This is a genomic window from Legionella brunensis (assembly GCF_001467025.1).
Taxonomy (GTDB): Bacteria; Pseudomonadota; Gammaproteobacteria; order Legionellales; family Legionellaceae; genus Tatlockia; species Tatlockia brunensis.
This window is the reverse complement of sequence record NZ_LNXV01000008.1, coordinates 1-83,771: the sequence shown is the minus strand read 5'-3', so window position 1 is coordinate 83,771 and position 83,771 is coordinate 1. Positions and strand designations below refer to the sequence as shown.

Here is an 83,771-nt window from a genome sequence, read left to right as displayed (position 1 = left end):
CAAAAAGTCCCTCAGTTTTTAATATTTTCAAATTGTTTTCTATTGCCAGATTAATTTGCTTTAGCGACGCGCGTGTCAGCTTTTCACCGCCTTTTTGGTTAATACAAGCATCGATATAATCTCTAAGGGCATGATGTTTAAATTCAAAAATAAATTGCTCATACTCATCAACAGATGGCGAATTGATTTTAAGCATTTGATGAAGACAGCGTTGCGTACAGGTACCTGAGAGTTGTCCGCCGGTATAGGCATGTTTAGGAATAGCGCTGGGCTCTTGCTCCACACCTTTGATATAGCTAATCGTAGAGAGGATTTCGTTATAAAGAATGTCTCCATTAATTGGCTTTTTTCGGTCGTCAGTAGGAATTCTTGCTTTAAGGAGACGGGTAATAAAATGACCAACCTCAGTCTTATCCGCGTTACCTTTACCTTTACCTATTGGTGGGATTTTCCAAGTCTTTACCGGGTTATATAATTCCTTGGTTTCACCTGAGCCTTTATGGTGGTGGTTAATTCCGCCGCCTGCGTTGAAAACGGTAAACTCATAACCGCCATCTTCAGTGCGAACAAATTGATAAACCATACCATGGCCGCCACTGCGGTTTGACCATCCACCTGGCATTAATAGTTTCTGCCCTACCGGTAAGTTTTGGAGCTCGCTGGCAATGCCACTACCAAGCTTTTCAATTTCTTTGGGGATTTGAGATCCTTTAGCAATCCTATCCAATGCTTGCTCGGTCTTGAGTAAAGAGCTCATATCCTTGAACAATACTTCATATCCAGGAGGAAACCCCTTACCGCCTTTCCGCTTAAGATTTTCTAAGTATTCTTTGAGGTATAATACGGTGTTGGAAAAGTGATTACCTTCAAGCTTATAGGTACCAGAAAGGTTTGCGTCATTTTGTATATGGGCAAACAAAGAAGCATTAATTGAGACCATTTTAAACAACCAGCTGTTTTTATGTGTATTTTGCAATTATAGTTGACTAGACTTAAGTGAATATTAAAGGGTGGCAATGAGTTGTGACTAAGAAGTTTTGTATTGGACAAAAACGAATATAAATAAGGCGTAATAGTAAAGAACATGCTGCTTTTGAATGATTTAAATGATCATTTTATAAGAATAATTATTAAATATATCAATAAGTTAAGTTTTATCATATCATTAGGTAAATCTAAATTCAGTTTTTTCAAAATTTGCCGATAAGAAAAATGATCTTCGTTGGGAGTAAACCATGATTACTGCCTACATGAATAAAAAAAGACTGGTTTCTTATAAACTGGCAAGAAAAAATTTAAAATTAATTGAAAAGGCACTGTGGTTAGATTTGATTCATCCTTCTAGGCAGGAGAAAAAACTGCTTGAAGAAACGTTTGCAATAGATATCCCTACGCAAGAGGAGATGAAATCAATTGAATTATCGAGTCGCTTGTATAAGCGCAATAATACGTTATTTATGACTGCCATGATGATTGCTCATTCAACTTCCCCACAACCCATCCATGAACCAGTTACCTTCATTGTTACTGAAGAAAAGTTAATCACAATACGTTATATAGAACCACAGGCATTTCCTTTATTCGTTTCTCAAGTGGCAGACTATGAGTTGGAGCATGATGATGTGAATGTTTTATTCACTGGTTTGTTAGAAGCAATTATTGATAGGCTTGCTGATCATTTGGAGTTAGTTGGCAAAGAACTTGATGATATTTCGCAAAAAATTTTTGGCCAAGGCTACTTAACTAAAAAAGCTAAAAAGATCAATTATCAGACTGTAGTTCGTAAAATTGGTTTTTACGCCGATCTTAACAATAAAGCTCGCGATAGTTTGGTCACGTTTAATCGTCTAGTTAGTTTTTTTTCGCAATCGATAGAGGCAGAAGAAGGTATAGAGGAAGAAAAAAAATTAAGAATAGATGCAATCACTACAGATATAGAGGCATTAAGTGATTATGCGAATTTTATCTCAACTAAAGTGAGTTTTTTATTGGATGCTACATTAGGATTGATAAGCATTGATCAAAGTACCATCATTAAAATACTTTCTGTTGCTGCGGTTATTTTTCTACCGCCAACACTTATTGCGAGTATCTACGGCATGAATTTTAAATTCATGCCAGAGCTATCCTGGAAATGGGGTTATTTGTTAGCACTTATACTAATGTTTCTATCGGCAACATTTTCTTATAAATTTTTTAGGTACAAAAAGTGGCTATAGAAGCCAAGATAAGTTCAATGACTCTTTGCTATCAAGGGGCATTATGAATTTAGAGGTTAACTACCCATAGCCATAGCTTGAGGAGCTATAGACAATCCGTTTGTTGGCCAAAAAGACTCCAACAGAGTCATGGCATCACTCCTTTCAGGAGTGTGAGGTTTGGTTTTAGTGTGTATTGCCCAATGCGCTAACATTTTCATTGCCGAAGTTGTGAAAATGTTTGCATGCTTACTAGCTAAGTGAGAATAAATTTTTATTTCATCAGTGAGCCAACCTACAGGTTCAATCTTGATATCATAATCAGCAGGATATCTAAAACTAAAACCATGTTTATACCAATACACCAGCATTGGTAATTGTGATAAGTCACCGGAATAAAAGGTTCTTTCCAAAGAAACAATATACTGATGCAAATGATGCTTAAACTGCTCCATATCTTCTGGCTTAATAATCAGAATGGCTTGGTCATCATCAGATGTCTCAATCTTGATATTCCTTTTTCTAGTGTTTGCAATGGCTTGTTGCAAGCCCTTAAGTTGTGTTGTTTTAAAATCGCTATGAGAAGATGAAATCTGTTCACTGGCATACTCCACAATGAAATCGTTAATTAATTCCTCTTCGGTGTCATTTTCCTCTCTCGCCTGCAATTGGGTGAAGAATCTTCGGGAAGATATTAAGGTTGCGTCTTGGCTGACGATTTTCACTGATACTTCTGCTTGCAGGAAAAAAATTTTTAAAAACTGTTTAACGGCAGCTTCATCAGGATGCCAAAAGATTAATTTTAGAGAGGGATTTTTGGATACAATAGAGTTTAAGGTTCTAATGAGTTTATCTGTTAAGGGAACAAATGATAAATCGATTGTCGTATGTTCTCTTAAATAAGGTTGCATGGTTAAAAGCATATTCCCTGGATGAGGTGAAAGTGATAGATCGAGGAAATTGTTTCTGCGCAATTTAGCAAGTTTAGTTTTTTCAATTTCTGCGACGGGCAATATTTGATAAGCAAAGAAATTGTGGCCATCGGCAGCAGGATGAGACAAATTTTCCTGGTAGCCAAGACGCTTGGCCATTCCGGAGGTAATTAAGGGTTCACCAACACCACCCCCAATTAAGTAATCCACTTCACTGATTGCTGCCTTCATTAAGACATATCCAGCTTGAAAACCATCTTTTAAAACGAGGCGAGTAAGTGAACCTGAGAGGATCAAAACGCTGGGCCAATCTGGGTTTAACCATTTTAAGGCTTTAGCTTTTGCTATAACTTCATCAAGCTTTAGTAAGTCGCCTGGAAGAAAGTTACATTTGCCGTAATAGTTATTCAAACAGTCAGTAATATTATCGGGGTTAAAATCAAAACCGACCAGTTTAACAGGCACAGTCAGGTTATTTATCCATCGACTTTCTATCATTTTTAAAAGTTTCCCATCACCACAACCGCCATCAATGACATTAATACCTTTGCCATTCGTCTTGGACACAAAGGATTCGATACCAATGATAATTTTTTCATGCAGTTCAGAATAAAATGATGTGGGATTGGTTCTTTGTTTTTGATAATAAGAAACCATCGAGTGTGCTTGCCAATCCATGGATTTTTTATCCATCCTGGCAAAGGTTTGAATAGCGCCAGGACAATAGTGTTTAAAAAAATCGTGGATTGCTTCTAATTTTTCCGGAATGACCGAGTATATTTCTTTTTGTCCATTCTGATGGATTATATAACATGCACCATTGGCAGGTTGGTCACCGCCTCCCAATATACAATTTTTTACAATAGGTTGATAAAGCAGTCTTAATTTAATTACTTGCTTGCCATTGACCATAAAAGAGGTTGTATTTAGATTGATTTTGATATCGTAATATAGAAAGGATTGCGGGAAGGGGTAGAGGAAGGCATCTTTTCTTTCTGTAGATAAACTCTGATTGAGTAATTGTTCAAATTTTTTCACGCGTAGCCTTAAAATTTAGTTACCACAGAGGGAGGTTGTGGATGAGTGGGATTGGCTATTAATGGTACAATTTTATTATTAAGAGAACATTAATCTTACAGAAAATTCTTATTAATGACGAAGTGACTTTTTGCAAAGCGGGCATGGTAATGCTCCATAAAATAATGAAAAATTGGTGTAAAAAAATCACTGCCTGAATTTCGGCGGCATTATTTACTAAGATTGCTATAGTTGACGTATCAGTTAATTAATGACAACTTCTATGTTCACCAGCGAGATAAAAAACGATTACTATCAAGCTCTACTTGATAAAAACAAAAATTACGATGGTGTTTTTTATGTGGGGGTTAAAACGACAGGAGTTTTTTGTCGACCATCTTGTCCTGCAAGAAAACCCAAGTTTGAGCATTGTGAATTTTATAAGACGGCACAAGAAGCTCTTCTTGCTTCCTATCGACCCTGCAAACGATGCCGACCTCTCTCAAATCCCAATCAAGTATCCGATACCGTTCGCTTATTAGTTGAGGCTATAGAGTTAAATCCTGCCAAACGATGGAGAGAAAGTGACTTTGATGCTTTGTCTATTGATGTTTCAACGGCGCGCCGCCAATTCAAAAAGCGATTTGGTATGACTTTTGTAGAATATGCCCGTGCACGACGTTTGGGTTTAGCTTTGAAGCAAATTCGTCAAGGTGAATCGGTTATTGGTGCCCAACTGGATGCCGGATTTGAATCGAGTAGCGGATTTCGGGATGCATTTTCAAAAATCATGGGTGCTTCCCCCTCTTTAATGAAGAAACAGTCCCAAGTCTTAAAGTCATCATGGCTAGATACGCCTCTTGGTCCTATGGTTGCAATCGCCAATGACGAGGTACTTTATCTTTTAGAGTTTGTTGATCGTCGAGGATTAGAGCGGAAAATTGAGCGGCTAAGACAGCGTTTAAAAGCAGCAATTATTCCAGGGACAACTGAACCTATTGTTTTGATTGAACAAGAGTTAACAGCCTACTTTGAAGGTAGTTTGCAAAGGTTTAAAACGCCTGTATTTCTGTTAGGCAGCCCTTTTCAGAAAAGTGTCTGGGAAGAGTTATGTCGCATTCCCTATGGAGAAACCCGAAGCTATCGCGAGCAAGCTGTTGTGGTGGGGCGTCCCGTTGCGTATAGGGCAGTAGCCAACGCGAATGGGGCTAATCAACTTGCTATTATTATCCCATGCCATCGAATTATTAATAGCAATGGTGAGTTGGGTGGATATGGCGGTGGTCTTGCACGTAAGCGATGGCTAATAAATCATGAAAAGCAACATAAATGATTACAGCTAATCAGATTTCACCTTTTTTATCTTACCATAATTCCCATCTTTTTAAGATGAAACAAGGTTGGATTTGTTAATTTGGGCAATAGAGGTGACCCCGGTCAATGCCATAGCAATCCGCATTTCATCCGCAAAAATATTAAGAAGGTTCTCAACACCGGCTTGCCCCTTTGCTGCCAGGGCATAGGCAGGTGAGCGTCCTAACAAAACTGCTTTGGCCCCTAAAGCCAGCATCCGTACCACATCAAGACCAGAACGTACTCCGGAATCCACAAGAAGAGTAACATTATTGCCTACCGCATCGGCTATTATTGGCAGAGCTTTCGCTGTTGACAATACGCCATCGAGTTGTCGTCCTCCATGGTTAGAAACGATAATGCCGTCGGCACCGAATTTTATTGCATCTTTTGCATCTTCAGGATCGAGGATGCCTTTAAGCATCATGGGACCTTTCCAAAAATCACGTATCCATTCTAAATCAGACCAGCTAATGGAGGGGTCAAAATTTTTAGTGAGCCATCCAATGTAGTTTTCCAATCCTATATTCTTGTTTAAATACGTTGAGATATTCCCAAGGATATGTGGGCGCCCCATCATCCCTACCTTCAAAGCCCAGCCAGGTTTTAGCATGCTTTGCAGCAGACGTCTTGGCTTAGCTAAAGGACCAGACATGCCTGAATGGGCATCACGATATCTTGCTCCAGGCAGTGTCATGTCTACCGTAAAAACAAGATTTTGAACACCTGCTGCTTGGGCTCTTTCAAGCACATGTTTCATAAAGCCGCGATCTTTAAGCACATAAAGCTGAAACCAGATGGGCTGAGAGCTTTGTGAAGAAACTTCTTCTATGGAACATACAGAAACTGTCGATAGTGTAAATGGTATTTTCTTATTAGCAGCAGCTTTGGCAGCCTGTACTTCACCACGGCGAGCATACATCCCAGTAATACCTACCGGTGCTAATATTATTGGCATGGCGAGCTTTTGCCCAAACAATGCAGTTTCAAGGTTTAGGTATTCTATTTTTTTTAACACACGTTGCCGTAAAGTGACTTCAGCAAGATCGGTAATATTGGCTCTCAGTGTATATTCTGCGTAAGCACCGCCATCAATATAATCAAACAAGAATCGAGGAAGTTTACGTTTGGCAATTTTGCGGTAGTCAGTTGCTGCAGAAATTATCATGAATTCAATCCGTTTTATTATCGATGAATACCGGCCATTTCTTTTAAACGCTGAATTCGATCACTAATAGGTGGATGAGTAGCAAACAAACTGGTTAATCGTTCGCTACTTAACGGATTAACAATAAAAAGATGCGCTGTTGTGGGATGGGCCTCTGCTTGTTGAAATTGACCTTGTTGATTCGCCATTTCCAATTTACCCAGTGCGCTAGCTAGCCATAAAGGATGGCCGCACAATTTTGCGCCGCCTGTATCGGCTTCATATTCACGAGAACGAGAAACAGCCATCTGTACTAATGCTGCTGCTAAAGGAGCTAAAATCATCATCAAAATACTTGCAAAAGCATTAGGCCTATTTTCATCTGAATTTCCACCAAAGGCAGAGGTCCACATAAACATATTGGCAATGCTACTTATAGCACCTGCCAGGGTGGCGGCAATAACACTGATTAAAGTATCGCGATGAGTAACATGAGACATTTCATGTGCTAAAACACCGGTTAACTCTTCTTGCGTCAAGCGTGTTAAAAGACCTGTTGTCACGGCAATACTGGCATGCTCAGGATTACGCCCGGTAGCAAAGGCGTTAGGAGTCGGGTTATCAACGGCATAAACTTTGGGCATGGGGATTTGTGCTTTTTGGGAAAGATCCCTGATAATTTGATAGACGGGATGGGTAGTATCCAGTGGTTGTGCATTGTACATCCGCAAAACAATAGTATCCGAATACCAATAAGCACCAAAATTCATAATAAGGGCAAAACCAAAAGCAAGGATTAAGCCTGCGCGTCCACCTAAAGCATTCCCAATAACAAGTAATAGTGCAGTTAAAGCCGCAAGTAACACAAAGGTTTTCACATTATTCATTTTAATATCCGATTTAAAATGCCCCTGTGTTTTAAAGTAGGGGCATCCTTTGTTAATTTCAAGCTTTCTTTTGAAAAGCTTTGATAACCTCGGGTAAGGGCTGGCCGATAGCTGCAGAAGGTGATTTGATGGATAAAATCGCGGCTAAAGTTGGGGCAATATCTGTGGTATTCACCGGTTTGGTAATACGCTGGGCTTTAAAAGCCGCATTGACAAATAATAAGGGAACATAGCTATCATATTGCCAGGGTGTTCCATGGGATACACGTTGTTCACTCTTGTCAGCAAGGGCTTGATAGGGTGGAGGAACAAGATAAATATCACCAGAACGTTTGGGAAAGACCATCTTGGCTACTTTTGCACTCAACCAATCATGTTCAGTATTGGCTAAAGGCAGAGTATAAGCCTGGAAAATACCTGGCTGCTGACGTAAGGTTTCCGCTAAATAACTACTTACGGCATTAATGGATAATTGATGTTCATTAATGACGTCATGATTAAGATAAACATAGGGCAAAGCAATCGCCTGTAAAGTGTTTGCTGGGAGTTTAAAGTGTTTAGCCAGCGTTTGCTCGATAATTGTTTGCATTTGCGGAATTTTTAGCGAGTGGTTTTCTTTAATGTTATGCGAGGCTAGATAAATTGGTGAGTCGCTTACTCCATGGTCAGCAGTTAAAACAATCAGGGTATTATCTAGCCCAACTTGTTTATCAATTGCAGCTAATAACTTCGCTAGCGTTTTATCAAGTCTTAAGAGATTATCTTCAGACTCAAGACTGTTAGGACCAAATTGATGACCTATTGCGTCAACCGCAGAAAAGCTTATTGCTAAATAATCAACCTTCTCGCTTGTGGTGCCCAGTTTTTCATTGGTCAGAAGAGAGATAGCGAAATCCGCAGTTAATTCATCGGCAATAGGGGTCATGGATAAAAACTTGTAATAAGTTTCTGAATTAGGAGAGCCTAGGTGATGAGGGAATGAGGCTCCAAATTCTTTAAAGCGGTTTTGGAATGTTGGTGCTTTTGCATAAGTGTAAGTTGTCACAGGCGCACTTAAATTCCAGGTCTCATCTTTGGTTTCGTAATGTCTATTCCAAGTGTTAACCCATTGCGGATAGGTTGAATAATAATGCTGACTTGTGACAAAGCCGCCATTTTCTTTATCAAACCAAAATGCTTTTCCTGCGTGGCCGGCTAATGTGATTGCGGAGCGATCTTTTAATGAAACGGCAAAGGCGCGGCCTATTTGTGACAAGACAATCTCATCACTTAATGTTGAAGCTATGAGATTACGTGGTGAGCGGCCGACAACCGGTTTTTGTGAGCGTATCGTTGTTAAAATAGGACTTTGCGGATCTTCAACACAGTAAATGGGATGCTGCAATTTTCTATCGTACCAATCATTGTTAACAATTCCATGCAAGGCTGGATAACTGCCTGTGGCTATGGTTGCATGGCCAGCACAAGTGACGGTATTGGCGTGCGGATGGTGGGCATTATGATAATCAAGGCCGTGGTCGAGCAAATAGTTAAAGCCATTAGGACCAAATTTTTGATGATATCGATTAATTAAATCCCCTCTTAATTGATCAACAACAAGTTGAACTACTAATTTGGGTTGCTTGGGGGTTGCGAAAACCAACGTCGAGGAAAGAATGAATAACAGTGTCAATACTCTTTTCATGATGTTCTCAACAAAAATAAATCACGGCATCGTAAAGTAGTTTATTGAGTGGGTAAATAAAAATTTCATTCAACTGACAAAATACTAATCATGATTAATGAGCTCATAAACAGAAAACTTCTGTTGAAAACGCATTTGTTTAGTTAGAAAACAATTAAACAGTTTGTTGAGACTAAAAATGATCAGTTTATTTTTTAATTTAATCAGTAGCTTGTAAATTGATTAATCCGTTTAAAGAAAACCCATGACGAATGTCTAAAATTGGTTTACACTGGTTGGCGGTGAATGATTACACCACAACCTATTAATGGAGTTAAGGAGAGTAAAGATGGGTTTTACATTGACGTCATATGATGAGATAAAAAAGAGTTTTGATCGCGGAATTCTTACTTTTTTAGGACATCATGAAGTTGCATCAGTAGAGAAGTTACCCCCTCACCGACGTGGATTTGTTGAGTTCCTGCAACTGGCAATCAAGCAAATCGACAGCTTGCCATCCAAATCAGCTGACGACAAATTAAAGGCTACTATTTTAACTGGTTTGATGCATATCGTAGCCGATGGTCTATTGCCAAGAAGTGGTAGCCTTCTTCGCGATGTGTTGTTAGAGTCTATGGGTGTACGCGAAGAAAATAAGAAAAAAGACATCGCTGCCAATTTAATCGATGCAAATAATGCATCACGTATGATTTCCGAAGCAATGAAGTTTTATACTAATATTGTATTCCCTTCTGGACATACTGATAAAATGCTGGAACAACATGCTTTCTCTAAGATTGAAGGAATGGATTTAGTGGCATTTGAAATTAAAGCAATTGACATGGGTGGTGCTGCTCGCAAGCAAGTTTTTGCGGAAGGCCGTGCATCAATGTTACATGATGTACAAGAGCGTGAGCGCTTGGAAGCTGAGCGTAAGAAAGGTCCTTCTGTCCTCAGTAGCCTTGGCAATATGATTTGGGGCAATAACAAGAAGTCTGAAGAAGATGATGAAGAAACATTAGAAAAGACTCCTGTAGTACAATAAATAAAGCACCCTGCTTTGGCAGGGTGTTATTCCTCCACTGGGTAGCCAAGCATCACCCATTCAATGATACCACCATCTACTGAATATACTTCTTTATAGCCCATCTCCAATAAATAATTGGCAGCGAAAAGAGATCTGACACCACCTTTGCAATGTAGATAAACAGGTTGATTAAGATCGGGAATGTGAGTTTCAATGCGGCTTGGCAATTCATCTTTAGGAATATGAATCGCACCTGGAATGCGCAGAGTCTGCCATTCGTAGTGTTCTCTGACGTCAATTAAGCACAACGTGGGATTGGCATCGAGACGTTTTTTTAATTCCTGCACATTAATGGTTGCTATTTTATTTTCGTTCATAGGCGTTCTCTCTGTCTCTCACAACTGGTCTTGTCAGTGTTGAGTGGTGAATAAACCAGTAGATTGCGGCGGTAATCACACCACCAATTAAGGTTGCAAAAGCCCAGGTTGCTGCTGATACTAAAGCGGGACGTTGTCCAAGTTGGTATAAATTACCTGCATCACGGGCAACTGCACCGGCAAATAATACATGCAATAGGGCATTTATTAAAATAAGGAGATATTGAAAAGTTTGTATCTGTCCTTGGTATTGTTGAACTAAGTCAGTTACCGTCACAAAGCCTCCTGCAATTGTCTGGATTGCCGCCATGATAGCAGAAAAAGGGCTGCAATAATCAAAATGATAGCTATGATTTGTTGAAAACTCGGGAATTCGTTAAAGACTACGAATCCCCAGAATAATCCTGTTAGTGCGACCATGCCCCCCGTTAAGCTATAAAAAACAGGGCCAGCAAGACTAAGAAGGTTAAAAAAGAGTAGATAGCCAATACTGGATAAAAAGATTTCCAGAATAACAATTTGTTTTGCTGTAGTAAGAGGGCCTGTTAGTGGGTAAAAAGAATGCTGTTGTATAACAAGCGGTAAAAGTAGCAGGGTGGATGCCAGCAGCATTCCACTAGCAGCCTCAAGGGCATTTAAGTGAGGTGGTTGTTTTACAGTGATATAAACAGAGCAAAAGGCAAAGGCAAATGGGCTTAATAATGCCAAGAAAGTCCAGCTAGATATCAAGCCTTGGATTGTGGGCCCAATGATTAATAAAATGCCCCCCATTCCCATGAATAAGGCAAACATGCGCCAGGTATCAAAGTTTTCTTGCTTTACCAGCAAGGCCATTGGATAAACCAATAAAGGAACGGTATTGACCAGTACGGCAAGTAGTCCAGCTGGAATATGACTGGCTATCAAGTACATATTCGTATTAGGAATGGTAATACCTACCAGACCACAGATTAGAAAATAAAGCCAATATTGCGGGTGTAAGAAAGCACTGTTTCGAGTGACTAAGCCAATTACTGTTAATAATAAAGCAGGACCTGCAGATTGCCAAAAAGCATAACCGAAAGCAGGTACTCCATTGGTCATTGCATATCTTGCCAACGTATAACCGGATCCCCAGATAAATCCTAATGATATTAAGACTAATAAGGCAAGCAACGTTCGCTTATTCACAGTTATACCAATTCAAAGCTTATAATTGACAAGGAGTTATTCTATCACTTTAAAAACATTTTGGGGGAAATCAATGGTTTTAATAAATTGTGCATTGATTTTGTAATCATTCTATTTCTGAGCTGATTTTGCATCTGAAGAGATGAAAGATTTAAAATTAAAAAGGAATTTCATATTTTGCTTCCGAACAAACCTTAGGTTACCATCGCTTGATAATTTTTCGCAGGAGAGAGAGTATGCAAGCTAATGATGTACCAGTACCTCATCTGACCACAGCACATTGTGGGCCTCTACATCATGTAGAAAAAATTATTTTAAATCAGGTTGCTACAATTGAATCTTGGTTTAGGGAAAAATGGCAAGAAACGCCGCCATCGATTACATCCTCTGTTGATTTGCGGCATGCAGGTTTTAAACTTGCCCCAGTAGATACGAATTTATTTCCTGCGGGATTTAATAATCTTAATCGTGATTTTTTGCCTTTGTGTGTGCAGGCGATCCAATCAGTGATGGTTGATTCCATACCAAATTGTATGAAGATTTTGTTAATTCCTGAAAGCCATACACGCAACCAGTTTTATTTACAAAGCTTAAGCATTCTGCGAGACATTTTTGTCCAGGCAGGGTTTGTAGTCCGTGTGGGTAGCCTTGATCCTGAAATAATTGAACCCCAGGAGGTTCCATTAGAAGAGGGAGGGTTTTTGCGCCTAGAGCCTATTAAGCGTCAAGGCAATCGAGTGGTCCTCCCTGATTTTGATCCCTGCATTCTCTTATTAAATAACGATTTATCGTCGGGAATACCTGATATTCTACAGGGGTTAGAACAGCCTATTAGGCCTACAGCAAAATTAGGATGGGCGACACGGCTAAAATCTAGTCATTTTCATTTCTTTAATGAGGTTGCTTCTGAGTTTGCAAAATTGCTAAATATAGATCCCTGGTTAATCAACCCTTATTTCACCGCGGTAGATGGGATTGATTTTATGGCCCAAGAGGGAATCGATAGCCTGGCAGAGGAAACAGACAAGTTACTAGCACAAATAAAAGACAAATATGAGACTTATGGTATTACTGAAAAACCATTTGTTGTGGTTAAAGCAGATAATGGTACTTATGGCATGAGTGTTATGATGGTTCATGATGGGGAAGAATTAAGACAATTAAATCGCAAGCAACGTACTCGCATGGCTGCCAGCAAAGGGAGCCGTAAAGTGGAGCGCGTGATGGTTCAAGAAGGTGTTTATACTTTTGAAACGATGCCAAATGGCTCTGTGGCTGAACCTGTGGTTTATATGATAGGCCAGTTTGTCGTAGGCGGATTTTATCGAGTTCATCAAGGACGTGGCACCAACGAAAACTTGAATGCACCTGGTATGCATTTTGAGCCTTTGGCCTTTGCCCAAGCGTGTAATACTCCTCGTAGAGACCTGGATGTGATTGACTGCCCTAATCGTTTTTATGCTTATGGTGTAATAGCTCGTTTAGCAGCGTTGGCTGCTGCAAGAGAAATTGCGGCTATTCACAGGTGATACCTGGAAGTTATAAAAATATTTCTCTCACTGAGAAATTTAGGAGTTTGCAATGAAACTTGCGGTATTAATGGATCCTATACATCAATTAAAGCCGTATAAGGACACTACCCTTGCGATGCTTAAAGCGGCCCAGGCTTTAGAATGGTCTTGTTTTTATTTTACTCAAGCAGATTTATTTTGTCGTCAAGGGCGTGCTTATGCTCGCATGTTAACCATTGCAATTGGCGATTTAATGAGTAAAGAATGGGCTATAGCGAAGGAAATAGGTGAGCAAGCTTTAAGTGAAATGGATATTATTCTCATGCGTAAAGATCCTCCTTTCGATATGGAGTACATTTATGCAACCTATGCATTGGAGTTGGCAGAGAAAGAGGGTGTTTTAGTTGCCAATAAACCGCAAAGTCTTCGTGATGCTAACGAAAAATTTTTTACTTTAAATTTTCCACAATGTTGTCCGCCAACTTTGGTGAGCCGTGATATTGCCCACTTGCGTGCCTTTTGGCAAGAACATAAAAATGTAATTTTTAAACCATTGGAAGGCATGGGAGGTAATTCTGTTTTTCATGTTGATGAAAAGGCGATTAATTTATCGGTTATTTTGGAAGTATTAACAAAAGGGCAAACAGCGAGCATCATGGCGCAACTTTATATTCCAGAAATTGTCAACGCAGGAGATAAACGAATTCTGTTAATTAATGGTGAGCCTGTACCTTATGCTTTAGCTCGCATTCCTGCTAAAGGGGAATTGCGAGGAAATCTTGCTGCTGGTGCTAAAGGAGAAGTAGTTCCTATTACCGCTAGAGATAGGTGGATTTGTGAACAAATTGGACCTACTTTAAAAGCAAAAGGACTGTATTTTGTCGGTATTGACGTTATCGGAGATTATTTAACTGAAATTAATGTTACAAGCCCTACCTGTTTACAGGAGATCGCTAAAGAAACAGGATTAGAGATAGCTCAAGAATACTTGCATTGTCTGGAAAAGGCAGTAATGAAAAAAAACTCATAGCCCTTTATATTTTGATTAGCTGCTTCCTATGAATTGCAACTGTCGCCATGCTTCAAAAAGAATAATTGCCACAGAGTTAGATAAATTAAGGCTGCGACTATGAGAACACATAGGGATACGAATAGCAGTATAGCATTCTCGCAAATTTGTCGGTAAGCCTCGTGTTTCAGGACCAAAAAGCAGCAGGTCTTCATCTTGATATGCAACATTGTGGTAACCTTGTTCACCTTTTGTTGAGCAAGCAAAAATCCGTCTTTGTTGATTCTTATCAATAAAACTTTGCTCACTATCATAATGAATTACATTAGCCCATTCATGATAATCAAGACCAGCACGGCGCATCCGTTTATCGTCTAAGGTAAACCCCAAGGGATGGATAAGATGCAGCTGTGCGCCACTGTTAGCGCACAGACGAATAATATTGCCAGTATTGGGTGGTATTTCAGGTTGATACAGGGCTACGTGGAGCATGCTTAGAACTATCAGTTAATCCAGGTTTTTGGGGAGGGGTCGGATCATCATCAATATAATCACCGATTTCCTCTTGATCGTCGACATATAAGGAGCCTGTTTCCTGTTGCTCTCCGGTAATCCGAAAATTACGGTGCTGCAAATAGGCATCACGAATAAAGGCATATTTATCTAAGGCTTCATTCATTAATGCTTCAGTTTCAAACATTTGTGAGCGAAGGTCGACGTATCTCAAGCCTGCAAGTCCCCAAATGACGGCATCATTATTAATGTAAACATAGGGGCTTAACAATGTATAATCAAAAACCATTCCCATACCATCACGTATAGTACTTGGCCCTAATAAGGGAATGACAAGATAGGGTGATTTTTTATCCCCCCATTTTGCAAAAGTTAAGCCCATGTCGTTGTAATGGGGGGGGAGGCCAAAATGCTTGTCAGCAACATCAAATACCCCAGCAATTCCAAAGGTTGAATTAATTAAAAAGCGCCAACTGTCTTTGATGGCATAGCGCCATTCTGCTTGTAAAAGATCATTCGCAACGGTGGGGATCATTGCTACGTTGTTGTAAGCATTATTAATACCACCGCGAACTTGGGGTGGCAAAATCACTTTATAAAATTTTGCTGTGGGCCTTAACAAGGTAGCATCTACAGCCATGTTAAAGTTGTGAACTTTGCGATTCACGGATTCATAGGGATCTGCCGGGTTAGAACCTTTAGTCATGCATGCAGAAAGCATTAAAGAGCTAATGAGGATCGCAAAAGGCACAATTAAACGCATGATTCTTCTAATTTTTGATTTGCTGCATAAATTGATGTTACACCAGTTTAATACTCTTGGGAACTACAGTGAGCTTGGAACGAAGTCTATTAGAATACTTTAGATGTGAAATAACTTCACAAATCTTGTGATGCTCTTTTGGACGGAATTTCAAGGGTTGATGAGTGATAATCAAATCCCCGTGGCGAAGATCGCGGGGTTGTAGATTAGAATGCTAAATGGCTAACGCTGGTCTCTAAAATTTAAGAATAAAAGTCACAGGGCCATCATTACAAAGATGCACTTGCATGTCGGCACCAAATTGACCACTGGCAACATGAGTATAATTTTCTCGAGCAAGTGTGACTAATTTTGCAAATAATTCTTGCCCGGAAGCGGGTGATGCTCCTGATGAAAAGCTAGGACGTAAGCCTTTTTTGGTATCGGCAACTAAGGTAAATTGTGGGACTAATAACAAGCCTCCATCTACGTCTTTCAAGCTTAAGTTCATCTTGTCTTGAGCGTCACTAAAAATTCGATAGTTCAGAGTTCGCTCCAACATGCGCATTAAAGTTTGTAGATTGTCATCGGCTTCAAAACCACAAAGGATTAAAAGGCCTTGCGAAATGGCTCCTATGACTTTGCCATTAACTGTCACGCTAGCTTCTCGAGCTCGTTGTACTACTATCAACATACATCTAAATCCTGGTGGGCAATTTCTTTGCTCGCTGTAATTAAAGCGTCAATAATTCCTGCTTCGCGTTCTGAATGACCGGCATCACGAACAATGATGAGACTTGAGGCAGACAAGGATTGGTGTAGCTCCCAGGCACCTGCAAGGGGACAAATCATATCGTAACGGCCATGAATAAGGTAAGTGGGTATATGCCTTATTTTATTAGCATTAGAAAGTACCTGGTTTTCCTTTATAAAATAGTGGTGATTGACGTAATGAGATTCGATTTTAGCCAGCGCTAAAGCAAAATGAGGTACGCAATATTGATCAATAATACTAAGATGTGGATGCAAACTACCGCAGCGTGCTTGCCATAAAGCCCAATGTTTTGCGGCACTCATGCGAGCTAATTCATTATTGCCTTGTATTATATCGGCATAATGTTTTGGCAGATTATGAGCATCTTCAGGTACTAGGCTGATGAAGTCTTGCCAATAATCCGGGAAAAAAAGATTTGAGCCTTCATGATAGAACCAGTCAATATCTTTTTGTCGGCCCAAGAAAATTTGATGTAGCAATAATGCCCCAATTTGATGCGGAAAAAGTTGCGCATAAAGTAATGCTAAAAGAGCTCCCCAACCACCACCAAATAGCACAAATCGTGTAATCCCCAAATAATCTCGAATTGTATCAATGTCATCGAGCAAATCTTGTGTCGTATTATGACGTAGTTCTCCATGCGGGCTAGAACGACCACAGCCTCGCTGATCAAACAGTATGATGCGATAAGCTTGAGGGTCAAAAAAACGACGTAGGTAAGCATTACTACCCGCTCCGGGGCCTGGATGTAACACGATAACAGGTTTCCCTCTGGGATTTCCTATTTCTTCAATATAAAGAACATGGGGTTTGCCAACAGGCAATTCATGACGTTTATAAGGTTTAATGGCAGGATATAGAGAATGCATAGCATGCCTCAAATTTTTTTACCTAATCTTATACTGTCAATTACAAGTTGGAAAGGAGCTTGCTCCTTAATCTAATTAAGTTACGCAAAGTTTTGTCTTTGGCTGCTAAATTTAAGATAATGGAGCCATTTTAAGTTATTGAGTTTAAGTTATGACAGCACTGCTAGAAGAATTAAATGAAAGACAGCGTGAGGCGGTGACAGCACCAGTAGGAAACACCTTGGTTTTAGCAGGGGCTGGAAGTGGCAAAACACGAGTGTTAGTGAGTCGAATTGCCTGGCTTATCGAACAAGAAGGGATTTCTCCTCATGCTATTCTTGCGGTAACTTTTACTAATAAAGCTGCTGGCGAAATGAAAACCCGTTTAGGTTCAATGCTAAAGACACCTATAGTAGGTTTATGGGTAGGTACCTTCCATGGATTGTGCCATCGCTTGCTGCGCCGCCATTATGAAGATGCAAAATTACCAGAGCAATTTCATATCCTGGATAGTGAAGATCAAGCGCGAGTTATCAAACGCGTATTAGCTGCTTTGAACCTTGATGAGGATCAATGGCCTGTAAAGCAAGCTCAAGCTTTTATTAACAGTCAAAAAGACGAAGGTTTCAGGCCAGAGCATATTAACATTTTACCTTATGGTCCAACGCGCACTTTAGTACAAATCTATAAGGGTTATGAACAGGCGTGTCAAACTGCAGGTGTTATAGATTTTGCCGAGTTACTTTTACGAACTCATGAGTTATTGCGAGATAACCCTGAGATCCTGGCCCATTATCGTCATCGTTTTCAAGCTATTTTGGTCGATGAGTTTCAAGATACCAATACCACTCAATATGCCTGGATCCGTTTGCTTGCTGGTGAGCATGCTTCCGTAATGGCTGTAGGGGATGATGATCAATCTATTTATGGTTGGCGCGGAGCTAAGGTTGAGAATATTCAGCAATTTTCGCAAGACTTTAAGAATACAAAAATTATTCGTCTTGAACAAAACTATCGTTCAACATCCACCATTTTGGATGCTGCCAATGCCTTGATAACTCATAACAATTCACGAATGGGCAAAAATTTATGGACTGCTGGTGCTGCAGGCGAAAAGATTGCAGTTTACGGTGCATTTAATGAATTAGATGAAGCTCGATTTGTCAGTGAGCGGATCATGATGGAAATTAATAATGGCCGTAGTAGCGACGAAATTGCCATTCTTTACCGCTCAAATGCTCAGTCTCGAGTAATTGAAGAGGCGTTATTGCGAGCAGGAATTGCTTATCGCATTTACGGCGGCGTGCGTTTCTTTGAACGTGCGGAAATTAAAGACACTCTCGCTTATTTACGATTGATTGCTAATCCTTACGATGATACTGCATTTGAGCGGATTGTTAATTTCCCTACACGGGGTATTGGTGAGAAAACACTTGAAGAGTTGCGCCATCTTGCTAAGGCAGAAGAAATGTCATTGTGGCAGGCTGCAAAGGCTGTTTTAAAGGAAGGGCTGTTACCTAATCGTGCTGCTATTGCGCTTACGAAATTTGTTGAGTTGATTGAAACATTACAATTGCATACTGCAGAACAAGAATTAGATGAGCAGATTGGTACAGTGATTGAGAGTAGTGGTTTGTACGCGCATTTTGGAAAAATCAAAGGAGACAAAGCCGAGTCACGATTAGATAACTTGCAAGAGTTAGTCAATGCTGCCAAACAGTTCCGCTATGAGCAAGAAATTGAAGAGGAGCTACCTCTATTAGTGGCTTTTCTCGCCCATGCCTCATTGGAAGCAGGCGAAATGCAGGCTGCTGAAGATGAGCGGTCAGTACACCTTATGACTCTTCATGCGGCGAAAGGGTTAGAGTTTCCTTTGGTTTTTTTAGTCGGGATGGAAGAAGGGGTATTCCCAGGAAAGCAAAGTATTGAGGAACCTGGTCGCCTCGAGGAAGAGCGTAGGCTTTGTTATGTTGGTATGACTCGAGCAATGGAAAAATTAGTATTATCGTATGCCGAAGTGCGTCGTCAGTATGGTCGTGAAGAATACCATCGTCGTTCTCGTTTTTTGCGTGAGTTACCAGAAGAGCTGCTAGATGAGGTTCGGGTTAAAGCGCGCTTTCAAGCCCCATTGTCTTCTAAGACTATGTCGGCAGTGGCTGCAGAAGAGGTTGGATTAAAACTTGGTCAGAATGTAAGTCATGCTAAATTTGGGCAAGGAGTGGTATTGGCTGTTGAAGGTAGTGGAGCGCATACGCGTGTGCAAGTAAAATTTGCAGATCACGGATCCAAATGGCTGGTTTTAGCCTATGCTAATTTAACGCTTCTTGAGGATTACGCATCTTTTTAAGCTATTACAGCAGTATAAATATTGAATTTAACTCAAGCAGGTGCTACGTTTCTGTTGGCGAAAATCTAAGGGTCCGTTATCGAGCGTATTCACGGCTGACCCGGTAATTTTTTCGTAATTTAGATGATTAATTTAATACAAGGGGAAGGGCGTGAAATTTACAAGTTTATTGACTGCTGGAGTATTGGCAACAGCAGTGGTATCACCATCTGCTATCGCAGCTAGTGCGTCGTCAGATGCTATGTCTGCAACACAAAAAAAAGAAATCGAAAAGGTAATCCATGATTATTTAGTAAATAATCCAGAAGTATTATTAGAAGCATCCCAGGCATTACAACAAAAACAACAACAGGCCATGCAAGAGCAGGCTCAGGCTGCTATCAAAGATAATGCAAATCAATTACTAAATGATAACCTTACCGTCGTTGGTAACCCCAAAGGGAATGTGACTTTAGTTGAGTTTTTTGATTATCAATGTATCCATTGTAAAAAAATGGCTCCTGTCATCAGTGAATTAATCAAAAAAGATAATAACTTGCGTGTGGTTTATAAAGAGTTTCCTATATTCGGTAAAAGTTCTGATATGGCTTCCCGAGTCGCGCTAGCTGCGGCCATGCAGGGCAAATATAAAGAAATGCATGAAGCTTTAATCAAGCAAGATAAGCGTTTGAATGATCAAGTTGTCATGGATACAGCTAAATCTATTGGCTTGGATATGACAAAATTAAAAGCAGACATGGAAAGTAAAACTGTTACGGATGCTTTGGATGCGAATCGTCAACTCGCAGAGAAGTTGCATCTAATGGGCACGCCGGCCTTTATTATTGCAGCTACACCTGCAGGACAATTAAAGTCTAACAGCACCCCGACATTTATTCCTGGTGCTGCAAGTGAAGAATCTTTGCTAGAGATTATTAAAAAAACTGCTAGTAGTAATTAACGAGCAATTAGTCTAGTCCTCTACGAGGGCTAGACATAAATTCAGAGTAGTCTGCAAATCAGTATGTGTCTTTAATCTCCAAGTTGTAGCTTTGCGTTCATAGGGTTTACAGATTAGGTTGTTAGTGATAAGGCAATAACCCTATCGCGGATTAATCTTGGGCAATCTTGACGGCCATTTGCCGTAAATTTCGATGTATTTTCTTCTTCTATAAACTAAAAAAGTGTTACTATCGGGGCCATCTAGTAGTATCGAGATAAATATGACAAAGCCGAGTACATTTCAAGAAATTATTTTGACGTTGCAGCAGTTTTGGGCGGCGCAAGGGTGTGTAATATTGCAACCTTTAGATATGGAGGTTGGTGCAGGCACCTTCCATCCGGCTACCTTTTTGCGAGCAATAGGACCTGAGCCGTGGTCAGCTGCGTATGTACAACCTTCTCGTCGACCCACTGACGGACGTTATGGTGAAAACCCGAATCGTGTGCAGCATTATTATCAATTTCAAGTGGTACTGAAACCTTCTCCTTTGGACATTCAAGAAAAATATCTTAATTCCTTGCGTGCTCTTGGTGTGGATCCACTTGCTGATGATATTCGCTTTGTTGAAGATAACTGGGAGTCACCAACCCTAGGGGCTTGGGGCTTGGGTTGGGAAGTTTGGCAAAATGGCATGGAAGTATCCCAGTTTACTTATTTCCAACAGGTAGGTGGATTAGCTTGTAAGCCAGTTACAGGCGAGTTGACCTATGGCCTTGAGCGTATAGCGATGTTTGTTTTAGGGGTTGATAATCTGTTTGAGTTGCCTTGGAGTAAAACAGCTCAAAATATAGTCACTTATGGTGATGTTTTTCATCAAAATGAAGTTGAAATGTCTGCCTATAATTTCGAGCACGCCAATGTAGAGGCTTTATTTAAGCAGTTTGACTATTATGAGGAAGAGGCACAGAAACTGGTTGCCTTAAATCTTCCCCTGCCTGCTTATGAGATGGTTATGAAAGCTTCGCATGCATTTAATTTACTCGATGCAAGACGGGCTATTTCCGTCACTGAGCGCCAACGATATATTCTGCGAGTACGACATTTATCAAGAGCGGTCGCGCAAGCTTATTATGATGCGCGAGAAGCGCTGGGATTTCCTATGCAAAAGGTGTGTTAATGGCAAATGATTTTCTATTTGAATTAGGATGTGAAGAACTTCCTTCTGGTGCAGTATGGCCTTTAACTGAAGCTTTAACTGCTAATCTTCTCGCAGCGATGGATAAGGCTCAACTTAGCTATGGCAAAGTTAAGTCATTTGCCACACCAAGACGGTTAGCTGTACTAATCACAGAGCTTCAGGAAGAACAGCCAAGTCAAACTTTATCTCGTCGAGGGCCTGCTGTGGCAGCGGCCTATGATTCTAATGGGAAACCTTCTCCAGCATTGCTTGGTTTTGCCAAATCTTGTGGTGTAGAGGTAGAGGCGCTTTCTGTTAGTAAGACAGATAAAGGCGAATGGTTGGTTTATGAAACCCAAAGTCAAGGCGCTAAAACTAAAGATTTATTACCGCATTTAATTGAACAAGCAATTAGTGATTTACCGATTGCTAAGCCTATGCGCTGGGGGAGTGGGGACGCTGAGTTTGCTCGTCCAGTTCATTGGGCTGTATTATTATTCGGTCAAGAAGTAATTCTCAGTGAAATTTTAGGCGTGCAGACGGGGCGTCTTTCTTATGGCCATCGTTTCCATCATCCACAAGCTGTGGAGATTGCTAAACCTCAGGATTATGAGTCATTATTACGGCAAGCATATGTTATTGCGGATTTCGCTACACGCCGTGCAATGATTAGTGAGCAAGTGGAACAGCTTGCAGCAAAACACAATGCTCAGCCAATCATGCCTGAAAATTTACTTGATGAAGTGACGTCAATTGTTGAGTGGCCACAGGCTCTTCTCGCAAATTTCGAACAAGAGTTTCTACAAGTTCCTTCTGAAGCCTTGATTGCCTCAATGCAATCGCATCAAAAATGTTTTGCTTTGCAAGGCAACTCAGGAAAATTATTGCCTCATTTTATTACAGTTGCGAACATTAATAGTTCAAATCCGCAGCAAGTGGCAATGGGAAATGAGAAGGTTATGCGGGCACGTTTAAGTGATGCAGCCTTTTTCTTTCATCAAGACCAGAAAGAACCTTTAAGCCATCATATTCCTGCGACAGATAAGGTTATCTTCCAAGCAAAATTAGGTACTTTGCGTGATAAGACTGACCGTGTCCAGGAAGTGCTAGAGATGTTATGTGCTCCTCTCAATTTAAATAAACAGCAAGCCAGTCGCGCAGCGCAATTATCTAAATGTGATTTGATGACAGGGATGGTTGGAGAATTTCCTGAGTTGCAGGGCTTGATGGGATACTATTATGCTTGTCACGATGGGGAGTCTATAGAGGTCGCTGTTTCATTAAATGAACAATATATGCCCCGTTTTGCTGCTGACAAATTGCCAGACTCTCCACTAGGGTTGGCGATGTCATTGGCTGATAGATTGGATACGTTAGTAGGTATTTTTGCGATAGGACAAAAGCCGTCAGGAGTAAAAGATCCTTTTAAATTGCGCCGCCATGCTTTAGCTGTCGCGCGATTATTGATTTCGACTCCGGCTAAACTTAATTTATCGCATCTTATTGCTGAGACAGTAAAAATTTATGGGGATAAGTTACCTAGAGATACTATTGCCACAGCAGAATTGCAACCTTTTATTCTTGAACGAATGCAATCCTATTACCATAGCCAAAATATTAGTGTCGATCTTTTTCAGGCTGTACGTGCTCGGCAAGAAGATTGGCTTTATGATTTTGATAAACGTATCATGGCATTGGCTGAATTTACTTTACTTCCGGAGGCCATTGTATTATCTGCTGCCTGTAAACGGGTCAATAATTTATTGCAGCAAGCTGAGCTATCGATAAATAATATGCCTATCAATGAGGACTTACTTGAAGAAGGTGTAGAAAAATCGCTATTTACTCATCTTCGTACGATGGAAGAGGCTGTTAAGCCGCTTTATGAAGCAGCCGATTATAAAAATATTCTGACAAAGCTTGCCAGTTTGCGAGAGCCGGTTGATGCATTTTTTGAGCATGTTATGGTTATGGTGGAGGAAGAAGCAATCAAGAAAAACAGACTACAGTTACTAGCTCGTCTACAAAACCTCTTGCAGGGAGTTGCGGACATTTCTTTGTTGCAGTTAAATCAATGAACAAAGTAATCCTGCTAGATAGGGATGGGGTAATTAATCAGGATTCCTTGCACTATATTAAATCAGTCGAGGAGTTTATTTTTTTGCCCGGGAGCATCGATGCTATCGTTCGTTTGACAAAAGCAGGATATCGTATTGGTGTTGCTACCAATCAGTCAGGGGTTTCACGAGGACTTTATGATGAAGCTGAACTGGCAGCGATTCATGCGAAATTATTACATGAAGTGCGGGCTGCTGGTGGTGAGATTGAGGCCATTGAATATTGTGTGCATATGCCAGATGCTGGATGTGATTGTCGTAAGCCGCAGCCTGGTATGCTGCGTGCTCTTGCCAAGCGTCTGCACAGTTCTTTAACCGGTGTGCCTTTTGTTGGTGATCGGGTTTCCGATATCCAGGCTGCAGAAGCTTCAGGGGCAATGCCGATGGTCGTGCTCTCACCCATGACTGATCGAGTAGGATTGCAGAATTATCCTTATGTTCCCATTTTTCATTCATTAACTGAGTGTGTTGATTTTTTACTGGTTACAAATGATTAATGAAATTGCTATTGCTTATGACGGTGAGGGTCAATTAGAGCGTGCAAAAGAGCTCGCCAAGCTATTAAATTTACCTATTGATAATTTAGCCAAGCAACAACTATTAGTAACCGCTGACAAGCTTGTATTGAAGATGAATGATTTTGCCCCCTTGTGCGCTGATTTTACCCTCTCCACTTGGCGGAAGCGTCGCGATGCAGGAAAAAAACAGGGTTTGGTTCGTGCTTGCAAACCAGCACCGGCGGTTCGTATCATTGATGCAACAGCAGGTTGGGGACGTGATGCTGCAGTATTGGCTAGTTTTGGAGCTGAGGTTCTCATGCTGGAGCGACAACCTATTCTGGCGGCATTGTTAGACGATGCTTTAGCTCATCGAGACGAGCGTTCTAAACAAATGATGAATCTTAAATTACGTCATATTGATGCTTTTGACTTTCTCCAGGGTTTGTCTGAAGCAGAGTATCCTGAAGTGATTTACATCGATCCCATGCATCCAGAACGGCAAAAGGCTGCACTGGTAAAAAAAAATATGCAGGTATTACAACAGTTAATTGCTCGAGATGATAATGTAGTTGAGTTACTACAGCTCGCCAAAGCAAGGGTTAAAAATAGGGTGGTGGTGAAATGGCCGCAGCATTTATCTGCAATTTTGAAGCCGAGTTCAACTATTACCGGAAAAACTGTACGCTTTGATATTTATTTTCCTTAACCAGCTATTCCGCAGAATTGTCCTACACTGTGTTTAGAAGAGCCAAAATGAAACGCAGTGCAGGATAAGAATTAGGCTAAATCAAAGTCACCTAGTTCTTCACGGAGTCGCTTTTCCTCAAATAAATCCTCTATTCTTCTACGTCTTTCTAGTTTTGTACTTAAACCTGGCTCATTTACAACTTGTGAATCGATATGTACTTCCAGTTCTGTGTCAAAGTCATCTAAGCGTCCAATAGTCATTGTAATTCTCCCTATGCCAAGTTAATTCCGTTAGAACTGACGCAAAATCTCAATCGTTTATTTAAAAATATTTTTATTCAGTTGTCACTAAACTACCTCATCGAAACATTTTTTGTCTCAAACCTGAGGTTTTGCGTAAGTTCTATCCTTTGAAGCAGTAACTTACTAGGCTGCGTTAGAAAGAAAATAACAGAATTCCGCTGTTAAAAACAGTGGAATTCTTTAGTAAAATTAGATTATTGTTGTTGGAATTGAGGTGCTTCATCCTCTGTCTCGTCAAGTCCAGGGAGAGGTTGAGGCTCAGGGGGATTGCGTAGTGTATTTAGCTCATCCTTAAATTTTGCAAGATCGGTAGGTTCTGGCTCCTTCAAGTCTTTCTCTCTTTCCTCTTTCAAAGCCTTGGCAATGTTCCTGGTTTTTTGCAAACGTTCAGGCTCACCATCAAATAGACCAGGTGCTTTTTTACCTTCTTTATCAACAACGTCAGTGAGTTTTCTTTCTACACCATTGACTTTGACGGTGATTTTTTCAGGCTCAAAGCCAGCGTTAATGCAAGCTTCATACATTCTACGCCCGTATTCGTCGGCTTCTTTTCCGTCTTTATCTAATTTGCTGTCATAGGTCACATCAATGGTTATCTCTTCATGGCCACAGGCGCGAGCCAATTCAGCCATGCTTTGAAAATCATAATCAACATTTTGATGACGAGAGTTATAGTACCCTAAGCCCCATTTGGGAAGTGTCATCTGAAGGCTACCGTCTTTGTTAATTGTGACATCTCTACCAGTAATTGTTTTCCATTTTTCAAAATCCAGGGGATTAACGCCTCTAATATTGGTGCTGCCAGTATCTTTATTTCGGGTTACGTGAAGTGGACCGCGAGGCGCTTGTGCATTATTTTCTTTCGCCAATCGATTAATTTCATTTTGAAGCTCAATAAACTCTTTGCCCTGGAGTGTGCGAGCTGCAGCCACAACAGCAATACGCTGTTTTTCTTTATTTGATTCTGTAACAATATCTTTAATACTTTGATTAAAGTTATCTTCAAATTGCTTAAATTGCTTTTCATTTGATTTCTCTAAGCAATCCAGCATTTCCTTTTTAACTTTTTCATATTGAGCGGGATCGGTTAATTCCATGCTAGCCATTAATTCATCTTTAATGCCTGGGGGGTTGTCTCCTGATGAGTTGTTTAATAAGGTTTCCATCTCAGCTTTGGTTTTTTCATGATGAGTCTTCACTGCTTCAAGTGCTTCACTTTTAATCGCATGCAAAAGACCGGGAAGTCTCCTTGGGTCAATCTCGAGGGGATTTTTTTTTAATTCTGCATTAATTAATGCGACATCCTTATCAAATCTTTCTTTTGCATTTTTGAGAACATCATTCGTGTCTTTAAGTGCGTTTGAGACGTCTCTTTTGACAGCTGCAGTGTGAGCATCATTTTTGTTTCTTAGCTTATCCCAATAAGGTCCTTCGAGAAGGCTTTTTTCCACGGGGTCTTTATCCTTACCATCTTTATCTTTACCTCCGCTTACTTGCTCTTTGAAACCTAAAAAGTCGTCTAATTGGCGAAAACGGTTTTCTTCATAGGTTTTGAAACCTTCCGTACCTGATAAGCCTTTTTCTAGGTTAACACTCTTTAAAAAGTGTTTATAAAATTCTTCTTGTTTCTCTTGACTAAAATATTTGTCTAACTCTTCTGTAGTAGCAAATTGTCTAAAAAATTTTCTTTGAAACAAACCGGGCATGATCAAGTCCTAACTAAGCACTAGTTAAATTGAGTATAACACTTATTTCTTAACTTATAATTAAGTTTAGTTTATGTTTAAAGTCCTTACCAGGCGGGGATTGCAGCATCTCCAAATAACTCTTTTGCTTTCACTTTTACAGGCTCTGAATTCATCGCTTTAACAAACTCTTCAAGCTGAGGCTTTTTGATGCTATCGCTACGAATGACTATCAAATTAGCATAAGGAGAATCCTTGCCTTCAATAAAAATAGCATCATGAGACGGGCTTAGACCTGCAGGAATTGCAAAAGTGGTGTTAATCACTGCGGCATCGACATCGGCCAAAATGCGGGGTAATTGGGCGGCATCCAATTCTTTAATATTGAGGTGCTTGGGATTTTTAGCGACGTCAGCAATGGATGCAGTATTGCTTTTTTTCAGGGTAATCAAGCCTGCTTTTTTCAAAAGTAATAATGCTCTTGCTTCATTGCTTGGGTCATTAGGAATTGCTATAGTCGCCTTATCAGGCAACTGTGCTAATGACTTGAATTTGTTCGAGTAAATTCCCGCCGGGTAAAGAAACGTTTTACCAATTACCTCGAGATTGTAACCATGAGCTTTCATGGCTGCTTGTAAATAGGGCAAATGCTGGTAAACATTGGCATCTAGACTACCGTCATCCAGAGCTTCGTTAGGTAAATTGTAGTCATTAAATTCTACAATTTTAATGTCGAGGCCATATTCTTTCAGGGCAACTTCTTTGGCGACTTCAACTAAATCCGTTTCAGGTCCTGCAATAGTGCCAATTGTTAATGTATTCGGGGAGGGTTTGTTACAGGCAACCAAACTAACAATTAAAACAAATATACTAAAAATACGCATTAATTCTGATCTCCTAATTATCGCTTTATTTTCTATCTCAATTAATTATGCGAAAAGTGACGAGCTAATCTGTCACCTCCCATTTGCAGTAATTGCACAATGACTACCAATACGACGACTGTTGAGAGCATTACACTAATATTAAAACGCTGATAACCATAGCGAATTGCTAAATCGCCAAGGCCACCACCACCGACAGTACCAGCCATTGCAGAGTAGTTTACTAGAGTAATGGCGGTGACAGTAACTGCTTGGATTAAAGCAGAAAAAGCCTCTGGTAAGAGGATAAAACGGATCATTTGCCGAGTGTTGGCCCCCATGGAAAAACCGGCTTCGATTAATCCATTAGGAATGTTTTGATAGATGTTATCTACTAAGCGTGCAAAAAATGGCGTAGCTCCCAGAGTGAGAGGAACCATTGCAGCATGAATGCCGATAGAAGTCCCTACTAACAATCGTGTAAAAGGAATGAGGGCAACTAGTAAAATAATAAAGGGAATCGAGCGACTAAAATTAATAAGTCCTGAAATAAAGCGACTTAACATAGCATGCGGCTTGATAGTTGTGCTGGTAAAAAGAAGCGTTCCCAAAGGCAGACCTAATAAAGTTGCCAAAAGAGTGCTGACGATAACCATATAAAGGGTTTCGCCACTAGCTATTAGCAAATCATAAAGCATCGTCAGTGACATACCCTAAAATCTCCACAGTTAAATTAGATTCCTCACAACGTTTGATAAATAAATTTAATAAATTTTTATCTGCTGCTAACTCAACAACCAACACGCCGCAAGTGATCATATCAAATCGGTCAATGTTGGCTAATAAGATGTTAATGTCTAAATGTAATTCACGACTTGTTTTACTGATAAAAGGAACAGTCGCATTCTCTCCCTGGAAAAATAACCGCAGCAGGGGCTTGTTATTCGGGACATTGGATAGGGAACTACTCAAGCAAGCAGGTAACTGCGGGCTTAACGATGCGTAAAGCATGCTGCGAGCTTGACTGTCTTGATTATTGAATGCACTTGCTAATGCGGTTGTTTCAATAATTTTTCCTGCTTCCATCACCGCTATACGGTGGCAAATCCGTTTGACGACTTCCATTTCATGAGTAATTAAAACAATCGTTAACCCATAAACGTGATTAATTTTTTTCAACAATTCCAAAATGGAATTTGTTGTTTCGGGATCTAAGGCCGAAGTGGCTTCATCACAAAGAAGAATTTTAGGTGAGCAACTCAAGGCCCGAGCGATGGCAACACGCTGTTTCTGACCGCCACTAAGTTGCTCGGGATAAAAATTTATTTTTTCCTCGAGCTCTACTAAGGGTAATAACTCCTCAATTTTATTTTTAATCGTGGTTTCCGACATGCCTTGTATACGCATAGGCAGCGCGATGTTTTCATAAACTGTTTTGCAGCTAAGAAGATTAAAATGTTGAAAAATCATCGCCATTTTATGGCGTGCGATGCGTAATTTCCGTGAGGAGAGGGTAGCGATATTTTCATTATCAATGATTACTTCACCACTATCCGGCCGCTCTAACAAATTGATGGAGCGCAGCAAAGTTGATTTACCTGCACCACTTTTACCAATAATGCCAAAAATTTCACCTTCTTGCACAAACAAATCAACATTCTGCAAGGCAACAGTGTTGGCGTAGGATTTGTTTAACCCATTTAATTCAATCATGACACAAACCTGAGAGAGTTACGCATGCGAGGCAAAAGAAGGAAGGATACCCGCTTTAGCCGTATTTACAATAGTGAGACCATTGAGCGCCCGCAAGCTGAATTTCAAATCGGCGCAAGATAAATCATACCTTAGCTTTATGATTAAATAAAGGGTTGCCAACTATTTTCAATATATAAAATTCCTGCTTTTTATAAAGCCATGGGTAATCTTACCCATGGCTTTACTAATGGTGAGCCATTAATGTTGCTCAAATTTAAAAAGATGATGGGTGGTTGATATGTTGCAGAATAATCGAAATATACTCTTCTCAAAAAAGAAAGAAACTTTAAATGAATTTCCTGTTTGGAAAGAAATAGGAGAAGATAACTTGATTTATAAAAAAGAAATGAAGTCACTAGATTCCGACCTGCAAGATTTAGTTTCAAACAATGTTATTGATTTAGAGTTAGCTAAGCAAGTACATGAATTATGCGCACTTGAAAAAGATAATCAGCGTGCTGAAAAATTGAAAAATCTTCACCCTGATCTTTGGCCAGCAGAGTATCGTGTGCAAGAACATTTGTGCTCTAAATTTGGGATGGTTCTTTTTTTAGGTGGTTTTCTTTCCAAAGATAATTTAGAAAAGATCCATCAAGCACATTTCCGTCAACTGAAAAATACTTGTCTTGAAGATTACGGTAAAGCCTTGTTTTACCCCGGAGCCTTCATTCATGTACGCATACTTTCATTATTATGTACTGCATCAGGAGTCAAGGCTTTAAAGAAAGGGAATTGTAAAATCAACGAACTTATCGAATTAGAGGGTTGGCAAGTCAAATGTTTGAATTGTACAGAAGGATTAAATGCACTAGAAAAAGGTTTATTAACCACAGAATTAGCATTAAAATTTGAATCCCCAAAAAAATTTAAAGAGCTCTATAAAGAGCTGGAATGTAGTACTGAAACTACTACTCTGGGGCTTTAAAATCAAGGGGTTCTTAAGTCAAATTTTGAAGTGCGTAAGCCGGGTTCTTTATGATTAATCGCGATCGTCAGTTCTGTCGAGGCACCACCAAGTATTTGACCATGGATGGTAACTAACTTGTAATGTATTTATAATACCAGTTACAGCTTTAAAACAAGCCCTCTCTTTCTCACCTTGGTTATTAATTTTAAAAATTGTAACGTCATCATAACGATAAATTTTCCAATCATCACCTTCTGCTTGTGAGTGAGCGTGACATGCTTTCTGATGAGCTTGCAAAATCCCGCTATGGAATTTAACTTTGGGCACTGGGCAGCCTGTGTTTTTGTTAACAATTTCATAGTAAAGTTGAAAGTCAGTGTCATTATCAACACAAATGGCATTTGCACTTGCAAAGATAAAAAAAGAAATGCTTAAAAGATAAATTTTTCGAAACATATTTTTCCTTGAAGGAATTAAAATTTTGAGACAATACAAGATGTGATGATATTTGCAAGGACTTATTGGGGATTTTGTGATTTTCTTAAATTTTTTATGAGAAAATCCCGCGGTTTTTGCCGCGGGGATGTAGGTAATATGATTAGCAGCTACTACTTTAGATTGACGAATAGGGTGCTTTTTTAGCGGAGCTCTCTACTTTTTCCAGTGCACTAGGTTTATTTTTTGGGGAATAAAATCCAAACTGATTCGCGGAAGTCGGTTTAGACGCTTCAGGTGTTGATGAAATTACTCGAATATCCAATTTTTCCAAACGGTCAACCTGTTGCTCTTGGCGTAGGAGTAATTGTTCATAACGTTCATTGCTGCGGTTTAGCTCTTCTTTTACAAAGACAAGCTCACTTTTTACTAAAGAAAGTTCAGTTTCAGTTTTACAAATTCTATCTGCAATACTAGCAAAACTAGATTTTTCATCCTTTAAAAAGGTCTCCAAACGTTCTTGGAACCCTTTACGCTGCTCGCTATCTTCAATGACAGTATCCGATAAGGTATCCACAGTGCCTTTCAATGTGGCGGCAATAAGTTTAGTTTTTTGAATTTCAAGACTCATAGACGTACGGACTTCGGCTAATTCTTTTACTTTTTCACTTAACTGCGTTCTATTTGTTGCATATTCCTTTTTAACTTGGGTAAGCTCGTCATGGTTGGCTTTAAGAAGTTTATCGTTATCTTGAACAGTCTTTTGTAGTTGTTCAGTCGTATGCTCTAGCTCATCCTTGGATTTTCGCAATAATTCCTCTGTTGCAATTAATAGTTCTACTTGGTTAGAGAGTGACTCCACTTGGTACCCTAACTCATCGACAGTATTAGTAAGCCTTTTATTTTCGTCGCGAAATCTGTCAATTTCTTTGGCTAGATTTTCACGAATTTTATCCAAGGCCGCAATTGTAATTTCCAGAATGTCAGCTAAGCTAAAAATCCCTTGTTTTAGGCGATCGGCAATATTTTTATTACAGGTATGATGATCATCGAGAACAATACCACTGGCAGTGTAGGCAATGACAGTAACGCCGCTAATGGCTAATAAAATACCTACATGTGCTGCAATACCTGCAGCTAATGTAGGCACGGTCAAAACGATACCGCCAACAATTTTTTGCCATAAGGGCAGCTCTCCCCAAAAATTGGCAGCTCGAGAAATTAAGCTATCATTTTGTTGCATAGTATCGATGATCGTGCCCAGGCTTTGTTTTATTTGTCCCAGTTGTTGTTGACTAATGGCAATTTGTGCGAGATCGTCTGGTTGAGTGGGGAGTGTATTAGGCTCTAAGGAAGGCTTTTCTAAAACATTAAGCTCTACTAAAGGCTTTTCCAAACCATTGCCATTGGGATCAATTGGGGGGTGATTTAGAGGTTTGAGTTCAATTGAGGACTTTTCTGGAGAAACAGTTTCTTCCGTTCTTTCTATTAAAGGCATGTCAGACTCCTTCTGTGCATATATTTCCTTATATGACTATTAATAATCATAAATAACTGAAGAAATCAAGCAAAAAAAAGTCTAATTAACTAACTAATAGTTAATTGGTATGGAAATCAATCAAGAGCGCTTGAAAAAGAAGAGAACTCCTCCGGAACAGGAGGAGATTGAGTGATTAATGTGAATACGCGGCAGATGCCTCGGGTTTAAGTACCTCAGAGGTTACTTCCTGCAATGCATGAAGTGTTCTGCGAGAGTGCCCAGCGACTAGCTTGTCGTTAAACTCCACAATCGTGCTTAGAGCCTTAACCCGCATTAATTCGGGATTGTCCGCATTCTCTGTTGTGAGTTGTTTCATATCCTCAACAAATTTATGAATAGTGTCACTGTGTTTGCCCTTAAAAAAGAATGGAACGGCAGCACGATGATGTAAACTCTGGTTACTTTCAAAGCTAGCTATGATAATTGCAAGTTTATCGGCTAATTCATTGCTATCCACATCGACCAAATTTTTCATATTTGTGAGGACAGTGTCTTTGTGATCTGGGTCTACTTTGTCAAATAGGTCTTTTAGCCAGTCTTTGGTTGAGCCGTCAACATCCACCGAAAAAGTAGGGCCCTTGTATGTTTTACTGGTTTCGATTTTCCCAACTAAATCTTCAAGAGCTTTGCCAACTTCTTTGGTTTGCTCTAGATGTTTTAGAATTTCTTCGACTTGAGAAGCATGGAAGTCAACTTCATGTGAATCCATCTTTAAATTATTCTCATAATCGAGAACGTGCATATTGCGTATATGCAGTAATTGTTCATCAGTAACTTTGGAAAAATCTTTATTGAGCAACTGAGGTAATATGGCATGTAAGAAATCGACATTGTTTGTTTTTAACAGTTGGATAACCGCAACTCTGGGATCGACCTCCGCAAATTGCTTGGCTGTTAACTCTAAGCCAACGTGCTTGTTATAAAGGTCTATAACTTCTTGAAATACTTCTGGTTTCTTGAAAGCTTCTAGTTCTTGACTATGCAGAGCATTTAAATAACGACCAACTTTTGCCTTGTTTTCTTCGATAATGTCTCTGGAAAAGGCCATGAATAACTCTTTACGGAAAGCATCTAAAGCGGCTTTTTTATCATTTCCAGTTAATTTCATGTAGGTGTTTTCTACTACAGTGGCATCAATATCCTTATAAACACCATTAGGATCTTTCTCATGAGCAAAGGCTAGCAGTTTTTCGAAAGAGTCACGTCCATAAATCTCTGCATAAAGTTCATTTTGTAAAAATCCGGTAACAAAACCACTTCCAGTCTGGTAGTGCGGTAGATAGCGGCTATCACCATGATGGAAGATAGTTACATCATGACCACCGATGCTGCCGCTATTAATGACAGCTCCTTTCTCACCTCGAGGAGTCGGGAATCTTGAGCGCAAATGAGGGTTGACTGGTAAGTCATTAATAGGTAAATCAGGAAAAACTAAACTAGCTATCGTGCGTGTGTAGTTGGTTATCTGTTCTTCGTATTCTTTCTTAGGCGTATTCTTTTCATCCATCATTTCTGCTGGGATTTCAGCACCAATGTAGAGGATGTCATTGGCGTAAAACACGCGAATACGAGGCGGGCGGACGAGATTCCAACCAAACTCTTTTAACGCGGGCTGCCATTTGGTGAGATCTAATGAGCGTTGATTGTCTCTTAATTCATCACAGGTAACTTTTCCAGTGATTACAAAGGTAGTTGTACCATGTGATGGTACAACAGTCATCCCTTTAACATCTTCTGTGGCTTCAGGCATATGGAGTTGAGTTTTTTCTGGATAAATGATTTGTTGCTTTTTCTCATCGTCTCGCAAAGCACCAGTTGCTACATGAATCTGAATATCCTGGTCTTTAGTATTTAAATCCTTTATAAGCTCAGCAACGCCTTCTTGTATTGATTCATCGTTGGCTGTGTTGACATTCTTTTTAATCAATAAGGGCTCTTTTCCTTGGGCAAATAAAGTCTTGAGGAAAGCAAGTTGTAAATCACGAATTTGAATTTGAGAAAAACGCTTAGCTGAGAAAACTTTATCGTCGCCATGCTGAAATCCTTGATCTACTGAGAAGTCGCGCTCATGAATTAAGCCATCTAAATTCACACCATCGGCGAGTAATTTTTTTGTAACATCTTCATTCTCAAAGCGAAAAATATTGGCGCGTGCTCTTTCTCTGTCGATATCTCGGGTGTCTGGTCTTAGACGATCATCAACCAAAATAATTTGAGCGTCGGGGTCAAGATTTTTGATTTTGACCGCGCGATGAAGATTGGCTGGACCTACGCCGATAAATACATGAATAGTCATAACTTCTCTCTCAAAAAAGAATTAATCAAGAGCGAATCCATACGCTAACAATAAACATCATCATGACAAGAATGATTAAATTTTTGTCAATAATATGAAGTATAGAATACTCTACAAAGCTTAAGGGCTTGTTAAGAGAGGGCGGATAATTGTAAAAAAATTGTTAAATTTGATGCGAATAATGGAAAATTAACAATCATTTTGGTCTTAAAATTTTCTTAATAAATTTCTTGGTTATTGAAATATAGGCTAAATTAAATAATAGAGGGATTCTGCTAATAAGGTGGAAAATTAAAGATATATTGCATAAAAATTAGCTAAGGATATGTTAATGGAGTTAAAAGCATTTCAATACCTTGAGGAAAGTGGTTGGAGTGTGAATTCCTTCCCCGATCTGGATTCCGAGCAAACATTAGTGCTTGTTTTCGCTGCACCAGAATTTTCTCATCTACAAGAGTCTATACAGCAACTTAGTGCAAGCTATAAAAATTCAAAAATCATTGGCTGCTCGAGTGCAGGAGAAATCTTTGGCCCACATATTTTTGATAAGAGTCTGTCTGTTGTCGTGATTAAATTTGAAAACACACCGATTAAAATTGTTAAAGCACAAGTTAATAAAATTGAAGCTTCTTTTGCTGCAGGAGAATCGATTAGCAAGCAACTACAATCCCCTGATTTAAAAAGTATCTTTGTCTTGTCTGAGGGACTACATGTTAATGGTACAGAATTAGTTAAAGGACTGAATAAATCGATTAATGGAAATAAACCCCTGATTACTGGTGGATTGGCAGGTGATACAAGTCATTTTAATAAAACCTGGACTCTTTTCAATGGTGAAGTTCTTGATAATTACATCGTGGCTGCAGGATTTTACGGTAACCATATTCATGTAGGTCATGCCTCCAAAGGTGGATGGGATATTTTTGGTCCGGCGCGAAGAATTACGCGCTCTGAAGGAAATATACTTTATGAGTTGGATAATCAACCAGCTTTAGCGCTTTATAAGGAGTATCTTGGTGAAAGGGCTGCTGAGTTACCGGCTTCCGGATTGCTTTACCCCTTAGCTATTCAAGATATGAATACCAAAGATCCTATTTCTTTAGTACGAACTATTTTAGGTATCAATGAAGAAAATCAAGCTCTTATTTTCGCTGGTGATATACCCTCTGGATATTATGCACAATTAATGCATGCCAATTTTGATCGCTTAATCACTAGTGCCAGCGAGGCTGGTGAATTGGCAGGAAAAAGTATGTTAGAACCCGGCTATAAACCTCAAGGCCCTATTTTGGCAATTAGCATCAGTTGTGTAGGGCGACGTCTGCTATTAGGAGAGCGAACAGAAGAGGAAACGGAGTCTACGTTAGAATCCTTGCCAGATAATACAATTCAAATAGGTTTTTATTCTTACGGTGAATTGTGTCCTTCAGGGTGTGGTGATTGCAAATTGCATAATCAAACCATGACATTAACTACTTACTTTGAATCATAATTGGGTTAGATAAAGAAGCTATGGAATTGCATAAACTGTTACTACGGCAACTTAATCGTGCGGAAATTAAAATTGATAGCTTGCCTAAGGATATAGAAAAGTGGCAAGAGTTCATTTTGCGTATCAATAAAACCTATCAGGAGGCGGATCAGGAGCGCTATCTTTTAGAACGTTCGATGAATCTCTCCTCACGGGAAATGATGTTCTTAAATGAAAGGCTTGAGCGTGCTCAGCATATCGCGCGTCTTTGTTACTGGCACTATGATGCGGATACTAATCGGATTTGTTGGTCGAAAGAACTCTATAATTTGATTAATCTGGACTCAAATTCGGTTCATACTTTGCAAGATTTTTTAAAGTATATTCACCCTGATGATTGTTTACAATTGCATAATTTGGTGAAAAAAGCTTTAGATAGGCGCATTAACTATACCTTTGAACTTCGTATTAAAAATAGCTTGGATGAATATCAGTGGTATCGCATTATTGCTGACTGTCAGGGGGAGGAAAATAAGCTTTCTGGTATTTTAATTGATATTGATAGAGACAAAAAAAATGAAAAAAAAATTAAAGAGCTTGGCCAAAAATTATTAATCACAGCACGTCGAGCGGGAATGTCAGAAATAGCCACTTCTATCTTACATAATATCGGCAATATTCTTAACAGTTTGAATGTCTCAACTAATATGATTAAAGACAGTTTCTCTCAGCCTTATTACCAAAAATTATTTAAAATTATTGAGATGTTAAAGGAGCATCAAACTCAGATAGGCGAATATTTGACCCAAGATGAAAAAGGAAAACTAATTCCCGAATATCTTTTTGCCTTGGAAGAAATTCTTGATAAGGAATACCATAAAAATACCGAGGAACTGGTTAATCTCGATAATAATATACAACATCTAAAAGACATCGTCGCCATGCAGCAAGCATTTAGCGGTGTATCAAGTATTGATGAAAAAATTTATGTTCCTGAGTTGATAGAAACGGCACTTCAGATGTCATCTAATCCTGTTAAAGATAAATCGATTAATATGCGTAAAGAATATTCTAACTCATCATTTATCTTTACTGATAAATCTAAACTCTTACAAGTTCTAATTAATTTGATTCAAAATGCTAAAGAGGCTGTTCTTCGCAACACTGTTGATAAAAGAAAACAGATTGAATTTATTGTAAAAGGAGAGGGTAATAAATTACAGATTCAAATTGTTGATAATGGGATAGGTATCTTGCCTGAAAATTTGCATCGTATTTTCTCTTTTGGTTTCACTACTAAAACTAAAGGCCATGGATTTGGTCTGCATAGCTGTGCTTTATCTGCGCAAGACATGGGAGGGTCTTTAAAGGTTGAAAGTCAAGGACTTGGACAAGGAGCGACGTTTACATTGACATTGCCAGTTAAAGCTAATTTAAAAGGTAAAGGAGTATTTAATGAGTGACATAGAACTCCGAATTATGATTATTGATGATAACCCGGCCATCCATGAAGATTTTATCAAGGTACTAACAACAACTCAGGAATCCAGGGCTTTCAGTATTCTGGATAAAGAATTATTTGGTGAACAAAAACACTTTGAAAAAGATGAAAATTTGTTACCTGAATTTAAAATTGATACTGCAGAACAAGGGCGTGAAGGAGTCGAAAAAATCAAAATGGCCTCAGAGGCAGGTAAACCCTATGCACTTGCTTTTGTGGATGTACGCATGCCACCTGGATGGGATGGGCTTGAGACTATTAAAAGAATGTGGAAAATTGATAGAGATATTCAGGTTGTTATTTGTACTGCCTATTCTGACTATTCATGGGAAGAAACGGTCCTTAAATTAGGGATGAGAGACAATCTATTAGTTTTAAAAAAGCCTTTTGACAAAGTAGCAGTTAGACAACTTGCCTGTGCATTAACAAGGAAGTGGTTATTAGCAAAAGAAGCAAAAAAACATACCGAGTCTTTGCAAAGAATTGTCGATGAACGTACTGAATCATTACAGCAATCACTGTCATTATTGCGAGCTACGATTGAGTCATCCACCGATGGCATCTTAGTGGTTGACTTGAAAGGAAAAATAATTGACTGCAACAAGCAATTTATAAAAACGTGGAACATTCCAAAAACAGTTCTTGAGCCCAAAAGTGAGCAATTATTATTAGAATACATGATTGGAAAATTACGAAAGCCAGAAGAATTTTTAGAGCTAATTAACAAGTTATATCACAATATTGATGATACCAGCCTACAGGTCGTGAAATTTAAAGAAGAAAAAATAATTGAATGCTATTCACAACCACATCGTATCAATAAAGTCACAGTGGGGAGAGTATGGAGCTTTCGAGATATTACGGAAAGAGCATTCCTGGAAGAAGAATTAGAACATCAAGCGACTCATGATTCGCTGACTAACTTACCCAACCGTGTCTTGTTGAATGATAGAATACAACATGCTATTGCAATGGCTTCGCAATTAAACAACCATTTTGCCATTTTATTTTTTGATTTAGACCGTTTTAAATTAATTAATGATAGTTTGGGACATGAGTTTGGAGATGAAGTGTTGTGTGAGGTTGCAAAGCGACTGTCCTCTCTATTGCGTGCACAAGATACGCTTGCGAGACTTGGTGGCGACGAGTTTGTAATGATTCTTCTTGAGTTAGAAGGAGAGAATGCTGTCACTATCACTCAAAAAATTCTAAGTTCGTTTAATCATCCTTTATATATTGCTGGTCATGAGTTCATTTTAACCACGAGTATTGGGATTAGTCTTTATCCGACAGATGGTACTGATATAAATTCACTTCTAAAAAATGCTGATTTGGCAATGTACCAAGCTAAGGAGCAAGGAGGTAATCAATTTAAGTTTTACACGCCTCAACTCAATCAACTGAGTAATAAACAATTAGAGCAAGAATCTGAGTTACGACGAGCATTGCTAAATCATGAATTTTTCCTGGTTTATCAGCCTCAATTCGACGCTAAAAATCACGAGCTATTAGGTCTTGAGGCTTTAGCTCGCTGGCAACATCCTCAAAAAGGAGTTGTTTTGCCCCTGGAGTTTATTCCTGTTGCTGAAGAATCAGGTCTTATTGTTCCATTGGGAGAGTGGGTAATTCGCGAAGTATGCAGTCAAATGGATGTTTGGCGCAAGAAGGGGCTACCTGAAGTAAGAGTTGCAGTGAATGTGGCAATGCAACAATTAAAACAAGTAAATTTCGCAGAAACCGTAAAAAATATTTTAGAAGAATATCAAATTAATCCCGCATTATTTGAGATTGAAATCACAGAGAACGTAATCATTACTAATATTGATGTTCAACGTATGATTCATGAGTTAAAGAAGGTGGGTGTTAAAATTGTCCTGGATGACTTTGGCACGGGGAGTTCAAGTTTAAATTATTTGAAACAAATACATATTGATCGTTTGAAGATTGATCAATCTTTTGTTAGGAACATCTCCAAATCGCGTAGCGATGAAGTGATTATTGAGGCAATAATCGCGATGGCACAAAACTTAAACTTCAAAGTATCTGCAGAAGGCGTGGAAAATCAAAACCAAATCAAGTTCCTAAGAAATCAAAATTGTGATGAAGTGCAAGGATTTTTCTTAAGTAAACCCTTATCCTCAGACTCAATTGATAGTATTTTGGAAGATATCAAAACCGGAAAAAAAGAATAGGTTTAATTGTCAATGTATTGGTTTAATTTAGCAATTGACAATCGAATTGGGTTTAAGTCATCAGCGTTGTCGATGCGAAATGGAAAGCAAAAATAAACCCATTCAATTAAAAAAACCCAGAATCAGAGAGACCTCACCTCAGAATAGTTTCTTTCGTTTAGGACTTGAAACTCACCATAACTTCGTTAACCAATTCAAAATTCTTTTTCTATATTCGTAAATTGGCTTTTAGTAAATCAACCAGAGGCCCCTGTTTTAATAAGTTTACCCATACAAAAGTTTTTGACATAAATATAGCAAAGCTTTCCTTAAGTATTCATTGTTTATAATATAAATTCATAGTGGTTATTTTTTGGTCTCAAGACTAATATTGGTCTAAAATTTGTCTAAGAGTGAAAATAAGGTTCATATTGCAATGAGCAAATATACTAAAGAGATAATTGATGTATTGTTAAGTCTTCGGTCGGAACAAGTTGGTTTTTTTGTGGACAAACTGAATATTGACGAAATTAAAATATTATCTTCAATAGTTCTACCTGAAATACAGGATCTAGATTGCAGAAGAAGTCTAAGAAATATGTTAATTACGCGTGAAAAAATAATTAATGAAAACCTCAGCTCCGAGGTGACTTCAAATTTTCTGCATGAAAATAAAAACATAGGTGATCACCTAGAAGTTGTATTTGAAAAGCTCACAACTACTATTTTGCATAGCCTATATGATGAAGAGCGTAGAAAACGATTTCTTCAACGAGCAAATGATGATGAATTATATGTTCTACTACGAAAAATTTTATTAAATGATTCGAAAGAAGATGCTAAACAATGGAAAGCGTTGCAGGATGCATTAGTGTCAGAAGTAGTACAACGAAATAGCTATAGGAAATCAAAAGATGATGGTCTTCAATGGAAAGCCAATATATGGCAAGACATAATTGATAGCATTGAACAAATTGACTTTGAAATTCTTAACGAAAAAACAGAGGAAGTCCCTGTCGAAGAACCAGAAAATAATAAAAAATTCTGGTTATTTAGAGTTTGGTTTGAGGTAAAAAATTTCATTTTTAATCTTTTTGTTTTTTTCGGTTTTTTTGATGTTCAATCGTCAGTAACCAAGGAAAATAAAAAAACACCAGTATCGGAAGAAGAGAACAACTTCTTAGGAAAAATCAGCCCTAGTGCTGGGGAAATAACAGGGGTAAGCACAGCAAAAGATATCTATAATCAATCATCAGAAAACTACACGCTTGTAATCACAGAAGAAGAGCGGGGATCACTAGAAGGCATGCGCCAAAGTGGAGCGCAACATGTCGCGAACATAACAGGGACAACAAAGATAGGAGAAAAAATACGCACTAAAGAAAATATAAAATCAACTATAATGACTCGCTTCGGAATGGTGGTTGCATCACAGATGGTATCTGGAACAAAAAGTGAAAATCATAGGAGCTTATATACTGTTGGAGAGAGCTTAACACAACCGGAAGATAACGATGCAACGATAGAAGAAATAAGCAGTGCAATTAAAACTGTAATAACCGATGAGAGAGATCTTCTGTTAAAAGAACATGCGTTTTCTACAGGTGGGTTTGCCGATCTGGTTACAGCCATTGAATCAGAGGTGGTCGGAAATTTAGTGCCACAAAAATATAGTCAATATGGATTAACTTTTACAGAGGAAGAAACGGCACAGATAAAGCAGTATTACGAAAATATGGAGCGTTCGAGAGACTTAGGTCATATTTTGGCTACAGTAGGCAGATCGTGGGGGGGATATGAGGAAGATAAATATACCCATGGCTATAAAAAAAGCAGTGATTTTGAGATAAAGCAAGCAAAATACGAACAGCAGCTTGCAACAGCAGGTAAAGCGCTACAACAAGCATGTATTGATCTAAATGAGGGTGAAGCGTTGTATCTGGAGACTGGCTTAGAAGGCCATGCTATGCAACTGGTAATAAAAAAAATAGGTAATGAATTCAAATTATCTACTTACGATTCCTCTGGGGCTTTAGAAAATACCTCATTGAGCACTAGTCCTCTCGGGTTAGTAAAACTATCTCGCATGACTGATGAGACCATGCGTAAGAATGCCTATACTTTTAGTGTTCCAAAGGAGCGATTAATATCCGAAGTTGGCTTGGATTATTTAACTTATTTAATACGTTCTAATTCTATGGCCGGTTGGGCTCAAACCCATATAGAACTGAATATCAAGCATACTACTATGGAGGAGCGTAGCCATATGGGATGGTTACGAGAACGGTTAGCGTTAAGACAGCAGTCTTATATTTACTCCAATTATATGGAACATTTTGGCTCCATTGCTTCTCCTGATGCCCCCCCAAAATTTGAGGATATATTACAACGTCCACAAAATACAGAAAACTGTTTTGCCAAAAAAGCTCAGTCATGCGAACTGTACGAACTGGGTAAGCCAACTTATAAAAAACTTAGATTAGCCATGTTGCTTGAACAAAGAAAAGGTCTACTCCAAGATGCATGTGGAAAACCAGGGGAATCCAGCTTTGTTAGTGTCGAATATACTACTATGCTAAAAAATATTGAGCCTGAATATCTTTCCCCATCTGAATTGCAAGAAGTATCCATGCGCTTATGTGAGGTGAAAGAACCGCCCTCTAAAGAGTATTATCAAAAATTTTTTCAAGCATTATTTGCTGCTAAGGAGAAACTCGCTACAGTTGACAAAAGTGATAATAACTTAGCAATAAAGCGCATAGATGAAAAAATTGCAAGCCATGCAAAATCATATTATTTATATCTAAAGAAAGGAAATCGACAAAAAGAAATTGAAGAAATTTTTTCGCCTGCTGTGTATAGTCAAGATTCCATATTTAACTGGGATGCAGGGGGGATGCCATTAAAAACAAATGAAGATGGGAAAATTGTTCCTAAGGCGTTAGAAAAACTCTCCGAATATGCAACAGCTCAATCATGGAAAGCCATATTTCAGTTAATCAATCATCAAATAAAAAAACTAAGTGTTAATGAGCGATACATCCAATCATCAAGTGAGCGTTTATCTTATGCAAGCTATCGCCAAGTCTCTGGGAAAGTAAAACTTAATGATTTGGAAAAAGCAAATATTGTTAGCTTTACCGAAGGTTTTACAAGAAAAGAAGAGATTAGAGTAGAAATTAACGTTGGTAATAAACGGAAGGAAATCGATCTACCAACGTTCTTTAAGCTTGTTTTAAAAAATAAAGAATCGTTAACTAATCCTAAAGTCATTGGATTGTTAGATTATATACGTAATGTGTCACCAGAAATTGAAAATATGTATGCTGCAAAAGTATACCCTGCACAACGTCAAGCTTTTGTCGATAAACTTGAAGGATATGTAGAACATTCAATGAATTCTCTAACATCAACTATCAACAGACTCTCTGAAAGCAAAGATAAGTTGAGCATTATGTTGGAGCAATGCAAACAAAATATTGATTCGGTTACTTATGAAATGACTAAGGAACAACAAATCCTTGGTAACAGAAAAAAATCAGTGAAATTAAAAAATTTAGAACTTCGTCTAGAGTTATTGAAGGAAGAGCAGGATGAACTTGAACGTTTGCAACGTTCTGTTGCTGTCAAAATTCAGAGTCTTGAAGCAAACAAAGAAGTAAAGGGTTCACCAGCGAATAAAATAGCTAAAACAAAAAATATAATTGAAAGATTAAAAGCTAATGATGCTGACCTACAAACTGTTAACGCAGTAAGTCATGCATTTACAGCGGCTGCTGCTGATCTTGAAAATGTCAATCAGCAGTTAGAAAAAACAATAAAAACTTTTGAAATTGATGATGTTGAACAAGAAAATGACCGACTTATTCATGTTAATCAATATCGAAAAAAAGTAATTGCTAATCATCTAGCAACTAATGCGGAATATAGAATATTAGATGAACTGTCTGCCGGAAGAATGGGAACAGAGAAAGATAGAAACAGACAGATGTATAGGCAATCTGCTGTAGAGCGGGCAGAATTTTTCAAAAAAGGAAGTTTCCTAGAAGGCTCAGTATTTCATGAGATCCAAAATTTAAATCAAAAGCTTAGAGCAGAAGTTTGTGGGATTGTAGAACAAAAAGTTATATTAAATACGAATATTATTGAAGTAGGAACTATTGACTCACTAAAAAGTGCAAATGATGAATATATAAATATTGATAACCATTCACAAGCAATAAGCAAAAGAGTTATCCCTGAAGAAATTAAAGAGAAATGGGTTAGGGGGATGTTTGATATATGGTTAAAACATGAAAGCCAAGGGCACTTATACGCTCTTCAAAAGAAAAATGAAGCGGATCCAACTGCTATTAATCAAGCCTTTCACCACTTTATAGAACAAAAGGCTAATATTAAGTATGCAGCACTCAAAGAGGCAGGATATCCTATAGATCTTAATAAAGATCAGATCGAAAAAATGTGGAGACCAATTAGTGAGCCTGAAATAGTTTTTATTAATAAACGTAAACAAAGGGCTGCTGGCATTTTAAAAAGATTTATAAAAGCAATGGGATCTGAGAATACTGTGCTTAAAGAAGATACTCCTTATGTAACTCCAATTAGGTTAACAAATAAGGAGCTAGTGACTACACAGGATCCTACCTTAAAAGAAAAAGTGTTCGAGGCTCCTGCTGTTACCTATTTATCGCAATCAGCAAGGGATGCGCTAGATGAAAGTACCTTAAAATTTTTACGAGAAAATCCAATACCTACTCCTGAAGGTGGATCTAAAGAACAATGTTTTACGTACTTTACAAAAGTTACAAGTTTTCTTCATCGATTGAAGGCACATAATAGTTTAGAAAATAAAAGTCAACGTATTACTGAATTTTGTTATTTATCTGTTTCTAAGATCTTTGATTTATCCTACGCTCCGCCGGCATCTTTGGTAACCGAAATAGCCAATACAGTGATTGATAGATATAGAGGCGAGGACGGATATATTAATGATTCATTCTTGAAATTAGAGAATAATCAACGAGCGCAAATTTTAATAACTTTAATAAAATTGAATTTATCACAAATTGCTGCAGATGAGTCTCAAAAGACAAAGGTAAATTCAGCATTTTATTCTACAATAAAACAATGGGAAAAATTGATCATTCCTCCTGATGAGGCGATGTCAAGAAAAATTGCCATGCTATCCCCAGGAGGAACTATACCTGAAGATATTTCTTTATTAAAGGAAGTGGATACTGCTCTCCATGAATCTCCTGTCAGTCTGGAAGGAATCTATGAAGGTCAAAAAGGATTACAAATCGCCTTAGCCGCTTATGGCGCTGAAAAAGAAGTTAATAGTGAACTGCGTAAAGTGGCTGATTGTTTAAGTATGCGTAATGGTGATGCTTTGTTGGCTCATCAATTTCTTGCCTACTATTCCAAGTCAAAATTCCTTCTTTCTGCTGATGGTATTAATAGTACTCAAGGCCGAGAACTCTTTACTAGAGCTTTGTTAGATGCTTTTCAACATGGTACAGATGTAGAAAAACATGAACTGTTGGATTTCTTAAAAGGATTGAAATTTGATAATAGTGACGGATGTAAACTTAAAACTCCTCATAAAGTCTTTATCGAAGAAGTTTTAATCAAGTGCTCCAACATGGACTCTAAATTTACAGAAAACATCGGAACTGAGGAGGGGACTTCTACAATAGAGACAGAGTCATTTATTTCCTCTTTGACAGATACTTCAAGTACAGATGGTGTGGATAGACTATTCGGATTTGCCAAAGAAATTAATACAATTGCCTTAAAGATTGAGCGTAATCTAAATAAAAAACCAATAGATAAAGCTGAATTAGATGGACTATATGCAAAATTAATATGCTCTAATTTAGCTTATCAGCTGCTCTTGGGACAGGCATCTGAAGACATAATTTCTAACCTTAATGAAAATTTTGAATATACTAGAGAGATGTCTTTAGTTCAATCTAATATGAGCAAACTACGAGAAAATTTAATTGAATTTTCCAGTAATTTAAATATAGATAAAAGAATTGCTCTATTTAACAAAATTTTTAATGAGTATGCCCAAGATAAAAAATTTGACGGGCGAAAGGTCAATGTTACTTCAGCATCTTCGTTAGATATTCCTGGCTTTATCAATTTGGGAGGCAATAAGAGTCTCGATGTGTTACATGGCGTTATTTACTTGGGTAATAGTAAATTCGGAGGGATTCCTGCTTATATTCAATCATATATAGCATTACAAGAATTAGGGCTTCAAGATCTTCCTTTTAATCCTCTGAGTGGGGGCTATGTCTATGTGGAAGATGATCAGATTAAAGCCTCACTCACTCCGCTAGCAGATGGGTCTATTGTAATCCAAAGAGAATTACGAACATTAGATGATACTTCTGAAATACTTCAATATATACCACCGGATAAAATGGAATCAGTCCCTGTCGCCTTAAGAAGAATTAAAGCAGAGCATTTCTTTATAGATTCTAAAGGAACACTACACGCTTATAATTCTGACTTTGCACCGATTCTAAAATTATCTAGACAGGATGAGTTATGGAGTGGCACCCTCCTTGATCATCATGGTAATAAAGTTCCTATCACTTTAGACAATACTAAAGACTCCCCAGTTATTAATGAACTATCTAAAGTTTTCCCTGCTGATGAAATAATAAGTGTTAATGAGAATACGGTCTATATCCCATCAATTGCCAAATATTTGATTCACGAAAAAGCAAATGGCTACTTTATTGCCGATGACCTTACCGAAAGAACTTCAAGAAGACATCTTAAAGTGACGGAGGAAGGAAGTGTCTACACTGAAAAGGAATTAACAAGTTCAGAAGCAGAAGAAGTTAGGTTATTGAATAAAGAAATAGCCAAATTACAAAACGATCTTGCTTCAGTAACCCAATCTGATTTGCTTAGTCAACAAGCTAAAAATAAAATTGAAAAAAAGATTAAGGATTGTGAATCCAGAATTCAAGTGATCACTTCTCCAGAATATTTTGTTTTTGTTGCTGACTCAAAACAAATTAAAGCATTAGAAGAAGCACATCTGCAGTCAAGAAAAGAGATGCAAAAAGCTTATACTGCTTTTAGAGATGGTGGGAAAAATAGGAAATTAGCGTCTAATTACGAGCAGGCTAAAGAACATTATTTACAAGAAAAGAAAACACTTAAAAAGGCTTACGAAGTAGCAAATTATCTGCGAGTTTATACGAGTAAAGAGGGAGTATTAGAACCTCAGGACTTTCAAAGTATTCTTCATGTTGGATTAATCCCTGATAAAACTCCACTTTTGATCCAGTTGTTAGGTAAAAATGTTCCTAAATTACCATTAAAATCTAGTGAATTAGAAGATTTAAGAACTCTCAAGACTCAATATAAAGAAAAACAGCCATTGACGATGGAGGATAGGTTTGCACTAATTATGCTAATGGGTACTGAACTCCAACATCATTTGTTAGAAAGAGAAGCTTGTGTAACAGGTAAAATAAAAGTATGGGATAGGAAATCTCATAATGAATTATTAAAAGAGTTCACTGACGAGGTAAATAAAGTAAATGAATTGTTTGGACAACTTCCATTAGATAATTTTTCAGAACTGTGGCGTTCAATACACTCTGAATTTGCTACCGATGAAAAACTACAACAACTATTCACAAAACCGATAGCTACTGTTTCGACGGGTGAGAAAAAACCCGTAAGTATCAACACAAGAACCACCTACATGCCCATTGAATCATTAGGGGCGCGTGCATTAGTCCAATTTAATCTATATAAAGACCCGCAATCACTTATCGATGAGCAGCAGCTCGAACTTGAACAACGTTTGCGTGGTTTAGAAAAATTTGGCGACTCTGTTCAAGCTCAGGAAGATGGTTATTATTATGAAAATTATGGATTGTTTCATACAGGCACTCTCGAAAAATTATTTAGTGTAACTCTTGATCATCCAGGAGTAGAAGGTTTAACTGAAATACATGTTTCTGAATTATTTGACTTAATGCAAAAAGAGGGTTGGATTGGTACTGTAAAGGGTATGGACAAATACCAGTTAGCAGGACACCCCAGCGAGTTTTATTCCTCTTCAAAAATAGCAAGTTACCTCACAGAAATAGGTTTTAGAGAAAATCAGATACGCACTATCTCTGATAGATTGGAAACATTCTTGTATCAGACTGCTGTTAATGGCGGAACCTATTCAATAAAAGCAGATAAAAAAGAGGATTTAGAAAGGAAGAAAGGGGAGTTAATCGAGAAGCTCACCCAAGCCCAAGAGAAATGTAACATAGAGTCTCTACAGGCTTTGGATAAAATCAAATCCATATTAGCCGAATCTTCCACTGAAATTTCCTTGACAGAGCTTAATTCAGCTTATCTCCTAAATGACTACAGTAGGATTCTTTCTCATTTTCCTGAGGATAAGAGGGCAAGGTTTGAGATTATACTGAATAATGCCATGACTCGCTTATTGTATTACAAGACGGAGTTGGATCACTTAAATGATGTGAAAAATACGTTCCAAATGGGGCAGGATGCTAAAGCCATTTCCATGTTACATATTAGAAGGAACTATCCGCTAGAAAAGTTATTGGATTCAGAACTTTATTCAGGTAAAGATTTAACCGGGCAAGATTTGCTACAGGCTGAGCAAGAACGAAAAATGCAGAGGGCATTTTTACTGTTTGAATCTGAATTTGGTCATCGCTGTAATGCACGTCAAGTCAATATTTTTCGAGGGTTATTACTTGATGATGAGACAGATCCCGATAAAATTGATGCGGCTCAAGCAAGGATGGGATTTGGTAAGACTTCTTTATTACCGTTGGTTGCACTGTATAAGACGGGAGAAAAACTGGTTCGATTCATAGTGCCAAAATCAGCTCTTGAGAGCAATACATCAGATATGTCCTTAGCTCTAGGGAATATACTAGGTAGTCGTGCTGTAAAAGATGATTTCCATCGCTATCGAATTGAGACTGATCCAGAGTCTAATATGGGTACTAATAGTCCTCGATTAAAATCATTACAGGACGCTAAGGCAGACTTAAAGAAAAGACTCTCTTTATATCAGCGGATCACAGAAAACCGAGAAGTATTGGTGCAAGCGCCCAGTGTCCGCAACTCTCTAGAGTGCCAACTTAAGATTTTCCTAGATATGTTGCCTAAACTAGCTAATGAGCCATTACAAAAAAAGGAATTGATGGAATGCATCTCGTTACTTAATGAGATTCGTTCATTAGAAACAATCTCAATTTTTGATGAATTAGATGCAACTCAAGATACTGCCACAACAGAGGTAAATTATACTTCTGGAGAAAAAATTTCTCTTGATACTGCTGAAATTTATCCTTTAGAACTGATTACCCAAACAATAGGTGCGACAGAGGACAAAACTGCAGGTAATTTAGCTAAGATATTACTGGAACGCTTTAACATTATAGATGCAGACAAGAGTATCTTTAACTATATTACTTCATTACAAGTAAAACAACCTGATTCAGTAACACCTTCTAATAGCACTGAAGTTTATTTAATGCGTGCTATTCTGACTGATCCAGCAATGCTTAGTATATTTACTGAAAAAGAACCAGGCACTGACTTTGGTGTATGGTTTCAAAATGCGAGTGATGGGTCTAAGTTATATGATCGTGATGCGCTTAAAACAGGAGGGGATTCTCAATCCAATAAGCCATTATTAATTGCTGTCCCTTATTCTGCTGCAAACACACCAAAGCCCAAAGGCTCAAGATTCGATAATCCAGAAGTTAGCGCAATTACTACGTTTTTATATTATCTTGACCCTAGAACTGAATTAAATGAGGTACCTCATTTGGAGTTTCTAATCGACTCTTTTAGAAGCGGTTTGGGTGAGGCTCCGTTTTTGGAACCTTCTGGAGAACGCATTTCTCCAGAATTTACTATTCTATTTAACGATATAAAAACCTTAGCGGAAATAGAAGATCCCATTATCAGGGGTGCTGCGAGAGAACAATACTTTGTAGAGCTAAATACACGGATAAAAAAAGGAGAAATACCACCAAACGCGTTTAGAAAAATGTTAGCGCGTACGATTATCCAGGAGCAAATAAAATTTGATGCCGGAAAAGCCAATAGTAATCGATATGAGCAAGGAACGACACGTGATGTAGTGATTGGATTTTCAGGTACCGCAGGTGATACCTCTTCCTATTTTAGAGAGAACATGCTTGATCCTGCTGCAGACGGTAATATGACCTTGGGTATTATGGGAAGAGCAAATTGTCAAAAAACAGTCCCATTAGATACCACAAGTTTTAGTGAAAAAGGTGAAGATTATACAACGACTATAATTAAACAATTAACCGCCTCTTTTTCATCCAATACAAGAACACTCATTGATGTGGGCGGCCTATGTAAGGTCTCCAATCGTGCGGTTGCAAAAGAGATTGCCCTGCAATTAAAGAGTCAGGGCAGCCCACTAAAAGGAGTTATTTTCTACGATGATGTGACCAATATGAAAAAACTTTTGGTCCTAGACTCCCAAAATAAGGAAAAAGTCGTTGATTTGACTGCAGCAATGGTGGCTGAGTCCGATCGAAAAGGCAGTTATTTCACTTATTATGATCAGAGCCATTCACGCGGTGCTGATATTAAACAGATGGATGGAGCTCATGCTGTTCTAACTTTAAATTTCACGGTAACGAATAATGACTACAAACAAGCCATTATGAGAATGAGAAAAATTGTTGAAAAACCATTAGGTCAATCATTCTCTGTAGCAGTTCCCGATAGTGTGCGAGAAAAAATTATTAGTGATTTGAAGTTAACTACAGATCATATTCTTACAGGTAATGATATTGGGCTTTGGTTAAGACAAAAAGAATTAGAAAATAATTTAAATCATGCTTCTCTATTAAGTGCCGAATTAGATGCGGTCGTAAAAAATGCCATCTTGCAACAACAAGCAGAAATTACCAAGCTAATGTCTGACTCTGATTTAACTGAAAAACAAATCAAAGCATTCACTGAATGCATCAAACAACTCAATAGTATTTCACCTTTGGTTTCAAACAGTGTTAATGATTTGCGAGCTAAATATGGTAATGTCTATGGAGAAGTCAGAAAACAAGATTTTGTTAACGATTTGAAGGAGTCATTCGATAAACGAATGATTGCTATTTTTAATATAGTTAGACAGACAAGAGAGGAAATGGGATTAGCTCCTGTCGAAGAAAGTGATAAAAAAGCCTATTATGATTTAGAACAAAGAATCATAAAAAAACGTGAAGCCCAATTAAGCAATGTATTTACCATTCCATCAGCAAGTAATGCTTTGTCTGAAGCACATTCTGAAACTGAAAGTCAGTCAGAAAGTCAATCACAAAGCCAAAGTCAGGCCCAAACTCATTCATTTTCTGAAGTAGCTAAGGAAGAAGTTGTCGTTAAGGCAAAACTAAGAAAACATGATATACCTCATGCCCCCGTTTCTTTGGGCTATTTATCTGGATCCTCAGCGCTCGATGAATTGCCTAAAGCAGCACAAACAACTTATATGCATCATTTGTTTCATGAAGATGACTCAGTGAGATGTAGTCCAGCCTATGTACTGGATGAAGAGTTAGAGCTAAGTTACGCAAAACCTGTTCCTCCTCCTATCCGTTATTTTCTAGCAAGAGAAGAGGGTGAGCCAAAAATCATTTTAATTAGCCAAGATGAGGCCAATGCATTTAAAGGGACACCCGTTGCTCCTTGGAGCTTATACGATGTACGATTTAAAATTTCAAATGCCATTGCACCTGTAATGGGTTCTCCTATCACCTCTTTAAAAGATCCTCTTTTGAAAAAATTGAATTTTGCTTCGTATAGATACAAAGTGTCTGGAGCGGATATGGATTCTATAGCTGGCTCTTTGGATGAAATGTACACGCAAGAGCAATTACATCCCTCATTGAGCATACATTATGCAACCACTGAACATAGTTCTTTTGGTAATGCTCCTGTTTTCGAATTATCTCGATGGGGTTTTCGTGGTGAAAAACTCCAAGATATGTTACTACGTATTGAAAAAACAGAAACTAGTATTGGGGGCCATAATAAAAAAGAAGGTCTGACTATTTCAGTAGAAAAGGGTAATGCACGAGTCGAAGTGTTTATTTCAGATAAATTAAGCCAAAGAATTTCAAATGAATCTGGTAAGCCAAAACTTAAGAAAGTTATGGAAGTAATTAATAAAGACTATGGGGAAGTAAAACAAGACATAGATGAACTCACAGAAGATTTAAGGGTACTTCAGGAAACAGAGGAAAAAGTCATAAAAGATTTTGATCAGCAAATAATGGAATTAGAAGCTATAAAGGAAAAAGCCGTTAATGAGGCACGAGCAAAGATAGATAAAGGTTTTTATGACGGCATGAATGGGCTTATAAATTGTAGAGGAATTTATGAAGAGCAATTATCTCAAAATTTAAGGGAACATTGCAGTGCAAGAGTACATAGTAATGAATGGGGTATTAAAGTTTCTGGGAATCAGTTTGAACAATTAGGCGATGCTATTGCACATGGTTGTAATAAGCTTTATACACAAAATAAAGCTACCCCACTATCTTTTACTGAATTGGAGCAAGAATTAGACGCAGAGATTCAAACTATTTTCAATGCTGTAGATCAAAGATATCAATATTTTATAAATTATAAGGCTCTTAATGTTACTCTATTTGAATCAATGCACGCAGCGACTAAAGGAAAGAGAAACCCTCAAAATGAAAACGTTAAAGTTTGGTCACAAAGCTTGGAAGAGGCTCTAAAAAATCAATTCTTTGATATTTATATGGCATGGATGGATAATGAAGCGAATAACCCCAATGAAAAGTGGCAGAGCTTTGTTGGCAATATTAAGGATGAAATACTTCAGGCAAGAGGAAGCGACCTTACGCTAGAAGACTTTTATGAAAAAATACTCGCCCGAGTTGAAAAATTTGCACATGACAATGCCATTGATGTCAATGACTTTACTGCGATAGTAATGCCTAGATTAGATTATTTCATAAATTCTGGTTCTAAAAAAGAGAATACTCAAACCATTCAAGATCACATAACAAACATTATTAAAAAACAATTCCTTGAGGTACTCACTACCCCAACAGAAGACCAAGTTGAATTCTTTGCACGCCTTCAAGAGATGGTAAAAAATAAAATTGACAAACATAATTATGAGGTACCCTCAATACTTCTGGACTATCAAAAAGACCCTCTTCCTCTCAAGGAGATCAAAGTAGTTGTTCGACAATCGTTTAGTAAGCAAAGCGTTCGAACAGCTAAAGGAGAAATTGATTTTCTAACTAGAAAAATCGCTAGTTTTTTAGCTGGGCGTAAGGAAGTTCAAAACATTCTGGATAATTATCAGCCTGTCGAAAATCGAAGCGCTCAGCTAGAGGGGAAGGGCAATATATCTTGTTCCATGTTTCCTTCGAACTATGATGCATTGGCAGAGTTAGATAGGCAAACTTTTGATATTCAAAAACAAATAACCGAAGCTAAGATCCAGAAAAAAGCTCAGCTTGATCAACTGAAAGAAAAACAAGTAGAACTTCAAAGTAAGTTAGATCAAAGTAATGAAAAGGCAAAAATCCTCCAGGATGAAGTATCTGCTCTTAACGAATTGCTAACTGGGGGCAAAGAGTTACTATCTTTTTTGGCTAATTGTCAGGTTGTAGTTGAAGAAGATGAGCCAGCAGATTTCATTGAAGCTCATTTTGATCTAGACATGATAATTGCTCATGATATTTCCTCCTCCGCAACACTTACCTTTATTCCTCCAGAGATTTATGAGGTAGAGAGAGAGATGCAGCAGCAATTTATAAATCTTCATGGTTTAGATGAAGAAGAGACTGCTGCGGGTAGAGCTCTTGATGAGGCGTTCGCACTGGTGAGAAAAGAAGTTGGGATTGTACAAGAACGGAAACCTCATATAGAGTATGAACTCAACAATCAGAGTGAAGTTACTTTGCAAAAAACAGGAGAAATGAAAGCAGATACCCCGGAAATACCAGTGCAAAAGCACGAGGAAATGAGGGAAGATATCCCAGAAATACCAGTTGAAGATGAGATTATCAGGGAAGAGAAGACAAGGGAGGTCGTCAATAGTGCATCATCAGAGGACAAACAAAAGGAAAAAATTACTGCTGAAAGTTTTAGGGCATTTAAAAGTCAATTCCAAGAAACAGTTAAGGGTAATGACGAAGATAGCTCTGATCTCTATAGAACCAAAAACAGTTGAGTAAGCGAACCTAATACCAACTCGTCATTTGTAATTATTCTCATGGAAAGAAGTTAGTTAAAATTGACAACTATCGCCGCAACCGTTACAAAGGGAATATAAATTTCATAGTAGATAACCCATGGAATATAAAGACTATTATCAGATTATGGGGCTTGAGCGTAATGCAAGCGCGGAAGAGATTAAGCGTGTTTATCGGAAACTTGCGCGAAAATACCATCCGGATGTGAGTAAAGAGGCGAATGCTGAAGCGAAATTTAAAGAGTTAGGTGAGGCTTATGAGGTTTTAAAAGATCCTGAGAAACGAGCCAAATATGATCAATACGGCAAGTATTGGAAAGAGCAGGGCCAAGGCTACAATACTCAAGATAGGCAACAACACTCTTATCATGCTAATCAAGAAGAGATGGCAGGTTTTGAGGATTTCTTAAATAGTATTTTTAAAGAGCGCTTTCATCAAGAACATACGTCTTTTTATGATCAAGGTCGGGATATTCATGCAAAGCTTAATATTACACTTGAAGAAAGCTATCATGGGGCTGAGAAGATATTACAATTGCAGATCCCTGTTGTTGATCGCCATGGTAATGTGAATTATGAAATGCGTGCAGTCAAAGTAAAAATTCCGAAAGGGATTGTTAATAAACAACAAATTCGTCTAAAGGGACAAGGTGGTAAGGGAGCTGGGAATCAAGCGGGTGACTTGTATATTGAAATTGATTTTAGTCATCATCCTTGGTTTCATCTGCACAAAAAGGATATTCATCTACAGCTACCAATTACTCCTTGGGAAGCTGCACTTGGTGCTACGGTTAAAGTGCCGACCTTAGGCGGAACAGTCAATTTAAAGATTCCTAAGCTATCTCAATCTGGTAAACAAATGCGACTCAAGGGGCGCGGGTTGCCGGGTAATCCAGCCGGAGATCAATACATTATTTTACAGATAGTGATTCCTCAAATTGATAATGTTGAAGCCAATAAATTGTATGAACAGCTTGCGCATACGATTCAATTTAATCCGCGAGAAAATTTAGGAGTAAGTAATGACTAAGGAAAATAAAGAATCAAAAGCCCTAGAGTGTGAAGATTTTTTTTATTTGTCATTACGTGAAGTTACCTATTCTTTGGGGGTTTCTAAAGACACCATCCTCGAGATTATTGATGAAGGGATTGTCAGTGCTCAAAAGGATGAAAAAGAAGAGTGGTTGTTTGATAGCGAAGCGATTCGCTGCATTCGTACTGTCTTGCATTTAAATCGTGATTTAGGGGTAAATTTAGCAGGTGCAGGGCTAGCTTTAGAGTTAATGCGACAAATAGACCATTTGCAAACGCTTCTTGATCAAAAGTTGTAGTGGCTAAATCATGAACTGAAATTGCAAGTTGGCTATATTGCTGCTAAGTTGTTGAGCCTGAATGAACCATGCAAAATGATATGATTAAACCTAGGAGAAATAATGAGAAAATACTATCGTACGTTGCTTGTTGGTATAAGTTTTGTTTTTATGTCAGGTTGCCAAATGTCTACAGGTGAGAGTATTTTCCCTCATCGTCATTCTGACGAAGCTATTACTGCCTCAGTTAATCAGGCAATGATGAACAACAGAAATTTAGTTAATGTTCCTGTTCATGTAGAAACTCACCAAGGTAATGTCATGTTAAGTGGTTACGTTAAAACTATCCGCCAAAGTGATACGGCTGGAGATGTTGCTTCTAAAGTTCCAGGTGTTAAATCTGTACAAAATAATTTGATTGTACGCAAGTAATTAATAGGGGGGTATCATCAATTTTATAGAAGATATGTTTCGATGATACCTACTCTAGTACTTAAATTTATCTGTAAGGACCTTCAATAGATGATTGCTTGGTGAACTCTTCCAGAATGTCATAAAGTCCTTCAGCAGATGAACCTTTCATCGTGCTCTGAAAGAGGTTGCCAATGAGTGGGGCATATTTTCCGTGAGTTATTGCCTTCATATATCGTTCATTATCTGAAAGAAGCAAGTCAACGGTATTTTTTTGTAAAGTTAATACAAAATCCTCGGTGTTGCTTTGTGCTATTAATCGGTCACAAAATAGTTCTAATAATTCGATAGTTGCGTTCAGATCTAAATAGTTTTCCATGTCTTTTTTTGTGACTAATGGGAAATTGGCAATTTCCTTGCTCAGCACGTCTTGAATTTTTTTAATGGCAGCCACAACCTGTTCCATTTCCTTATTGCGAAAACCCACTTCAGTGGCAAGAAATTGCTGAAAGAGATTATATTTCTCAATCAATAGGTTAAAACGGTTATCATCCTCATCCTCATCATTGTCTCTTGTTGCATCACAAGCTGCAGCAAAGGCCTCGTTCATGGCTATCGCCGAAGAAAAGCCTATAGGGTAATAGGCAGACATGGCGCAATCTCCAAGAAGGATAATAAATCCCCCAGTCGGTAGCCTCCTGACAGGGTTATCAACATAATGAATATCCGAAAGAAAAGTCGTAATATTCTGATTTTTTTCATCCTCTCCTTTTGTATCAATGACAAAATTTTCTTGGGGAATTTTAGCTCGTACAGCTGCAAAAAAACTTGCCCATTGAGATACAGTTTTTCTTTTAGTGACTGGGGTTTGAGCGTGGATGTTTTTGGGAATTGGAGAGGCAATAAATAATCTGGGTTTCCAGTTGGTATCGGCAAAATGTTCTTTGTATAAATTATCATCAAAAATGGCATCAATTTCATCTTTTGGGTTCCATCCAAATTTTTGCAGCTCATTAATATCAAAAGAAACCTTAGTTCTTTTTTGTTTGAGAAATTGATGATAATTGCTGTAATTAGAGCTTAATGGCTTAACTGTTAAGCGAGCAGCCATATGATAAGAAGGTACCCCTAACTTTTCATAAGTAAAAGGTGGCAATTTATGTGAAAAATCACTTTTGATTTTGGCGTTGATTTGCTGTGTTAACTCACGCCTCTCGCCTTCACAAACAAACAAAAAATCAAATGGGATTTCTAAATCAGAATCAGAGGTAACAGTTTGTTGCTGTAAGTCGACATTATGAATTTGGGTTTCACAGTACCAATGTATAGCAACATTATCTACTTTAGTCTCATCGATATGTTCTTTTAGCGCTTCTTGCAATGATCTTATAGAAAAATTTTTAGGGATATTTAACTTTTCTGTGAAAAGCTCAGGTTGCCTCATCCATTTACGAAGTAATTTTTGTCGTTTATTGATATTTTCTAACGGTATACCATCTGAATCGACAAGATCACCCTTGTGATTTAATTGTAGCTTATCAGTTGGATCAAAAAGTTTTTTGCAAAAATCATCCCATCGCAATTCATGCTCTCCAGTTAAATTGGCGGCTGGAATAATTAGCTTCTGACGTCGTTTAAAAGCAAAATCTCTTTTCTCAATAACATTAAGTTCAAATCTTTTTGAAGGATATTTTTTGGCCTCTTCCAAAAGAGAGACGATTAAAGATAAGCCACAGGGTCCTATCCCAACAATACAGATCTTTATAATATTTTCAGAGGATTCTTGTTTGGAAGTTGGTGGCATGTCTTATTAATGTACACTAAAAGTCTAATTATAGCATTTTATGACTAATTAATGTGCATAATGTGTTTAATCATTATTTTTGATCATTGATTTAGCTGCCAAACGTAAAGGTATAGACTTCTAAACCTGGTAAGGTGGGGCTGATTTCTAGGATTCCTTCTGAAAAATCATTAAGAGACAATACCTCATAAATTGAATGTTTATCGACAATAATTGTGTCGTTGTTAACATCTTTACCTTTGTTGTTGTCAGGAATTGCCTTATTGTTTAATAGCACCTTGACTGCAATGGGTTTAGCAGAAGCATTTCCCATCACGATAAATACTTTGCGGGCTTTAAAATGGATTTTTAAAGAGGCATTGTCTTGTGCTGAAACAATTTTGTCCGGCAAAACTTCCCAAGCTCCTTGCATGGCCCAAGCATGTGGAGCTAATTGTGCTGGGAACTGATATGAGTTGCTTTTATCATGAACTAAAGCAGGACTTAAGCTTTTATCAGCTCTTCTATATCCAAGATAAGTCTCTGGTGTTTGTGAAAAAGCAAAGCCTTCTTCTGCGAAAGTGGTGGGCATAGCAAATTCGTTTAAGTTCAGCAAATAGCGAATATTATTTTCGGTAATATCATAATTACCTTCACCAAAATGTTCGTATACGACTTTGCCATTTTTACTTATCAAATAATGTGCGGGCCAATAATGATTTCTGAAATTGCGCCAAGTTACAAATTGATTATCAAGTGCAACAGGGTATTTAATACCATAGCGCTTCACTGCATTTTGCACATTGGCCAGGTTCTTCTCAAAATCAAATTCAGGAGAATGAATGCCGATGATGACTAAGCCCTGATCATGATATTTATCATACCAGACCTTCAAATAAGGTAAGGTGCGGATGCAATTAATACAGGAGTATGTCCAGAAATCAATTAGGACAACTTTGCCCTGTAAATTAGTTAGTTGTAGAGGAGGTGAGTTAATCCATGCCTCTATTCCAGCGATTGGTGGCGCTTTGTAAGGAATCCATAACCCCTCTTGTAAGGTGGCTGAAGTTTTAATGGTAGTTTGTGCTGTAGAAGTGGATAAGGCCGTTTCTTGATATAGCATATAAGCCACGGCTGCAATGATAATTCCTCCTAAAATTTTGCGAAACAGAGCAGCTTTTGTTTTAAAAAAACGAAAGGTCTCAATTATTTTGAAGCCGTAAAGGGCAATAATTAGCATGGGAATTGCTGCACCCAAAGCGAAGCTAAGCAGGGTAAAGAAACTGGTTATGGTGGTATTTTGTACAACTGTTTGTACGATAACAGCAGCTAAAATAGGGCCAGCACAAGGTGTCCATATGATGGCAATTAGACTGCCCAAAAAGATACCGCTTAAAAAACCTCCCCGAGGGTTATTGATGACGGATAAACTTGTTTCTGTCCCAATGAGACGTTGCGTTAAGGCCGTAAATTTCTCACTTAAAAAAGTAGAAAGCATGATAATACCCAGCAACAAAAGAATCCCATAAGAAATATGACGAATAACATCCAGATCTATGCCGGAGTACTGTACTAGCTGGCGTGAAAAAAATGCAAACAAGCTAAAACTAAGCACAAAGCCTGTAATAATTCCAAAAGGTCGTCTTCTATTTCCGCTTAAAGAGCCTGCTAATACGATAGGAAGAATAGGGAGAATGCAAGGAGAAATAATTAAAGCAAACCCTTCAAAGAATGCCAAAATAATGTCGAGGAAATCAACTTGCATAACTTAGGTCCTCTTCCATCTATTTAGTAGTACTGAAGCCTCTGGTAAGTATAGATAATAAGAACTATTAAGGTTTCTTTTTAGCAACAATTTTAAAATTTACTTTTACCTCATCTTTAATTTCTTCTGTACTTGCCCATTCACCTTGACCCACACCAAAAGTGCTACGTTTTAACGTAGTTTCACCTACCACTAGTGCGGTATCGCTTGAGGTTTCTTGGGCAGTAAATATTAATTTTACAGGTGCTGATTTATCGCGAATAGTCAAAACCCCATTAGCTTCATAACTGTTATCACCAGTTTTATTAAAATTCGTTGCCTTAAATTCAGCGGTAGGGAAGAGTTGGACATTAAACCAATCAGTAGTAAGAAGTGTATCTTTTAAATCAGAGTAAGAGGAGGAAAGAGAAGTCATATCCACAATAATATCAATGCTACTTGCCTTATAATTCTCTGAGTCTACGGAGATTTTGCCGGAAAACTTTTTAAACTCACCCGAAGCAGGGGCGTTATTTTGAGTTGCAGTAAAACGTAGTGTACTTTTGCTAGGAACAATTTCCCACTGTGTGGGCTGCTTTGATTCCAGTTGTGGAGAGTATGACCAATAATGTCAGCAGTGCTTTTTTGAAAGAGTTTTTTCTCATGAAATCATTCTCCGAAGAATATCATCTCTATTGATAAAATGATGTTTCAAAGCGGCAGCAGTGTGTAAAGCCAGAAGGGCAATTAATCCATAGGCTAACCATTCATGAATTTCTTCAAAAATTGCTCTCAATTCCTCATTAGGAATTATAAGGCTTGGTAGGGTAAAAAGTCCAAAAAAAGAAGCAGAAAGGCCTGCTGCGGAGGTTATTAGCCAACCTGTAATAGGTAGGGTAAACATTAGTCCGTAAAAAGCCCAATGAGTTGTTCTAGCCGCAAACTTCTCCCAGATTGGTAACGACAGTTGCGGGGTAATATTAATAAGACGCTATAGAAGCCTAAGAAAAGCAAGGAATAACACTAAAAACCATATTCTTTATGCCAACCATAGAGTTTAAGTTTGTGCAGACTTATCAGCAAAGAAACCATGTAAAGGTCCAATATTAAAAGCCCAATCATTAAAATTGCTATTGACCAATGGAAAAGAGTACTGATAAGGCCATAATTATTCTCACTGTTTTTTAGACGCATTATTGCCTTCTTGCTTTGCTTTATCTGCAGTGTCTGGCTTGTAGGCTTCTGCTCCAATTTCAATGGCTACCTCATCACCTACATTCGGCAAAAAAGCAGTCATGCCAAAGTCGGAGCGTTTTATGGAAGTGATGGCACTGAAACCAGCAGTCATTCGCTCATTGATGGGATTTTTACCCACTTTGTTTAGAGTAACATCCAATATCACCGGTTTAGAAATGCCTCGTGCAGTGAGGGTACCGTATACTTTCGCAGAGTTTTTTGAAAGTACTTCGACCTTATTACGTTACAAACGTAGCAGTTGGAAAGTGGGAGACATCAAAAAAAATTTTTCCTTTAAGTGTTTATCGAGTTCTGGAATACCTGTAATCATGTCGGCAATCTTGATTGTTGCGTTCACTTTACTATTTTCAGGTTTTTCTTTATCTATAACGAGAGAACCATTGACGTACTATTTACCCGTTTGTGTCGAAAATCCCAGATGCTTAATATGCCAAAGAACATAACTGTGTTGGTTATCAATGGTAAGTGTCTCTGCTGCATTGATTGAGAGGGGAATTGATAGTAAAGCGCTCAATAGTAGGGAATGCATGATATTCCGTATCATTATGAAAAAATATCAAAAAACTCAGAAGATTTTTTCTTATTTTCTGCAGTTAAGTGGCCGCCAACAAGCCTATCGCACATCCCTTTAGGTAAAAAAATAAATGCATCGGACTGATTGTCCTTAGTGGATGAGCCTGCACAAGAAGATTTTGCTGTAGCACAATCATTCATGCCTGCCTTCACAACACCATAACATTTTTCAGTTGTAGCCAATCAATGTATCGGTGGTCATATCGGCATGTGCAGTTGTAACAGCCATGAAAGCAGTAATTGCTGAAGCAACGAGTATGTCTCTTTGTTTCATCAAATAAAATCCTGTTAAAATTTGACGTTTGATAATAGTCCAGATTGTATCCAGCTTTTTAGTAAGGAAGCTGCTCGCATCCCTACCTCTTGCTCATCGTACCATGTGCACAATCCGGCACAAATTTCCCCAAAACTTGCTCCTTGGATCATCCTTGTCATCGCCCACGATTCATCTTCTGCCAAGGAATAAAAACGGCTTACATAATTGCTACGCCATATTACCCATGAAAGTGGTTGTGAATGTTCGATGGGATTTTCCGGTAGTTGTTCATTGCTAATAGCCTGCCATATAGGAACTATATTCCAATGGAAATGCGTTTGTTGTAAAGAGGGGTGAGGAAGAAAAGTCATGTTTGCCCAGCATTCTGGTGAAATAGATGCAATATCTTCTATTGTTAAGGTTTGCGCATCGGCAGCATCAAAAGCCAAGGCCAGACACCATTCAAATTGTGCTAGCTCAGCCAGACACGGTTCTTGCTGTGAGCTTAAATAATCACTGAAATTATCACCAAACCAGCGAATAGAGCGATAAGGAGAGGGATGTTTTTCTAGATAAGCGCTGCCAATTGTGTGGAAGGCTTCGTCGCCAACGTATTTTTTGAAAACAGGGAAATTACTGGCTAGGCACTCAAGCAATCGAGCACGATAGGCATCAAGATAAATATCAAGGCGAACAGCTGCAGAGACCTTTTCTGACGCAATGATATATTGTTCTATATTAGTCTGGTTTGTCAGTAAATAATTCTGAAACATCTCCTGCAGACGAAATAAGTTATTCATAATACTAACTCTTTTGCCAACACTGTGCTGGCAATCCTTCTTGCCTCGTTCAACTCGAGTAATAATTCTCTGAGTGGGGGAATGTTGTCATCGCGTTCGACCATGGTTGAAACAGGGCCAAAACGTTTTATAGTTTCTGCATATAAATCCCAAACAGGCTGAGCTATTGGTGCATCATGGGTATCGATAATATAATCACCACAATTGGAATGCCCGGCCAAATGAATTTGAGCAATGCGGTATCCTGGAACCCCATTTAGATAATCCAAGGCATTGAAATTATGATTCACTGAGCTGACATATATATTGTTGACGTCAAATAAAAGATAACAATCAGCGCGATTGGCTATTTCAGAAAGAAATTCCCATTCGCTCATTTCCGACTCTTTATAGCTAAGATAACTTGAGACGTTTTCAATTAAGATTTGACGACCTAAATAATCTTGAATGGCATCAATGCGTGAAACAATGTGCTCAATTGCTTCAAGGGTATATGGGACGGGTAATAAATCATGCATATTTAAGCCTTGAATACCTGTCCAACACAAATGGTCAGAAATCCATTTTGGCTCAATGCGAGTAGCTAAGTCTTTTAATTGTTTTAAATAATCCCAATCAATGGTGTCTGTACTACCGATAGATAATGAAACACCATGCATTACTATTGGATAATTTTCTCGGATTTTATCCAAATAATAGAGTGGCTTACCACCAGGGATCAAATAGTTTTCGCTAATTATTTCTAACCAGTCTATAGGGTGGGTATGTTGTAAAATTTCTTCATAATGTTCAGGTCTTAATCCAAGACCAAAACCAAGATAAGGCTGTTTTTGCTTTATGGGTAAAACCATGATCTATGCTAACTGTTAATAGCAGATTGGGTATGTTGTAGCCATACCCAACCCACTAGCTCAATATTATTGAGAAGAGCTATCAGTGCTCTTGCTAGCATCAGTTGCGTCTGCAACAGTACCACCAGCTTTTTGGCACTCTTCTTTAGTCATCATAGAAACACCTTGACCTTTGCAAGAGTTTTGACCTTTGCAAGAGTTAGTTGCAGTTTTGCAAGCACTTTGACCTTTACAAGCGTTAACACCTTTACATTGAATTTGAGCATCAGTAGCAGAAGCAGCAAATACTGGAGCCATAGAAAACATTGCAGCAGCGCCAACAGCTAAAGCAACACCTGTTAATTTGATTTTGTTCATAACAATTCCTTCGTTAATAAAAAACCCTTTATGAGCCACTAATAGAATTTAATGGCACCTATTAGCAGAGATAGTGTAGAGATTGTGAATTAAAACTGTCAAGCTTCTTGGGTTAAAAATTAATGTGTTATCAATCCAGTTAGAATAAGAATTAATTTTAAGAGATAGATTTAATATTTAGTGTGCAAAATTGTATCCTTTAGAAAATTTAATGACTAAGTCGATGGATAAGTAATGCCGCACGTTGGGTTTGCATAGGTAAGGAAGTGATATTTAAGGTTTCATTGGTTGAGTGTGCTCCTGTACCTAAGGCGCCCAATCCTGCTAAATTAGCAGGAACAATCGAGGCAATATAAGAGATATCGCCAGCGCCACGAAGTCCTGGATCCAATGGTTTAACAACCCCATACCCTAAGTCGATGCTGGTAGTGCTATAGAGTTCAAGTAATTTTAAATTCTCAGGCGTAGGGGGCATAGGGGGCATTTTATCTTCAAAGTTGATAGTGGCGTTTGTGCCAGGCAAATGTTGTTTTACTGTGGATATAACTTGGCTTTTTGTCTTTAATCTTTGTTCGCTTGTTAAAAATCGTAAGTCACCTTTTGCAAGGGCAGTTTTAGCAATCACATTGTCTTTTCCTGTAACCTGATAGCGTTCATCCTGATTCTCATTGATAGTAATCCCGCCAAGAATTACCCCTGGATTAAAAGAGATATATTTTTCTCCGGATAGCTTCGTACGAATGGCATCAAGAATCCGCCCTAATTCGAAATTAGCTCCATAACCGGCTGATTTTTGAAAAATTTCAGAAGAGTGGGCTTCGGTTCCCGTAACTTTAAGTGTCCAATCAGTAATGCCCCTACGAGCCACTGTTGCTGTATCTGGACTCATCGACCATTCAAAATCCAGGGCGACATCAATGTTGGCAGCTACATCGAATAGAGGCTTTCTGGATAAAGCAATGGGTGTCCCGGCATTTTCCTCATCTCCTGTTAATATCACAGTAATTGAGGTGTTATCCAGGGATTGAGTAGCCTTTAAAGCTTTTAAAGCGTAGAGCATTATTACAATGCCACCCTTATCGTCTATTATGCCAGGGCCTGATGCCATAGTTTGATGTCGCTCAAATTTTTTAAAAATACTTTCTTTACCGAAAACTGTATCAAGATGACCAATTAGCAATATCTTTTTTCCTGCGTTGCCTTTATGTTCGGCAATTAGGGTAGGGGCTCGAGAAGGAGCTGGCATACTCCATTGTGTTATAAAACCTAGTTGTTCAAATTGAGACCGCAAAATATTTCCTACTTGAGTAATGCCCGCTATATTAGTTGTACCACTGTTGATATTAACCAGCTTTTCCAGAAGTAGAAGTTGCTCATTGCTTTGCTGGTCGAGATATCCAACTATTTTTGATTCGACGGATGATAGTGGCTTACCTAAAGTTGTTTGAAAAAATAGCAACTGGCTCAAAGATATAAAGATGAGTTTGATAGTTACGCTCTTTAAGATGCTCATTTTGTGCCATTAAAAAAGCCCGATTTTACTTTCAGGCCGTGTTAAAATTTGCTCACAATACCTATGAAAAATTATTCATAAGCAGCAAGAGCTGCTTGAATTTGCGAGCGTCGACTAATAGTGTGGTACCATTCGATTAAGCGAGGAAATTTTTTCTCATCTAGTGGGGTCTGATAGAAATTTTCATAACAATACAACCAAGGCCAAATCGCCATATCGGCAATAGTATACTCGTTACCGCTGATATATTCATGTTGAACCAGTTCTTTATCCATGACAGCCATTAGACGTTGTACTTCGTCAGCATATCGTTTTTGTGCATAAGGCACTTGTTCTGGGGCATAGCGATGAAAATGACCGTATTGGCCGAACATTGGACCAATATGAGCAGCTTGAAAAAAGCACCACTGCAAGACATTAAATTTATGCTTAAAGTCCTGGGGTAAAAATTGTTGATGTTTTTCAGCTAAATATTCGAGGATAGCCACACTTTCAAATAAATAAAAATCAGCCTCAGCATCGTAAATGACTGGGATTTTATTGTTAGGAGAAATACGTAAAAACTCCGGTGCAAACTGCTCACCCTCTTGAATATTAATTAGTTTAATTTCATAGGACGCTTTGATTTCTTCAAGCATGATGGTTGGTTTGATTCCATTAGGTGTCCTAAATGAGTATAACGTGTACATAAGTGCTCTCCTGGCTTGTCACGATTAGACGGCATGGGGCTGAATCCATCCCATACTAAAGGCGATAAATAAAAACAAAAATAAAATCAAAGAGATACCAATTCGCCAAGTTAGGGCTTTGACTGTCCGTTTGGTTTTTCCTTCATCACGCACTAAGAAGACAAGACTGCTCCCCAGGGCGACTAAAATAGCCAGCATAACAATAAGGATGATAGCTTTGGTAAACATTTGTTATACTCCACGTTTTTTAGAGTTTGTTAAACAAGCTCTAAGGACTGTTGACATCAGTAGAAGAAATAAATGATGAGTTTAACCTGTTTTAATCGTCGTTTCACGCCTAATTGGAAAATGATCCTTTTGGCTTGTTTGGCTATCTTATTGTTTGTTCGTTTGGGTTTTTGGCAGTTGCATCGTGCTAATGAAAAAAAACAAATGTTAACTGCCCAAGCAAAATTTGCCCAGATAATGCCGGTTACGTGGGGGCCAGATAGAAAGTTGCCTGAGCAATACCAGCGTATTTCCGTAACAGGGAAATTTTTATCCGAAAACATCCTATTGGATAATCAGCATCATCAACATCAGTTTGGTTATGATGTGCTCACGCCATTATTACTTCCATCTGGGAATGTTGTATTAATTGATCGCGGCTGGGTTGCAGGGGATATCACAAGACAAAAATTTCCTGTGCCCAAAATTCCTGATGAATCGTTGAGTTTAGTGGGCGATGTTTATTACCCTTCGACAAAAAGTTGGGTTTTAGGACCTGCCCTTGAGCAAAAACAACATGTTACATTGGTAGAGCGCATTGATACACAAATGATCAGTCAATTTTTGCATAAACCGGTCTATCCGTTTATCATTCGCCTCGACAAAGAAGAGACTCATGGTTATATACGTGACTGGGCCATTGTAGCGATGCCTCCTGAACGTCATTATGCCTATGCATTACAGTGGTTTGCTATGGCTGTAGTAAGCCTGATCTTATTTATTGCTCTAAATCTGAAAAAATGAATGAAAATGACGAAGCGTAATTCTTTTATCTTATTTTTGTTGATCTTAGTGTTTGCTGCACCGGGGTTGGTTGCTTATTTATTTTATACCCATCCACAGTGGCTTGGGACTACGACAACCAATCGTGGGACTTTATTAACTCCCCCTATCCAGTTTGTCAAAATGGATAAAAAGGATAAATGGCGTCTGATTTTCTGGAATCCTGGGGACTGCGGTAGCGTGTGTATTCAGCAAATTGATAAGCTTGCGCGAATTCGTCTTGCACTGGGTCGCCATTTATATGAAGTGGAAGAGTGGTTGATTGTTGATCAAAAAACACAACTACCTGACTCTTTAATAAATTTACTCAAAGATCAGGATATTCAAATACGCCGCTTGTCTAACGAAGAGTTAAACCAGTTAAAAACCCTTAAAACCGAACCGCAAGTATTTATTGCTAATCCAGCCGATTATCTCATCTTGGTGTACTCCATAGATGCAAAATCTGATGCAATATTTCATGACATTAAACATCTATTAAGTGTGGAAAAGAAGAATGGTTGAGCAGACGCAATTTAAATTCCTACGTTATGCAGTTACTGTCGCTGCGATTCTGGCTTTATGTGTAGTCATGCTGGGTGCGTATACTCGTCTTACAGATGCGGGTTTAGGTTGCCCGGATTGGCCTGGCTGCTATGGTCATATGGTACTACCTAACACTCAAAATGAACTGCTGTCTGCACAAAATCAATATCCACACATTCCGATAGAGTCCCGAAAGGCCTGGACAGAAATGGCACATCGCTATGCTGCGGGGACTCTCGCTTTGCTCATTTTCTTTATTGCCGGCAATGTTTTATGGCGACGTATTCAAGGGGTAAAATTGCCTTGGCAGTTGCCCCTGGCCTTAGTGGCTTTGGTTCTCTTTCAAGCTGCTTTGGGAATGTGGACAGTAACGCTAAAATTATTACCCGTCGTGGTTATGGGACACTTGTTAGGTGGCATAGTAATTTTTTCCTGTTTAAGTCGTTTGCGATTGCAATTAAGTGCGATTGCTTCTGCCAGTTTACCACATTGGCGATTTTGGGTGGGGCTTGGTGCTTTAATCGTATTTTTTCAAATAGCTTTGGGAGGCTGGGTAAGCTCGAATTACGCAGGAATTGCTTGTATTGGTTTTCCACAATGTAATGGACAATGGTTACCTGCTTTGCATTTCTCAAAAGGGTTTAACTTATTTTCTCAAGTGGGAGAAAATTACCAAGGAGGGCTTCTTGACAATGATATTAGGATGACTATCCAATATACCCACCGAGTAGGAGCCATGCTTACGGCTTTATACGTTTTAATATTATCTTTCCTTTGTGTCACAAAAATTAAAGAAAAAAAAGTTCGCTTGTTTGCCCTATTAGCTATTTTATTGCTGATAGCGCAATTTAGTCTTGGTGTGGTAAATGTTGTTTATTTGCTGCCTTTATGGGTTGCTGTTGCCCACAATGGTGTTGCTGCATTGTTATTGGCTACGATGTTAATGATGCTATATCTAACCCAAGGGAGATCTGCAAATGCGCGCTAAAACTGAGTATGGGTTAAATCTGAATTGGCGTGATTACATGGAGCTTTGCAAGCCACGTGTAGTAGCACTTATGCTGCTTACTGTTGTTGTCGGTATGTATTTAGCGGCACCAGGGTGGATTCCACTATCCACATTGGTCACATCTTTATTAGGGATAGGTTGTTGTGCTGGGAGTGCGGCTGCCATTAACCATCTTGTTGATAAACGTATCGATGCCATTATGGCACGTACTCGCAAAAGACCAGTGGCTCAAGGGCGAGTTTCAATAAAGCAAGCGCTTTATTTCGCCTCTTTAATGGGCGCTATAGGGCTGGTGATTTTAATATTATTTGTGAATTGTCTGACTGCGATTCTGACTTTCTTTACGCTTATAGGCTATGCCGGGATTTATACAGGGTATTTAAAGCGTGCAACACCCCAGAATATTGTCATTGGTGGATTGGCGGGTGCTGCTCCCCCATTACTAGGTTGGACGGCAGTGACTAACCAATTAGACCCACAAGCATTGTTGTTAGTCTTGATTATTTTTACCTGGACTCCTCCTCATTTTTGGGCTTTGGCCATTTATCGTTTTGAAGAATATAAAAATGCAGAAATCCCTATGTTACCCGTGACTCACGGGATTGCATTTACTAAATTAAATGTCCTTTTGTATACTATTTTACTCCTAATTGTTAGTATATTGCCCTTTATCGTTGGCATGAGCGGTTGGTTATATCTCGTCGGTGCTATTTTATTAGGCATGCGTTTTATGTACTGGTCTGTTACCTTGTTTCGAAACGAGCAACTGACAATAGCGATGCGTACTTTTCGATTTTCTATTGTCTATTTAATGATGTTATTTGTCTTTTTATTAGTTGATCATTATATCTAAGGGGATAATATGTCTGCCAGAATTAATCGTAAGACCTTGGTAGTGGCGATTTTTCTCGCCCTCGTCGCGACCCTTGGTGGAATATTGATTGCTCAAAACTTGACTATGGGAAGAAAAATTGATCCCAATCAATTTAATGGTACCCTTCTTGAAACTCCACGTGAAATTAATCAGTTTTCTTTGACTGGCATTGATGAGCATCCTTTTGATAATAAGAGTTTACAGGGGCAATGGACTTTAGTTTTCTTTGGTTTTACCAATTGCGGCTATTTATGCCCAACAACAATGTCTGAGTTGGCTAAAATGTATCGCATTCTCGAGGAGGAAGGTGTTAAGCCTCTACCTAGAGTTGTGATGATTTCTATTGATCCAGACAGAGATAGTTTGGATAAACTTAGCCATTATGTTAAAGCATTTAACCCTCAATTTTATGGGGCAAGAGGGTCAGATGATGTGGTAAAGCATATGACTCGTGAAATGGGTGTTGCCTATGCAAAAATAGCCATCCCGGATACCAATGATCCTAATAATTATGATGTACAGCATAGTGGGGCCGTGATGTTATTCAATCCTCAAGGTGAACTTAATGCCTTCTTCACTACTCCCCACCAAGCAAATCTTCTAGCAAAAGATTTTCAGCTTTTAGTGTCCTGACGCTGAGTACATTTTATTAGACAGTTAATACCCGGTATTTCCGGGTATTAACTTTTTAGCATGAAATATGTGCAGGAATTTTCCAAAATTTACATATAATGCCTAATTTTGAGCTAGGCTTTTCTTATCACTACAAAATAATAATTTAAGGAAATTTTGATCCATGAAAATTGCGATTTTATCTACTAATCCTCAACTATACTCACATAAGCGGTTAAAAGCGGCTGGGGAGGAAGCAGGTCATGAGATCAGTATTATCAATCCCCTTTATTGTTATATGAATGTAGCGACTTCAAACCCTCAAGTCCATTATCGCGGAAGCGAAACTTTACCAAAATTTGATGCAGTTATTCCACGAATAGGAGCTTCCCTTACTTTTTATGGCACGGCTTTATTAAGGCATATGGAAACAATGGGGATATATACATTAAATGAATCAATAGCGATATCTCGTTCTCGAGACAAGTTCCGTGCTCTGCAGCTTTTGGCTCGTAAGGGCATCCCCATGCCTAGGACAAGTTTTGCTTTGTCCCCGGACGATACCGAAGATCTCATCCGCATGGTTGGCGGGGCACCTTTGGTCATTAAATTGTTGGAAGGAACGCAGGGCAAGGGGGTCATACTTGCAGATAGTCATCAGTCGGCAGTAAGCATAATCAATGCTTTTAAAGAAATGTCGACGAACATATTAGTTCAAGAATTTATTGAAGAGTCTAGAGGGACTGATATTCGTTGCTTTGTTATTGGCGATAAAGTTGTTGCTGCTATTAAACGCCAAGCCAAAGAAGGTGAGTTTCGTGCCAATGTTCACCAGGGAGGAAAGGCACTGAAAGTAAAATTGTCTCCCCAGGAACGAGCCATTGCAATTGCTGCTGCTAAAACCATGGGGTTAAAGGTGGCTGGTGTGGATTTAATACGTTCCAATCATGGTCCTTTGGTATTGGAAATTAATTCATCGCCAGGTTTAGAGGGTATTGAAAAAGCTACTCATGTCAATATAGCAAGCAAGATTATTCAATACATTGAAAAACATGCCAAGCCTAAGGGCATTAATCAACGGTTCCAAGGATGAAGACCAGAGCACCTATTGTTATTGCTGATGAAGTTATAAAAGCGGGTCAATCACGCTGTGTGAAGCTATCATTGGCTATGCTATACACATCAACCCCTATTGAAATTCCTGTTTATGTATTTCATGGAAAAAAAGAAGGGCCGATTTTGTTTGTTACTGCTGCTATCCACGGTGATGAAATCAATGGTGTAGAAATTATTCGTCGTTTGCATCATGCACCACAAGTCAAACGATTGCGAGGAACTCTTATTACTATTCCCGTTGTGAATGTTTATGGTTTTTTTCTTCATTCACGTTATTTACCGGATAGACGCGATTTAAATCGCCAATTCCCTGGACGTGAAAAGGGATCAATGGCATCGAAATTGGCAAACTTGCTAATGACTGAGATTGTAGAGCACTCTACTCATGGGATTGATTTACATACTGGCGCAATTCATCGCTCCAATTACCCACAAATACGTTTTAGCCACCAATGCTCTCAATCTGCAACACTGGCAGAAGCTTTTGGTGCACCAATTATGGTAGCGTCCAACATGAGAGATGGCTCTTTACGCGAAGCTACTGATAACCTGGATATACCAATGATCGTTTATGAGGGAGGAGAGGCATTACGTTTTGATGAGATGGCAATAAGAATAGGTGTTAGGGGAGTACTCAATGTCATGACTTATTTACAAATGTTCTCCCCTTCACAAAGCAAAGTAAGAAAGAAACGGGGCTTTATTTCAGCAAGTGCTGAGTCAACATTCTGGATTCGTGCCCCAGAAAGTGGTGTCATGATTAAGGGTAAATCGTTAGGTGAAAAGGTGAGTAAAGGAGAAATGCTCTGCACTATTGTTGACCCTCTCGGTGATAATGAAATTAAAGTGAAGAGCCCTTGTGAAGGCGTTATTATTGGCAAGACGAATATTCCCTTAGTGAATGAGGGTGATGGTATTTTTCATATCGCTGTATTTGAAGATTTAGATAATCTGCAATTGCCTGCGGAAGATATGGAAGAATGGGATTATTAATGGTTAGAAAGGAGCTTAAGATTTAGGCTCGTGTTTTTTTCTGTTTGTGCTCGCTTTTCCCAATTAGCCAATCACCATTCACCTCTAGTTCTTCCGCAATGAGATTCAAAATCTTTTCATCAGGGGTGGTAATGCCATTTAAGAAAGCCTCAGCTTTAAATTTGGGAATCTTGATTAGTTTTGAAAAGACTTCAATTCTTTCATCGCTGCGAGGCGGAACCCCGATGTTATCAAGCTCTTTGTTAAGACGCTCTGCAAATAGTTTATTAGGCATAGATGTCTCAAATAGAAATTATATTTATGTTCTATAGCATAAAAAAAAGCTTTTGCAATCTTTTTTAAAAAATCAATAAGTTAACTTTTGCAATAGGTGATTTTATTGGGAGCAGTTCGTTGCTATTAAGCGCTTCTTTTCAAATTAATCAGCCGCGATAGGGAATTAAATGAGCTATCTGTTTAATCAATCTTTGTACTTTGTAAAAATTCTAACAATCTTGATTTGTTTCTGTGACTTTAGGGCATTGCTTAACACATACTGTTTTACAGCCATTATGGATGAGATGACGCTCAGGAATACCATGATAACTAAATAGGACATATTCATGGGTTTCGAGATGAGGTTGAATGAGTTCCGCCTGTGCTTTATGAATGCGGGAAGCTGATAGAAATCGCGAAGAGGTTGATTGAGGGTAAGATCTTTTGAGGGGCTAATAATTGCAAGACTCTTTCAATTGAAGAATCTGTTGCTGCTGAGGAATATTGCGGATACATGGGAAGAACAGTAATAGATTCACAAGAACTTAATTCTTCTATGGCTTTATGTAAAGAAGGATTACCATAACGCATACCCAACACAACTTTCCAATTATTACTAAGATGGGTTTGTAATTTGGTTTGCAGATTACGGGCTATGGATCAGTAAGGGAGAACCTTCAGCAGTCCAGATAGCCTGATAAGCGTGTGCAGATTGTTTGGGTCTAAAGGGCAAAATAGTAAAGTATAGAATGAGATATCTAAGAGGCAAGGGTAAATCAATAACTCTTCTGTCAGCAAGAAATTCGCGAAGGTAGCGTTTAACGGAGAAAGAGTCACAATTGTCAGGGGGTACCTAAATTAATTAGTAGTAAACCATTCTTCATCATAAAACATCAATTGTATCACTGTGGAATTAGTAAGGGATCTCCGATTTAATAAAGATCCCTCATTATCACGATTAGAGTGTAGTTAAGCGTCAGCTTCTTCGCCGACTAGTGCTATTACATTTGAGGCGTGCAAACCCCGTTCTCCTTTCTCAAGGTCATAGCTTACTTGTTGTCCGGGGACTAAAGTTTTATAGCCAGTACCATGGATTGCAGAAAAATGCACAAAAACATCTTCACCCCCTCCCTCAGGTACAATAAAACCCCATCCTTTGGCGTTATTGAACCATTTGACTTCGCCTGTAGCCATAAATCCTCCTTTTGCTAAAGCTTATCAATCGTCAACGGCTAAGCTGTTGAGCAATTGCATTCGTCCTTAAATGACAATTGTTAGAAAACCCATCTCACGTGGGTTATCTCAACATAACGTAAAATAGGGATAAGTCTCAATAGTTTTTATAAAAAATTGTGTAATTAACATCATAAAAGATTAATGGTGAACCAATTTGTGCCTCAATTGTTAAAAAAATGAGTTTCTCTCAAAGTGGCAATGAACTTTTGTGCGTCAGGGCTGAGCTTGTGTGCTTTGCGATAAATAATGAAATAACTCATTTGCAAAGCCTCATGTTCGTAAATGGTTACTAGATCTTTATCAATAATATTTTTAGGTATAAAACACCAACCTAGGCCTAGTTTGGCCAATTTTAATAATGCAAATATGGGCTCTGCCTCATGCTGAGCTGATAATACTAAATTTTTTCTGAACAAATATTCTTCTAAAGCCTGACGAGGTGGGGCATATTTAGGCATCACAATTCCTGGGTATGACATAATTTTCTGAAGACTTAAATTTTTCTGATTAAATAACGGATGGCTCCGGGAAACTTTGATGACATATGGCAAGGTAAATAGGGGGATTAATTCAAATTCGCGGGCAATTTTTTTGTTAATGCAATTAAGACAAATTTCTATTTCGCGATTTCTTAAGGCGCGAAAACTCATTAATGGTGAAAGATAACTCACTGAGAAATCAAGATTCGGCTCCTCATGATGAAATGCAGCAAGTAAATCAGGTAACATAAAACTGCCAATTAGAAAATCTACGCCAACTTTTAAGGTTTTCTTCTGTTTTTCAAGAAACAGATTCACGGAAGAAATGCCTGATTGAATGGTTTGTAGGGTTTCAATAGCATAGGGAAGGAAAATTTTTCCAGCTTCCGTTAGAGTTAAGCGATTATGCTCCCTGATGAATAAGCGAGTTTTTATTTCAATTTCTAAAGTAGCAATCCGTTTACTAATAGCAGATTGAGTAATATAAAGATAATCAGCAGCCAGGGTAAACGATTGAAAATCAGCTGCTGCAATAAATGCTCTTATTTGATTAATATCCATATTGCCAAGAAATATTGACGAGTAATTCTAATTATAAGCAACCTTTGAAACCAGAGTGACAGAAAAGTAAAGCTTAGTTAGATGATGGTTTATTAACAATCAAATAATTCCTAGTGCAAGATCTATTTTTATGCAGCGACCTTTCTCAAGCCGGATTAATAAAATACAATCTTGCCAGCATTCTTTTTCTGTTATTTCTTATAGGGGTGTTATGAGTTTTGAAGTGGATAGTCGAATTCAAACCAGTTCTTTTTGGTTGGCGGATTGGCCTTTATCAAGCGTGTATTTAAAAAATGAAGCCCACTTTCCATGGGCAATTTTAGTGCCTCGTATAGAGAATGTTCAAGAGGTTTATCAGTTGACGAAAGTAAACCGTGGGGAACTGATGAATGAGATTAGCCGACTTTCAGAAATCATGGATGACTTTTTTCAACCAGATAAACTGAATATCGGTGCTTTGGGCAATATTGTTCCTCAGCTTCATATTCATGTAGTTGCCCGGTTTAAGCACGATACACTGTGGCCACATAGCATTTGGCAGCCGGATCTAATGACCAAAGCTTACAATGCCGAGTTCGCTGCGGAACTTGTGCAAACGTTAAGTTTGCGACTTGGACAAGGACCTAACTAATTTCTTCATACTCGGGTAACGGTTTTTTGTTAGGGAATATTTCCTCTAAAGATACTGAAAATCCGTCCTCTCTTACTATCCGAGCATGCTTGCGCTGCAATTGCCTTGGTTCTTCAACACCACAAGAATGACAGATAACAGCAACTTCATGAGCCATATTATTAGCATAATGATAGACGCGTTCAGCTTTATCTGAAACCACTAAGCCGCGTTGTAAGCGAGCATTATGAGTTGCGATTCCTGTGGGACAAGTATTCTTGTGGCATTGCATCGATTGAATGCAACCTAAAGCAAACATGAAACCACGAGCTGAATTAATAAAGTCAGCTCCAGCACAAAGAGCCCACGCAACACCAGAGGGAGTAATTAATTTGCCACTGGCAATGACTTTAATCCGATCGCGCAAATTGTACATGACAAGAATATCTACTAATGTGGGTAAAGACTCTTGAATAGGGATGCCCATGTAGTCCATTAAACCTTGCGGTGATGCCCCAGTGCCGCCATCTGCGCTATCCAAAGTAATAAAATCTGGTGCAAATTTGATCCCTCGCTTGTGAATTGCTTTACATAAATCATGAACCCATTCATAGCTTCCTAACACAAATTTGCAGCCTACCGGTTTACCTGTAATCTCGCGCACATGCTCAATAATATCCAATAGCTCTTCTTCATTACTGATATCAATATGGCGATTAGGGCTAATAGAATCAACATGAGGTAGAATTCCTCTAATTTTAGCAACTTCTTCAGTTACCTTGACCGCGGGAAGTAGTCCTCCTTTGCCTGGTTTAGCACCCTGACTGAGTTTAATTTCAAACATTTTAATGTTGTCGATGGCGGCAAGTTCTTTCAAACGATTATCTGATAAATGGCCTTCTGCATCTCGGAAACCATATTTAGCTGTTCCAATTTGCGCAATAACATCACAGCCTGATTCTAAGTGATAAGGTGAAACCCCCCCTTCGCCTGTATTTAACCAACATCCAGCTTTTTTGGCCCCTCGTGCCAGCGCTTCAATAGCGGGCTTGGAGATCGCACCATAACTCATTGCCGAAATATTAAAGATGTGAGTAGAAGTATAAGGTTGCCTGCAATAGGGTCCTATTGTGACTGGGCGAATAGTGGCTTGGTCTGTAGCAAGAGGGGGGAAAGGGGCGCTTACAAAGTATACTGTTCCTATGTCATGAAGAGGTCTAGTAGAGCCAAAGCCAATTGTAGTATCGACATTTTTAGCCGCACGATACACCCAGGAACGCTCAGCACGATTAAAAGGCATCTCTTCTCTATCATTCGCAAAAAAATACTGACGGAAGAACTCTCCCAGATACTCTAGGAAATAGCGGAAATGCCCTAGCACTGGGAAGTTGCGTAATACAGCGTGTTCTTTTTGACGCCTATCCCAGAGATAAACAGAAATTAATAAAGTAATTAGTCCTACAATGAGCAAAAGCAGAACTAATTCATTAACTTCTAAAGCGCGTAAAAAAAAGATATCTTTTCTTTTAAGCTCGAATGTTTCCACGGTCAAATCCTTTTTGCTAATAATCTGGTGAATTACGGATATGAGTTATTGTTTAAAATTTCACATCGGAGATTATTGGTATAATTCCTGTTTTTAATTAGTATTTTAAGTTTTATCAAAAAGGTAGTCTATAGAAATTTTTTTTCTGACTCGATATATGGTGGGGTTTTAAGAAATTTTAGCTTTGAATTCATGAAAACACCTTACAAGGCCAGAAAATAATTTATTTAGTGTATATACTTATATTAAATCAATTGGGATTTGAGGGGGGTGTGCCATGACAAACAATTCCTCATTGGCTAATCACCTGCTGATCGCCATGCCGTCGATGACAGATCCCAATTTCGAACGAGCCGTAATTTACATTTGCGAACACCATGTCCAAGGTACTGTCGGATTAATTATCAATCGTCCAATGCAATATCCCCTCAGCTTGGTTTTTGAGCAGATGCAGATCGAACCCACCAAGAACGAGTATAGTCAAAAGCCATTACTTTTTGGTGGACCTGTGCAGCCTGAGCGAGGGTTTGTTATTCATCGTCCCATTGGTGGATGGCGTTCAAGTTTAGCTTTACGTGACGACGTGACGGTAACTACTTCCAATGATATCATTCGCGCCATTGCAGCAGATAAAGGACCAAAGGATGCTTTGATTACCTTAGGTTATTCTGGGTGGGGAGAGAACCAGCTAGAAGACGAAGTGATGAACAATGCCTGGTTGGTTTGCCCATATACTCCTGAATTACTGTATGAGGTGCCTTTTTCGGAACGCTGGGAGTATGCAGGAGCTGTCATTGGGGTCAAAATGAACCAACTAACTTCCATTGCGGGCCATGCCTAGAGTCTGTGAAAATCAAGCCTGAGAAAGGTAAAGGTCCTAACCAAAGCTATGAGTGTTAAGATCATAGGTTAGTGCTTGTTTATAGTCCATATGATCTTAATCCTTATGTTGGAGTGTTGGATGGCAGAAGGTGTTTATTTGGGGTTTGATTTTGGTTATAAACGAATTGGTGTTGCTGTTGGACAACGTATCACATCAAGTGCTCGCCCGTTAACTACAATCGATGCAAAATCAGGTGTGCCAAATTGGGATGTTCTGCAAAAAATTATTACGGAGTGGCGCCCTGAAGCCTTAATTGTTGGTTTACCAACCTGCATTGATGATAGTAAGTTATACACAACCGATGCTGCTCGTAATTTTGCGCATCAGCTGCAAAAGCGTTTTTCTTTGCCAGTCTACTTGGTGGATGAGCGCCTTTCTACAGTTGAAGCTCGTGCACAGTTGTTTGCTGAAGGTGGATACCGTAAAATTAAACAATCCCAAGTCGATAGCTTTGCTGCCTGTATTATCTTGGAGCAGTGGCTACAATTTCCTACTAAGTAAAAAATGAATCATTTTTTAGAAGTTAGTCAATTTTCGCGTCAAGAGATTGATTCTTTGTTGAAGCGAGCAATTCATTTTAAAAATAGTCCGTCTTATCCTGATTACTCTCGATATACTGTAGCTAATCTTTTTTATGAAAATAGTACACGAACGCGTGTCAGTTTTGAGATAGCTGCAAAAAAACTTGCAATGACAGTGGTTAATTTGGATTTGCAAAGTTCTTCCGAGTCGAAGGGGGAAATTATCGAGGATACTATAAAGACTTTGGCCGCTATGGGCATTAGCTTATTTGTCATCAGGCATAATCAAGATAGGTTGCAGCAAACGTTGGCTACTAAATTTGATAAAATTCAAATTGTTAATGCTGGTGATGGGCAACATGCCCATCCGAGTCAAGCTCTATTGGATTTAATGACCATTTATGAGCAAAAGCCTGATTTGAGTCAATTGAAAATCGCAATAGTAGGTAATATTCGCCATTCTCGTGTAGCAAATTCGCTCCAATGCCTTTGCTCCATTCTTGGGGTTAAAGAGCTAGCGTTAATTGCCCCTGAAATTTGGCAACCGCAACTTGTGCATTATGGATACACCACAACCTCCTTGTCAGAGGGTTTGAAAGAGGCAGATGTTGTGATTTGTTTAAGGGTGCAGCGTGAGCGTTTGCAAGAAAGTGAACATTTGGATCTAAACACTTACCGTGAGAAATTTGCATTGACGAAAGATACGCTTAAGTATGCCAAAGCAGATGCAATGGTTATGCATCCTGGTCCTATAAATCGTGGCGTTGAGATTGATAGTGATGTTGCGGATGGTCCGCAATCGTTTATTCTTCAACAAGTGACAAATGGTGTTTTTATGCGCATGGCTATTTTGGAAGCATTGACCATGTAGTAAGTTCCAAAATGTTGAAAAAGGATTTTATCAAGCGAGGGAAGAAATGAGTTCTAAAAAACCTCTTATAGTTATTACAGGTGCGAGTGCAGGTATTGGTCTAGCCCTTGCTAAACAATTTGTGCTAACTGGCCATCCTTGTCTTTTAATTAGTCGCCATATGAAGGCTATACCTGAACTCAAAGGCCATGACATTATTTATGCTGCATTGGATGTTACTGATTATGAGCGGTTTGAAGCAGAAGTACGCAAAGCAGAGCAAAATACGGAAAAACAGAATGTATGGTTAATAATGCAGGCTTTATTAATGTGGGCGAATTCAGAGATCTTCCCATTGATAAAACCCATTATGAAATTGAGGTATTGATAAATGGGGTTGTCAACGGCATTAAAATCGTTTTACCGGACATGTCAGCTCGAAAATCAGGGACCATCATTAATATTAGTTCTATCGGTGATCGTAAGCCTAGTCCTTTAGGCGTGGCTTATCATGCAAGTAAGCATGCTGTTCGTTGTATCAGTGAAAGTTTACAAATGGCAGAAGCTAAAAATAATGTAAGAATTATGAACATTGCTCCTGGATTAATTAAAACCAATATCCATGCCACCATGGGAATCAGTTTTGAGGCTTACTGTGAAATGCTAGGCAATCCTACGTTTATTATGCCGGAAGAGCTGGCAGAGATAATTATGTTTTGTTGGAAGTTGCCGCAAAGAATATGTATTAGAGATTTGGTAGTAATGCCAACAGATTGTGCTTTTTAATGTTGAGCATCACAACGTAAGATATCAAGGGGGAATAGAATCTAGTTAACAAATTTTACGGCTGGCTCATCACGTGACTCAGATGGTGGCGGTGGGGTTGTTTTAATCTGCGAAAAAGTAGTTTTAATTTGGAAAAATGCGGCTGGTGCTTTTAATTTACCGGTCACTGGTGCTACAGGTACATTTTTTGAGTTTAAAATTATCGTTTGAGCTAGTGTTTGTCGTATTGAGTCAGCATTAGGAGCCTTGCTAAAATCTTCACGAACTATACTTAGTGCAAGTTGATAATTCTCTGCAAGCTCATGTAGTTTCTCTTTAAAGAGATGTATCTCATCTACCATTTTTGCTTTTTCTGTTTTAAAGACAGGGGATAGATTGGATAAAAAATTGGATATCATGACAAAAAAATCGTCATGAATTTTGATAAATTCATTAATCTCAGCACTGAGATTTTTTATATTTTTGAGCTTTTCACGCTTGTCTGTCACAATGGTCAATAAGACTTTATATTCTTCTATGACATTTTTTATTGTCTCAGTAGTTTCAACTAGATTTATTAATTCTTCATCAGTTGTTTTTGCTATAAGAGGTTTTAACTGTTCTTTAGCTAATACAAGGCCCGCTTTTTCTACTTCTTCGCCGGCCAAGCTGAGATCTTGCTCTAATTGCTTTAGGTGAGTCTGCGCTAAAATTTTAAGATCATTTTTGCATTCACTGTCTAAGGTAACAAAGTAACTTGCAACTGTATCTTGGGTATCTTGTGAGAAGTAAGAGCGATATGCGATAGTAGGCAGGGCAGTTAACCAACTAAAACTATATTGGATGGTTGAGGAAAACTGTTGCCAGGTGTCTGGATTTATCAGCGAGTCTGCTTTTTGCGCCAGACGTTTACCATTTTCAGTGACAACTAATAAGTCATACCCAGTTTGATATTGTTTTATCAAATCTACAAAATACAGTCTGTCTATTATTTTTTGGTCATTGGTAATCACTGCCTGCACTAATCTTTGAATGGGTTTTATTTCTGATTCAATCTCAGCTTTTCTTTGTCTTGCCTTGAGCAATTGTAGGGTATCATCGTGGACTGTGTTTAATTTGCCCTCCAAAGTTGCTAACTTGTCAGGCTCAGGAGTTTCAGCCAGAAGCACTAAAAATTCTTTGTTGAAATAATCAACAAGATTTTTGGGGGCTGATGGTTCCTCGTGACTGTGTAATAAAGCTTCTAGTTCTTTTGCTGTCTTCTCTGTTTTTTCAAGTAAGTTAGTTATCTGTTGTTTTTTTTCTGCGAGATCAATTCCCTGAGTTGCTGCTATTTTTTGATGAGCCCAGCTTATATTATTATCAAGCCTAAGCTTCGCTATTCTTAATGTTGTGTATAAGTAACGACACAATGTTTGGCCTTTCTCTGGATCCCTAATTGCATAAGAATTAAGCCACAGGTTCGTGCTATTAAGTAAAAGATTAAGATTGGAAGATAGGTCGCTTAGTGGCTCACTATAAAGTGAACTTAGCGTTTGCGTTAAGGTGCTAAGTAATTGTGCTTCAGGAGAGTCTTTATCAGCCAAACTATTAAGATATTCTTGCGTAGCAAGTCTTCCATAAAGTAGAGTTCCTAAAGTACGTTTCCCACCGTACTGATCAAAATCTATATATAGCTGCGACTCACAGGTCTCTAAATCACGCTTAATTGTTTCAATACTACTAAGGTTATCTGTGTAGCGACTAATAGCTATGGCTGTTTTTAAATAATTTTCTTCATTAGAAGCTTTCTCCTGCCGCCAGGCAGCAAAAAGTTGTCTAAATTGCTCTTCTCTTTGAAGTTCTAGTTGACTCGGCATTTTAATAGTAAGAAGTATACTCTTAAGGAATTGTTAAGCATTATAAGATTAAAAACTTAAGAGTTTCTTAAGCTTTTACAACTATACCGGAAAAAATTGCCTGAGGAAGAAAAGTTCAAAGAATTTTTTTTGATGTAACGCTATTACACGGATTGGAAAAACCTGTGTACTAGTTTAACAATAGCAATTTGATTTTGCTATTTTCTTAATAAGTTAGATTTTCTGAAGTCAAATTGGCTAAAATTTAATCATCCCGTATAATTTGTTCATCCATCAAAAATGAGCATATATTATGAAAAAGAGGCTTGAAATTCATCAAAAGCAAGAGTCCAATCCTACTAGCTATAAAGAAAAATATGAGCAGCTTAAAGAGCTTCTCAACAAAGTTCATCAACATTTAGAGACTTCCTATAAGCCTTCACCTGAAAAGTTGTTGATAGATGCCAGTGAGTTAGACTCAAAATTAAGTAAAAATGAAATTAACCGCAAGCAAGCCTATTTTAATCTATTAGATACCTGCTATGAGAGAGCAAAAAAAAATAGTCTTTGTATTTTTCTAAAATTCGAGCCCGAACAGTTTGTCGAACAAAATTTAACGAATGATATTATTTTAAGGAATGAACTGCCTAAAGAGGTTAAGAAGGGAGAAGAAAATGTTTCTATCCTGACTCCTGATGGTTTATATCAATATAATCCACATGATAACGCTTTATTTAGACAAATTCTAACTAAAGATGAGCTTAAACAAATTGGTTTCCAAGACTACCTAGCTAAGGCAGAAAACGCCAAATTAGAAACTAAGAACTCTATTAAAGAGGAGTTGATACAAAATCAATTAATTTATGATCTCGATGAGGAAATTAATAAGAAGCATAGTAATGTCTATCTGAGGAGAGTTAAATTTCATACTTGTTTTCTGGTTGCTAGCTCTGATAAGGCTGAGGAGCAATTACGTGAAAAAGCCGAGTCCTCAAAGCCTAAAAGAGAAAATAACTCCTTGGCTGATGAATTCTTTTCAGCACTTCGTTCTAATCTACAAAATGGTTTTCAATCACCTGCTCCCAAAGGCTTAAACGGATTGATGCAGATTACCTGCTCTTTCAAGGGTGATTTTTATGAACAGTTCAATCTAAGGGACAGATTTTTAGTTGAACTTATGGACTCTATTGATTTTCTTGGTGAAGAAAAAATTAGATCCTATAAAGAGAACATTAAAAAGGATACCGATTTTGAAAAGGATGTTAAAAATCTTATTCAGGAAATAGTAATCGATGTTTATAACCATTCTAAAGATCATCCAAATGATAAAAAAGAGTGTTATGAGTTAATAAACAGATATTTAGTTTCGAGGAGGGGAGGGGCAGATGAGTATGAAATTTATAAAGAATATTTTAAAGACATTCCTATAACCAAAGAGCAATACATAGATTACACGATGGATCAATGGATAGAGGATAGGAAAAATACGAATATTACCAAGAATACTTCGTTCTATGAGAATATGCTGTCTTTGCTAAAGCCAAGATTGTTTGATGAGTTAAATGATTTTAAATACAATGCGAAACAGAACTCCACTGCTTTACAGAAGGAAACTAATATCGTTCCTTTTTTTGAAATAGAGGAAGATCAAGTAAGATCATATTGCCGGATACAGCCTTCAAAAGAATCAACTGCATTTAAGGAACTTTTAAATAAACACAATCCCGTAATAGTCAAAGCGATATATGAGAAATATCAAGACTCAAAAACAACTGCTGAAACGAAAATTAAACTCAGACAATTTCTATTAGACCTGGATAAATTTGAATCGGAGGTCAATAAATTACAACTTCAGGTTGAGCTATTTAAAGATAGTCAGATAGCAAATGCGACAAAATCTCAATATTGCAACACGCTAAGAGCGAATGTTGAAACAACAAGATCAACCCTTTCACAACAGCACGACAAGTTGAAAGTACAATTAGAGGATATTTTTGCCAAAGAAATTAAAAGTGGAAAATCAAAGGCAGTAGGTGCCGGATTGATGATTTTAGGTGCTGCCTTAGTTGTGGTAGGTGTGGCATTAGCTGTATTTGTTGCCCCTTTAGGTGCTATCGCTATAGCTCCAGGCCTAGGTCTCCTTGTGGCTGGGGGCGGATTATTTAAGAAAGGCTCAAATCCTATAAGCAAGCAAGCTCAACAAATGGTTTCAGAGGTTTATGAGCAGGGTGAGGAAGCAATTAAGTCGATTGAATCTCATAAAGAAATAAAGGAACCCAAGGTAAAGAGAGTGTTCATCTAACTGTGTCACCTCATTGATTATCTAAGTCTCAGGTTCATACGGTCTTCAAAATAAATATGAAGCTGAGAC

General features: G+C 38.4%; 68 protein-coding genes and 3 pseudogenes. 32 read left to right on the top strand and 39 right to left on the bottom strand.

Annotation, left to right across the window (positions count from 1 at the left end):
- A partial coding sequence (locus Lbru_RS05510; protein ID WP_193786911.1) for a hypothetical protein occupies positions 1 to 940 on the bottom strand: 940 nt, incomplete at its 3' end.
- Positions 941 to 1,235: 295 nt separating this feature from the next.
- Between Lbru_RS05510 and Lbru_RS05505 the strand changes: the two genes are divergently transcribed.
- A complete protein-coding gene (locus Lbru_RS05505) occupies positions 1,236 to 2,219 on the top strand; it encodes a magnesium transporter CorA family protein (RefSeq protein ID WP_058441189.1) in 984 nt (327 codons plus the stop codon).
- A 56-nt stretch (positions 2,220 to 2,275) separates the two neighbouring features.
- On the opposite strand, the gene Lbru_RS05500 is transcribed toward Lbru_RS05505, so the two are convergent.
- Entirely contained in the window at positions 2,276 to 4,168 is a 1,893-nt protein-coding gene (locus Lbru_RS05500) for a class I SAM-dependent methyltransferase (RefSeq protein ID WP_058441188.1), read from the bottom strand.
- A gap of 262 nt (positions 4,169 to 4,430) precedes the next feature.
- Between Lbru_RS05500 and Lbru_RS05495 the strand changes: the two genes are divergently transcribed.
- Positions 4,431 to 5,480, top strand: coding sequence for a bifunctional transcriptional activator/DNA repair enzyme AdaA (locus Lbru_RS05495; RefSeq protein ID WP_058441187.1), 1,050 nt, complete (start codon positions 4,431 to 4,433; stop codon positions 5,478 to 5,480).
- 51 nt (positions 5,481 to 5,531) lie between these two features.
- Here Lbru_RS05495 and lldD read toward each other — a convergent pair whose 3' ends face one another.
- Genes lldD through Lbru_RS05480 form a run of 3 tightly spaced genes read right to left on the bottom strand, consistent with a single transcriptional unit; the run spans position 5,532 to position 9,218 of the window.
- The gene (lldD, locus tag Lbru_RS05490; protein WP_058441186.1) at positions 5,532 to 6,668 is read right to left on the bottom strand and encodes an FMN-dependent L-lactate dehydrogenase LldD; all 1,137 of its coding nucleotides are present in this window, start codon (positions 6,666 to 6,668) and stop codon (positions 5,532 to 5,534) included.
- 17 nt (positions 6,669 to 6,685) lie between these two features.
- A complete protein-coding gene (htpX, locus tag Lbru_RS05485) occupies positions 6,686 to 7,534 on the bottom strand; it encodes a zinc metalloprotease HtpX (RefSeq protein WP_058441185.1) in 849 nt (282 codons plus the stop codon).
- A 58-nt stretch (positions 7,535 to 7,592) separates the two neighbouring features.
- On the bottom strand, positions 7,593 to 9,218 hold the full coding sequence (locus Lbru_RS05480; protein ID WP_058441184.1) for an alkaline phosphatase family protein: 1,626 nt from the start codon (positions 9,216 to 9,218) through the stop codon (positions 7,593 to 7,595).
- A 328-nt stretch (positions 9,219 to 9,546) separates the two neighbouring features.
- Here Lbru_RS05480 and Lbru_RS05475 point away from each other — a divergent pair, with 328 nt between their 5' ends.
- Positions 9,547 to 10,242: a hypothetical protein gene (locus Lbru_RS05475; protein WP_058441183.1), complete on the top strand. Its 696-nt coding sequence runs from the start codon at positions 9,547 to 9,549 to the stop codon at positions 10,240 to 10,242.
- Between the two features lie 26 nt (positions 10,243 to 10,268).
- Here Lbru_RS05475 and Lbru_RS05470 read toward each other — a convergent pair whose 3' ends face one another.
- The 3 genes from Lbru_RS05470 to Lbru_RS05460 are packed head-to-tail and all read right to left on the bottom strand — an operon-like array spanning position 10,269 to position 11,771.
- Positions 10,269 to 10,601: a rhodanese-like domain-containing protein gene (locus Lbru_RS05470; protein WP_058441182.1), complete on the bottom strand. Its 333-nt coding sequence runs from the start codon at positions 10,599 to 10,601 to the stop codon at positions 10,269 to 10,271.
- The gene (locus tag Lbru_RS05465) at positions 10,588 to 10,878 is read right to left on the bottom strand and encodes a hypothetical protein (protein ID WP_238583826.1); all 291 of its coding nucleotides are present in this window, start codon (positions 10,876 to 10,878) and stop codon (positions 10,588 to 10,590) included. Before Lbru_RS05465 ends, Lbru_RS05470 begins: the two co-directional genes overlap by 14 nt.
- Complete coding sequence (locus Lbru_RS05460) at positions 10,875 to 11,771, bottom strand: DMT family transporter (protein WP_058441180.1); 897 nt, start codon at positions 11,769 to 11,771, stop codon at positions 10,875 to 10,877. The genes Lbru_RS05465 and Lbru_RS05460 overlap by 4 nt, the downstream gene beginning before the upstream one ends.
- 236 nt (positions 11,772 to 12,007) lie before the next feature.
- Here Lbru_RS05460 and gshA point away from each other — a divergent pair, with 236 nt between their 5' ends.
- Both gshA and gshB read left to right on the top strand, forming a co-directional pair.
- On the top strand, positions 12,008 to 13,300 hold the full coding sequence (gene gshA / locus Lbru_RS05455) for a glutamate--cysteine ligase (protein ID WP_058441179.1): 1,293 nt from the start codon (positions 12,008 to 12,010) through the stop codon (positions 13,298 to 13,300).
- A gap of 52 nt (positions 13,301 to 13,352) precedes the next feature.
- Positions 13,353 to 14,312 carry a glutathione synthase gene (gene gshB, locus Lbru_RS05450; protein ID WP_058441178.1) on the top strand — a complete coding sequence of 320 codons (960 nt, stop codon included), beginning with the start codon at positions 13,353 to 13,355 and terminating at the stop codon, positions 14,310 to 14,312.
- Positions 14,313 to 14,327: 15 nt separating this feature from the next.
- On the opposite strand, the gene trmL is transcribed toward gshB, so the two are convergent.
- The 4 genes from trmL to pip form a co-directional block, all read right to left on the bottom strand.
- Positions 14,328 to 14,783 (bottom strand): tRNA (uridine(34)/cytosine(34)/5-carboxymethylaminomethyluridine(34)-2'-O)-methyltransferase TrmL, encoded by a 456-nt coding sequence (gene trmL / locus Lbru_RS05445; protein ID WP_058441177.1) that lies wholly within the window; start codon positions 14,781 to 14,783, stop codon positions 14,328 to 14,330.
- Positions 14,755 to 15,567, bottom strand: a complete 813-nt coding sequence (locus Lbru_RS05440) for an MlaA family lipoprotein (protein ID WP_083500832.1) — start codon at positions 15,565 to 15,567, stop codon at positions 14,755 to 14,757. The genes trmL and Lbru_RS05440 overlap by 29 nt, the downstream gene beginning before the upstream one ends.
- Positions 15,568 to 15,802: 235 nt before the next feature.
- Positions 15,803 to 16,240: a D-aminoacyl-tRNA deacylase gene (dtd, locus tag Lbru_RS05435; protein ID WP_058441176.1), complete on the bottom strand. Its 438-nt coding sequence runs from the start codon at positions 16,238 to 16,240 to the stop codon at positions 15,803 to 15,805.
- Positions 16,234 to 17,190, bottom strand: a complete 957-nt coding sequence (gene pip, locus Lbru_RS05430; protein ID WP_058441175.1) for a prolyl aminopeptidase — start codon at positions 17,188 to 17,190, stop codon at positions 16,234 to 16,236. The genes dtd and pip overlap by 7 nt, the downstream gene beginning before the upstream one ends.
- 151 nt (positions 17,191 to 17,341) lie before the next feature.
- On the opposite strand from pip, the gene uvrD reads away from it, so the two are divergent.
- From uvrD to Lbru_RS05400, 6 genes are all read left to right on the top strand, one after another.
- Positions 17,342 to 19,516 (top strand): DNA helicase II, encoded by a 2,175-nt coding sequence (uvrD, locus tag Lbru_RS05425; protein WP_058441174.1) that lies wholly within the window; start codon positions 17,342 to 17,344, stop codon positions 19,514 to 19,516.
- Positions 19,517 to 19,667: 151 nt separating this feature from the next.
- A complete protein-coding gene (locus Lbru_RS05420) occupies positions 19,668 to 20,456 on the top strand; it encodes a DsbA family protein (RefSeq protein WP_058441173.1) in 789 nt (262 codons plus the stop codon).
- A 262-nt stretch (positions 20,457 to 20,718) separates the two neighbouring features.
- Positions 20,719 to 21,615: a glycine--tRNA ligase subunit alpha gene (gene glyQ / locus Lbru_RS05415; protein WP_058441172.1), complete on the top strand. Its 897-nt coding sequence runs from the start codon at positions 20,719 to 20,721 to the stop codon at positions 21,613 to 21,615.
- A complete protein-coding gene (glyS, locus tag Lbru_RS05410; RefSeq protein WP_058441171.1) occupies positions 21,615 to 23,693 on the top strand; it encodes a glycine--tRNA ligase subunit beta in 2,079 nt (692 codons plus the stop codon). Before glyQ ends, glyS begins: the two co-directional genes overlap by 1 nt.
- Positions 23,690 to 24,229, top strand: a complete 540-nt coding sequence (gene gmhB / locus Lbru_RS05405; RefSeq protein WP_058441170.1) for a D-glycero-beta-D-manno-heptose 1,7-bisphosphate 7-phosphatase — start codon at positions 23,690 to 23,692, stop codon at positions 24,227 to 24,229. The genes glyS and gmhB overlap by 4 nt, the downstream gene beginning before the upstream one ends.
- Positions 24,225 to 24,938, top strand: a complete 714-nt coding sequence (locus Lbru_RS05400) for a class I SAM-dependent methyltransferase (RefSeq protein ID WP_420795314.1) — start codon at positions 24,225 to 24,227, stop codon at positions 24,936 to 24,938. Before gmhB ends, Lbru_RS05400 begins: the two co-directional genes overlap by 5 nt.
- Positions 24,939 to 25,009: 71 nt before the next feature.
- Here Lbru_RS05400 and Lbru_RS17455 read toward each other — a convergent pair whose 3' ends face one another.
- From Lbru_RS17455 to Lbru_RS05380, 5 genes are all read right to left on the bottom strand, one after another.
- Complete coding sequence (locus tag Lbru_RS17455) at positions 25,010 to 25,180, bottom strand: PA3496 family putative envelope integrity protein (RefSeq protein WP_165481423.1); 171 nt, start codon at positions 25,178 to 25,180, stop codon at positions 25,010 to 25,012.
- Between the two features lie 236 nt (positions 25,181 to 25,416).
- Positions 25,417 to 26,928 (bottom strand): MCP four helix bundle domain-containing protein, encoded by a 1,512-nt coding sequence (locus tag Lbru_RS05395; RefSeq protein ID WP_058441168.1) that lies wholly within the window; start codon positions 26,926 to 26,928, stop codon positions 25,417 to 25,419.
- Positions 26,929 to 27,014: 86 nt separating this feature from the next.
- Complete coding sequence (locus tag Lbru_RS05390; protein WP_065235425.1) at positions 27,015 to 27,791, bottom strand: MetQ/NlpA family ABC transporter substrate-binding protein; 777 nt, start codon at positions 27,789 to 27,791, stop codon at positions 27,015 to 27,017.
- Between the two features lie 41 nt (positions 27,792 to 27,832).
- Positions 27,833 to 28,480, bottom strand: a complete 648-nt coding sequence (locus tag Lbru_RS05385) for a methionine ABC transporter permease (protein ID WP_058441167.1) — start codon at positions 28,478 to 28,480, stop codon at positions 27,833 to 27,835.
- Entirely contained in the window at positions 28,458 to 29,483 is a 1,026-nt protein-coding gene (locus tag Lbru_RS05380) for a methionine ABC transporter ATP-binding protein (protein ID WP_058441166.1), read from the bottom strand. The genes Lbru_RS05385 and Lbru_RS05380 overlap by 23 nt, the downstream gene beginning before the upstream one ends.
- A gap of 280 nt (positions 29,484 to 29,763) precedes the next feature.
- Here Lbru_RS05380 and Lbru_RS05375 point away from each other — a divergent pair, with 280 nt between their 5' ends.
- On the top strand, positions 29,764 to 30,450 hold the full coding sequence (locus Lbru_RS05375) for a hypothetical protein (protein WP_058441165.1): 687 nt from the start codon (positions 29,764 to 29,766) through the stop codon (positions 30,448 to 30,450).
- A 54-nt stretch (positions 30,451 to 30,504) separates the two neighbouring features.
- Here the strand turns inward: Lbru_RS05375 and Lbru_RS05370 are convergent, their stop codons facing one another.
- The 3 genes from Lbru_RS05370 to Lbru_RS05360 all read right to left on the bottom strand — a co-directional run bounded on the left by Lbru_RS05370 (position 30,505) and on the right by Lbru_RS05360 (position 34,703).
- A complete protein-coding gene (locus Lbru_RS05370) occupies positions 30,505 to 30,888 on the bottom strand; it encodes a hypothetical protein (RefSeq protein WP_058441164.1) in 384 nt (127 codons plus the stop codon).
- Positions 30,889 to 31,045: 157 nt separating this feature from the next.
- Positions 31,046 to 32,365, bottom strand: coding sequence for a LegC2/C7 family Dot/Icm T4SS effector (locus Lbru_RS05365; RefSeq protein WP_058441163.1), 1,320 nt, complete (start codon positions 32,363 to 32,365; stop codon positions 31,046 to 31,048).
- 175 nt (positions 32,366 to 32,540) lie between these two features.
- Complete coding sequence (locus Lbru_RS05360; RefSeq protein ID WP_058441162.1) at positions 32,541 to 34,703, bottom strand: hypothetical protein; 2,163 nt, start codon at positions 34,701 to 34,703, stop codon at positions 32,541 to 32,543.
- 331 nt (positions 34,704 to 35,034) lie between these two features.
- Here Lbru_RS05360 and Lbru_RS05355 point away from each other — a divergent pair, with 331 nt between their 5' ends.
- From Lbru_RS05355 to Lbru_RS05325, 7 genes are all read left to right on the top strand, one after another.
- Positions 35,035 to 36,195, top strand: a complete 1,161-nt coding sequence (locus Lbru_RS05355; RefSeq protein ID WP_058441161.1) for an FIST signal transduction protein — start codon at positions 35,035 to 35,037, stop codon at positions 36,193 to 36,195.
- A 20-nt stretch (positions 36,196 to 36,215) separates the two neighbouring features.
- A complete protein-coding gene (locus Lbru_RS05350; protein WP_058441160.1) occupies positions 36,216 to 37,637 on the top strand; it encodes an ATP-binding protein in 1,422 nt (473 codons plus the stop codon).
- Entirely contained in the window at positions 37,630 to 39,867 is a 2,238-nt protein-coding gene (locus Lbru_RS05345) for an EAL domain-containing protein (RefSeq protein ID WP_058441159.1), read from the top strand. The genes Lbru_RS05350 and Lbru_RS05345 overlap by 8 nt, the downstream gene beginning before the upstream one ends.
- A gap of 415 nt (positions 39,868 to 40,282) precedes the next feature.
- On the top strand, positions 40,283 to 54,112 hold the full coding sequence (locus Lbru_RS05340) for a DUF3638 domain-containing protein (RefSeq protein ID WP_058441158.1): 13,830 nt from the start codon (positions 40,283 to 40,285) through the stop codon (positions 54,110 to 54,112).
- Between the two features lie 121 nt (positions 54,113 to 54,233).
- Complete coding sequence (locus tag Lbru_RS05335) at positions 54,234 to 55,163, top strand: DnaJ C-terminal domain-containing protein (protein ID WP_058441157.1); 930 nt, start codon at positions 54,234 to 54,236, stop codon at positions 55,161 to 55,163.
- On the top strand, positions 55,156 to 55,464 hold the full coding sequence (locus tag Lbru_RS05330; protein WP_058441156.1) for a chaperone modulator CbpM: 309 nt from the start codon (positions 55,156 to 55,158) through the stop codon (positions 55,462 to 55,464). The genes Lbru_RS05335 and Lbru_RS05330 overlap by 8 nt, the downstream gene beginning before the upstream one ends.
- A gap of 165 nt (positions 55,465 to 55,629) precedes the next feature.
- Complete coding sequence (locus tag Lbru_RS05325; RefSeq protein WP_162262389.1) at positions 55,630 to 55,875, top strand: BON domain-containing protein; 246 nt, start codon at positions 55,630 to 55,632, stop codon at positions 55,873 to 55,875.
- A gap of 67 nt (positions 55,876 to 55,942) precedes the next feature.
- Here the strand turns inward: Lbru_RS05325 and Lbru_RS05320 are convergent, their stop codons facing one another.
- The 12 genes and pseudogenes from Lbru_RS05320 to Lbru_RS05265 form a co-directional block, all read right to left on the bottom strand.
- Entirely contained in the window at positions 55,943 to 57,658 is a 1,716-nt protein-coding gene (locus tag Lbru_RS05320) for a hypothetical protein (RefSeq protein ID WP_058441154.1), read from the bottom strand.
- Between the two features lie 91 nt (positions 57,659 to 57,749).
- The gene (locus Lbru_RS05315) at positions 57,750 to 59,402 is read right to left on the bottom strand and encodes a cytochrome c biogenesis protein DipZ (RefSeq protein ID WP_058441153.1); all 1,653 of its coding nucleotides are present in this window, start codon (positions 59,400 to 59,402) and stop codon (positions 57,750 to 57,752) included.
- A gap of 67 nt (positions 59,403 to 59,469) precedes the next feature.
- Positions 59,470 to 59,958: a YceI family protein gene (locus Lbru_RS05310; RefSeq protein WP_238583835.1), complete on the bottom strand. Its 489-nt coding sequence runs from the start codon at positions 59,956 to 59,958 to the stop codon at positions 59,470 to 59,472.
- A gap of 84 nt (positions 59,959 to 60,042) precedes the next feature.
- A complete protein-coding gene (locus tag Lbru_RS17750) occupies positions 60,043 to 60,285 on the bottom strand; it encodes a cytochrome b (protein WP_238583825.1) in 243 nt (80 codons plus the stop codon).
- 270 nt (positions 60,286 to 60,555) lie between these two features.
- Positions 60,556 to 61,011, bottom strand: a pseudogene (locus tag Lbru_RS05300) (YceI family protein); the annotation flags it as partial.
- A gap of 170 nt (positions 61,012 to 61,181) precedes the next feature.
- Entirely contained in the window at positions 61,182 to 61,352 is a 171-nt protein-coding gene (gene bufA1, locus Lbru_RS17745; RefSeq protein WP_238583824.1) for a BufA1 family periplasmic bufferin-type metallophore, read from the bottom strand.
- Between the two features lie 147 nt (positions 61,353 to 61,499).
- Positions 61,500 to 62,267: an HvfC/BufC N-terminal domain-containing protein gene (locus Lbru_RS05290; protein WP_058441152.1), complete on the bottom strand. Its 768-nt coding sequence runs from the start codon at positions 62,265 to 62,267 to the stop codon at positions 61,500 to 61,502.
- Positions 62,264 to 63,118 (bottom strand): MNIO family bufferin maturase, encoded by an 855-nt coding sequence (gene bufB / locus Lbru_RS05285; protein ID WP_058441151.1) that lies wholly within the window; start codon positions 63,116 to 63,118, stop codon positions 62,264 to 62,266. Before bufB ends, Lbru_RS05290 begins: the two co-directional genes overlap by 4 nt.
- A 66-nt stretch (positions 63,119 to 63,184) precedes the next feature.
- A complete protein-coding gene (gene bufA2 / locus Lbru_RS05280; RefSeq protein ID WP_058441150.1) occupies positions 63,185 to 63,475 on the bottom strand; it encodes a BufA2 family periplasmic bufferin-type metallophore in 291 nt (96 codons plus the stop codon).
- A 208-nt stretch (positions 63,476 to 63,683) separates the two neighbouring features.
- Positions 63,684 to 64,988, bottom strand: coding sequence for a M20/M25/M40 family metallo-hydrolase (locus tag Lbru_RS05275; protein ID WP_058441149.1), 1,305 nt, complete (start codon positions 64,986 to 64,988; stop codon positions 63,684 to 63,686).
- Positions 64,989 to 65,059: 71 nt separating this feature from the next.
- Complete coding sequence (locus Lbru_RS05270) at positions 65,060 to 65,677, bottom strand: glutathione binding-like protein (RefSeq protein ID WP_058441148.1); 618 nt, start codon at positions 65,675 to 65,677, stop codon at positions 65,060 to 65,062.
- Between the two features lie 24 nt (positions 65,678 to 65,701).
- Positions 65,702 to 65,905 carry a twin transmembrane helix small protein gene (locus Lbru_RS05265; protein WP_058441147.1) on the bottom strand — a complete coding sequence of 68 codons (204 nt, stop codon included), beginning with the start codon at positions 65,903 to 65,905 and terminating at the stop codon, positions 65,702 to 65,704.
- A 72-nt stretch (positions 65,906 to 65,977) separates the two neighbouring features.
- Here Lbru_RS05265 and Lbru_RS05260 point away from each other — a divergent pair, with 72 nt between their 5' ends.
- From Lbru_RS05260 to Lbru_RS05230, 7 genes are all read left to right on the top strand, one after another.
- Entirely contained in the window at positions 65,978 to 66,688 is a 711-nt protein-coding gene (locus tag Lbru_RS05260; RefSeq protein ID WP_058441146.1) for an SURF1 family protein, read from the top strand.
- A 6-nt stretch (positions 66,689 to 66,694) separates the two neighbouring features.
- Positions 66,695 to 67,231: a hypothetical protein gene (locus tag Lbru_RS05255; RefSeq protein ID WP_065235430.1), complete on the top strand. Its 537-nt coding sequence runs from the start codon at positions 66,695 to 66,697 to the stop codon at positions 67,229 to 67,231.
- A complete protein-coding gene (locus Lbru_RS05250) occupies positions 67,224 to 68,240 on the top strand; it encodes a COX15/CtaA family protein (RefSeq protein WP_058441144.1) in 1,017 nt (338 codons plus the stop codon). The genes Lbru_RS05255 and Lbru_RS05250 overlap by 8 nt, the downstream gene beginning before the upstream one ends.
- Entirely contained in the window at positions 68,230 to 69,114 is an 885-nt protein-coding gene (cyoE, locus tag Lbru_RS05245) for a heme o synthase (protein ID WP_058441143.1), read from the top strand. Before Lbru_RS05250 ends, cyoE begins: the two co-directional genes overlap by 11 nt.
- 9 nt (positions 69,115 to 69,123) lie before the next feature.
- On the top strand, positions 69,124 to 69,768 hold the full coding sequence (locus Lbru_RS05240) for an SCO family protein (protein ID WP_058441142.1): 645 nt from the start codon (positions 69,124 to 69,126) through the stop codon (positions 69,766 to 69,768).
- A 163-nt stretch (positions 69,769 to 69,931) separates the two neighbouring features.
- Positions 69,932 to 70,840 (top strand): 30S ribosomal protein S6--L-glutamate ligase, encoded by a 909-nt coding sequence (gene rimK, locus Lbru_RS05235; protein WP_058441141.1) that lies wholly within the window; start codon positions 69,932 to 69,934, stop codon positions 70,838 to 70,840.
- Positions 70,837 to 71,856, top strand: coding sequence for a succinylglutamate desuccinylase/aspartoacylase family protein (locus Lbru_RS05230; RefSeq protein ID WP_058441140.1), 1,020 nt, complete (start codon positions 70,837 to 70,839; stop codon positions 71,854 to 71,856). Before rimK ends, Lbru_RS05230 begins: the two co-directional genes overlap by 4 nt.
- 22 nt (positions 71,857 to 71,878) lie before the next feature.
- Here Lbru_RS05230 and Lbru_RS05225 read toward each other — a convergent pair whose 3' ends face one another.
- The 5 genes and pseudogenes from Lbru_RS05225 to Lbru_RS05210 all read right to left on the bottom strand — a co-directional run bounded on the left by Lbru_RS05225 (position 71,879) and on the right by Lbru_RS05210 (position 74,387).
- Positions 71,879 to 72,130: a hypothetical protein gene (locus Lbru_RS05225; protein WP_058441139.1), complete on the bottom strand. Its 252-nt coding sequence runs from the start codon at positions 72,128 to 72,130 to the stop codon at positions 71,879 to 71,881.
- A gap of 368 nt (positions 72,131 to 72,498) precedes the next feature.
- Complete coding sequence (locus Lbru_RS05220) at positions 72,499 to 72,756, bottom strand: ferrochelatase (RefSeq protein WP_274519600.1); 258 nt, start codon at positions 72,754 to 72,756, stop codon at positions 72,499 to 72,501.
- Between the two features lies 1 nt (position 72,757).
- Positions 72,758 to 72,928 (bottom strand): annotated as a pseudogene (locus Lbru_RS18025) (ferrochelatase); the annotation flags it as partial.
- 152 nt (positions 72,929 to 73,080) lie between these two features.
- The gene (locus tag Lbru_RS05215; protein WP_058441137.1) at positions 73,081 to 73,305 is read right to left on the bottom strand and encodes a cold-shock protein; all 225 of its coding nucleotides are present in this window, start codon (positions 73,303 to 73,305) and stop codon (positions 73,081 to 73,083) included.
- A gap of 203 nt (positions 73,306 to 73,508) precedes the next feature.
- Complete coding sequence (locus tag Lbru_RS05210; protein ID WP_058441136.1) at positions 73,509 to 74,387, bottom strand: LysR family transcriptional regulator; 879 nt, start codon at positions 74,385 to 74,387, stop codon at positions 73,509 to 73,511.
- Between the two features lie 211 nt (positions 74,388 to 74,598).
- Between Lbru_RS05210 and Lbru_RS05205 the strand changes: the two genes are divergently transcribed.
- Positions 74,599 to 75,018, top strand: coding sequence for an HIT domain-containing protein (locus Lbru_RS05205; RefSeq protein WP_058441135.1), 420 nt, complete (start codon positions 74,599 to 74,601; stop codon positions 75,016 to 75,018).
- Here the strand turns inward: Lbru_RS05205 and Lbru_RS05200 are convergent.
- Positions 75,011 to 76,543 (bottom strand): FMN-binding glutamate synthase family protein, encoded by a 1,533-nt coding sequence (locus Lbru_RS05200; RefSeq protein ID WP_083500828.1) that lies wholly within the window; start codon positions 76,541 to 76,543, stop codon positions 75,011 to 75,013. The two genes, Lbru_RS05205 and Lbru_RS05200, sit on opposite strands and share 8 nt — an antisense overlap.
- Before the next feature lie 277 nt (positions 76,544 to 76,820).
- Here Lbru_RS05200 and Lbru_RS05195 point away from each other — a divergent pair, with 277 nt between their 5' ends.
- From Lbru_RS05195 to Lbru_RS05180, 4 genes and pseudogenes are all read left to right on the top strand, one after another.
- The gene (locus Lbru_RS05195) at positions 76,821 to 77,384 is read left to right on the top strand and encodes a YqgE/AlgH family protein (RefSeq protein WP_058441134.1); all 564 of its coding nucleotides are present in this window, start codon (positions 76,821 to 76,823) and stop codon (positions 77,382 to 77,384) included.
- A gap of 120 nt (positions 77,385 to 77,504) precedes the next feature.
- Positions 77,505 to 77,927 (top strand): Holliday junction resolvase RuvX, encoded by a 423-nt coding sequence (gene ruvX, locus Lbru_RS05190; RefSeq protein WP_058441133.1) that lies wholly within the window; start codon positions 77,505 to 77,507, stop codon positions 77,925 to 77,927.
- Between the two features lie 3 nt (positions 77,928 to 77,930).
- Positions 77,931 to 78,818 carry an aspartate carbamoyltransferase catalytic subunit gene (locus tag Lbru_RS05185; RefSeq protein ID WP_058441132.1) on the top strand — a complete coding sequence of 296 codons (888 nt, stop codon included), beginning with the start codon at positions 77,931 to 77,933 and terminating at the stop codon, positions 78,816 to 78,818.
- 46 nt (positions 78,819 to 78,864) lie between these two features.
- Positions 78,865 to 79,583: pseudogene (locus Lbru_RS05180) on the top strand (SDR family oxidoreductase).
- A gap of 41 nt (positions 79,584 to 79,624) precedes the next feature.
- On the opposite strand, the gene Lbru_RS05175 reads toward Lbru_RS05180, so the two are convergent.
- A complete protein-coding gene (locus tag Lbru_RS05175; RefSeq protein ID WP_058441131.1) occupies positions 79,625 to 81,421 on the bottom strand; it encodes a hypothetical protein in 1,797 nt (598 codons plus the stop codon).
- Between the two features lie 292 nt (positions 81,422 to 81,713).
- Here Lbru_RS05175 and Lbru_RS05170 point away from each other — a divergent pair, with 292 nt between their 5' ends.
- Positions 81,714 to 83,702: a hypothetical protein gene (locus Lbru_RS05170; RefSeq protein ID WP_058441130.1), complete on the top strand. Its 1,989-nt coding sequence runs from the start codon at positions 81,714 to 81,716 to the stop codon at positions 83,700 to 83,702.
- Positions 83,703 to 83,771: the final 69 nt, after the last annotated feature.

Bases quoted from the DNA above. Each gene is read 5' to 3' on its own strand.
- Lbru_RS05505 (WP_058441189.1), top strand. From the start codon at position 1,236: ATGATTACTGCCTACATGAATAAAAAAAGACTGGTTTCTTATAAACTG.
- Lbru_RS05495 (WP_058441187.1), top strand. From the start codon at position 4,431: ATGTTCACCAGCGAGATAAAAAACGATTACTATCAAGCTCTACTTGAT.
- lldD (WP_058441186.1), bottom strand. From the start codon at position 6,668: ATGATAATTTCTGCAGCAACTGACTACCGCAAAATTGCCAAACGTAAA.
- htpX (WP_058441185.1), bottom strand. From the start codon at position 7,534: ATGAATAATGTGAAAACCTTTGTGTTACTTGCGGCTTTAACTGCACTA.
- Lbru_RS05480 (WP_058441184.1), bottom strand. From the start codon at position 9,218: ATGAAAAGAGTATTGACACTGTTATTCATTCTTTCCTCGACGTTGGTT.
- Lbru_RS05475 (WP_058441183.1), top strand. From the start codon at position 9,547: ATGGGTTTTACATTGACGTCATATGATGAGATAAAAAAGAGTTTTGAT.
- Lbru_RS05470 (WP_058441182.1), bottom strand. From the start codon at position 10,601: ATGAACGAAAATAAAATAGCAACCATTAATGTGCAGGAATTAAAAAAA.
- gshA (WP_058441179.1), top strand. From the start codon at position 12,008: ATGCAAGCTAATGATGTACCAGTACCTCATCTGACCACAGCACATTGT.
- gshB (WP_058441178.1), top strand. From the start codon at position 13,353: ATGAAACTTGCGGTATTAATGGATCCTATACATCAATTAAAGCCGTAT.
- trmL (WP_058441177.1), bottom strand. From the start codon at position 14,783: ATGCTCCACGTAGCCCTGTATCAACCTGAAATACCACCCAATACTGGC.
- Lbru_RS05440 (WP_083500832.1), bottom strand. From the start codon at position 15,567: ATGCGTTTAATTGTGCCTTTTGCGATCCTCATTAGCTCTTTAATGCTT.
- dtd (WP_058441176.1), bottom strand. From the start codon at position 16,240: ATGTTGATAGTAGTACAACGAGCTCGAGAAGCTAGCGTGACAGTTAAT.
- pip (WP_058441175.1), bottom strand. From the start codon at position 17,190: ATGCATTCTCTATATCCTGCCATTAAACCTTATAAACGTCATGAATTG.
- uvrD (WP_058441174.1), top strand. From the start codon at position 17,342: ATGACAGCACTGCTAGAAGAATTAAATGAAAGACAGCGTGAGGCGGTG.
- glyQ (WP_058441172.1), top strand. From the start codon at position 20,719: ATGACAAAGCCGAGTACATTTCAAGAAATTATTTTGACGTTGCAGCAG.
- glyS (WP_058441171.1), top strand. From the start codon at position 21,615: ATGGCAAATGATTTTCTATTTGAATTAGGATGTGAAGAACTTCCTTCT.
- gmhB (WP_058441170.1), top strand. From the start codon at position 23,690: ATGAACAAAGTAATCCTGCTAGATAGGGATGGGGTAATTAATCAGGAT.
- Lbru_RS17455 (WP_165481423.1), bottom strand. From the start codon at position 25,180: ATGACTATTGGACGCTTAGATGACTTTGACACAGAACTGGAAGTACAT.
- Lbru_RS05395 (WP_058441168.1), bottom strand. From the start codon at position 26,928: ATGCCCGGTTTGTTTCAAAGAAAATTTTTTAGACAATTTGCTACTACA.
- Lbru_RS05390 (WP_065235425.1), bottom strand. From the start codon at position 27,791: ATGCGTATTTTTAGTATATTTGTTTTAATTGTTAGTTTGGTTGCCTGT.
- Lbru_RS05385 (WP_058441167.1), bottom strand. From the start codon at position 28,480: ATGTCACTGACGATGCTTTATGATTTGCTAATAGCTAGTGGCGAAACC.
- Lbru_RS05380 (WP_058441166.1), bottom strand. From the start codon at position 29,483: ATGATTGAATTAAATGGGTTAAACAAATCCTACGCCAACACTGTTGCC.
- Lbru_RS05375 (WP_058441165.1), top strand. From the start codon at position 29,764: ATGTTGCAGAATAATCGAAATATACTCTTCTCAAAAAAGAAAGAAACT.
- Lbru_RS05370 (WP_058441164.1), bottom strand. From the start codon at position 30,888: ATGTTTCGAAAAATTTATCTTTTAAGCATTTCTTTTTTTATCTTTGCA.
- Lbru_RS05365 (WP_058441163.1), bottom strand. From the start codon at position 32,365: ATGCCTTTAATAGAAAGAACGGAAGAAACTGTTTCTCCAGAAAAGTCC.
- Lbru_RS05360 (WP_058441162.1), bottom strand. From the start codon at position 34,703: ATGACTATTCATGTATTTATCGGCGTAGGTCCAGCCAATCTTCATCGC.
- Lbru_RS05355 (WP_058441161.1), top strand. From the start codon at position 35,035: ATGGAGTTAAAAGCATTTCAATACCTTGAGGAAAGTGGTTGGAGTGTG.
- Lbru_RS05350 (WP_058441160.1), top strand. From the start codon at position 36,216: ATGGAATTGCATAAACTGTTACTACGGCAACTTAATCGTGCGGAAATT.
- Lbru_RS05345 (WP_058441159.1), top strand. From the start codon at position 37,630: ATGAGTGACATAGAACTCCGAATTATGATTATTGATGATAACCCGGCC.
- Lbru_RS05340 (WP_058441158.1), top strand. From the start codon at position 40,283: ATGAGCAAATATACTAAAGAGATAATTGATGTATTGTTAAGTCTTCGG.
- Lbru_RS05335 (WP_058441157.1), top strand. From the start codon at position 54,234: ATGGAATATAAAGACTATTATCAGATTATGGGGCTTGAGCGTAATGCA.
- Lbru_RS05330 (WP_058441156.1), top strand. From the start codon at position 55,156: ATGACTAAGGAAAATAAAGAATCAAAAGCCCTAGAGTGTGAAGATTTT.
- Lbru_RS05325 (WP_162262389.1), top strand. From the start codon at position 55,630: ATGTCTACAGGTGAGAGTATTTTCCCTCATCGTCATTCTGACGAAGCT.
- Lbru_RS05320 (WP_058441154.1), bottom strand. From the start codon at position 57,658: ATGCCACCAACTTCCAAACAAGAATCCTCTGAAAATATTATAAAGATC.
- Lbru_RS05315 (WP_058441153.1), bottom strand. From the start codon at position 59,402: ATGCAAGTTGATTTCCTCGACATTATTTTGGCATTCTTTGAAGGGTTT.
- Lbru_RS17750 (WP_238583825.1), bottom strand. From the start codon at position 60,285: ATGTTTACCCTACCTATTACAGGTTGGCTAATAACCTCCGCAGCAGGC.
- bufA1 (WP_238583824.1), bottom strand. From the start codon at position 61,352: ATGAATGATTGTGCTACAGCAAAATCTTCTTGTGCAGGCTCATCCACT.
- Lbru_RS05290 (WP_058441152.1), bottom strand. From the start codon at position 62,267: ATGAATAACTTATTTCGTCTGCAGGAGATGTTTCAGAATTATTTACTG.
- bufB (WP_058441151.1), bottom strand. From the start codon at position 63,118: ATGGTTTTACCCATAAAGCAAAAACAGCCTTATCTTGGTTTTGGTCTT.
- bufA2 (WP_058441150.1), bottom strand. From the start codon at position 63,475: ATGAACAAAATCAAATTAACAGGTGTTGCTTTAGCTGTTGGCGCTGCT.
- Lbru_RS05275 (WP_058441149.1), bottom strand. From the start codon at position 64,988: ATGAGCATCTTAAAGAGCGTAACTATCAAACTCATCTTTATATCTTTG.
- Lbru_RS05270 (WP_058441148.1), bottom strand. From the start codon at position 65,677: ATGTACACGTTATACTCATTTAGGACACCTAATGGAATCAAACCAACC.
- Lbru_RS05265 (WP_058441147.1), bottom strand. From the start codon at position 65,905: ATGTTTACCAAAGCTATCATCCTTATTGTTATGCTGGCTATTTTAGTC.
- Lbru_RS05260 (WP_058441146.1), top strand. From the start codon at position 65,978: ATGATGAGTTTAACCTGTTTTAATCGTCGTTTCACGCCTAATTGGAAA.
- Lbru_RS05255 (WP_065235430.1), top strand. From the start codon at position 66,695: ATGACGAAGCGTAATTCTTTTATCTTATTTTTGTTGATCTTAGTGTTT.
- Lbru_RS05250 (WP_058441144.1), top strand. From the start codon at position 67,224: ATGGTTGAGCAGACGCAATTTAAATTCCTACGTTATGCAGTTACTGTC.
- cyoE (WP_058441143.1), top strand. From the start codon at position 68,230: ATGCGCGCTAAAACTGAGTATGGGTTAAATCTGAATTGGCGTGATTAC.
- Lbru_RS05240 (WP_058441142.1), top strand. From the start codon at position 69,124: ATGTCTGCCAGAATTAATCGTAAGACCTTGGTAGTGGCGATTTTTCTC.
- rimK (WP_058441141.1), top strand. From the start codon at position 69,932: ATGAAAATTGCGATTTTATCTACTAATCCTCAACTATACTCACATAAG.
- Lbru_RS05230 (WP_058441140.1), top strand. From the start codon at position 70,837: ATGAAGACCAGAGCACCTATTGTTATTGCTGATGAAGTTATAAAAGCG.
- Lbru_RS05225 (WP_058441139.1), bottom strand. From the start codon at position 72,130: ATGCCTAATAAACTATTTGCAGAGCGTCTTAACAAAGAGCTTGATAAC.
- Lbru_RS05215 (WP_058441137.1), bottom strand. From the start codon at position 73,305: ATGGCTACAGGCGAAGTCAAATGGTTCAATAACGCCAAAGGATGGGGT.
- Lbru_RS05210 (WP_058441136.1), bottom strand. From the start codon at position 74,387: ATGGATATTAATCAAATAAGAGCATTTATTGCAGCAGCTGATTTTCAA.
- Lbru_RS05205 (WP_058441135.1), top strand. From the start codon at position 74,599: ATGAGTTTTGAAGTGGATAGTCGAATTCAAACCAGTTCTTTTTGGTTG.
- Lbru_RS05195 (WP_058441134.1), top strand. From the start codon at position 76,821: ATGACAAACAATTCCTCATTGGCTAATCACCTGCTGATCGCCATGCCG.
- ruvX (WP_058441133.1), top strand. From the start codon at position 77,505: ATGGCAGAAGGTGTTTATTTGGGGTTTGATTTTGGTTATAAACGAATT.
- Lbru_RS05185 (WP_058441132.1), top strand. From the start codon at position 77,931: ATGAATCATTTTTTAGAAGTTAGTCAATTTTCGCGTCAAGAGATTGAT.
- Lbru_RS05175 (WP_058441131.1), bottom strand. From the start codon at position 81,421: ATGCCGAGTCAACTAGAACTTCAAAGAGAAGAGCAATTTAGACAACTT.
- Lbru_RS05170 (WP_058441130.1), top strand. From the start codon at position 81,714: ATGAAAAAGAGGCTTGAAATTCATCAAAAGCAAGAGTCCAATCCTACT.